This is a genomic window from Streptococcus infantis (assembly GCF_047465035.1).
Taxonomy (GTDB): Bacteria; Bacillota; Bacilli; order Lactobacillales; family Streptococcaceae; genus Streptococcus; species Streptococcus infantis_T.
In genome coordinates, this window is sequence record NZ_JASHAQ010000008.1 from 1 (window position 1) to 106,679 (window position 106,679).

A 106,679-nucleotide genomic window follows, 5' to 3' on the forward strand; every position below is an offset into this window, starting at 1 on the left:
TTTATGTTTGGTCATAGTAGGCCTCATTTCTACCACAAACGTCTCACACTTAATTCCACCATAAAAATCCGTTTTAGACTAATTTCCACTTTGGTCAGATAAGTGGAAGTTACTTTGAGAAGTTTCCTTCTTGTCAATTTCAGAAAATAGATAGGAAAAAGACTTTTCAATTTTGGTAAAAAGTAGTATAATGTTTCTATTATAGAAATTTTTAGAAAATTCCGAAAGAGGTTTGTTATGGGATACACAGTTGCTGTTGTCGGCGCTACAGGTGCCGTAGGTGCTCAAATGATCAAAATGTTGGAAGAATCAACTCTTCCGATCGATAAGATTCGTTACCTTGCGTCTGCACGTTCTGCAGGAAAGGTCTTGCAATTCAAAGGTCAAGATGTGACCATCGAAGAAACAACAGAAGACGCTTTTGAAGGGGTTGATATTGCTCTTTTCTCAGCTGGTGGATCAACTTCTGCAAAATACGCACCTTATGCTGTTAAGGCAGGTGCAGTCGTCGTAGATAACACATCTTATTTCCGTCAAAATCCAGATGTACCATTGGTTGTTCCTGAAGTGAATGCCCACGCCCTTGATGCTCACAACGGAATCATCTCTTGTCCTAACTGTTCAACAATTCAAATGATGGTGGCTCTTGAGCCCGTTCGTCAAAAATGGGGCTTGGACCGTATTATCGTTTCAACTTACCAAGCTGTTTCAGGTGCTGGTATGGGAGCAATTCTTGAAACCCAACGTGAGTTGCGTGAAGTACTGAATGATGGTGTGAATCCACGTGATTTGCATGCGGAAATCCTGCCTTCAGGTGGCGATAAGAAACACTATCCAATTGCCTTCAATGCTCTTCCGCAAATTGACGTCTTCACTGACAATGACTACACTTACGAAGAGATGAAGATGACGAATGAAACCAAGAAAATCATGGAAGACGATAGCATTGCCGTATCAGCAACATGTGTACGTATTCCAGTTTTGTCAGCTCACTCTGAGTCAGTCTATATTGAAACAAAAGAAGTAGCACCAATCGAAGAAGTGAAAGCAGCTATTGCTGCCTTCCCAGGTGCAGTTCTTGAAGATGATGTTGCTCACCAAATCTATCCTCAAGCGGTTAATGCTGTTGGTTCACGTGATACTTTCGTTGGACGTATCCGTAAAGATTTGGATGCAGAAAAAGGTATTCATATGTGGGTGGTTTCTGATAACCTTCTTAAAGGTGCCGCTTGGAACTCAGTACAAATTGCAGAAACACTTCACGAACGTGGATTGGTTCGTACAACAGCTGAATTAAAATTTGAATTGAAATAATGTGTAGGAGTTCATTTGAACTCCTTCTTTAAAATAGAAAGGTGTTTCGTATGTCTTATCAAGATTTAAAAGATTGTAAAATTATCACGGCCTTTATTACTCCTTTTCATGAAGATGGGTCAATTAATTTCGATGCCATTCCAAAGTTGATTGAACATTTATTAGCACATCATACAGACGGAATTCTTCTAGCAGGAACAACTGCTGAGAGTCCGACTCTAACTCACGATGAGGAGTTGCAGTTGTTTGCAGCTGTTCAAAAGGTTGTCAATGGCCGTGTTCCTTTAATTGCCGGTGTTGGTACCAATGACACACGTGACTCTATCGAGTTCGTCAAAGAAGTAGCAGAGTTTGGTGGTTTTGCGGCTGGTCTTGCGATTGTTCCTTACTATAATAAACCATCCCAAGAAGGTATGTATCAACACTTTAAAGCTATTGCAGATGCTTCTGATTTGCCAATTATTATTTATAACATTCCAGGACGTGTAGTTGTCGAAATGACTCCTGATACTTTACTTCGTTTGGCGGAACATCCAAATATTATTGGTGTCAAAGAATGTACCAGTCTTGCCAATATGGCTTACTTGATTGAGCATAAACCAGAAGAATTCTTGGTGTACACTGGTGAGGATGGTGATGCTTTTCATGCTATGAACCTTGGTGCAGACGGAGTTATATCTGTTGCTTCCCACACAAATGGAGATGAGATGAATGAGATGTTCACTGCAATCGAAGAAAGTGATATGAAGAAAGCGGCAGCTATTCAACGTAAATTTATTCCTAAAGTTAATGCTCTCTTCTCTTACCCAAGTCCGGCACCTGTTAAGGCGGTACTCAACTATATGGGATTTGAAGCTGGGCCAACTCGTCTACCTTTGGTTCCTACGCCTGAAGAGGATGCTAAACGCATTATCAAGGTTGTTATTGATGGGGATTACGAAGCAACTAAGGCGACTGTCACTGGAGTCCTTCGTCCTGATTACTAAGATAACTAATCTAAAAAAACTTTCTAAACAAGTAAAATTGTTGGAAAGTTTTTTTCTTTTTCTACGAATAAATAGATAGAGAGAAAAACAAGGAGTCTATCATGAAAATTAAGATTGATAATTTTGAGATTTATAAGTTGAAACAAGCAGGTTTAAGTAATCAACAGGTTTTAAAGGTACTTCAATATGGAGAAATCTATGATCAAGAATTAACCCTAGAAACGATAGCAGAAGCATCTGAGTGTAGAAATCCCGTTCTTTTTATGGAACGTTACCATAAACTCACCTTTGAAAGTATGGAGCGATTACGAAGTGATTTTGAAAAATTTCCTTCTTTTTCCATCCTAGACGATGTCTATCCCTTTGCTCTCAGTGAAATCTATGATGCTCCAGTATTGTTATTTTATAAGGGCGATTTAAATCTCTTAAAATTGCCTAAGATTGCGGTTGTAGGCAGTCGCTCTTGTAGTCAGTCAGGTACAAAATCAGTCCGTAAGGTTGTTCAAGAACTGGAGAATGAACTGGTGATTGTGAGCGGGCTTGCTAGAGGGATTGATACTGCAGCGCATATGTCTATTCTTCAAGGTGGTGGAAAAACCATTGCAGTCATTGGGACTGGCTTGGATGTCTATTATCCACGATCCAATAAACGACTGCAGGACTACATCGGTAATTATCATTTGCTACTGAGTGAATATGGACCGGGTGAAGAACCCTTGAAATATCACTTTCCAGCACGAAATCGGATTATTGCTGGCCTATGTATGGGTGTCATCGTTGCTGAGGCAAAGATGAGATCTGGTAGTTTGATTACTTGTGAGCGAGCTATGGAAGAAGGAAGAGATGTTTTTGCTATTCCAGGTAACATTTTAGATGGTCGTTCAGATGGTTGTCATCACTTGGTTCAAGAAGGTGCAAAACTTGTTTCAAGTGGTCAGGATGTGTTAGCAGAATTTGAATTTTAAGAACTAGTAAGGCTTTATCGGTTAAACTTTTCTTCTATATATAGGAGTTAAGTCTTGACAGGTTTTTAAAAATGGTTTACACTTTATAAAGTTTATTACTTTGAAAAGGTGTGATACTGTGGCTACGGCAACAAAGAAGAAAAAATCAACAGTTAAAAAAAATCTAGTAATCGTGGAGTCGCCTGCAAAGGCTAAAACGATTGAAAAATACCTGGGTAGAAATTATAAGGTTTTAGCCAGTGTTGGTCATATTCGTGATTTGAAAAAATCCAGTATGTCAGTCGATGTAGAAAATAATTATGAACCCCAATATATCAATATTCGTGGGAAAGGTCCTCTGATCAATGACTTGAAAAAAGAAGCTAAAAAAGCCAATAAAGTCTTTCTCGCAAGTGACCCGGACCGCGAAGGAGAAGCAATTTCTTGGCATTTAGCTCATATTCTTAATCTAGATGAAAATGATGCTAACCGTGTTGTTTTCAACGAGATTACCAAGGATGCGGTAAAAAATGCCTTTAAAGAACCTCGTAAGATTGATATGGATTTGGTGGATGCCCAACAAGCCCGTCGTGTCTTGGACCGCTTGGTAGGTTATTCTATTTCACCGATTTTATGGAAAAAGGTCAAAAAGGGCTTGTCAGCTGGCCGTGTTCAGTCTGTTGCTCTCAAGTTAATCATTGACCGTGAAAATGAGATCAATGCTTTTCAACCAGAAGAATATTGGACGATTGATGGAGTCTTCAAAAAGGGGACTAAGCAATTCCAAGCATCCTTCTATGGAATGAATGGCAAGAAGATGAAATTGACAAGCAATGAAGAGGTCAAAGAAGTCTTGTCTCATCTATCTAGCAAAGACTTTACAGTTGATCAGGTAGATAAAAAAGAACGCAAGCGTAACGCTCCACTTCCTTATACTACCTCAACTATGCAGATGGATGCAGCTAATAAAATCAATTTCCGTACTCGAAAGACCATGATGGTTGCCCAGCAACTCTATGAAGGGATTAATATTGGTACGGGCGTCCAAGGTTTGATTACCTATATGCGTACAGACTCGACTCGTATCAGTCCAGTTGCTCAAAATGAAGCTGCAAACTACATTAATGAACGTTTTGGCAGTAAATATTCTAAGCATGGCAGCAAGGTAAAGAATGCGACTGGTGCTCAGGATGCCCATGAGGCTATTCGCCCATCAAGTGTCTTTAACACGCCAGAAAAAATTGCTAAGTATTTGGATAAAGACCAACTTAAGCTTTATACTCTTATCTGGAATCGCTTTGTAGCGAGTCAGATGACGGGTGCTATCTTTGATACCATGGCTGTGAAGCTCTCTCAAAATGGAGTTCAATTTGCAGCAAATGGAAGTCAGGTTAAATTTGACGGTTACTTGGCCATTTACAATGATTCAGATAAGAATAAGATGTTGCCGGATATGGTAGTTGGTGATGTCGTCAAGCAGGTCAATAGTAAGCCTGAGCAGCACTTCACTCAACCGCCAGCACGTTATTCGGAAGCGACACTGATTAAAACTTTGGAAGAAAACGGAGTCGGTCGCCCATCAACTTATGCACCTACCATTGAAACTATTCAAAAGCGCTATTATGTGCGTTTGGCAGCCAAGCGTTTTGAACCAACAGAGTTGGGAGAAATTGTTAACAAGCTCATCGTTGAATATTTCCCTGATATCGTCAATGTAACCTTTACAGCTGAAATGGAAGGTAAACTGGATGATGTCGAAGTTGGAAAAGAGCAGTGGCAACGAGTCATTGATGAATTTTACCAACCCTTCTCTAAAGAGGTTGCCAAAGCCGAAGAGGAAATGGAAAAAATCCAAATCAAGGATGAGCCAGCAGGATTTGATTGTGAAGAGTGTGGCAGTCCGATGGTTATTAAACTTGGTCGTTTTGGTAAGTTTTATGCTTGTAGCAATTTCCCAGATTGCCGTCATACACAAGCAATCGTGAAAGAAATTGGTGTGGAGTGTCCAAGCTGTCATCAAGGTCAAATTATTGAACGAAAAACTAAGCGTAATCGTATCTTTTATGGTTGCAATCGCTATCCAGAGTGTGAATTCACTTCTTGGGACAAGCCTGTTGGACGAGATTGTCCAAAATGTGGTAACTTCCTCATGGAGAAAAAAGTCCGTGGTGGCGGTAAGCAGATCGTTTGTAGCAATGGTGATTACGAAGAAGAAAAAATCAAATAAAATGAGTCCTGAAAGTAAATTTCAGGCTCTTTTTAGTAAAGGCTTGACAAAATTCATCATTGTATGCGAAACTAGAAGAAGATTATTTTATACTCAATGAAAATCAAAGAGCAAACTAGGAAGCTAGCCGCAGGCTGCTCAAAGCACTGCTTTGAGGTTGTAGATAGAACTGACGAAGTCAGTAACATATATACGGTAAGGCGACGCTGACGTGGTTTGAAGAGATTTTCGAAGAGTATTAACTAGGAGAAGTTATGCGTATTATCTATCTGATTATTGGATTTCTGTCATTAGCTCTGGCTATTGTTGGAGTTGTCTTGCCCTTGTTGCCCACGACTCCTTTTCTTTTGTTGTCTATTGCTTGTTTTTCCAGAAGTTCCAAGCGTTTTGAAGATTGGCTTTATCATACTAAACTTTATCAGACTTACGTGGCTGACTTTCGTGAGACCAAGTCTATTGCGCGTGAACGTAAGAAAAAGATTATTGTATCAATTTATATCTTGATGGGAATTTCCATTTATTTTGCGCCTCTTTTACCAGTCAAAATTGGTCTGGGATGTTTAACCATCTTTATCACCTACTATCTTTTCAAGGTTATTCCTGATAAAGAATAACTTTAATAAGTAACGATTTTCCTTGATAAAAACAAAAACATATTCGAAATAACATGATATAATAAATTTAAAGTAATCTTCAAGGAGAATCAAATGATTTACGAATTTTGTGCTGAAAATGTAACCTTGCTTGAAAAAGCTATGCAGGCAGGAGCTCGTCGCATCGAGCTTTGTGACAATCTAGCAGTTGGTGGAACAACTCCAAGCTACGGAGTAACCAAGGCAGCTGTGGAGCTGGCGGCCGACTACGATACGACCATTATAACTATGATTCGACCACGTGGTGGTGATTTTGTCTACAATGATTTAGAAATTGCCATTATGCTTGAGGACATTGCTCTAACTGCTCAAGCAGGAAGTCAGGGAGTTGTCTTTGGTGCCTTAACAGCTGATCAGAAGTTGGACAAGGCCAATCTTGAAAAATTGATTGCTGCATCTAAAGGTATGGAAATTGTTTTCCATATGGCATTTGATGAATTGAGCGAACAAGATCAGTTAGAAGCCATTGATTGGCTCAGCCAAGCTGGGGTGACACGCATCCTGACTCGTGCCGGTGTATCTGGCGACTCGTTAGAGAAACGCTTTGCTCACTATCACAAAATTTTAGAACACGCTGCAGGAAAGATTGAAATTTTACCTGGTGGAGGGATTGACATGGACAACCGTCAAACCTTTATTGACCAACTGGGTGTGACACAATTACATGGAACTAAGGTTGTCTTTTAAAAAATAGAAAGGAACTGCTAGCTTTTGGTAGCAGTTTTCGCTTATGTTTGAAATTTTTAAAGCTTATCAGTTTAATAGTCAAAAGGCTAAAGAGTACGGATTTGTAGAAAATCAAGGCGTATGGAACCATAGTTTGACTATCTTGCACGGAGATTTTCTCATGAGAGTTATAGTTGTGGACGGAGACTTATCTTTTCAAGTTTTTGACAAGGACACTGGTGATCTTTATCCTCAAGTTCACATGGAAAGTATGAGAGGTACTTTTGTTGGAACTGTTCGAGAGGCTTGTTTAGAAGTTCTTTATGACATTCGAAAGGCCTGTTTTGACGTGCAGGGATTTCTCTGTCCTCAGACCAAGAGAATCATGGCACTCGTCCAAGAAAAGTACGGAAATCAATTGGAATATCTATGGGAGAAATCCCCTGATACAGCTGTTTTGCGCCATGAGGGCAATCAAAAGTGGTATGCTGTTTTGATGAGAATCTCTTGGGAAAAGCTTGAAAAGGGCAGAGAAGGACTAGTGGAAGCAGTCAATCTCAAACATGATCAAGTATCTGATTTGTTGGTAAAAAAAGGGATTTATCCAGCCTTTCATATGAACAAGCGCTATTGGATAAGTGTGCCACTTGATGACAGTTTATCAGATGAAGAGCTGCTTGAATTGATCGAAAAAAGTTGCAACTTGACCTTGAAAAAGTAATTAGATTTACTTGATTTTTCAAATACTTTCAATTAGCAAAATATTCTTTACTGAAGAAATTTTCAGAAAATATTGGATTTTTTCTTGACATGTGTTTTTTCCTATGCTAAAATACTAAACAAGATATCAAACGAAGGAGAAAGTCAAACATGAAAACAGCTAAGTTTAATCAATTTGCTTTGTTGTTGAGGTACTCGGGCTAGTGCAAAAGCATTAGTCCTGTTTGGCTTACCAAGCGGGAGTAAATCAACATCTCGCTTGGGTTTCTGAGCGAGATGTTTTTTTAAAACCATATTTGGAAAAGGGGAAATCTTATGAGAACAGTTGAATTTCTAGATACCAGCCTTCGAGATGGAGAGCAGACACCTGGTGTTAATTTTTCAATCAAGGAAAAAATTGCCATTGCAAGACAGCTGGAGAAATGGGGTATTTCAGCCATTGAAGCCGGTTTTCCGGCGGCTAGTCCAGACTCATTTACGGCAGTGCAGGAGATTGCTAAGGTCTTGAAGAAAACAGCGGTGACTGGTTTGGCACGTTCGGTCAAGTCTGATATTGATGCTTGTTATGAAGCCCTCAAGGATGCCAAGTATCCACAGGTTCACGTCTTTATCGCTACTAGTCCGATTCACCGCAAGTATAAGCTTAATAAGAGCAAGGAAGAGATTTTGGAATCTATTAAGGAGCATGTTTCTTATGCCCGTTCTAAGTTTGAGATTGTCGAATTCTCTCCTGAGGATGCAACTAGAACAGAGTTGGATTTCCTCTTACAAGTCGTTCAAACAGCGGTAGACGCAGGTGCAACCTATATCAATATTCCTGACACGGTTGGTTTTACCACACCAGAGGAATATGGGAATATCTTCAAGTATCTGATTGATAATGTTAAAACCGACCGTCAGATTATCTATTCTCCTCACTGTCACGATGACCTTGGAATGGCAGTTGCAAATAGCCTTGCTGCTGTTAAAAATGGGGCAGGGCGTGTTGAAGGAACCATTAATGGTATTGGAGAAAGAGCTGGGAATGCTGCTTTAGAAGAAATAGCAGTGGCTCTCAATATTCGCCAAGATTACTACCAAGCAGAGACAAGTATCGTCCTAAACGAAACGATTAATACATCCGAAATGGTTTCTCGCTTCTCAGGGATTCCAGTTCCAAAAAATAAGGCGGTTGTTGGAGGAAATGCCTTCTCTCATGAATCAGGTATTCACCAAGACGGTGTTCTTAAAAATCCTCTCACTTATGAAATCATTACACCTGAATTGGTTGGTGTCAAGAGTAATAGTCTTCCGCTCGGTAAATTGTCTGGTCGCCATGCCTTTGTAGAAAAACTGAGAGACTTAGCTCTAGATTTTACAGACGAAGACATCAAACCACTTTTTGCTAAGTTCAAGGCCTTAGCAGATAAGAAGCAAGAAATCACAGATGCTGATATTCGAGCTCTGGTAGCTGGCACCATGGTTGAAAATCCAGAAGGCTTCCACTTTGATGACTTGCAACTTCAAACCCATTCTGAAAATGACATTGAAGCGACAGTTAGATTAGCTAATTTTGATGGTGAGAAAGTTGAATTTAATGCAGCAGGTCAAGGTTCTGTTGAAGCTATCTTCAATGCTATTGATAAATTCTTTAATCAATCTGTTCGCTTGGTATCCTATACGATTGATGCGGTAACTGATGGTATTGATGCCCAGGCACGTGTATTGGTAACTGTTGAAAACAGAGATACAGAGACTATCTTTAACGCAGCTGGACTTGATTTCGATGTGTTGAAGGCTTCGGCTATTGCTTATATCAATGCTAATACCTTTGTTCAAAAAGAGAATGCTGGTGAAATGGGAACAACAGTTTCCTATCGCGATATGCCTAGCGTGTAAAGGAGAAAGCTATGACAAGAAAAATAGTTGCCCTAGCAGGTGATGGTATCGGACCTGAAATCATGGAAGCTGGTTTAGAAGTTCTAGCATCTATATCTGAAAAAACAGGTTTTGACTATGAGATTGACAGACGACCTTTCGGAGGTGCAGGTATTGATGCTGCAGGGCATCCTTTACCTGATGAAACCCTCAAGGCAAGTAGGAAAGCAGATGCTATCCTACTAGCAGCTATCGGTAGTCCTCAGTATGATGGAGCAGCGGTTCGCCCTGAACAAGGCTTGCTGGCTCTCCGTAAGGAACTCAATCTCTATGCCAATATTCGTCCGGTAAAAATCTTTGACAGTCTCAAGCATTTGTCACCTCTTAAGCCAGAACGAATAACTGGTGTTGACTTTGTAGTAGTACGTGAGTTGACAGGTGGGATTTACTTTGGAGATCATATCCTTGAAGAGAAATCGGCACGTGATATCAATGAATACAGCTATGAAGAAGTAGAGAGGATTATACGTAAGGCTTTTGAAATGGCAAGAAGTCGGAGAAAAATCCTTACCAGTATCGATAAGCAAAATGTTTTGGCAACATCAAAACTCTGGCGGAGAGTTGCTGATGAAGTCGCAAAAGATTTTTCGGATGTAACTTTGGAACACCAGCTAGTCGACTCAGCTGCCATGCTCATGATTACAAATCCAGCCAAGTTTGATGTTATCGTGACAGAGAATCTTTTCGGAGATATCTTATCTGATGAATCAAGCGTTCTATCTGGTACACTCGGGGTTATGCCATCAGCCAGCCACTCTGAAGATGGTCCGAGTCTCTATGAACCGATTCACGGTTCAGCACCTGATATTGCTGGACAAGGTATTGCCAATCCTATTTCCATGATTTTATCAGTTGCCATGATGCTGAGAGACAGCTTTGGACGTTTTGAGGATGCGCAGCGTATTGAACGTGCTGTTGAAGCTAGTTTAGCGGCTGGTATTTTAACAAGAGATATAGGAGGACAGGCTTCGACTAAGGAAATGACAGAAGCCATTATCGCAAGACTATGAAACTAAACGAAGGAATTACTTTTGCTCTCTTGATTTGGAACCTTTTGATTTTTACCATCTATGGTATTGACAAATTTAAAGCCCAAAGAGGTGCTTGGCGAATACCTGAAAAATATTTACTATCATTTGCATTTTTTTGTGGTGGTTTTGGTGCCTGGTTGGCAGGACTCACTTTTCATCACAAGACTAGAAAATGGTATTTTAAAACAGTTTGGTTCCTAGGGATAATGACTACACTAGTAGCTTTATATTTTGTATGGAGGTAATGAATGGCAGGAAAATCGATTTTTGATAAATTATGGGACCTCCATGTGATCACAGGAGAAGAGGGACAACCACAACTCATGTATGTGGATCAACACTATATCCACGAAGTGACCAGTCCTCAGGCATTTCAAGGTTTACGAGACACAGGACGCAGATTGAGACGACCAGACTTGACATTTGGGACCTTTGACCACAATGTACCGACAGTTAATATCTACGATATTCGAGATGTAATATCCAAGGCTCAAATTGATAAGTTAGCAGAAAATGTTGAGGAATTCGGGATTGAACATGCGGCCCATGGTTCTGAAAAACAAGGCATCGTTCACATGGTTGGTCCAGAAACAGGACGAACACAACCAGGAAAATTCATCGTCTGTGGTGATAGCCATACAGCAACCCATGGAGCTTTTGGAGCGATTGCCTTTGGAATTGGGACCAGTGAGGTCGAGCACGTATTTGCTACTCAAACCCTCTGGCAGGTCAAACCCAAGAAAATGCTGGTAGAATTCACTGGTGTTCCTCAAAAAGGAGTTTATTCCAAGGACTTCATTTTAGCCTTGATTGCCAAGTACGGCGTTGCCTGTGGTGTTGGCTATGTGGTGGAATATCGTGGACAGGCTATTGATGCACTGAGCATGGAAGAGCGAATGACCATCTGCAATATGTCCATCGAGTTTGGATCCAAGATGGGAATCATGAATCCAGATCAGACAACCTATGACTATCTTGAGGGACGAGAGTGTGTTCCCAAAGATTTTGACGCAGCAGTTGCTGATTGGAAAACAATTGTCAGCGATGATGATGCCATTTACGATAAGATTATCCAGATGGATGTCTCAGACTTGGCTCCTATGGTAACCTGGGGAACCAATCCTGCTATGGGTGTTGACTTCGACAGTAGCTTCCCAGAAATCAAGGATATGAATGATGAGAGAGCCTACAATTACATGGATTTGGAGCCTGGTCAAAAGCCAGCGGATATTGAACTAGGTTATATCTTTATCGGTTCTTGTACCAATGCTCGTCTCAGCGATTTGCAACTGGCTGCTCGATTTGTCAAAGGGAAGAAAATAGCTCCTAACTTAACGGCTATTGTAGTTCCAGGCTCTCGTCCTGTCAAACGAGCTGCTGAGAAATTGGGTTTGGATAAGGTTTTTTTAGACGCTGGCTTTGAGTGGAGAGACCCAGGTTGTTCAATGTGCCTAGGGATGAATCCAGACAAGGTACCTGATGGCGTCCACTGCGCCTCAACCAGCAACCGTAACTTTGAAGATAGACAAGGCTTTGGTGCTAAGACCCATCTCTGTAGTCCAGCCATGGCAGCTGCGGCAGCTATTGCAGGGCGCTTTGTAGATGTTCGGCAAATGCCAGAAGCCCAGTAAGGAGAGGATATGGAGAAATTTACAGTTTATACAGGAACGACCGTTCCTCTCATGAATGATAATATCGACACCGACCAAATCCTACCCAAGCAGTTTCTCAAGTTAATTGATAAGAAAGGCTTTGGTAAGTACCTTATGTATGCATGGCGTTATCTAGATGACAAGTATACTGAGGATCCAGACTTTGTCTTTAACCGACCTGAATATCGAAAAGCCAGTATTCTCATCTCAGGGGATAACTTTGGGGCAGGTTCTTCGAGGGAACACGCTGCTTGGGCTCTAGCAGATTATGGTTTTAAGGTCGTGATTGCAGGCTCTTTTGGTGACATTCATTACAATAATGAACTTAATAATGGCATGTTACCAATTGTTCAGCCTAGAGAGGTTAGAGAAAAGCTAGCCCGGCTTAAACCGACTGACCAGGTAACTGTGGACTTAGAACAACAAAAAATCATCTCACCAGTTGGAAAATTCACTTTCGAAATCGATAGTGAATGGAAACACAAGCTCTTAAATGGTTTGGATGATATCGGTATTACCTTGCAGTATGAAGACTTGATTGCTGCATATGAAAAACAACGCCCAGCCTACTGGCAGGATTAGAAAAAATAGAAAAGGAAATAGAACTATGACAAAACACATTCAATGGAACGGAACACTTTCACAAGAAGGTTATGACATTTTAAAAGGTGAGGGCGGATGTATCGTTTGCCCTACAAAAGTTGGTTACATCATCATGACTAGCGATAAGGCAGGTCTTGAACGCAAGTTTGAAGCCAAGGAACGCAACCGTAACAAACCAGGTGTTGTTCTCTGCGGTAGCATGGACGAGCTTCGCGCTTTAGCGCAGCTAAATCCTGAAATCGAAGCCTTCTATCAAAAACATTGGGATGAAGACATTCTTCTTGGTTGTATCCTTCCTTGGAAACCAGAAGCCTTTGAAAAACTCAAAGCATACGGTGATGGCCGTGAAGAACTCATGACTGACGTCCGTGGTACTAGCTGTTTCGTTATCAAGTTTGGGAAAGCTGGTGAACAATTGGCTGCCAAACTTTGGGAAGAAGGCAAGATGGTCTATGCCTCATCTGCAAACCCATCTGGAAAAGGAAACCGTGGTAAGGTAGAAGGTATCGGAGAACGCATCGAAGGAGCAGTTGACCTTGTTATCGAGGCAGACGACTATGTGGCATCAATCCAGCCTGACAAAACGATTGAAACTCGCTACGAGCAAGGTGTGATGGTCTCTATGGTTGATAAAGACGGTAAACTCATCCCAGAACAAGGAGGAGCACGTTCAACCTCACCAGCTCCAGTTGTAATCCGCAAAGGTCTTGATATTGATAAAATCATGATGCACCTGTCAGACACCTTTAACTCATGGGACTACCGTCAGGGAGAGTATTATTAGGATGTAGAAGAAGTGAGGTTTATACTCTTCGAAAATCTCTTCAAACCACGTCAGTGTCGCCTTACCGTAGATATATGTAACTGACTTCGTCAGTCTTATCTACAACCTCAAAGCAGTGCTTTGAGCAGCCTGCGGCTAGCTTCCTAGTTTGCTCTTTGATTTTAAATGAGTATTGAATTGAGATAAGTTGAGTTAATTGGATTAAGAACCTCAAAAAAACAAAAAGGAAAGCATCTCATGAAAAGATGTTTTCCTTTTATTGTATAAGTTATCGAATAGAGTTATCTTAAATTCAGAAAGGTTCAAAAATGATATTTGATGAATAATGATACTCTACATTTTAACGATTTTATTAGTTATTTTCAACTTGTTCACTATATTTTGGTCTTAGTGTGGTTCCTGAATTGATAATAGTGCGTTTTTGAACTAAAGGCAATTCTGTACGATTATAAACTGTTCTCCAAGGTTCCCAAGCAAGACCTGTTTTTTCTTGAATTTTTACGCGAAGATTGCGAACATTTCCTCTAAATTGTAGTTCAGTTTGGAAACCAGCAGTTCTATTTTTTCCATTATCTTCCCATTCACGAGAGCGGATGCTTTCAATTCCATTTTCGTCATATGTGACTTCGTCCCAGTAAACGTAGTAACGAGCGACATATCCACCCTTATGTTGCAAATTGAGATAGCCATTCTTGTAAGAGGTAATTTTAGTTTCAATATAATCAGTACTGTTTTGGATTGTTGCAACTTGATTATCTCTTAAAAAGGCAGTTTTATAAGAAATAGGGACTGCAGGATTTTGTGTACTAAAATTAGCTCCTTCTTGAATTAATTTCTTGAGATCTTCAGGTGTTCCAGTAACTACTCGAGCAGCGCCATCAGCGTTACCGCCAACAATAACAGCTGTTACAGAAGTATTTTTCAAAACACGAGCCCATTCAGATTCAGGGTTAATAGGCACACCTTTAATGACAGCATTTATAGCTGCTTTAAGTTCTGTACTTGTACTTGTTGTTTCAAATTTAACATACATTTGACGGCCATAAGACATACTAGAAACATAAACAGGAGGTGTTTGTTCATCCAAGCCACGATCTTGTAAATCGTTGACTGTTACATTATCACCAAAGACATCTCCAGGATTTTTTGGTGCATCAAAGTTAGCGGTAAAGTAAATTTGTTTAAAGTCAACAACTTCAATTTGTTTTTCACCTTTTTGTGCAGCTTCAAAGTCAATTTTTAAATCGACCCCAATTTTTTCAAAGTTGCTACCAAATTTTGCTTTTAGTTGATTCATACTATATGCTGAAGTAGAATCGTATTGCATACGAGCAGGTGCAGGATTACTTGATGCATAATTTGCATTCCATCTATTTACCAAAGTGTTAATTCCTTCCTGCATACCACTGACTGTTGTATTTGCATCAGTATAGCTATCTGCTCCAGCCATTCCTGGAAGGTCCACGCTGATTCTACCCTGTTTTCTATCAATACTAACAAGTTGAGGTTTATTTTCTAATAACCCTTGATCTGCTCGGAACAAAGCGCCTAAGAAGATGTCGCTATTACCGTTAATTGAAACATCAGCTGAATTATTAGAAATACTCTTTTTCACTTTTTCAATTACAACAAACTCATTTCCTTGTTGTTTTGAAGATGTATTTGAATAATTTTCGATTGCTTCACCTCTACGAGTTAAAATATCAATTTTGTTGTAGTTTAATCCGAAAAGATATTTATTCAAGTCCTTATCTGCCTGATTAGTAGATCTCATGAGGTTTTCCATAACATCTGCTTTTGGTGCTTCAGTTACAGTAGTGGCAGCTTTTTCTTCGGTTTTTGAATTGAGGTTTGGAGTATTTTCTTGTTCGTTTACTGTAGGTTCTGTTTTTGGATTAGAACTACTTGAAATTGGGGTTTCAGTAGCTTTTACAGTATTATTTTGAATAATTGAAGCTGTACTTAATAAAAAAGTTGCAATAACTACACCACAGACACCAATGCTACGTTTTCGGATAGAATAACGAAAACCTTTTTCAAGATTATTTTGAATCATATAAAGCTCCTAGTTTATTATTTCATTTTATTATCTCTTGAACGCGCTTTCTCGGGATAAAAATATTCTAGCAGAAATAAAAATCTAATGCAATCGTTTTCTTGATAAAATGGACATATTTAGGTATGTGTTTATTTTTAGAGATTTATGCTTTTTAGTGTAATTTATCTCTCGCTAGAGAGTTCACCTATGATAATCCACTCATACAGCTGATCCGTCATACGATTGAATACATGAAGAATCAGAGAAGCATAGGGGGAGGAGCTCTTGATAATTTATTAACAAGTCGTGAAAATTTCTCTGAAATTATTCGTGTAACCCCATCTTATAAAATAGCTGATCGTGCTAAGATTATCCGACTAAATCAAACCAAGCCTCTTCGTCATGCATACTTTCGAGAGTATAGAAAATTGCAAGAGCTTTGTCTGATGATATTAAACAGAGAAAAGCACGGTTTAGGATACCAAGAGCAAAAAATCCATGGAATTCTTTTTGATGTTACCTGGCTTTGGGAAGAGTATGTTTATACCTTGTTGCCAAAAGATTTCATCCATCCACGAAATAAGGATAAGACGGACGGTGTTTCTGTATTTTCTGATCGTAAACGAAAAGTTTTCCCAGATTTTTATAACAGAGAACTAAGGACAGTTTTAGATGCTAAATATAAAAGACTAGAATTTACTGAAAAAGGAATTAACCGTGAGGACTTGTTCCAGCTGATTTCTTATTCTTATATTTTAAAAGCTGATCAGGCTGGGCTTGTTTTTCCAAGCAAGGAAAAGGTAGTTGATAATGAGATAGGCAAGTTAGCAGGCTATGGAGCCCAGTTGAAAAAATGGTCTATTCAAATCCCTAGACAAGCCGAAAGTTATCAAGATTTTGTCAAGAGGATTGAATCCTTTGAAAGAGTCTTTATCGAAAATATTGGTAAAGATTTGAAAGGCAAGACAAATACAGGGTAAATGTCTACTTAGTTATCTAAATCAAAAATTATAAACACGAACATTATTTGTTTTCGGTCATTACAATTGACAAAAAACGGACAATATTGTAAACTTGTTAGAGTAATTGTCTGGAAAAGACGAGGCTATTCCTAACTTTAGGAAGGTCTAAACAAGAGAAATGAGAGAAATATGTTAAACGAATTTCCGATCTTTGACTATGAAGATATTCAGCTAATCCCAAATAAGTGTGTCCTTCAAAGTCGAGCAGAAGCTGATACACATGTGACCTTGGGAAAACATACCTTTAAGTTGCCAGTTGTTCCTTCTAATATGCAGACTATCTTGGATGAAGATGTTGCTGAACAGCTTGCCAAGGGTGGCTATTTCTACATCATGCACCGTTTTGATGAAGAAGGACGCATTCCTTTTGTGAAACGCATGCATGAAAAAGGGTTGATTGCATCTATCTCTGTTGGTGTTAAAGATTACGAGTATGATTTTGTGAGTCAATTAAAGGCTGATGCACCAGAGTACATCACCATTGATATTGCTCATGGTCATGCAGACAGTGTGATTGCAATGATTCAGCACATCAAGAAAGAATTGCCAGATACGTTTGTTATTGCTGGTAACGTTGGAACTCCAGAGGCAGTTCGTGAACTTGAAAATGCTGGTGCAGATGCTACTAAGGTAGGAATCGGTCCAGGTAAAGTATGTATTACTAAGGTTAAAACTGGTTTTGGTACTGGTGGATGGCAGCTAGCAGCTCTTCGCTGGTGTGCTAAAGCTGCGCGTAAACCGATTATTGCCGATGGTGGTATCCGTACACACGGAGATATTGCTAAGTCAATTCGCTTCGGTGCAAGTATGGTTATGATTGGTTCACTATTTGCAGGTCATATCGAAAGTCCTGGTAAAACTGTCGAAGTCGATGGTAAACAATTCAAAGAATACTATGGTTCGGCTTCAGAATACCAAAAAGGTGCTTATAAGAATGTCGAAGGTAAAAAAATCCTTCTTCCTGCTAAAGGACATTTGCAAGATACCTTGACTGAGATGGAACAGGATTTGCAAAGTTCGATTTCTTATGCTGGAGGTCGTAAAGTTGCAGATCTTCGTCACGTTGACTATGTCATTGTGAAGAACTCTATCTGGAATGGAGATGCTCACTAAAAATATGATTACTTATTTATGCCGCGAATTGGCGTGGCGTTTCTACAAGGTACCGTAAATACCTAACAATGAGTAAGCTGCAGAGATATAAGAATAGGTATTGAATCTATTTCTTTGTTTTCCAGAGGCTTACTTGGTAAGTCTCTTTTTATTTCGGAGGTTATTGTGAAATTATTAGAAGAACGAATTTTAAAGGACGGAAACGTTCTTGGTGAGAATATTCTTAAGGTGGATTCTTTCTTGACCCACCAAGTTGATTATTCCTTGATGCGCGAGGTTGGTCGTACCTTTGCAGAGCATTTTAAAAATGCGGGCATTACTAAGGTTGTAACCATTGAGGCATCTGGAATTGCCCCAGCCCTTTACGTGGCTGAACAGTTAGATGTTCCCATGATTTTTGCTAAAAAGGCAAAAAATATCACTATGAATGAAGGAATTTTAACCGCTGAAGTTTATTCTTTCACTAAACAAGTAACTAGTACCGTATCTATTGCAGGTAAGTTCTTATCTCCTCAAGATAAAGTATTGATTATTGATGATTTCTTGGCTAATGGCCAAGCAGCTAAAGGTTTGATTCAGATTATCGAACAGGCTGGTGCTACAGTCGAGGCCGTCGGGATTGTGATTGAAAAATCTTTCCAAGATGGTCGTGAACTGTTAGAAAAATCAGGTCATCAGGTAGTATCACTTGCTCGTTTAGAGCGTTTTGAAAATGGAAGAGTTATCTTCAAAGAGGCAGACATCTAATGAATCAAAAAGAAAACCACTCAAAAGCGGCCGTATTGGGCTTGCAACACTTACTTGCTATGTACTCAGGTTCAATCCTAGTACCAATTATGATTGCAGGTGCCCTAGGTTACTCACCTCAACAACTGACATACCTTATCTCTACAGATATCTTTATGTGTGGGGTCGCAACTCTCTTACAATTGCAACTCAATAAACATTTTGGTGTTGGTTTACCTATTGTTCTTGGGGTAGCCTTCCAGTCTGTTGCTCCTCTTATCATGATTGGACAAAGTCACGGTAGTGGTGCTATGTTTGGTGCCTTGATTGCTTCTGGTATTTATGTCGTTCTTGTAGCAGGCGTATTTTCTAAAATTGCTAATCTGTTCCCTTCAATCGTAACGGGTTCTGTCATTACAACAATCGGATTGACCTTGATTCCAGTAGCTATTGGGAATATGGGAAATAACGTCGAAAAACCAACGGGACAAAGTCTAGCGTTAGCAACAATCACTATTCTTATCATTCTCTTGGTTAATATCTTTACAAAAGGATTTATTAAGTCAATTTCTATTTTGATTGGTTTGATTGCAGGTACTATCATCGCTGCGACTATGGGCTTGGTTGATTTCTCTCCGGTAGCAGAAGCTCCACTCGTTCATATCCCAACTCCATTTTACTTCGGTGCTCCGCAATTTGAGATTTCTTCTATTGTCATGATGTGTATTATCGCTACTGTATCTATGGTAGAATCAACTGGTGTTTATCTTGCCCTTTCTGATATTACTAAAGATCCAATCGATAGCACTCGTCTTCGCAATGGTTATCGTGCAGAAGGTCTCGCTGTTCTGCTTGGTGGACTTTTCAACACCTTCCCATATACAGGATTTTCACAAAACGTTGGTTTGGTGAAACTTTCAGGTATTCGTACTCGTTTGCCAATCTACTACGCAGCTGGTTTCCTCATCTTACTTGGTCTCTTGCCTAAGTTTGGTGCCTTGGCTCAGATTATTCCTAGCCCTGTTCTTGGTGGAGCAATGCTGGTCATGTTCGGTTTTGTTTCGCTACAAGGGATGCAAATCTTGGCGCGTGTAGACTTTGAGCACAATGAACACAACTTCCTCATTGCAGCAGTTTCTATTTCTGCTGGGGTGGGATTGAACGGAAGCAATCTCTTCAATACTTTACCGACTGAATTACAAATGTTCTTTTCAAATGGTATTGTTATTGCAAGTACAGTAGCCATTGTCTTGAATGCTATTTTGAATCGTAAAAAATAAAAATAAATGAGAAGCGATAGAAATATCCTTCTCATTTTCTTTTTTAGAGCTTGAGTATTGTTTATAGAGTCCTTTTTATGGTAAAATGGTTCTATGAATGAAAGAATGAAAGAGCTCGTTGAACTGCTCAATCGCTATGCGACAGAGTATTATACAAGTGATAACCCATCTGTATCTGATAGTGAGTATGATCGTCTCTATCGTGAATTGGTAGAGTTAGAAAAAGCTCATCCAGAGCAAGTCTTGCCAGATAGTCCGACACATCGTGTTGGTGGAAAGATTCTTGATGGATTTGAGAAATATAGTCATCAGTATCCTCTCTATAGTTTGCAGGATGCTTTTTCTCGTGAAGAGCTCGCTGCCTTTGATGCGCGTGTTCGTAAAGAATTGGATGAAGTTACTTATATCTGTGAGTTAAAAATTGATGGTTTATCGATTTCCTTGACTTATGAGCAAGGAATTTTTGTTGCTGGAGCTACTCGTGGTGATGGCTCCATTGGTGAAAACATCACTGAAAATCTTAAACGAGTGAAAGACATTCCTTTATCATTATCTGAAAAAATAGATATAACAGTTCGTGGTGAATGTTATATGCCGAGAGCTTCTTTTGATCAGGTCAATCAATCTCGTCAAGAAAACGGGGAGCCGGAGTTTGCTAATCCAAGAAATGCTGCTGCAGGAACCCTTCGCCAGTTAGACACAGGAGTAGTAGCTAAACGTAATCTTGCAACCTTCCTTTATCAGGAAGCTAGTCCTTCAACTCGGGATAGTCAAGAGAAGGTTTTGAAACATTTAGAACAATTAGGCTTTGTAGTTAATCAAAGACGTCTATTAGCTCATAGTATGGACGAGGTTTGGGCGTTTATTCAAGAAATTGGTCAAGAAAGAGATCAGTTGCCTTATGATATCGATGGAGTTGTGATTAAGGTCAATGATTTAGCTGGTCAGGAGCAACTAGGATTTACAGTCAAAGCACCTAAATGGGCAGTAGCATATAAATTCCCAGCAGAAGAAAAAGAAGCGAAACTTCTTTCTGTTGACTGGACTGTTGGCCGTACCGGAGTTGTGACTCCGACTGCTAATCTTACTCCAGTGCAACTTGCAGGTACAACTGTAAGTCGTGCAACTCTTCATAATGTCGACTATATCGCTGAAAAGGATATCCGTAAGGATGACACAGTCATTGTCTACAAAGCGGGTGATATCATACCAGCCGTTCTACGAGTGGTGGAGTCTAAACGTGTGTCGGAGGAAAAACTAGATATCCCAACAAACTGTCCAAGTTGTGAGAGCAAACTTTTACACTTTGAAGATGAGGTTGCCCTTCGATGTATCAATCCGCGCTGTCCTGCTCAAATCATGGAAGGCTTGACGCATTTCGCATCGCGTGATGCTATGAATATTTCTGGCCTTGGTCCATCAATCGTTGAAAAGTTATTTGCTGCCAATTTGGTTAAAGATGTTGCAGATATTTATCGTTTGACTGTGGAAGATTTGCTCTTGCTAAATGGTATCAAGGAAAAATCTGCTCAAAAGCTCTACCAGGCTATTCAAGCATCCAAAGAAAATTCTGCTGAAAAACTCTTGTTTGGTTTGGGGATTCGTCATGTAGGAAGTAAGGCAAGTCAGTTGCTTTTACAAAACTTCCACTCAATCGAATCGCTAGCACAAGCCAATCCTGAAGAAATTGCAAATATTGAAAGTTTGGGTAGTGTCATTGCTCAAAGCCTACAGACCTATTTTGCTACAGAGGGTTCTGCAATCCTTTTAAGGGAATTGAAAGAATCAGGTGTTAATCTAGACTTCAAAGGACAGACAGTTGTAGCAAATGCAGCCTTGTCTGGTCTAACTGTCGTATTGACAGGAAAGCTAGAGCGTCTTAATCGCTCAGAAGCTAAAAATAAATTAGAAAGTCTAGGAGCCAAGGTTACTGGTAGTGTGTCGAAAAAAACAGACCTTGTTGTAGCAGGAGCAGATGCAGGAAGCAAGCTCCAAAAAGCACAAGAACTGGGAATAGAGATTCGTGATGAAGCTTGGCTTGAGAGTTTGTAAGCTATGAAAGAAGAAAAAAAACGCGCACGCCTCATTTATAATCCGACCTCAGGCCAGGAAATTATCAAGCAAAATATCGCAGAAGTTCTAGAAGTGTTAGAGAGCATAGGCTATGAAACAAGTGCTTTTCAGACCAAACCTGAACACTTATCAGCCCAGAAAGAAGCAGAAAGAGCTGCAAAAGCTGGATTTGATTTGGTTTTGGTAGCTGGTGGCGATGGTACTATCAATGAAGTGGTTAATGGAATTGCACCTCTGGAACATCGTCCAAAGATCGCCATCATTCCTACTGGAACTACCAATGACTATGCAAGAGCATTGAAAATCCCTATGGGGGATCCAGTTGCTGCAGCGAAAATCATTACTAAAAATGAAACCAAGCAAATTGATATTGGTCGTGCTTATGGTGATAAGTATTTCATCAATATTGCTGCGGCAGGAACTCTTACGGAGTTAACTTTTAGTGTTCCGAGTGAACTAAAGACGCGTTTGGGTTATCTGGCCTACGTTGCTAAAGGCTTCGAGATGTTTCCAAAATCCAAAGCCCGTCCTGTTCGTATTTACCATGATTGGGGAATTTTTACAGGAGAAGTTTCTCTTGTCTTTGTTGCCTTGACCAATTCTATTGGTGGATTTGAGCAATTTGCACCTGATACCAGACTGTATGATGGCAATTTCACGCTTATTCTGGTAAAGACGGATAAAATACTAGATATGTTGAGTTTGCTAGTTCAGGCCATGAACGGAGGCCAACACGTGTCAGATGTCAATGTTGAATATCTTAAAACGAGTAAACTCCGAATTGAAACTTTAGATCAGGAAGAGCCATTTATGCTTAATCTTGATGGAGAATACGGTGGCGACACACCAGTAGATTTGGAAGTATGTCATAACCACATTGAGTTTTTTGTGAATCGTGAGGCACTTGATCAAGAAATTATTAGTCACATATAAAATCAAATTAATTTAGAAATTAGGAAGAACCATGTACAATTATCCTGTACTTATTCATTATCATCGTAAGGATGAAGCCTACGAGGCTTGCAGTTTCAGCAAAAAACCTCTAAATTCAGTAGAGCTTATCAAAGAAGAAGAATATTTTGGTGCCAAATTTTCACTGACTCAATCGAGTGAAGTAGCTCTTGAGACCATGACTTTTAGCGTTGAAAAAGATGGTGTCAGCAAAGAATATCCTATTCGTTTCAATTACTATCCACTTTTGACAGAGGTTTGGATTTTGGATGGAGACGATACAGTTTATTATTCTGAAAATCCTGCTATTGCCAGTCCCCACTATAAGGACCAAAATCCTTTTGCCTTTGACAAGGCAATCAATAGTGCCAGTTTCGACCACCATTGGGGTTATCAAGGAGAGTTGGGATGTCAAGTTTCTGAAAATGAAACAAGTTTTAGCTTATGGGCACCAACAGCTACTTCTGTCCAAGTAGTAGTCTATGAATCAGCGAGCAATGACGCTCCTATTCTTAAAATCTTTGAAATGGATCGAGGAAATAGTTATTCCTATAGCCACAAGTATAATACAATTGGAGTTTGGAGTTTAACAGTCCCAGAAAGCCTAGCAGGTCGTGCTTATCACTACCAAATTGACTTTCCTCATCACCAGTCAGTAACTCGTGATCCATATACAATAGCGACAAGTCCTGATGGAAAACGTTCAGCCATTGTCTCAAATCAAGATCGTCAGGTCGAAGGTTTTGAGGTTAAGCATGGTACAGAAGCAACTTGGCGTTTGGAAAATCCTTGCCAAGCAGTCATTTATGAAATGCACATCCGTGATTTGACTAAGTCTGAAACATCTGGTGTTGCGCCAGAATTAAGAGGAACCTTCTTAGGTGCAGCGCAAACTGGAACAGTTAACCAATATGGTCAATCGACTGCGTTTGATTACATCAAAGAACTTGGTGTCAACTATGTTCAGCTGCAACCAATTGCTGACCGCCATAAAGAATACGACGCTGATGGAAATGTAACTTATAACTGGGGATATGATCCACAAAACTACAATGCTCCAGAAACTAGCATGTCTACCAATCCAAATGATCCAGGTCAAGCTATCCGTGATTTGAAAGCAATGGTCCAAGCTTATCACGATGCTGGTATCGGTGTTATTATGGATGTTGTTTACAATCACACCTTCTCAACGGTGGATGCGCCATTTCAAACAACGGTTCCTGATTATTATTATCGAATGAACCATGACGGAACCTATCAAAATGGAACAGGAGTCGGTAACGAAACTGCCAGTGAGCATGAAATGTTCCGTAAATATATGATTGATTCTCTTCTCTACTGGGTAAAAGAATTCAATATTGACGGTTTCCGCTTTGACTTGATGGGAATCCATGATGTCAAAACTATGCAGATGATTCGTTGGGCTATGGACGAAGTCGATCCTAAAATCATCCTTTATGGAGAAGGATGGGATATGGGAACTGGTCTTGCTCCTTATGATAAGGCTAAGAAAGATAACGCCTACCAGTTGCCAAACATTGGATTCTTTAATGATAATCAACGTGATGCGGTCAAAGGTTGTGAAGTCTATGGCTCTATCAAATCTGGTTTCGTCAGTGGTGCTGGAACTGAGCCGATCGTCGCAAAGGCTATCCTTGGAAGCCGAGAGCTGGGTTCTTACCTCAGCCCCAATCAGGTTCTTAACTATGTAGAAGCCCACGATAACTACAATTTGCATGATTTGCTTAAAACCCTTCATCCAACGGAGAGTGGAAAACGTATCATGAAGAAAGTAGAAACAGCGACAGCCATGAACCTTCTCATGCAAGGGATGGCCTTCATGGAGTTGGGGCAAGAGTTTGGCCGTACCAAGCTTGTAGCTACAGGAGAAAATGGCGAGTTGACTCACGCAGATCGTGAGCGAGCTATGAATAGTTACAATGCTCCTGATAGCGTCAACCAAGTCAACTGGGATTTGATCAATGAGCGTCAAGATAGTATCGAGTTTGTTCGTCAGATTATCCGACTTAAAACACAAACCAATGCCTTTTCATACCCTACTTATGAAGAAGTCTACCGTCATGTATTTGTTCATACAGCCATTGAAAATAGTGGTTGGATTGTCTACGAGATTCAGGGAATTGAAGAGCACTTCTTGGTTGTATTCAATGCTAAAGGGGCTTCCTATTACTATGAAAATGCAGGAAACCTAGAAATGTTAGTAACTAATAGCCGTTCTAACCAAGAAAATGCCATTGACGATGTCAGTGTGGCAGTTATGAATATCTTATCTTAAAAATTAACCAAAGACTCAAGATTTATGCTTGAGTTTTTTTATATTCCTAGACATAAAAATAAAAATGGAACTATTACTAAAAATGATTGAAAATTTCAGAAAATTTGGTAAAATTATATCAAAAGAGTTATCTACGAATATTATATTATCAAAAAATAAAAACGTTCAGTTTTTAAGTGAGTTATTTTATATATAGATAATGAAAGTTATTCTTGTAACAGTAGCTGATAGAAAATTCCACTGCTTATCATCATTTATGAAAATTTTAGAAATGTTAAGATAAATATATGAAGATTTTCGAAAAAAATTTTTGTAGAATTCGGAAATTAGTTGAAAGTTTTCTTAAAAGATAGTATAATAGGAACATAGAAAACGCTTACAATAAAAGGGGGATTCAATGGATAAATTTGAGGCTTTAAGAACTTTTACTAGTGGCGAAAATTTCCATCTTCAACACTATTTAGGAGCGCATCGTGAAGAAAGAGACGGTGAGTATGGCTATACATTCCGTGTCTGGGCGCCAAATGCGCAGGCTGTCCATCTAGTTGGTGATTTTACTAACTGGGCTGAAAATCAAATCCCCATGGTTCGTAATGAATCTGGAGTTTGGGAAGTTTTTACAACTTTAGCTCAAGAGGGGCATATTTATAAATATCATATTACTCGTGCTAATGGTCATCAGCTTATGAAGATTGATCCTTTGGCAGTACGCTATGAAGCTCGTCCGGGAACAGGAGCTGTTTTAACAGAAATACCTGAGAAAAAATGGAAGGACGGTCTCTGGTTAGCTCGTAGAAAACGTTGGAGATTTTTCGAAAGACCGGTCAATATCTACGAGGTGCATGCAGGATCTTGGAAGAGAAATCCTGATGGAACCCCTTATAGTTTTGCTCAACTCAAAGAAGAGCTCATCCCATATCTCGTTGAGATGAACTATACTCACATCGAGTTTATGCCTTTGATGGCTCACCCACTTGGTTTGAGTTGGGGTTATCAGCTCATGGGTTACTTTGCTTTAGAGCATGCCTATGGTCGTCCTGAAGAGTTTCAAGACTTTGTTGAGGAATGTCATATCAACAATATCGGAGTAATTGTGGACTGGGTACCTGGACACTTTACAATCAATGACGACGCTTTGGCATACTACGACGGCACCCCGACTTTTGAATACCAAGATCATAATAAGGCTAACAACTACGGTTGGGGAGCACTCAACTTTGACTTAGGTAAAAATGAAGTTCAGTCTTTCTTGATTTCTAGCATTAAGTTCTGGATTGATTTCTATCATCTAGATGGTATTCGTGTAGATGCCGTAAGTAATATTCTCTATCTAGATTATGACAATGCTCCATGGACACCAAATAAAGACGGTGGCAATCTTAACTATGAAGGATATTATTTCCTACAACGTTTGAACGATGTTATTAAGCTAGCTCATCCTGATGTTATGATGATTGCAGAGGAGTCTTCTTCAGGTACCAAGATCACTGGTATGAAGGAAATGGGTGGCCTTGGATTTGACTACAAGTGGAACATGGGTTGGATGAATGACATCCTACGTTTCTACGAAGAAGATCCAATATACCGCAAGTATGACTTTAACCTTGTGACTTTCAGCTTCATGTACGTCTTTAATGAAAATTATCTTCTACCATTCTCACATGATGAGGTTGTACATGGTAAGAAGAGTATGATGCATAAGATGTGGGGTGATCGTTACAATCAATTCGCTGGTTTGAGAAACCTCTACACTTATCAAATTTGTCACCCTGGTAAGAAATTACTCTTCATGGGTAGTGAGTTTGGTCAATTCCTAGAGTGGAAATCCGAAGAGCAATTGGAGTGGTCTAATCTAGATGATCCAATGAATGCTAAGATGAAATATTTCACTTCACAGCTTAATCAATTCTACAAAGACCATCGTTGTCTCTGGGAAATAGATACAAGCTATGACGGTATTGAAATCATTGATGCAGATAATAGAGACCAAAGCGTCCTATCCTTTATCCGAAAAGGTAAGAAAGGCGAGATGCTAGTTTGTGTCTTCAATATGGCACCAGTTGAACGCCCTGACTTCACAATTGGTCTTCCAGTTGCAGGCATTTATGAAGAAATTTGGAATACAGAATTAGAACAATGGGGTGGTGTGTGGAAAGAGCATAACCAAACTGTTCAAACTCAAGAAGGATTGTGGAAGGATTATGAGCAGACTTTGACATTCACCTTGCCAGCTATGGGAGCAAGTATTTGGAAAATCAAACGTCGCATAAAACCTACTAAGAAAGTCGCTAATAAAACTCAAAAAGGAGTAGAAAATGAAGAATGAAATGCTAGCTTTAATCCTTGCCGGTGGGCAAGGAACTCGTCTCGGTAAACTCACTCAAAGCATTGCTAAACCTGCCGTGCAATTTGGTGGGCGCTACCGTATCATTGACTTCGCTCTTTCAAACTGTGCCAACTCTGGTATCCATAATGTTGGGGTTATCACACAGTATCAACCACTAGCTCTCAATAGCCACATTGGTAATGGTTCTAGTTGGGGTCTAGATGGTATTGACACCGGAGTTTCTATCCTTCAACCCTACTCTGCAAGCGAGGGGAACCGTTGGTTTGAAGGTACAAGTCATGCCATTTACCAAAACATCGACTATATCGACAGCATCAATCCTGAGTATGTTTTGATCCTTTCAGGTGACCATATCTACAAGATGGACTATGATGATATGCTCCAATCACACAAGGACAATAATGCCAGCTTGACAGTTGCTGTCTTGGATGTACCACTAAAAGAAGCTAGCCGTTTTGGTATTATGAACACAGATGCTAATAATCGTATTGTCGAATTTGAAGAAAAACCAGCTGAACCAAAATCAACTAAGGCATCAATGGGTATTTATATCTTTGATTGGAAACGACTTCGCAATATGCTAGTTACAGCTGAAAAGGCTAATATTGATATGTCAGATTTTGGTAAAAACGTTATTCCAAACTATCTTGAAACTGGTGAAAGTGTCTATGCTTATGAATTCAATGGATACTGGAAGGACGTTGGTACTATCGAATCACTCTGGGAAGCAAATATGGAATACATCTCTCCAGAAAATGCTCTAGATAGCCGTAACCGTCAATGGAAAATTTATTCTCGTAACCTTATCGCTCCACCAAACTTCCTTGGAGAATTCGCTCAGGTAGAAGACTCTCTTGTAGTGGACGGCTGTTACGTAAATGGTACAGTGAAACACTCTATTCTTTCTACAACTGCTCAAGTTCGTAAGGGAGCAGAAGTTGTTGATTCTGTTATCATGAGTGGAGCAGTTATTGGTAGAGGTGCTAAAATTACACGTGCAATCATCGGTGAAGGCGCAGTCATCGCTGATGGTGTTGAAATTGATGGTACAGAAGAAGTACAAGTAGTCGGATATAACGAAGTAGTGGGGGTAGCAACAGATGAAGATTGATAAATATTCAGCGATTTTAGGAAATACCGTTGGTTTCCATGATATGTCAACCTTGACAAGTAACCGTCCAGTGGCAACTTTACCATTTGGAGGAAAGTATCGTTTGATTGACTTCCCGCTTTCAAGTTTAGCTAATGCAGGCGTTCGTAGTATCTTTGGAATTTTCCAACAAGATAACATCAGCTCTGTATTTGACCATATTCGTTCAGGACGTGAGTGGGGCTTGAATACGTTGCTTAGCCACTACTATCTTGGAATCTACAATACTCGTGTAGAAAGCAGCACTGTTGGTAAAGAGTACTACCAACAACTTTTGACTTACCTAAAACGTTCAGGTTCAGACCAAACCGTTTCCTTGAACTGTGATGTTTTAGTGAATATCGATCTCAATCAAGTTTTCCATTTGCATAATACAACAAAATCACCGATTACAGTAGTTTATAAGAAATTACCTAAGAAAGATATTTCAGAAGTAAATGCTATCCTTGATATTGATGAAACTGACCATGTAGTTTCCCATAAACTTTTTGATAAAAAATCAGACCAAGATTTCTACAATATGTCAACAGATATCTTTGTTGTAGACACTCAATGGTTGATTAAACGTTTGGAAGAAGAAGCTCAAAAAGAATATCCAGAAAAATTACGTTATGTTCTTCGTGATTTAGCAGCAAAAGAAGGTGCTTTTGCATATGAATACACAGGATACCTAGCCAATATTCATTCAGTAGAAACATATTACCAAGCTAATTTAGATATGCTTGATCAGCATAAATTCTACTCTTTGTTCTCGCCAAACCAAAAGATTCACACTAAAGTTAAAAACGAAGAACCTACCTACTATGCACCGGGTTCAAAAGTAAACACTTCTCAATTTGCTTCTGGTAGTATCGTTGAAGGCGAAGTGATTAAATCTGTTATTTCGCGTAATGTTCGTATCAATAAAGACAGCTTGGTTAAAGAATCTCTTATCTTCCCTCGCGTTGTCGTTGGAAAAGGTGCACAAGTTGAGTATGCAATTGTTGATAAGGGTGCTGAAATAGCTGAGGGAGTTGTCGTTCGAGGTACAGCAGAAAACCCTGTTATCATCAAAAAAGGCGAAAAAGTAACAGAGGATGTCCTTTCATGAAAATTTTATTTGTAGCAGCAGAGGGAGCTCCCTTTTCAAAAACAGGTGGATTGGGAGACGTTATCGGAGCACTTCCAAAATCATTAGTAAAAGCTGGGCATGAAGTTGCTGTTATCTTACCCTACTATGACATGGTTGAAGCCAAGTTTGGTGATCAAATTGAAGATGTCCTTCAATTTGAAGTCTATGTTGGTTGGCGCAGACAATTTTGTGGAATTAAGAAAACTGTTTTAAACGGTGTTACTTTCTACTTCATCGACAATCAATATTATTTCTTCCGCGGACATGTGTATGGAGATTTTGATGATGGTGAACGCTTTGCCTTCTTCCAACTTGCAGCCCTTGAAGCGATGGAGCGTATTGGATTTATCCCTGATGTTCTACATGCTCATGATTATCATACAGCAATGATTCCGTTCTTGTTAAAAGAAAAATACAGATGGATTCAAGCCTACCAAGGAATCAAGACTGTTTTGACCATTCATAACTTGGAATTTCAAGGTCAATTCTCTGAAAGTATGCTTTGGGACTTGTTTAGAGTTGGATTTGAGCGCTACGCTGATGGAACAGTTCGTTGGAATGATTGTCTTAACTGGATGAAGGCAGGTATTCTCTATGCAGATCGTGTATCAACCGTGTCACCGAGTTATGCTTATGAGATCATGACTACAGAGTTTGGTTGCGGTATTGATCAAATTCTTCGTATGGAATCTGGTAAGGTTTCAGGTATTGTTAATGGTATAGATACAGATTTGTACAACCCAGAGACGGATGCTTTACTTGACTATCATTTTAATAAAAATGATCTGTCAGGAAAGGCTCAAAATAAAGCAAAACTTCAAGAAAAAGTTGGTCTTCCAGTACGTTCTGATGTACCAATGATTGGTATTGTATCTCGCTTAACTCGTCAAAAAGGTTTTGATGTGGTAGTTGAGAGCTTGCATCGAATACTTCAAGAGGATATTCAAATCGTTCTTTTGGGAACTGGAGATCCAGGATTTGAACAAGCCTTCTCTTGGTTTAGTCAAGTATTCCCAGAAAAACTTTCTGCCAATATCACTTTCGATGTGAAATTAGCTCAAGAGATCTATGCAGCATGTGATATTTTCCTCATGCCAAGTCGCTTTGAACCGTGTGGACTTTCACAAATGATGGCCATGAGATATGGAACCCTTCCTTTGGTAAATGAGGTTGGTGGTCTTAGAGATACTGTTCAAGCCTTTAATCCAATTGATGGAACAGGTACAGGCTTTAGTTTTAATAACCTAACTCCATACTGGCTCAACTGGGCCTTGCAAACAGCTCTGGATGTTTATCATAACCATCCTGATGTTTGGAAGAACATGCAAGTTCAAGCTATGGAATGTGATTTCTCTTGGGATACAGCCTGCAAGTCATATCTTGATTTGTATCATAGCTTAGCAAACTAAATAGTTAAAATCGTATGATACCTTCATACGATTTTTTGAGATTCTGAAAGTAAGGCAATTATATGAAAAAAATTAAAGGACTCTGTGTACTGGATGTTGATGGGACACTGATAGAAGAGGAAGTTATTGATTTGTTGGGGAAAGAAGCAGAATGTGAAGAAGAAGTAGCTCTACTGACTGCCCAAGCTATGAGAGGAGAACTTGATTTTGAAGAAAGCCTGAGAAAACGTGTTTCTTTATTACAAGGACTATCTGTAGATACTTTTGATAAGATTTATCATGAACTACACCTTAGTAAAAATGCTGCGCAATTTATTAACACTCTGCAAAAAAATCAGATAGAAGTGGGTCTAGTTTCAGGTGGTTTTGTACCTATTGTCGAAAGACTGGCAACTGAACTTGGTATTAGCCTTATTGCTGCAAATCGTCTTGAAGTAAAGGATGGATTTTTGACAGGAAAACTTGAAGGAGAGATCATTACTAAGGAAGTCAAGGAAGAGACCCTAGTAAGATGGGCTGATGAATTAGAGGTACTAATCGATAGAACCATTGCTATTGGAGATGGAGCTAATGATTTAGCAATGTTAAAGAGAGCTGGAATCGGCATTGGCTTCTGTGCCAAAGAAATCGTGAAAGAGGAAATTTCCCTTCAAATTGAAGATAGAGATTTAACAAAAGTATTGAATCTGATAGATTTCCTTTGATTAGAAAGATGAGTGTATGAAAATTGTTATAGCACCTGACTCTTTTAAGGAGAGTCTCCCTGCAAGTGAAGTAGCTAAAGCTATTAAACGAGGCCTTAAAAAGGCTCTACCTGAATCGGAATGTTTGCTCTTACCTGTTGGCGATGGAGGGGAAGGAACGGTGGATGCCATTAAAAATTCACTTGGTCTTGTAGAAAAAACTGCTTTAGTGACAGGTCCCTTTGGAGATGAAGTTCAAATGACTTATGTTCAAAAAGGAGAACTTGCTCTGTTCGAGGTGGCCGATTTAGTTGGGCTTGCTAAAATTCCTATAGAAAAACGAAATCCACTGAAGATTCAAACAAAGGGGATTGGTCAACTGATCCTTTATTTAATCGAACAAGGAATGAAAGAGATCTATATAGGAGTTGGTGGGACATCCAGTAACGATGGTGGTATTGGAATTGCCTCAGGACTCGGATATCAGTTTTATAATGAAAACGGGATGGAATTTGAGGCTTGTGGCCAGTCCTTATTTGAAATTTGTAAGATTTTGGATAAAAGTGTCGTTACCATGCCTTCTGATGTGTGTATCAAAATCTTAGCAGATGTTACCAATCCACTCTGTGGAACTCACGGTGCTACCTATACATTTGGAAAGCAAAAGGGATTAGATCCAGCTCAATTTCATGAAGTTGATGATGCTATTGAAAGCTTCTATCGTAAAGTTGCCCCTGAAATTCTAAGTCTTGAAGGAGCTGGAGCAGGTGGCGGTATTGCAGCTGGCCTATGTGCTTTTTCTGGAGCAGAGATCGTATCTGGTATCCAAACTTGTTTAGATTTAATAAACTTCGATGAACAGGTCGCAGATGCAGATCTAGTTATTGTTGGTGAAGGTAGGTTAGATTCTCAAAGTTTATCTGGTAAGGCTCCAATCGGAGTAGCAAAAAGAACACCAAATGGTGTTCCAGTTATTGCTATTTGTGGGAGTCTGTCAGAGGATTTACCGCCCTTGCCATATGAAAATCTCGTTGCTGCCTTTTCAATACTAGAAAAAAGCGAACCGCTTGAGGATAGTCTAAAAAATGCCGCTATCTATTTAGAAAATACGGCTGCAAACATTGGTCAAATTTTAGCTTTGAAGAAAAATTAACCAAACCACTTTTTCCAAAGAGAAGTAGGAGCTTTTTTCATCTCTTTTTCCTGCCATAAGTCTGAAAAGGCCTTTCTGAGGTCTTTTTCACTTGTTTGAACAGGGGCAACGCTATGGATAACTAGACCAAAAGGAGAAGAGTTATGATCTTCAGAAACGATGGTCGCTTGGCAGTCAGCATCTTTGGATTGTTTTAGATAAAAAACTTGTTTATCAAACTCTACCTGAGGAGAAATTTTGACAAATAGAGGTTGAGTCTCTTTTTTTAGACTCTCTAAAATAGATACATAACCCTTTTGAAATTTATCATCATTAGCTGTTTCAAGGTCTGCATAGCCAAGGACACGTTCCTCGAAAGTTCCGAGAAAACGTCTTTGTTCGTCTGGATTTAACTTAAGTCCACCATTGGCTTTTTCTAATATTTGTTTAGATATATCAGTCATAAATATAGTATATCATAAAAGTCTATAGATAAGGCGGAAAAGAAAGCGATTACTTAACAAAGTTAAGGAAAATTTGCACAAAAATAACGTTTTTTCTTGAAAAAGGTATCTTTTTGATGTATCATAGAGGTGTAAAATAATTTAACTCAAAGGAGAGTAAAAAATGTCAATTATTACTGATGTTTACGCTCGCGAAGTCCTAGACTCACGCGGTAACCCAACACTTGAAGTAGAAGTATATACTGAATCAGGTGCTCATGGACGTGGTATGGTTCCATCAGGAGCTTCTACTGGTGAACACGAAGCAGTTGAACTTCGTGACGGTGACAAATCTCGTTACGGTGGTCTTGGTACTCAAAAAGCTGTTGACAACGTAAACAACATTATTGCTGAAGCAATCATCGGCTACGATGTACGTGACCAACAAGCTATCGACCGTGCTATGATCGCTCTTGACGGTACTCCTAACAAAGGTAAATTGGGAGCAAACGCAATCCTTGGTGTGTCTATCGCTGTAGCTCGTGCTGCTGCTGACTACCTTGAAATCCCACTTTACAGCTACCTTGGTGGATTCAACACTAAAGTTCTTCCAACTCCAATGATGAACATCATCAATGGTGGATCTCACTCAGATGCTCCAATCGCTTTCCAAGAATTCATGATCGTACCTGCTGGTGCACCTACATTCAAAGAAGCTCTTCGTTGGGGTGCTGAAATCTTCCACGCTCTTAAGAAAATCCTTAAAGGTCGTGGTCTTGAAACAGCCGTTGGTGACGAAGGTGGATTTGCTCCTCGTTTCGACGGAACTGAAGATGGTGTAGAAACTATCATCGCTGCTATCGAAGCTGCTGGTTATGTTCCAGGTAAAGACGTATTTATCGGATTTGACTGTGCATCATCAGAATTCTACGATAAAGAACGCAAAGTTTACGATTACACTAAATTCGAAGGTGAAGGCGCTGCTGTTCGTACTGCTGAAGAACAAATCGCTTACCTTGAAGGATTGGTTGACAAATACCCTATCATACTTATCGAAGATGGTATGGATGAAAACGACTGGGAAGGTTGGAAAGCTCTTACTGAACGTCTTGGTGGTAAAGTTCAATTGATTGGTGACGACCTCTTCGTAACAAACACTGATTACCTTTCACGTGGTATCGAAGAAGGTGCTGCTAACTCAATCCTTATCAAAGTTAACCAAATCGGTACTCTTACTGAAACATTCGACGCTATCGAAATGGCGAAAGAAGCTGGTTACACTGCCGTTGTATCACACCGTTCAGGTGAAACTGAAGATTCAACAATCGCTGATATCGCAGTTGCAACAAACGCAGGACAAATCAAGACTGGTTCACTTTCACGTACAGACCGTATCGCTAAATACAACCAATTGCTTCGCATCGAAGATCAACTTGGTGAAGTAGCTGAATACCGTGGATTGAAATCATTCTACAACCTTAAAAAATAAAATAGTTCAGTGAACTATTTTATCCCGAACCTTGAAACTCAAAAGTTCGGCTCTTGATTAAACAAGATTTAAGCCCCTCGGATTTTATCCGAAGGGCTTTTGTATATTATAAGACAAGGTCAAAGAAATCCAGTCTTGTTTTCGTATTCTAGAGGTGAAAAAAGAGATTTTTAAACGTTTTTTTGGTATAATAATACCTAGGAAAAACTATAGAAAAGAAGGAGGTAGAGATGGAAAAGTATTTATCGGTTACAACTTTGACCAAGTATTTAAAAATGAAATTCGATAAAGACCCCTACTTGGAACGGGTCTATTTAACTGGTCAAGTCTCTAACTTCCGCAAGCGTCCAACCCATCAGTATTTTTCTCTTAAGGATGATCGTGCAGTTATTCAGGCGACCATTTGGTCGGGTGTCTACCAACGTTTGGGATTTGACTTGGAAGAAGGGATGAAGATTAATGTCGTTGGTCGCGTCCAAGTCTATGAGCCAAGTGGAAGCTATTCGATTATTATTGAAAAAGCTGAACCAGATGGTGTTGGTGCCTTGGCTATCCAATTTGAACAGCTTAAGAAGAAACTAGCAGAAGAAGGTTTATTTCAAGAACGCTTTAAACAATCTTTACCACAATTTTCAAAAAAAATCGGTGTGGTGACCAGTCGAAGTGGTGCTGTTATCCAAGATATCATCACTACAGTCAGCAGACGTTTCCCAGGTGTGGAAATTGTCTTATATCCTACTAAAGTTCAAGGTGGGGGTGCTGCAGAGGAGATTGCTCGTAACATTGCGAGAGCTAATGAACGAGATGACTTAGATGTTCTGATTATCGGACGTGGTGGTGGATCCATTGAAGATCTTTGGGCCTTTAACGAAGAAATTGTAGTTCGAGCAATTTTTGAATCTCGTTTACCGATTATTTCGAGTGTAGGTCATGAAACGGATGTCACTCTGGCTGATTTTGTAGCTGATAAGAGAGCGGCAACGCCGACAGCTGCTGCTGAACTCGCTACACCAGTAACAAAGTTAGATCTTTTAACCTATCTTCAGAATCAAGAAAAACGCATGACTACAGCGGTTAAGTATAGTTTGTCAAAGAAACAAGAAGCTCTGAGAATCCTCAGTCAATCGGTCATCTTCAGACAACCAGAGCGTTTATATGACGGTTATCTACAACGCTTGGATCAGTTACAGCTACGACTGAAGCAAGGACTGAATGCTGAATTGGTTCGAAATCAACAAAAGGTTCAAGAACAAATCCACCGTTTGGAACAATTATCACCAATCATCAAAATCCAGCGTTATCAGGATCGTATTTTCCAACTGCAAAAACTAATGCGTAGCCAGATGGCTGTGACCTATGATGCAAAAGTAGCAGAAGTAAAACGCCTATCAGAAGCTCTCCTTATGCTAGATACTAGTCGAATTGTAGCCAGAGGTTATGCAATTGTCAAAAAAGGAGAAGTTGTAGTGGCTTCTGCGAAAGATTTGAAAGAAAATGACCAAGTATCACTGTTGATGCGGGACGGTCAAGTAGAATTAGAGGTAAGAGATGTCAAAACAAAAGAAATTTGAGGAAAATTTAGCAGAGCTTGAAACGATTGTTCAGAGCTTAGAAAATGGTGAAATTGCTTTGGAAGATGCTATTGCTGCTTTTCAAAAGGGAATGCTCTTGTCAAAAGAATTGCAAGCTACCCTTGACAAGGCTGAAAAGACCTTGGTTAAAGTCATGCAAGAAGATGGAACAGAAAGCGAACTCCTATGAACAAGCAGGAAAAACTAGCTTTGGTCGAGTCAGCTCTTGAAGACTTTTATGGGGACCAACAATTTGCGTCCAGTTTAAGAGAATCTATTCTCTATTCCGTCCATGCTGGTGGTAAACGGATTCGTCCATATTTACTTTTAGAAGTTTTGGACTCCTTACAAGTGCCTATCACTCAGGAACATGCTCAAGTTGCAGCGGCACTAGAAATGATTCATACAGGAAGTTTGATCCATGATGATCTTCCTGCTATGGATAATGATGATTTTCGTCGGGGGCGTTTGACCAACCATAAGGTGTATGGTGAAGTTCTAGCTATTTTAGCAGGGGATGCACTTTTTTTGGATCCCTATGCTTTAATTGCTCAAGCTGATTTGCCGAGTCAAACAAAGGTTGATTTAATAGCTAATTTATCAATTGCTTCTGGAAGTATGGGAATGGTGGCTGGTCAAGTTTTGGATATGGAAGGCGAAGGAAAACACTTGAATTTAGAGGAACTTCAGACTATCCATGCTAATAAGACTGGTAAACTTTTAGCCTTTCCTTTCCAAGCGGCTGGTATCATTGCTGGATTGGATGAAAAACTTCAGAAGCAGCTTAAAAAAGTTGGCGAGTTGATTGGGCTTGCTTTCCAAGTGAGAGATGATGTGCTTGATGTTACCGCTAGCTTTGAGGAAATCGGCAAAACACCCCAGAAAGATTTGCAAGCCGAGAAGTCAACCTATCCTGCATTGTTGGGATTAGACCAGGCGATAGCGTTTTGCAATCAAACCTTGGATCAAGCTAATGCGAAACTTGAAGAGATTAGCCAGGTTGTGATCTTTGACAAAGAACCAATTGTGAAAATAGTAGAAAGTTTGAGAATCAATGGCTAAGGAAAGAGTAGATGTATTAGCTTACAAACAAGGTTTATTTGAAACGAGAGAACAAGCCAAACGAGGTGTTATGGCTGGTTTGGTAGTCGCTGTTATAAATGGCGAACGATTTGATAAACCAGGAGAAAAAATTCCTGACGATACAGAGTTGAAACTCAAGGGCGAGAAACTTAAGTATGTCAGTCGTGGTGGCTTGAAACTTGAGAAGGCGCTAGATATTTTTGATCTATCAGTTGAGGGACAAACGACCATTGATATCGGAGCTTCAACTGGAGGTTTTACGGATGTCATGTTGCAAAATGGTGCTAAACAAGTTTTTGCAGTTGATGTCGGGACTAACCAGCTTGCTTGGAAATTACGCCAGGATCCTCGTGTTGTCAGCATGGAACAGTTTAATTTTCGCTATGCTGAAAAAACTGACTTTGAAGAAGAACCAAGTTTTGCCAGTATTGATGTTAGTTTTATTTCCCTAGGCCTCATTTTACCAGCTTTGCACCGAGTTTTAGCTGATCAAGGGCAGGTTGTTGCTCTAGTTAAGCCTCAATTTGAGGCTGGACGTGAGCAGATTGGTAAGAATGGGATTATCAGAGATGCCAAGGTTCACCAACATGTCTTGGAATCAGTAACCGAAATGGCTGTTAGAGAAGGTTTTTCTGTCCTAGGATTGGATTTTTCTCCGATACAAGGAGGACATGGAAATATTGAATTCTTAGCCTATTTACGGAAGGAAGCCCAGGCAAGCAATCAGGTTGTTACTGAAATAGAAAAAGTTGTAGAGAAAGCACATAGAGAATTTAAAGATGAATAAAAAAGAGCGACTTGAGAAGATTAGAAGATTTGTTACAGATTATCAAATCGGCACACAGGAAGAAATCGTTGAACACTTGAGAGAAGCTGGTATCTCTGCTACTCAAGCAACAGTCTCCCGAGATATTAAAGAATTAGGTATTGTAAAAATTCCATTGAAAGACAATACTTACATTTATGAATTACCAAAATCAATCGTTAGAAGCTTGCAATTGACAGAAAACAATATTGTTCATGCTGAACGAATGGGATATATGATCAATTTGCAAGTCATTCCAGGAAATACTGTTTTCGTTAAGAGTCAGTTGATGGCTGTTTTTTCTGACCAAATTTTTAGCTGTATTGCTGATGATAATTCCATCTTGATGGTATTGAGAAGTGAAGAAACAGCCAAAGATATTTTTGAGCAAGTTAAAAATTGGTAGGATTATATGTTACTGGAAATTTCGATTAAAAATTTTGCTATCATCGAATCAATTTCTTTGAACTTTGAACAAGGGATGACAGTTTTAACTGGTGAAACAGGTGCGGGTAAATCAATCATCATCGATGCTATGAATATGATGTTGGGAGCTCGAGCTACAACAGAAGTTATTCGTCATGGGGCTCCAAAAGCGGAAATTGAAGGTCTTTTTTCAATTGAAAGTAATCGCGCACTAGAAGAAATTTTTGATGAACAAGGATTAGAATTGAGTGATGAAATCATTATTCGTCGCGAAATTTTACAAAACGGTCGGAGCATCAGTCGTGTCAATGGACAGATGGTTAATCTTTCAGTATTAAGGACGATTGGTCAACAGCTAGTTGATATCCATGGTCAACATGACCAAGAGGAGTTAATGCGCCCACATCGACATATCCAGATGTTGGATGAGTTTGGGGATGCTTTTTTCTTTGAATTAAAAGAAGCCTATCAGATGAGCTTTGACAACTATCGTCGTATGCGCAAGCAAGTGCTTGACATCAAAAAAAATCAGCAAGAACACAAGGCGCGAATTGAGATGTTGGAATTTCAGATGGCTGAGATTGAAGCAGCTAATTTGAAAGCTGGTGAAGATGTTACTCTCAATCAAGAAAGAGACAAACTACTGAACCATAAACATATTGCCGATACTTTAACAAATGCTTATAGTATGCTTGATAATGAAGAATTTTCAAGCCTTGCAAATGTTCGTTCGGCCATGAATGATATGGAAAGTCTTGAAGAGTTCGATCCAGAGTATCGTGAGATTTCAAGCTCCCTTTCTGAATCCTATTATGTTCTAGAAGATATAACCAAGCGATTGGAATCCATTATCGATGATTTAGATTTTGATGGTAATCGTCTGATGCAGGTTGAAAGTCGACTAGATTTGATTCATACCATTACCCGTAAGTATGGTAGTAGTGTAGATGATGTCCTTGAATACTTTGCCAAGATTACAGACGAATACAATCTTCTAACAGGAAATAATCTATCTTCTGAAGATATGGAAATCGAACTCAAGAAACTTGAAAAAAATCTTGTGGACCTAGCAGGTCAAGTTGCTCAGGCTCGCCATAAAATAGCGCAGGACTTAGAAGCTGAAATCAAGCAAGAATTGCAAGACCTTTACATGGAGAAAGCACAATTTCAAGTTCGTTTTAGTCAAGGAAAATTCAGTCGTGAAGGTAATGAGAGTGTTGAGTTTTACATTTCAACCAATCCTGGAGAAGATTTTAAACCTTTAGTAAAAGTAGCTTCTGGTGGGGAATTATCTCGTCTCATGCTAGCTATTAAGTCTGCCTTTTCACGTAAAGAAGGCAAGACTAGCATTGTCTTTGATGAGGTGGATACGGGAGTTTCAGGTCGTGTAGCTCAGGCTATTGCGCAGAAGATTCACAAAATTGGACAAAATGGACAAGTGTTGGCCATATCTCACCTTCCTCAAGTTATTGCTATCGCAGATTATCAGTTCTTTATTGAAAAGATTAGCAATGAACATTCAACAGTATCAACTGTTCGCTTGTTAACAGTTGAAGAAAGGATTGAAGAAGTCGCTAAGATGTTGGCTGGGGAGAATGTGACAGAAGCAGCATTGACTCAAGCGAGAGAATTATTACAAAGTAAGGAGAAATAAATGACAGACTATTATGTAATTGGTGATGTCCACGGAAAAGCTGGAATGTTAGAAGACTTACTTAAAACATGGGATGGCAAGACTCAATTACTCTTTCTTGGAGATTTGATTGATAGAGGAGAAGATAGCCGCCGTGTTCTTGAAATGGTCAAGGATTTGGTTGATAAGCAAGGAGCTATCTGCTTATCAGGAAACCACGAGTACATGTTTTTGACTTGGTTAGATAATCCTGAAGAAAGCTATGACCACTATCGTCGTAATGGTGGAGATACAACTATTAATTCTATTCTAGGTCGCCCATTGGATGCACCAGTAGATGGTGTAGCAGATGCGAAGCGTGTCGAGACAGAAGCAGCAGACTTAGTGGAATTTATTCGTCAGATGCCTTTTGTCATTGAAACAGATAAGTATATCTTTGTTCATGCCGGTATTGATTTGACTTTGGATGATTGGCATGATACTACCGATTATAAGAAGGTATGGCTCAGAAAACCATTCCACGAAGCAGCCAATCATACTGGAAAAAACATTGTCTTTGGACATACACCAGTCTATGGTTTGTTGGATCAAAAACCTGGTACATCTGAACTTTGGATTACAGAAGACGGTAAGATTGGAATGGATGGAGGAGCTGTTTACGGTGGTGTCCTTCACGGTATTGTCTTTACCGACCAAGGTATGACAGAACATTACTTCATTGAAAATGACGGCTTTGTTGCTGAAGATTAGTACTCCTAACAGGGTATGGTCTTGTCAAAATGTTAAAAACAATTTATAATTAATAGATACCCTAAAAGGAAGAGAATGATGAACTTAGAAGAATTGAAAAAACGACAGGAGAAGATTCGTAACTTCTCTATTATCGCCCATATTGACCATGGAAAGTCAACACTAGCAGACCGTATTTTGGAAAAGACAGAGACAGTTTCCAGTCGTGAAATGCAGGCCCAACTTCTTGATAGTATGGACCTTGAACGTGAACGTGGAATTACTATCAAGCTTAATGCTATCGAGCTTAATTATACGGCTAAAGATGGTGAGACTTATATCTTCCACTTGATTGACACACCTGGACACGTGGACTTTACCTATGAGGTTTCACGTTCCCTAGCTGCCTGTGAAGGTGCTATTTTGGTCGTTGATGCTGCCCAAGGGATTGAGGCTCAAACTCTAGCAAACGTTTACCTTGCCTTAGATAATGATTTGGAAATCCTTCCAGTTATCAATAAAATTGACCTACCTGCTGCGGATCCAGAGCGCGTGCGTACAGAGATTGAGGATGTCATTGGCTTGGATGCCAGTGAAGCAGTATTGGCTTCAGCCAAGGCTGGTATTGGTATCGAAGAAATTCTCGAGCAAATCGTGGAAAAAGTGCCAGCACCAACGGGTGATGTGACGGCGCCACTTAAGGCCTTGATTTTCGACTCAGTTTACGATGCTTACCGTGGGGTTATCCTCCAAGTGCGTGTCATGGACGGAGTGGTCAAACCTGGTGATAAGATTCAGCTCATGAGCAATGGTAAGACCTTTGATGTGACCGAAGTCGGTATTTTTACACCAAAAGCAGTTGGTCGTGATTTCCTTGCGACTGGTGACGTTGGTTATATTGCGGCTTCTATCAAGACGGTTCAAGACACTCGTGTAGGTGATACCGTTACCTTGGCAACCAATCCTGCGGCAGAGCCATTACATGGCTACAAGCAGATGAATCCTATGGTCTTTGCGGGTCTCTATCCAATTGAGTCAAACAAGTACAATGACCTGCGTGAAGCTCTTGAAAAATTGCAACTGAATGATGCCAGCTTGCAGTTTGAACCAGAAACATCTCAGGCACTTGGATTTGGTTTCCGTTGTGGTTTCCTTGGACTTCTCCATATGGATGTTATCCAAGAACGTTTGGAACGTGAGTTCAACATTGACCTCATCATGACAGCTCCGTCTGTTATCTATAAAGTCAATCTGACAGACGGCGAGTCTATGGATGTGTCTAATCCATCTGAGTTTCCAGACCCAACTAAGATTGCGACCATTGAAGAGCCTTATGTTAAAGCGCAAATCATGGTACCACAGGAGTTCGTCGGAGCAGTAATGGAATTGGCTCAGCGTAAGCGTGGGGACTTTGTGACTATGGACTATATTGATGACAATCGTGTCAATGTTATCTATCAAATCCCACTAGCTGAGATTGTCTTTGACTTCTTTGATAAGCTTAAGTCCTCGACACGTGGTTACGCTAGCTTTGACTACGAATTGTCAGAGTATCGTCCATCTAAGCTGGTCAAAATGGACATACTTCTCAATGGAGACAAGGTGGATGCCCTCAGCTTCATCGTTCACAAGGACTTTGCTTATGAACGCGGAAAACTCATCGTTGATAAGCTCAAGAAAATTATTCCTCGTCAACAATTTGAAGTTCCCATCCAAGCAGCTATTGGGCACAAGATTGTCGCGCGTACAGATATTAAAGCTCTTCGTAAGAACGTTCTTGCCAAGTGTTATGGTGGTGACGTTTCTCGTAAACGTAAACTTCTCGAAAAACAAAAAGCTGGTAAGAAACGCATGAAAGCCATCGGATCAGTAGAAGTCCCACAAGAAGCCTTCCTCAGCGTATTGAGCATGGATGAAGAATAGTTGAGCTCTCAAGAAAAAATAAGATAAATATAAAATAATGATTTTTTAAGTGGCTGGGTAAAAAGTCAATTTTCTCCGAAAATGAAAAAAATATAACGCATAGTATCAAGGTTTTCAACACCTGATATTATGCGTTTTTCTGATTTTAAAGACTTTTTGCCCAGCCTCTTTTCTTAATGTTTGACAAACGCGCCAACCTCAAGTATAGCAGATTGAACTTAGAATAGTACACTATAGTCAATTGAAACAAGAATAAGACAACAGAGCCTCGAAAAAAGTATTGCAACTTGGCAATACCTTTTTGAGATGCTTTTTAATATGAGCCCATTTCTTCTCAATAGGATTGTACTCAGGTGAGTAGGGAGGAAGTGGTAAAAGTTTATGCCCAAATTCTTCACATAAGAGCTCTAGCTTACCCATTCTATGGAATCTTGCATTATCCATAATAATAACTGATGGTGTGTTTAATGTTGGTAAGAGAAACTTCTGAAACCAAGCTTCAAAAAAGTCGCTCGTCATCGTCTCTTCGTAAGTCATTGGAGCGATTAACTCACCATTTGTTAGCCCAGCAACCAGTGAGATCCTCTGATATCTTCTTCCAGATATTTTACCTCTTATTAACTGACCTTTTAATGAGCGACCATATTCTCGATAAAAATAAGTATCGAATCCTGTTTCATCAATATAAACAGGTGCTAAGTGCTTTAAACTATTAAATTTTTTAAGAAATAAAGCTACTTTTTCTGGGTCTTGTTCATAGTAGGTGTGATTCTTTTTTTTCGAGTGTACCCCATAGCTTTGAGAGTATAGTGGATAGTAGTTGGATGACAGCCAAATTCAGAAGCTATTTCAGTCAAATAAGCGTCCGGATTGTCAGTAAGATAGTTTTTGAGTCTATCTCTATCAACTTTTCTTGGTTTTGTTCCTTTTACTTGATGGTTTAACTCTCCTGTTTTCTCTTTTAGCTTTAACCAGCAATAAATGGTATTACGTGAGATTTGGAAAACGTGTGATGCTTCTGTTATACTACCTGTTCGCTCACAATAAGCGAGAACTTTTTTACGAAAATCTATTGAATATGCCATAAGAAGATTATACCACATTATGTACTGTTTTTGGTTCAATTGGCTATACAAATTCTAAAACATTTTTAGAAATTGATTTGACTTTCCTAATCTCTTTGTTCATATCTTATTTCAATCAACTATATAAGTTTGGGAATAGACATTTCTGGTCGGAAGGTTATTATGTACTTAATGAAGCCACAATTAAGAAATATATTCAAGATTAAAGCAATTATACAGTGGATGATTTCTTCACGAGTATGAAAATTTGAGAACGAGTAAAGATGATATAGCACTAGATAAATTAAGTGTAAAAGAATATGAGGATCCCTTTAGGGAAAGTGGTAAGTAATACTCAAGCGTCTTTAAGAGGCAAGTGACGAGTCAAGAATGAAGCCAGCGTCTTTAGGCGCTGGCTGGTAATCTGGGCTTATAGCTCTGGGACAAACCACCCGTTTAACGGATGATCATGATTTTTTGATTTTTTTCAACTTTTATTATACAATAAAACCAAATAAAAAGAAAGCGGTAACAATATGCTTAAGGCGAAAATTTTTTATGTATTTTTATTTTTGATCGTTGTCGAAACTACAGGCTTGTTGTTGTTGAAAAGAGGTCTCGAAATGGGTTATTTAGACACAGAAGCTATTATCCTCGCAGTTTTTTCATTTGCTTTTTACAACCTATGTTCATTCGGTTGGGTCTACTTTACAATAAAAAACAATAAAAATAAATAGACGTATTTTTAGTCAGAACCTCTCAAAAAACGCATTTTCTTGCACCTGATCCGTAAATGTGTTATACGGATTCTGCGAAAAAGTGATAGTTTTCTAAGCCATGAGCAATGGAAAAGCACCAGCAGTGCGAATGCTGAGGCTTTTTTTGCGTGGTTGCGAATCACGTCCGGACCAGTGGCACTTAATCATCGCCTTTCTTATCAGCCAGACAGAAGAAACTCAAATAGTTGGATCTGATGATTATGGATATGTGAAAATTCCTAAATTATGGGTTCATTTCAAAGAAATTGAAGGTGGAGATGACATTCAGTACTGTGATGGGACGGATGTCAATATTGTAACTCTCAATACATTTAAACTTGAGCAGTTTGGTATTAGTGAAAGCGAATATGCAGCGCTAGAAACTGTTCAAATTTCAACTAGCATTTATGAATCTAAACAGAAAAGTCAAGACTTTTCCAAGGTATGGGGGTCAAAATCAACTATCGGAGGCTATGAGGCATACGTAGTAAACTGTATTGCGAAGAATGGTAAATATCTAATTATCTGGGTATTTAAATCCGATGATGGCAAGTTTAGATACGTTTCTCTCGAAGGTGTTCCAGAGGTATTAAAAAATCTCCTTCCAATGGTTGAAGAAAGTTGGACCAATAAAAAGAGTTAACATCGTGAAAACAGGAGTCATTCCTGTTTTTTTATTATACTTATTAGGAAATTATAAAAAATATGTTTGAAATCATCAAATGTTTAATTCGTAAACAAAAAAAATAAAAATCAAACAAAATACAACAAAAAAACATTGACAACGGTTTCATATAGTGTTATACTTATACCATAAAAGTTAAATATGAAGGGAGAAGGTCATGGGATTAGATCATTTCTTTGACAAAGACCTAGTCTTTTGCTTAGAAGCAGATAATCAAGAGCAACTTTTCGATCAAGTTGCAACCATATTGGAAGAAAAGAAAGTTGTTACAGAGACCTATCGTTCGGCCTTGATTGAACGTGAAAAATCGTTCCCAACTGGTTTGGATATGGAGTTTTTAGGGAAGGATTTGCCTAACGTAGCGATTCCTCACACTGATACAATTCATAATCTAACTGAAAATGTTGTCGTGGTTCGTCTGGAAAAACCAGTAACGTTCCACAATATGATCGCTCCTGATAAGGAAGTAGAAGTATCATTACTCTTCTTTATCATCAACAATTCAAGCTCAAGTCAAACAAATATTCTTGCGCAGTTGATGGACTTCTTTACAGGCAATGGTCATCTTGAAGCGCTCTCTAAGATTACGGAACCTGAAGCTTTGTTCCAATATATCTCAGAAGCGACTGCTTAATTTGTTAATAATTTTTATATAAAAACGGAGGAAATCCAAATGATTAAAATTCTTGCTGCTTGTGGTGCAGGTGTTAACTCAAGCCACCAAATTAAAAGTGCTCTTGAAGAAGAACTTTCTAACCGTGGGTACGATGTTCAATGTGATGCTGTTATGGTAAAAGATGTCAATGAAGACTTGATTAAAGGTTATGATATCTTCACACCAATCGCTGCTACTGATTTAGGTTTTGAACCAGGTATCCCAGTTGTTGAAGCAGGACCAATCTTGTTCCGTATTCCAGCTATGAGCGCTCCAGTTTATGACAATATTGAAGCAGCTATCAAAGAACATGGTCTAAGCTAATTATTAATTTGTAAATATTCCATAAAAATAAAGGGAGGAAAATTATGGATTTCATTATTGACTTGGCCAATAAAGTATTCAAGCCAATCTTGGATATGGGTGGCCCAATTATCATGCTGATCATTTTGACAGTATTGGCTTTACTATTTGGAGTGAAATTCTCCAAAGCACTTGAAGGTGGTATCAAACTTGCCATCGCACTTACTGGTATCGGTGCTATCATCGGAATGCTTAACGGAGCTTTCTCAGCTTCTCTTGCAAAATTCGTTGAAAATACTGGTATTCAATTGAACATCACCGACGTTGGTTGGGCACCACTTGCTACAATCACTTGGGGTTCAGCTTGGACACTTTACTTCTTGCTTGTGATGTTGATCGTCAACATTGTAATGCTTGCAATGAAGAAAACTGATACACTTGACGTCGATATCTTTGATATCTGGCACTTGTCTATCACAGGTCTTTTGATTAAATGGTACGCTGACAACAATGGAGTTAGCCAAGGAGTTTCACTCTTCATCGCGACTGCAGCAGTTGTCCTTGTAGGGGTTCTTAAAATCATCAACTCTGACTTGATGAAACCAACATTTGATGACCTTCTTAACGCACCAAGTTCATCACCAATGACTTCAACTCACATGAACTACATGATGAACCCAGTTATCATGGTTTTGGATAAGATTTTTGATAAACTCTTCCCAGGTCTTGATAAATACGACTTTGACGCTGCTAAATTGAACAAACGAATCGGTTTCTGGGGATCTAAATTCTTCATCGGTTTCATCCTTGGTATCGTTATCGGTTTGATGGGAACTCCACATCCAGTTCCTGGTGTTGAAGGTGCTGAAAAATGGGAACTTGTTATTAAAGGTTGGTTGTCACTTGGTTTGACTGCCGGTGTCTGCTTGGAGCTCTTCTCATTGATCGGTTCATGGTTCATCGCAGCCGTAGAACCACTTTCACAAGGTATTACAAACGTTGCTACTAAACGTCTTCAAGGACGTAAATTCAACATCGGTCTTGACTGGCCATTTATCGCTGGTCGTGCTGAAATCTGGGCTTGTGCCAACGTACTTGCACCAATCATGTTGGTTGAAGCTGTGCTTCTTTCAAATGTCGGAAATGGTATCTTGCCACTTGCTGGTATCATCGCAATGGGTGTAACTCCAGCTCTCTTGGTAGTTACTCGTGGTAAATTGCTCCGTATGATTATCTTCGGAACACTCTTGTTGCCACTCTTCCTTCTTTCAGGTACACTTATCGCACCATTTGCAACAGAACTTGCTAAAGGTGTAGGTGCCTTCCCAGAAGGTGTAAGCCAAACTCAATTGATTACTCACTCAACTCTTGAAGGACCAATCGAAAAACTATTTGGTTGGGCAATTGGTAATGCTACAACTGGTGATATCAAAGCTATCCTTGGCGCATTAGTATTCCTAGTATTCTACGTTGGTATCTTTGCATGGTACAGAAAACAAATGATCAAACGTAATGAAGAATACGCAGCAAACGCAAAATAATTCGCTCCTAAAAATGTAAATTGTAAAAACTAGGTTGTCAGTTTCCAAATCTGGAGTCGACAGCCTAGTTTTTTTAGGTCTTAAATAAATGGAGGTAATTCTAATGATTGAATTAAAAACAGAACAGCTATGTGTACAGTTTCAAACTTTTGGTGGTGCACTTTCTTCAATAAAAGACAAAGATGGAATGGAGTATTTGTGGCAGGGAAATCCAACTTATTGGAGTGGACAAGCACCTGTTTTATTTCCAATTTGTGGATCCGTTAGAAATGATAGTGTCTTGTATGATCGAGAAGATGGTAGTCAAGTAAAAGGTAAAATTCCACGTCATGGATTGGTTCGAAAAAAAGAATTTGAATTAGTAGAACAAACAGAGAACTCTGTCACCTTTGCTATCGAAGATGACCAAGAAATGTATGAGAACTATCCCTATCATTTTCGTCTAGAAATAACTTATACTGTTACGGGAAAGACTATTCGAACACAGTATCAAGTTACCAATAAGGAAACAGATAAGAAAATGCCTTACTTTATTGGTGGACATCCTGGCTTTAACTGTCCTTTATTTGATGATGAAGCTTATGAAGACTACTATCTTGAATTTGAAAAGTCAGAAACTTGTACAGTTCCTAAACCATTCCCAGAAACAGGGATGTTAGATTTTCAAGATAGAAGTAGCTGGTTAAAAGACCAAAAAGAATTGGATCTAAACTATGATTTCTTTAGCTATGATGCTGTGACTTTAGATGAGTTAGCCTCTCGCTCTGTTTCCTTACGGTCACGTAAGCATGATAAGGGGTTGAAACTAAACTTTAAGGAGTTTCCAAACCTCATTGTTTGGTCAACGCTCAATAAAGGTCCCTTCCTTGCTCTGGAACCTTGGTCAGGTTTGTCAACATCACTTGAAGAGGGCAATCATCTAGAGGATAAGAAAAATGTTCGAATCTTAAATCCAGGTCAAAGTGATCAAATTGGTTTTGATATAGAAATTTTATAAAAATAAACAAAAACAAACACAAACTGTTGACTTTTTTAAACAATAGTAGTATATTATGTTTAGAAAGAACAATTTGTGTTTATTTTAACAAGTTATTCTTCAAATTTCTCCCAGGAGAAGTTTTTAAGAGTGATTAGATGAATCATTCTTAAACTAAAATAGTCAACAAAAACTACTAGTAACTACTTGGTGAAGGAGATTTTCTAATCCAGATCCAAAATATTTTTACTGGTCTATTATAAAAAAGGAGTATACAATATGTCTATTGTTATTGGTGCAGATGCTGCAGGTTTGAGATTGAAAGAAGTCGTTAAAGATTTCTTGGAAAAAGAAAACTTCCACGTTGTGGATGTTACGGCTGAAGGTCAAGACTTCGTTGATGTAACTCTCGCAGTTGCTGAAGAAGTTAAAAAAGAAGAACAGAACCTTGGTATTGTCATTGATGCTTATGGTGCAGGTCCATTTATGGTTGCAACTAAAATCAAAGGAATGGTTGCTGCAGAAGTATCTGACGAACGTTCAGCCTATATGACTCGTGGTCACAACAACTCACGTATGATTACTATGGGTGCTCAACTTGTTGGTGACGAATTGGCTAAGAACATCGCTAAAGGCTTTGTAAATGGTAAGTACGACGGCGGTCGTCACCAGATTCGTGTCGACATGTTGAACAAAATGTGCTAATTTTTATAACGAAAGAAAGGTAAGATAAAAATGAGAATTGCAATTGGATGTGACCACATCGTAACAAATGAAAAAATGGCGGTTTCAGAATTTTTGAAATCAAAAGGACATGAAGTCATCGACTTTGGTACTTATGACCACGCTCGTACACACTACCCAATCTTTGGTAAAAAAGTTGGTGAAGCAGTAGTTAGTGGCCAAGCTGATCTTGGTGTATGTATCTGTGGTACTGGTGTAGGTATCAATAACGCTGTTAACAAGGTTCCAGGTGTTCGTTCTGCCTTGGTTCGTGATATGACAACAGCTCTTTATGCAAAAGAACAATTGAATGCCAACGTTATCGGATTTGGTGGTAAAATCACTGGTGAATTGCTTATGTGCGATATCATTGAAGCTTTCATCAACGCTGAATACAAACCATCTGAAGAAAACAAAAAATTGATCGCTAAAATCCAACACGTTGAAACTCATAACGACTATCAAACGGATGCCAACTTCTTTACAGAATTCCTTGAAAAATGGGATCGCGGTGAATACCACGACTAAGAGGTGACCTATGATTTTAACAGTCACAATGAACCCATCCATTGATATTTCCTATCCTTTGGATGAATTAAAAATTGACACTGTCAACCGTGTTGTTGATGTTACTAAAACGGCCGGTGGTAAAGGTCTTAACGTTACTCGTGTCCTATCAGAATTTGGTGACTCCGTAGTCGCAACTGGGCTTGTCGGTGGTAAACTAGGTGATTTTCTAGTAGAAAATATTGATGATAAAGTAAGCAAACGTTTCTTCTCTATTCAAGGTGAAACCCGTAACTGTATCGCAATTCTACATGGAGAAAACCAAACAGAAATCCTAGAAAAAGGTCCTGAAGTTCAAGAAAAAGAAGGTCAAGATTTCTTGGCTCATTTCAAAGAACTTTTAGAGACTGTAGAGGTAGTAGCCATTTCAGGTAGTCTACCAGCAGGACTTCCTGTGGATTATTATGCTAATCTGGTTGAACTTGCTAACCTAGCTGGTAAACCTGTTGTCTTGGACTGTTCAGGCGCTGCACTTCAGGCAGTTCTTGAGTCTCCACATAAACCATCAGTCATCAAGCCAAATAATGAAGAATTATCTCAACTTTTAGGAAGAGAAATTTCTAAAGATTTGGATGAGATAAAAGCTGTTCTTCAAGAACCACTATTTGATGGAATCGAGTGGATTATCGTTTCCTTAGGTGCTAACGGAGCATTCGCTAAACACGGTAACACTTTCTACAAAGTAGATATTCCAAGAATTCAAGTAGTAAATCCAGTAGGTTCTGGCGATTCTACAGTGGCAGGTATTGCTTCAGGTCTTTTCCATAAAGAAACGGATCAAGAACTGTTGATAAAGGCAAATGTCCTTGGTATGCTTAATGCTCAAGAAAAAATGACCGGTCATGTCAATATGGCCAACTATCAAGGTCTCTATGACCAATTAATTGTAAAAGAGGTATAAAATGGTTTTAACAGAAAATAAACGCGCTTGTATGCAAAAACTCTCTGATGAGAATGGTATCATCTCAGCTCTCGCCTTTGACCAACGTGGTGCATTGAAACGCCTCATGGCTCAATACCAAACAGAAGAGCCAACAGTGGCTCAAATGGAAGAATTAAAAGTATTAGTGGCAGATGAATTGACTAAATATGCTTCATCAATGCTTCTTGACCCTGAGTATGGACTTCCAGCTACAAAAGCTCTTGATCCAAATGCAGGTCTTCTCCTTGCTTATGAAAAAACAGGATACGATACAACAAGTACAAAACGCTTGCCAGACTGCTTGGATGTTTGGTCTGCAAAACGTATCAAAGAACAAGGTGCAGATGCTGTTAAGTTCTTGCTTTACTATGACGTAGATAGCTCTGACGAACTCAACCAAGAAAAACAAGCCTACATCGAACGTATTGGTTCTGAGTGTGTGGCTGAAGATATTCCATTCTTCCTTGAAATCTTGGCTTACGATGAAAAGATTGCTGATGCTGGTTCTGCAGAATACGCTAAAGTAAAACCACGTAAGGTTATCGGTGCTATGAAAGTCTTCTCCGATCCACGTTTCAACATCGATGTCTTAAAAGTGGAAGTTCCAGTTAACGTAAAATACGTTGAAGGATTTGGCGATGGCGAAATCGTTCATACACGTGAAGAAGCAGCAGCCTTCTTTAAAGCTCAAGACGAAGCTACTAACTTGCCATACATCTACTTGAGTGCTGGTGTATCAGCTAAGCTCTTCCAAGAAACTCTTGTATTTGCCCACGAATCAGGCGCAAACTTTAATGGTGTTCTTTGTGGACGTGCAACATGGGCTGGATCAGTTGAAGCTTACATCAAAGATGGAGAAGCAGCAGCTCGCGAATGGCTTCGTACAACTGGTTTTGAAAACATCGATGAACTTAACAAGGTTCTTAAAACAACTGCAACTTCATGGACCGAACGTGTCTAAATTTCCCCCCCCTTTTATGTCCTAAAACCTAGCTAAAAAACTTTTAAAAAAAGTTGTATGTAAAGGTTTACAAAATAAAAATCTTGTGCTATACTTAAGTCACAAGTTAATACAAAGTGAGTGTTACTAAGTAATATTAGGCATGATCACAGATGACTCAGAGGTATATTTTCTGAATTCATTTGTGGTCATTTTTTATGCTCACAAAACTTAAATAATAGGGCAAGGAGGTTGCCATGTATCGGATATTAAATCCAATGAATAACAATGTTTCTCTCGTGCGGAATAGCAAAGGAGAGGAGTTGATCGTAATTGGTAAGGGTATTTCATTCGGTAAGAAGAAGGGAGATTTGATTTCTGAGGATCAGGTTGAAAAAGTTTTTCGGATGAAAACAGAAGAGTCGCGAGAAAATTTTATGGCTCTTCTCAAGGATGTACCGCTTGATTTTATTACGGTCACTTATGAGATTATTGATAATCTTTCTAAAAAATATCAATATCCTGTCCAAGAGTATCTATACGTCACTCTGACAGACCATATCTATTGTTCTTATCAGGCTATTAGCCAAGGACGCTATAAGGATAGTAACTTGCCTGACATTTCAGCCAAATATCCTATCGCGTTTCAAATTGCACAAGAAGCTTTTGAAATTTATCGTCAAAAACTGACAGAAAATTTTCCTGAAGACGAAATCATTCGTATCGCTTATCATTTCATAAATGCCGAAGGTGAGAATGAAGTCGAAGTTGTTGAGTCAATTGATAAGAGAAAGGAAATTTTAAAGAGAATCGAAAGCGTTTTGAAGAGTTATAAAATCCAGCGAACACCTGAAAATAATAATTTCTACGACCGCTTTATGATTCATCTAAATTATTTTTTGGATTATCTGGATCGTAGTCGCGATGATAATCAATCCTTGCTCGATATGGAAGAACATATAAAGAATACTTATCCAGAAGCATTTGAAATTGGTAGCAAAATTTATGAAGTCATTGCTCAGGAAACTGGTCTTGACCTTTACAAGAGTGAACGAGTTTATCTTGTTCTACACATTCAACGTTTATTGTCATAACATCTATAAAAAAATATAAGGAGTATTCTATCATGAATAGAGAAGAAGTAACATTGTTAGGTTTTGAAATCGTAGCCTATGCTGGTGATGCTCGTTCAAAATTATTGGAAGCTTTGAAGGCTGCTGAAGCTGGTGATTTCGCGAAAGCGGATAGCCTAGTTGAGGAAGCTGGTAGCTGTATCGCTGAAGCACACCACGCGCAAACTAGTCTTTTAACCAAGGAAGCTGCTGGTGACGATTTGGCTTATAGCGTGACCATGATGCATGGTCAAGATCACCTGATGACAACAATCTTGCTAAAAGATTTGATGCACCATTTAATCGAACTTTATAAAAGAGGAGCTAAATAATGAATAAGTTAATTGCCTATATCGAGAAAGGGAAGCCTTTCTTTGAAAAACTATCTCGAAATATCTATCTTCGTGCTATTCGGGATGGATTTATCGCAGGAATGCCAGTCATTCTATTCTCAAGTATTTTTATCTTGATTGCTTTTGTTCCAAACTCTTGGGGCTTTAAATGGTCTGATGAAGTAGTAGCACTTTTGATGAAACCTTACAGCTACTCTATGGGAATTCTAGCAGTCTTGCTAGCTGGTACGACTGCTAAATCATTAACAGACTCTGTTAACCGTAGCATGGAAAAAACCAACCAAATCAACTATATGTCAACGCTATTGGCGGCTATTGTTGGATTATTGATGTTGGCAGCTGATCCAATTGAAGGTGGCTTTGCAACTGGTTTCCTTGGTACAAAAGGGTTGCTTTCAGCCTTCCTGGCAGCTTTTGTAACTGTAGCTATCTATAAGGTTTGTGTGAAGAACAACGTTACTATTCGCATGCCTGACGAAGTTCCACCGAATATCTCACAAGTCTTTAAAGACGTTATTCCGTTTACGCTTTCAGTTGTTTCTCTTTATGCTCTTGACTTGCTCGCTCGTCAATTTGTTGGTGCAAGCGTTGCAGAATCAATTGGTAAATTCTTTGCCCCATTATTCTCAGCAGCAGACGGTTATCTTGGTATTACCATTATCTTTGGTGCTTTTGCCTTCTTCTGGTTTGTCGGTATTCACGGCCCATCTATCGTTGAACCTGCCATTGCAGCGATCACTTATGCAAATGCCGAAGTCAACTTGAACCTTCTTCAACAAGGTATGCACGCTGATAAGATCCTTACATCTGGTACACAAATGTTTATCGTCACTATGGGTGGTACAGGAGCAACTCTTGTAGTTCCATTCATGTTTATGTGGTTGTGTAAGTCTAAGCGTAACCGTGCCATCGGACGCGCTTCAGTAGTTCCTACATTCTTCGGTGTAAACGAACCAATCCTGTTTGGTGCACCACTTGTTTTGAACCCAATCTTCTTTATTCCATTTATCTTTGCTCCAATTGCAAACGTTTGGATTTTCAAATTCTTTATCGAAACTCTCGGCATGAACTCATTTACTGCCAACCTTCCATGGGTTACTCCTGGACCTTTGGGGATTGTCCTTGGTACAAACTTCCAGTTCTTGTCATTTGCTCTTGCAGCATTGTTAATCGTAGTAGATATTGTTATCTACTATCCATTCCTCAAGGTTTATGACGAACAAATTCTTGAAGAAGAACGTTCAGGCAAAGCTAATGATGAATTAAAAGAAAAAGTTGCAGCAAACTTCAACACTGCTAAAGCTGATGCTATCCTTGAAAAAGCTGGAGTAGAATCAGCACAAAATACAATCACTGAAGAAACCAACGTACTCGTTCTCTGTGCAGGTGGAGGAACAAGTGGTCTTCTTGCCAACGCCTTGAACAAAGCAGCAGCAGAATACAATGTTCCTGTTAAGGCAGCCGCTGGTGGCTATGGAGCTCACCGTGAGATGTTGCCAGAATTTGACCTTGTTATCCTTGCTCCTCAAGTAGCATCAAACTATGAGGACATGAAGGCTGAAACAGATAAACTTGGAATCAAATTGGCTAAGACTGAAGGAGCTCAATACATCAAGTTGACTCGTGATGGTAAAGGTGCTCTAGCCTTTGTTCAAGCGCAATTCGATTGATGATAGGGACTGTAAAACAGTCTCCTATCATCACGGAAATCGCTATGGCGAATTTCCTAATCGCCTTGTTAATTCGTCGGTAAAAAGATATCGTTTTTACCTCCTCATGTCACAATTCGGTGACTTGGTACAAGAAGTGAGATGGAGAAGGATGGCTCACTGACTCCTCTCCTCTCACTTTTAGTTTATTTAAATCAAGAAATAGGTGAAAAAATGACAAAAACACTTCCAAAAGACTTTATTTTCGGTGGCGCAACAGCTGCCTATCAAGCAGAAGGTGCTACACATACTGATGGAAAAGGACCAGTTGCGTGGGATAAATATCTTGAAGATAATTACTGGTACACTGCCGAACCAGCCAGTGATTTTTACAATCGATACCCAGTTGACCTTAAGCTAGCAGAAGAGTATGGTGTCAATGGAATTCGAATTTCAATTGCTTGGTCACGTATTTTTCCAACTGGTTATGGTGAAGTAAATCCAAAAGGGGTAGAATTCTATCATAACTTATTTGCAGAATGTCATAAACGTCATGTAGAACCGTTCGTTACACTTCACCACTTCGATACACCGGAAGCACTTCATTCAAATGGAGACTTCTTAAATCGTGAAAATATCGAACACTTTGTGGACTATGCTGCATTCTGTTTTGAAGAGTTTCCTGAAGTGAACTACTGGACTACTTTCAATGAAATCGGCCCAATCGGTGATGGTCAATATTTGGTCGGCAAGTTTCCTCCAGGTATTCAGTATGATTTGGCTAAAGTATTCCAATCTCACCACAATATGATGGTGTCTCATGCTCGTGCTGTGAAATTGTATAAAGACAAAGGCTATAAAGGTGAAATCGGGGTTGTTCACGCCCTTCCAACTAAGTATCCATTGGATCCTAAAAATCCTGCAGACGTTCGTGCTGCTGAGTTGGAAGATATCATCCACAACAAATTTATCTTGGATGCTACATACCTTGGACACTATTCAGATGCAACAATGGAAGGTGTAAACCACTTCTTATCAGTAAATGGTGGTAGCTTGGATCTTCGTGACGAAGACTTTGCAGCACTTGAAGCATCTAAAGATTTGAACGACTTCCTTGGAATTAACTACTACATGAGTGACTGGATGGAAGCCTTTGATGGTGAAACTGAAATCATCCACAATGGTAAAGGAGAGAAAGGAAGCTCTAAATACCAAATCAAAGGTGTTGGTCGTCGTGTAGCTCCGGACTATGTGCCTCGCACTGACTGGGACTGGATTATCTACCCTCAAGGTTTGTATGATCAAATCATGCGTGTTAAGAAAGATTATCCAAACTACAAGAAGATCTACATCACTGAAAACGGACTTGGATACAAAGATGAATTTGTCGATAACACTGTTTACGATGATGGCCGTATTGATTATGTGAAACAACACTTGGAAGTTATTTCAGATGCCATTACTGATGGAGCAGTAGTCAAAGGATACTTCATCTGGTCACTCATGGACGTCTTCTCTTGGTCAAATGGTTATGAAAAACGCTATGGCCTCTTCTATGTGGACTTTGAAACGCAAGAACGCTATCCAAAGAAATCAGCTCACTGGTATAAAAAACTAGCTGAAACCCAAGTGATTGAATAGTACAACTAGTTATTAGGTATAGAATTTAAGCGAGGAAAGTTTATGCTCAAAGATTTTATCAAATCAATCTATGAAAAAGTTTATATTATTAACTTTGAACATTGCTCTCATGTACCATCCTTGACCAAGGAGCAACTTGCAAGTCTTGGAAAATGGTATGTCTCGACGGGTAAGGAGTGGATTTGTCATTCAGACTATGAATTTGAAGAATTTCAAAAGCTATTTTTAAATTTTGTCAACGCAGAAGATAAGGATAACATTTCCTTTGTTTCGGATTTTATGCCATTTCAACACTAAAATATTATAAAGAGGAATCTATCTCATACTAGGGGTTATTCCTCTTTTTTATCTACTTTTTACCAAAATTTTTAAAATTTTCTTGACAGATTTATGTGATAGGAGTAAACTATTAACTAGTTAAATAACTGGTTAAGTACATAAAAAGGTAACTCACTCGCTCAAATCTTGTTTGAAATATAGAAAATAGGAGGAGTTTTAAAAGTGAGTTATTTTTCTAAATAGATATTTAACCGGTTAAGGAAGTCCTTTAGGAAAAAGTGTAGTTCTTCTTTAACGAATAAATGAAATAGAAAGTGTATTAAGATGAAAATCAATAAAAAATATGTTCTTGGTTCCGTAGCTCTTTTAGCCTTAAGCCTTTCAAGTTATGAATTGGGGCGTTACCAAGCGGTACAGACTAGCAAAGAGTCTAATCGTGTGTCTTATATAGAAGGGAATCAGGCTAGTGCTAAGACTGAAAATCTGACGCCAGATGAGGTTAGTCAGCGAGAAGGTATTAATGCTGAACAGATTGTCGTTAAGATTACCGATCAAGGCTACGTAACTTCACATGGGGACCATTATCATTACTTTAATGGCAAGGTTCCTTATGATGCTATTATTAGCGAGGAACTCCTGATGAAGGATTCGAATTATCAACTTCGAAATGAGGATATTGTCAACGAAGTCAAGGATGGTTATGTCATTAAGGTTGATGGTCGCTATTATGTATACCTCAAAGATGCATCCCATTCAGAGAATATTCGTAGTAAGGATGAGATCAATCGTCAGAAGCAAGAACACGGACATGGTAGTGGAACAAAAGTTAGCAATGAAGTTACCCTAGCAAGGGCTCAGGGACGTTATACAACGGATGACGGCTATGTTTTTAATGCAAGTGATATTATTGAGGATACTGGCGATGCTTACATCGTTCCACATGGCAATCATTTCCACTATATTCCTAAGAGTGACTTATCAGCTAGCGAACTTGCTGCGGCCCAAGCCTTCCTATCTGGTAAAGGTGGCCAAACAAGCTCAGTTGGGTATCGACCGTCAACAAATTCTTCTAGCAGCTCATCAGAGGCATCGAATAGTAGTTCATATGGACAAACAAATCATAGTAATGTTGAGACAAATATTAGAAGATGGGCTCCAACTGTTAGTCCACAAGTGGATAATAGTTATCAAGCAAGTCCAAGTGAAGACGTATCTAGTCTTTTGAAACAACTTTATGCCTTGCCACTCAGCCAACGACATGTGGAATCAGATGGGCTTGTCTTTGATCCAGCGCAAATCACGAAAAAGACAGCAAATGGAGTAGCAGTACCTCATGGGGATCACTACCATTTTATCCCATATAGTCAGATGTCAGCTTTGGAAGAAAAGATTGCACGGATGATTCCAGTTAAAAATCAAGGGAATATTTCAGCGCCTGGAGCAGCTAGTTTACGGCCAAATCCTACATTAAAACCAGTTCCACAGCCCGTCCCAAATCCGCAACCAGCACCAGTTCCACTTCCTGATAACCATTCTAATGAGGAGCTTGCCAAACAAGTAGTCAGAAAAGTTGGTCAGGGCTATGTCCTAGAAGAAAAGGGAGTTTCGCATTATGTCTTGACTAAGGATTTGTCTAAAGAGAATCTTATAGCTTTTGAGAAAGAACTGAATAAGGTGGCTACACCAGCGCATACCTTGGCGGAGAAGAAAAGCACAATAGCTCCTCGAAATCAGGAATTCTATGATAAGGCTTATAGTTTGTTGGAGCAAACGCATAGGAACCTACTTGAAAATAAGGGACGGCTATCTGACTTCCAGACTTTAGATCAATTGCTAGAAAGATTAAATGATGAACATGTAAACAAGGTAGCCTTTGTAGATGATTTGCTTAAATTTATTGCACCGATTAATCATCCAGAACGTCTTGGTAAGCCAAACTCACAAATCGAGTATAGTGACGATGAAGTTCGTGTAGCTCAGCTAGCGGATAAGTACACAACATCGGATGGTTATATCTTTGATGCCCATGATATTATCAGTGACGAGGGAGATGCTTATGTAACACCACATATGGGGCATAGTCACTGGATTGGTAAGGATAGTTTGTCCGATAAAGAAAAATCCGAGGCTCAAGCCTATACCAAAGAGAAAAATATCAACCCTCCATCTGAAGATAGTGCGACCCAGGCAAATCCCAATGCGGAAAGCGCAGCATCTATTTACGAACGCGTTAAAGGTGAAAAACGAATTCCATTGGTTCGTTTACCTTATAATGTTGAACATACTGTAGCAGTAAAAAATGGTAATCTGATTATTCCTCACAAGGATCATTACCATAATATCAAGTTTGCTTGGTTTGACGACAAATCTTATAAGGCACCGAATGGTTATAGTCTTGAAGACTTATTTGCAACGATTAAGTACTATGTAGAACACCCAGATGAACGTCCACATTCAAATGATGGTTGGGGAAATGCTAGCGAGCATGTCTTGGGTAAAAAAGATAATAGTCAAGATCCTACTAATAACTATAAACCAGAGGAAGAACCTGAAGAGGAAAGTCCTGTTGAACCAGAAGAACCACAGGTTGAGACTGAAAAGGTAGAAGCTAAGCTCAAAGAAGCAGAGGGACTATTAAAGACAGTCACAGATGCAAACCTTAAATCCAATGCTAGCGAAACCTTGGTTGGTTTGCGAAATAATCTGACTTTGGGAACTATGGATAACAATGGTATTATGGCTCAAGCTGAAAATCTCACAGCCTTACTAAAAAATAGTAAGCCTAAAACAAGTCAAAACGATTAAAATTCGTGAGTTAAAAATAACCAGTGAGAACTGAAAATGAAATTTAGCAATGAAATCTAGTTCTCACTTTTTTCATGAAAATGCACAAAAAATATTGACATTTTAAATTTTTAGGAGTAAAATATTTACTAGTTAATTAAATGGTTAAATACTAGTTAAGGAGTTGCTATGAAAAAAAGAAGTATCCTATGGCTCATGATTGCCTTATTTGCTCTTGTATTAGGAGCTTGTGGACAAAAGACCGGTCAAGACAAGAGTGATGAAACTAAGGGAATGAAGATTGTGACCAGTTTTTATCCTATTTACGCTATGGTCAAGGAAGTATCTGGTGACTTGAATGATGTTCGAATGATTCAGTCAAGTAGTGGGATTCACTCCTTTGAACCTTCGGCAAATGATATTGCAGCAATATACGATGCAGATGTCTTTGTTTATCATTCGCATACGCTCGAATCTTGGGCAGGAAGTCTGGATCCCAATCTAAAAAAATCCAAAGTTAAGGTTTTAGAGGCTTCTGAAGGAATGACCTTAGACCGTGTTCCTGGACTAGAGGATGTGGAAGCAGGTGATGGAGTTGATGAAAAAACGCTCTATGACCCTCATACTTGGCTAGATCCTGAAAAAGCTGGAGAAGAAGCCCAGATTATCGCTGATAAACTTTCAGAGGTGGATAGTGAGCACAAAGAGACTTATCAGAAAAATGCGCAAGCCTTTATCAAAAAAGCTCAGGAATTGACTAAGAAATTCCAGCCTAAATTTGAAAAAGCGAGTCAGAAAACTTTTGTAACACAGCATACAGCCTTTTCTTATCTAGCTAAGCGATTTGGACTCAATCAACTTGGTATTGCAGGTATCTCTCCTGAACAAGAACCAAGTCCAAGACAACTAACAGAAATTCAGGAATTTGTTAAAACCTATAAGGTTAAGACGATTTTTACAGAAAGTAACGCTTCTTCAAAAGTAGCTGAAACTCTTGTCAAATCAACAGGTGTGGGTCTTAAAACTCTAAATCCTTTAGAGGCAGACCCACAAAATGACAAGACTTACCTAGAAAATCTTGAAGAAAATATGAGTGTATTAGCTGAAGAATTAAAGTGAGATAAGAATGAAAATCAATAAAAAATATCTAGCAGGGTCAGTAGCAGTCCTTGCCCTAAGTGTTTGCTCCTATGAACTTGGTCGTTATCAAGCTGGTCAAGTTAAGAAAGAGTCTAATCGAGTTGCTTATATAGATGGCAACCAACCAAGCCAAAAAGCAGAGAACTTGACACCAGATGAAGTCAGTAAGAGAGAGGGAATCAACGCCGAACAAATTGTTATCAAGATTACGGATCAAGGTTATGTGACCTCTCATGGAGACCATTATCATTACTATAATGGTAAGGTTCCTTATGACGCTATCATCAGTGAAGAACTCCTCATAAAAGATCCGAATTATCAGTTGAAGGATTCAGACATTGTCAATGAAATCAAGGGTGGCTATGTGATTAAGGTAGACGGGAAATACTATGTTTACCTCAAGGATGCGGCTCATGCGGACAATATTCGGACAAAAGAAGAGATTAAACGTCAGAAGCAGGAACACAGTAGTAATCATGGAGGTGGTTCTAACGATCAGGCGGTAGTTGCAGCCAGAGCTCAAGGACGCTATACAACGGATGATGGTTATATCTTCAATGCATCTGATATCATTGAGGACACAGGTGATGCCTATATCGTTCCTCATGGAAATCACTTCCACTATATTCCTAAGAGTGATTTGTCTGCCAGTGAATTAGCTGCTGCCCAAGCCTTCTTATCTGGAAAAGGTGGTCAATTAAGTACGGTTGAATATCGTTCAAGTAGGGGAGAAACAAGATCTAGTGTGAGAACGAGTCAATCTGAGACACCTCAAAATCCTGCAACAGATTCTGAAAGTCAAAGTGAGGATTTAGCTAGTCTCCTTCAAGAATTGTACGCTTTGCCACTGAGCCAACGTCATGTGGAGTCTGATGGATTAGTATTTGACCCAGCACAGATTACAAAACGTACAGCAAATGGTGTGGCAGTTCCTCACGGTGATCATTTCCATTTCATTCCTTATTCGCAAATGTCTGCCTTGGAAGAAAAATTGGCTCGAAATCTTCCAATTGGAGGTCAGCCAGTTCAAAGTCATTCTGACAATACGAAACCAAGCAGTACAGATAAACCAAGTTCAACACCAAGTTCACCGATTAAACCAAACTTTAATCTCAATACGCAGGCACCAAATCGAGGAACTGGAGGCGCTTATACAACGGATGATGGATATGTCTTTAGTCCGACAGATGTGATTGAAGATACAGGAGACGCTTTTGTTGTACCGCACGGCAATCATTTCCACTATATACCTAAGAGTGATTTGTCTGCAGGAGAACTGGCTGCTGCCCAAGCTTATTGGAATGGTAAACAGGGTTCTCATTCTGCTACAAGTTCAAGTAAACCAAGTAGTGGCAATCCAAATCCAGCCCAACCAAGTTTGACAGAGACACCAAATCTGACTGTTACTCCAACTTATCATCAAGACCACGGGGAAGACATTCCTACACTCTTACGTGAATTGTATGCCAAACCTTTGTCAGAACGACATGTGGAATCTGATGGACTCGTCTTTGATCCAGCACAAATCATCAAACGTACAGCTAACGGTGTTGCAGTGCCTCATGGAGACCATTATCACTTTATCCCTTATTCACAAATGTCACCGCTGGAAGAAAAATTGGCTCGTATGATAGCTATCAAGGGACAAAATGGCAGTGTCTTGCCAAGTGTTACTCCTATGAAGCCAGCCCCTACTACCAAACCTCTTGTACCAGTGGAAAATAAACTTACTGAACTTGATGTCAACCAAGTTGTTAGAAAAGTTGGCGAAGGATATATTATCGAGGATAAGGGCGTTAGTCGTTATGTTCTAGCTAAAGATTTAGCCAAGGATAAGATTGATGTTATTGAAAATCTCCTGTCTAAGAAAACTCAAGAGACACACGCTCTAGTTGCGAAGAAAGAAAATGTCGCTCCTCGTGACCAAGAATTTTATGATAAAGCATATAATTTATTGGCCGAGGCTCATAAAGCCTTGTCTGAAAATAAGGGTCGTACTTCTGATTTCCAAGCCTTAGACAAATTAGCAGAACGCTTGAATGATGAATCTTCTAATAAAGGAAAATTAGTAGATGATTTATTGGCATTCCTAGCACCAATTACCCATCCAGAGCGACTTGGCAAACCAAATGCTCAAATTGCTTATACAGACGATGAAATTAAATTGGCGAAATTAGCAGGTAAGTATACAACAGAAGATGGCTATATCTTTGACATTCGTGATATTACCAGTGATGAGGGAGATGCCTATGTAACTCCGCATATGACTCATAGTCATTGGATTAAGAAAGAGAGCTTGTCTGAAGCTGAAAGAGTGGCAGCCCAGGCTTATGCTAAAGAGAAAGGTTTGACACCTCCTTCAACAGAGAATCAGGGTTCAGGAAATACTGAGGTTAAAGGAGTAGAAGCAATCTATAATAAAGTGAAAGCAGCTAAGAAGGTCCCACTTGATCATATTCCTTACAATCTACAACATACTGTTGAAGTTAAAAATGGTAGCTTAATTATACCTCATTACGACCATTACCATAACATTAAATTTGGCTGGTTTGACGAAGGACTCTATGAAGCACCTAAGGGTTATAGCCTTGAGGATCTCTTTGCGACTGTAAAATATTATGTTGAACATCCTGAAGAACGTCCTCACTCAGATAATGGTTGGGGAAATGCCAGCGACCATGTTCGTAAAAATAAGGCAGACAAAGGCAGTAAATCTGATGAAGATAAGGAAAATCATCATGAATCAGACGAATCAACCCGTCCTGAATCCAATGAAAAAGAAAATCATACAGGTTCAACCCCTTCAGTAGATAATCTTTATAAACCGAGCACTGATGAAGACGAAACAGAAGAAGTATCTAAAGATACAACAGACGAAGCTGAAGTACCTCAAGTAGAAACCGAAAAAGTAGAAGCCAAACTCAAAGAAGTAGAAGCTCTACTTGCTAAAGTAACGGATGCTAGTTTGAAAGACAATGTGACAGAGAGCCTATCTGGTTTACGAAATAACTTGAGCCTCCAAACCATGGATAATAATGGTATCATGGCAGAAGCAGAAAAATTACTTGCTTTGTTAAAAAGGTAGTGAGTCAGTAACGACGAAACCAGAAGCATAAGTTTATCCTATTAAATCAAAATGATGTAAGAGTCAGTAGCAATACTGGCTTTTATTTTTTAAAATGTTATAAAAATCTTGACAGATAAACTAAAAAAAGGTAAACTATTTACTGGTTAATTAATTGGTTAAATAACCAGTTTAGAAAAAACTGTTTAACCAAGCAAAAGAAGTTAAAAAGCTTCATCATTTATTGAAATGAGGGATTTATGAAATTCAGTAAAAAATATATAGCAGCTGGATCAGCTGTTATCGTCTCCTTGAGTCTTTGCGCTTATGCTCTAAATCAGCATCGCTCGCAGGAAAATAAGGACAATAATCGTATCTCTTATGTGGATGGCAGCCAGTCAAGTCAGAAAACTGAAAACCTGACACCAGATCAGGTTAGCCAAAAAGAAGGAATTCAGGCTGAGCAAATTGTTATCAAGATTTCAGATCAGGGTTATGTTACATCACACGGTGATCACTACCATTACTATAACGGAAAAGTTCCTTATGATGCCCTCTTTAGTGAAGAACTTTTGATGAAGGATCCAAACTATCAACTTAAAGATGCTGATATTGTCAATGAAGTCAAGGGTGGTTATATCATCAAGGTCGATGGAAAATATTATGTCTACCTGAAAGATACAGCTCATGCTGATAATGTTCGAACCAAAGATGAAATCAACCGTCAAAAACAAGAACATGTCAAAGATAATGAGAAGGTCAGCTCTGATGTTGCTGTAGCAAGGTCTCAGGGACGCTATACAACAGATGATGGTTATGTCTTTAATCCAGCTGACATTATTGAAGATACTGGTGATGCTTATATCGTTCCTCATGGAGGTCACTATCACTACATTCCAAAAAGTGATTTATCTGCTAGTGAATTAGCATCCGCTAAAGCTCATCTGACTGGGAAAAATACGCAACCGAGCCAGTTAAGCTATTCTTCAGCAGCTAGTGACAATACTAATCAAGCTATAGAGAAAGAATCAACTAGCAAGCCAGAAAGTAAGGCTGAAAATCTCCAAAGTTTATTGAAAGAACTCTATGATTTACCTAGCAACCAACGTTACGGTGAATCAGATGGTCTGGTCTTTGACCCTGCTAAGATTATCAGTCGTACACCAAATGGAGTTGCGATTCCGCATGGCGATCATTATCACTTTATTCCTTACAGCAAACTCTCTGCTTTAGAAGAAAAGATTGCTAGAATGGTGCCTATCGGTGGAACTGGTTCTACGGCCTCTACAAATGAAAAACATCATGAAGTAGCGTCTAGTCTAGGAAGTCTTCCAAGTAATCCATCTATATTGAATAATGCTTCTTCAACGTTAAATAAGGAAATTTCTTCAAAATCTGATGGTTATATCTTTAATCCAAAAGATATCGTTGAAGAAACAGCCACAGCTTATATCGTCAGACATGGTGATCATTTCCATTACATTCCTAAGTCGAATCAAATTGGTCAACCGACTCTTCCAAACAATGGTCTAACAACACCTTCTCCATCTCTTCCAGTCAATCCTAGTGTTTCACATGAGGAACATGAAGAAGGTGGACACGGCTTTGATGCCAATCGTATTATTGCTGAAGATGAAGCAGGATTTATCATGTCACATGGTGACCATAATCATTACTTCTTCAAGAAGGACTTGTCAGCAGAGCAAATTAAGGCAGCGCAAGACCACTTGAAAGGGGCAAATACAGCAACACCAAATCCAGCTCATGATGACGATCACGATGAAGATCATCATGGACACCATCATGATGAAGACCATGATCACGGTTTTGATGCCAATCGTGTCATCAGTGAGGATGAGCAAGGTTTTGTGGTTTCACATGGAGATCATGCCCACTATTTCTTTAAAAAAGATTTGTCAGCAGAGCAGATAAAGGCAGCGCAAGAACATTTACATGGTCACCATCAGGCAGAGCCTGTAAAACCTCTTGCCAAGACTGTAGAAAGTTTCTCTCGAGATGCCAGCGATGAAGAAAAGATAGCTTATATCTCTAAAACCTATGGTGTTCCGCTTGAAGCTATCCGAATTTCAAATGGATTCTTTGTATTTGGAAATCCAGACCAAGCTTATGATCCAACTCACATTCACCCTTACGCCGTTCGTAAGGAACACGTTCGTATTCCGCTTCAAACAGGTGATGCAGAGCTTGATTTCCTAAACGAACTCTATACAACTGCTCTACGTGATGGTGTTTCTCCTTATAGCTTGCAGGTTGAAAATGGCAGCTTTGTTATCCCTCATGGTGACCATAACCACTACATCAAGGTTCAAACTAAAGGTTATGAAGTCGCTTTGAAAAACAAAATTCCTGCATTACAGTCAACTTACCAACCTGGTGCTTTTGATGAAAAAGCAGTCCAGTATAAGATTGATCAACTCTTGGCAGAGAGTCGTGAAGTCTATAAAGATAAACCAATTTTACAAAGACAAATTGAGCTTGCCTTGGGACAATTCTCTGAAAATATGAAGAAGCTCTCAACCAACTCAACAGCTGGTTATCTGGCTGCTTTAGATCTCTTTGACAAGCAGTATATCCACGTTGACTCTAGTGTAAAACCAACAGAAATCAGTCCTTTAGACAAGAAATATCAAGCTTTAGTAGATAAGATTAATACCTTGGATACGGATGCTTATGGACTTCCTAAAAAGGATCTCTTGGCTCAACTCCAAGAAAATAAATTGGCTCAAGATGAGGCTGGTTTAGATGCAGTTGAAGCTAAACTACAAGCTCTGCAAGATTTTAATGATCGAACTGGTGTTACGACAGTCGAATACATTAAGTATTTCTATCAACATCTGTCAGATGGTCGTTTAAATGACACTCTTAGAAATAAAGTTGCTAACTTAACTTGGACTCTTTATCAGTCACAATCTTTCCTTAAGGCAACTGACTTGAACAAACTCTTCCCTGAAATCTATCAAACAAAATTAGAGGTAGAAGAAGCAGTGAAGAATGAATCAGTTGCTCATAAACCTTCTGAAACGATCCTAGACACTGAAAAAGTTGATGGTCATAGTGCTAAAACTGCAGTTTATGAGTTCTTGAAAGGTTTGTTTGATGATATAAAACCTGAGGAACAAAGTAACCATGTCTTAAAAGGTCAGGTGGCAGGACTTTTAACAAAAGCTGAAGAATTAGTAGCTCAAGTCAAAGAAGAAGGTGTTAAAGCTTCACTTGTTGACGAAGTGAAGAATCTGAAAGCTGCCTTTGACAAAGAGGATGCTGACCTAGATGAATTGAACATGCAAGTCCAAGATCTTCTGAAACGTATTTCACTAACCATTCAGAATGAACGTGAGAATGTCAAACAAGACCCAGAGGTTTTAGTTCTCTACCAAAAACTTTATAATGGTGTTATTGCCCTTCATACTTATTTAGAAATGAATAATGGTTCTGATGCTGACTTTGAAAAAGTGGACGCTTTATTTGATAAGCTTAGTGCAGCAAGCAAAGACAAGCAAGCTCTTTTAGCTCTTGCTCAAGAAATCGTTTTGTTAAACCAAGAATTTCAATCCAAAGTCAAGCCAGCTGAAGCTAGCACAGAAACAGCCAATACAGAAACAAACGATAAACAAGCTGAGTCAACCTTAACTCCTGCAACTAGCTCTCCAGAAACAAGAGAAAAAGTAGCAGAATAATACAAAGTTCAGACAGTTACTGCGTCAAAAGTAGGCTGCTGATAAAAAAGAGGTCGGGAATTTTTTCCCGATCTCTTTAGTCTTTATAAGCTACAATTCCAATAATGGTGTCGACTGCACGTTCCATTGTTTGTAGACTAACGTATTCAAAACGACCGTGCATATTTTCGCCACCAGCAAAGATATTTGGCGTAGGAATTCCCATGAAGGAAATTTTAGAACCGTCTGTTCCTCCACGGATAGGCTCGATAATTGGTGTGATACCAAGGTCTTCCATAACTGCTTTGGCAATGGTTACTGGTGTCATATCCTTTTCAATGACTTCCTTCATGTTGTAGTACTGGTCTGTCAATGTTAAAGTAACACGATCACTACCAAGTTCTTGGTTCATCTTATCAGAGATAGCTTGCATAGCAGCTTTACGTGCTTCGAAGTTTTCTTTTTCGAAGTCACGAATAATGTAGCTGGCACGCGCTTCCTCAACAGTTCCTGTTACATCCATGAGATGGTAGAATCCTTGGTACCCCTCAGTCAACTCAGGTCGGTCACCAGCTGGGAGTTGATTGTGGAAGTCAATGGCTAATTGGAGAGCATTAACCATTTGCCCTTTGGCCGTTCCTGGGTGAACATTACGACCTTGGAAATGAAGTTCTGCACCTGCAGCAGAGAAGGTTTCGTATTGAAGTTCACCAAGAGGTCCCCCGTCAACTGTATATGCAAAGTCAACATTGAAATCTTCTGCATCAAATTTATTGGCACCAACACCGATTTCTTCATCAGGTCCGAAGCCGACACGGATTTCACAGTGTTTAATCTCAGGATGAGCAGTCAAGTATTCGATAGCTGTCATGATTTCAGCGATACCAGATTTATCATCAGCCCCTAGAAGGGTAGTTCCATCAGTTGTAACCAAGGTTTGCCCTAGATATTTCTCTAAGCTCTTGAAATCTGCTGGATCAAGCTTGAAACCAGATTCTCCAAGCTCGATAACTCCGCCATCATAGTTTTCAATAACTTGCGGGTTAATACCTTCAGCATTAAAATCTGCTGTATCCATGTGGGAGATAAAGCCAATCTTACGAGTCAAACTAGGATCGTTAGCTGGAAGAGTACCGATAGCAAAACCGTTTGGTAGATAGTAGACATTTTGCAAACCAACACGTTTCATCTCAGGGATTAGGACATTGGTTGCGAAGTCTACTTGACTTTGGGTACTTGGTGTAGTGGTTGAATGTTCGTCAGAACGTGTATTGACTTTGACATAAGTCAAAAAACGCTCCAACAATGTTGGATATTTCATCGTAACTCCTTTTTTCCTTCTTTTAAAACCATTGTATCATAGAAAGAAGAGAAAAACAAAAGTCAGAAGGGAGATAAAATCCTTATGTTAGCGTTTACTTATGACTTATTTAGTGATACAATAAAAAAGATAAAAATATCACAAGGATGCAAATATGAAAAAAGCAATTTTAATGATGACTTTCGGTTCGCCAGAAGAGATTACTTTTGAAGGTGTGGCTGATTTTTTCACAAATATTCGTCGAGGAGTTCGACCTCAAGACCACGAGATTCAAACTCTCTATGATAATTATGTACGAATTGGAGGAACTCCACTTCAAAAAATTACCCGTGAAGAAGTTGCCTTGGTAGAAGCTAGGTTAGGAAATGAATATAGTGTGTATTTTGCCAATAAATTTTCAACCCCTTTTATTCCAGATGTAATTCGGCAAATGGAAGCAGATGGAATTGAAAAGTGTATTTGCTTGATTTTGGAGCCACACTATTCCTTTTACTCTGTTATGGGGTACGAAAAGTTTCTGGAAAGCAAACAAATTCAGTTTTTAGTTATTAAGGACTGGTATCAAGAAGAAGCACTATTAAACTATTGGACAGCTGAAATTGCTAAAATTTTAAAAGAAAAGGTGAAAGAGGATAGCTTTAAAGTCATCTTTTCTGCCCACAGTGTGCCCATTTTTGCCTTGGATTTTGGTGATCCCTATATCGACCAGATTTTCGAAAATAGCAAGTTAATTGCTGAGAAATTAGGCTTGAAACCAGAGCAATATACCAACACTTGGCAGAGCGAAAGTGATATTGGTATTCCTTGGATTAAGCCAGATGTTCTGGAGTATCTCAGAGAACAGAAAGAACATCCAAATCATTATATTTTTGTACCTATTAGTTTTATCAGTGAGCACATTGAGGTCTTGTTTGACAACGATGTGGAATGTTATGAATTGTGTCAGGAATTGGGGGCGAACTACCATCGTCCACCAATGCCAAATACAGATTCTCGTTTGATTGATGCCCTGGTTAATACTGTCCGAGCTAACGAACATAAAGAATTTAGAGAATTCCTCCCAGAAGAAGAGACCTTTGATGAATTAGTCCCTTCGGATGAAACTAAGAATATTTTAGATGAATCACAAGACTTACAAATGCCAGAATTTGTCAAAAAATTAATTGAGAAAAAAGGTCGTGAAAATGTCAAGATGCCTTATTTAATCAAAAAAATGCTTGAAAAAGCTGGCAAATTACCCAAAGACTAAGTGAAAATAGAAAAGAACTGGTAATACTCTTCGAAAATCAAATTCAAACTGCGTCAACGTCGCCTTGCCGTACTCAAGTACAGCCTGCGGCTAGTTTCCTAGTTTGCTCTTTGATTTTCATTGAGTATAAGGTTTGTTTCAGATTTCTGCTAAGGCAGGATATAACTTAGAAGGTGAAAGAAAAGGCGGTGGGACAGAAATCGATAGACAAAGTCTTGATTTCGTAGTCCCAGCCCCGCGAGGATGATTAGGAGCTTTTTGGAGTCTAAAAGACGAACAAAAAGTTCAATCAGCTACCGAGTCAAATTATGATTGATAATAAAAAGTGAGGTCGGGATCTTTTTGTCCCAACCTCTTTTTAGGTGACTAGCATTTTTTTGACCTAGTTTTTTCTTATTTACCCAGACAAAATTGACTGAACAACTGTGTAATGAGTTCATCTGGAGCAGCATCTCCAGTGATTTCTCCGAGTATTTCCCAAGTACGTGTCAAATCAACTTGAAGCAGGTCGACTGGCATGCCCAATTCAAGACCTTCGTTAACAGCTTGCAGGCTTTCAACTGCCTTTTCAATTAATGAAATATGACGGGCGTTGGATAGATAGGTAGCATCTTGTTCGACCAAGCCTGCGTTTTCAAAGAAAAGGTTGTTAATCCGTTCTTCAATCTTATCGATGTTTTGGTTTTTAAGGACTGAAATACGAATAACGTCTTCAGGTAGTTCCGAAGTTTCAATCGCTTCAGGCAGGTCAGTTTTGTTAAGTAGGATGATACGGTTGGTATCTTGGCTGATTTCAAGAAGTTGTCGGTCTTGGGCAGTTAGTGGTTCACTAGCATTTAGAACCAGTAGAACCAAGTCAGCTTCCTTGAGGGCTTTCTTGGAGCGCTCGACACCGATTTGTTCGACGACATCATCTGTTTCACGAATACCAGCAGTATCAATCAACTTCAGTGGAACACCGTTGATGTTGACGTATTCTTCGATGACATCACGTGTCGTACCAGCAATGTCTGTAACGATAGCCTTGTCCTCACGCAAGAGGTTGTTGAGAAGGCTTGATTTCCCAACGTTGGGACGTCCGATAATGGCAGTGGAAATTCCTTCACGAAGGATTTTACCGCGACGGGCTGTTCTAAGGAGATTAGTTAGTAATTGTTCAAACTCCATTGTCTTTTCACGGACAACAGCAGTAGTGGCTTCCTCAACATCGTCATACTCAGGATAGTCGATATTGACCTCAACTTGGGCAAGTGTATTGAGGATTTCTTGACGGGTATTGTTAATCAGGTCAGAAAGGGAGCCGTCTAATTGTTTAACTGCAATGTTCATGGCCTTGTCTGTCTTGGCGCGGATGATATCCATGACCGCCTCAGCCTGTGTCAAGTCTACACGACCGTTTAAAAAGGCACGTTTGGTAAATTCACCAGGTTCAGCCAATCGAGCTCCTTCACGGATAGCTAGTTGGAGAATTTCATTGGTCACCGCAATCCCACCGTGAGTGTTAATCTCGATAATATCCTCACGAGTGAAGGTCTTTGGAGACTTCATAGCCCCAACCATAACCTCGTCCATGACTTTTCCTGTCTGAGGGTCAACGATGTGACCGTAGTTAAGGGTATGGCTAGCAACCTGACTCAAGTCTTTTCCTTTAAAAATCTTTTGCGCAATAGCAAAACTTTCTGTTCCGCTCAGGCGGACAATACCAATAGCCCCTTCGCCTAGTGGAGTAGAGATAGCAGCGATGGTATCAAATTCACGTGTAATCATAATGTTTCCTTTAATAAATAGCTCTTTTCTTGGAAATTTTTCCAAGTCTCTTTTCAAATTGTAACAAATTTGAACTATTTCTTCAATGGATGCTACTTGGAGATTGAAAAAGCCTAAGCAATTCTGCTTAAGCTAGCTTATTTGGTGCGCATTTCACCTTGTGGGAAATAGGTTCCTTCAGGCATATCGTTGATAATGACATGAACAGCAGACTGAGGTGCACCAGTGTTGCGAACCACAGCCTCCGTTACTTCCTTGGCTAGGGCTTTCTTTTGCTCTAACGTGCGTCCTTCAAATAAATCGATGCGTACAAATGGCATAATTGCGTCCTCCACTAGTTATTTGATTTCTTCTATTTTACCACATTTTGCCATTTAAAGCTTTGAGAAAATATGGTATACTAGAATGTAGCAAAAATTTAGAAATGGACGTGAAATAGAAGCATGGCACAGTTGTATTATCGTTATGGGACCATGAACTCAGGCAAGACGATCGAGATTCTCAAGGTAGCCTATAACTATGAAGAGCAAGGAAAGGGAGTTGTGATTATGACTTCGGCTCTGGATACGCGTGACGGTGTTGGCTATGTTTCAAGTCGAATTGGGATGAAAAGACCAGCAGTTGCTATTGAGGAAACAACGGATATCTTTGGTTTTATCCGAGATTTACCTGAAAAGCCATACTGTGTACTTGTCGATGAAGCCCAGTTTTTAAAGCGTCACCATGTTTACGACCTAGCTCGTGTTGTGGATGAGTTAGATATACCTGTTATGGCATTTGGTTTAAAAAATGACTTTCGTAATGAACTATTCGAAGGTTCAAAATATCTTCTGCTCTTAGCAGATAAGATTGACGAAATCAAGACCATTTGCCAGTATTGCAAGAAAAAAGCGACCATGGTCTTGCGTACGCAGGACGGATTGCCAGTCTATGATGGTGAGCAGATCCAGATAGGTGGCAATGAAACCTATATCTCGGTTTGCCGTAAACATTATTTTGCACCACTGATAACATCTAAAAAGGAACAAGACTATGACAATTGAACTAAGAGATGTTACCATGGAAAATTATTTTGATGTTTTGAATTTGGATGTTAAGGAATATCAAAAACAATTTATTGCTACTAACGCAATTAGTTTAGCTGAAGCATATGTCTACACAAAAAATGGAGATTTTGTAGCTCCATTGGCAGTTTACGATAATGATGCAATCATAGGTTTTGTGATGTTAGCTTATGATAAAAAAATCGGAATTAGTAATGGAAATTATTTACTTTTTCGTTTCATGATTGATAAGCATTTTCAAGATCAAGGATATTTTAAACCAATTATGGATAAGGTGCTAGACTATGTTCGGACAGCGCCAGCAGGTTTATCCAATAAACTTTGGTTGTCTTATGAACCAGAAAATGAACATGCAAGATCTTGTTACCTCAGTTATGGATTTAAAGAAACTGGGGAAATATTTGAGAACGAAGTAGTAGCAATCTATGATTTAACAATTGAGAAATAAGGAGAAAAAATGAACATCTATGATCAACTACAAGCTGTAGAAGACCGTTATGAAGAATTGGGAGAATTGCTCAGTGACCCGGATGTGGTCTCTGATACCAAGCGTTTTATGGAGCTTTCAAAAGAGGAAGCTTCTACTCGCGATACTGTAACTGCCTACCGCGAATACAAACAAGTCCTTCAAAATATCATTGATGCCGAAGAGATGATTAAAGAATCAGGCGGAGATGCTGACTTGGAAGAAATGGCCAAGCAAGAATTGAAAGATGCTAAGGCTGAAAAAGAAGAATACGAAGAAAAACTGAAAATCTTGCTTCTTCCAAAAGATCCAAACGATGATAAGAACATTATCCTAGAAATCCGTGGAGCTGCTGGTGGAGATGAAGCCGCCCTCTTTGCTGGTGATTTGCTAACCATGTATCAAAAGTATGCTGAAGCCCAAGGTTGGCGCTTTGAAGTCATGGAAGCATCTATGAATGGTGTTGGTGGTTTTAAAGAAGTGGTTGCCATGGTTTCTGGTCAGTCAGTTTACTCTAAACTCAAGTATGAGTCTGGAGCCCACCGTGTACAGCGTGTCCCTGTGACAGAAAGCCAAGGGCGTGTTCATACCTCTACAGCAACAGTTCTTGTTATGCCTGAAGTGGAAGAAGTAGAGTACGATATTGATCCAAAAGACCTTCGTGTGGATATCTACCACGCGTCAGGTGCTGGTGGACAGAACGTCAACAAAGTTGCGACAGCCGTCCGTATCGTTCACTTGCCAACCAATATCAAGGTTGAAATGCAGGAAGAACGTACCCAGCAAAAGAACCGTGAGAAGGCTATGAAGATTATTCGTGCGCGTGTTGCTGACCACTTTGCTCAAATTGCTCAAGACGAGCAGGACGCAGAGCGTAAGTCTACTATCGGTACTGGTGACCGTTCAGAACGTATCCGTACTTATAACTTCCCACAAAACCGTGTGACAGACCACCGTATCGGCTTGACTCTTCAAAAACTTGATACTATCTTGTCTGGTAAACTCGATGAAGTTGTGGATGCCTTGGTTCTTTACGACCAAACTCAAAAATTAGAAGAATTAAACAAATAATGAAATTAGCTCAAATTTTTAAGGATTTTGAGGAAAAGTTGATAGCACAAGGAGAGGAAGCTGAAAGCCTCTCCTTTGTATATCGTGGCCTGAAAAATCTATCTTTTACAGACTTTGTCTTTGCTCTTCAGCAAGAAATTTCAGAGAAAGAAAGACAGTTTGTAGAGGACATTTATAGGAAATTGGCAAATCATATACCTGCCCAGTATATTATCGGTCATGCTGAATTCTTTGGAATGCAGTTAAAAGTAGATGAGCGGGTCTTGATTCCCCGTCCAGAGACAGAAGAACTAGTGGAGCTCACCCTGGCTGAGAATCCAAAGGAAAATCTTAAAGTTCTGGATATTGGAACAGGGAGTGGTGCTATCGCTCTTGCCTTAGCTAAAAATAGACCTGATTGGACAATCACAGCTGCCGATATTTCTCAAGATGCTTTGGATTTGGCGATGGAAAACGCTAATAATCAAGGTCTAACATTATCCTTTATTAAATCTGACTGTTTTTCCGAAATTTCTTCAAAATATGATATAATTGTATCCAATCCACCTTACATATCTCGAGTAGATGAGGCAGAAGTAGGTTTGAATGTTCTCCATTCAGAGCCACATTTAGCCCTCTTTGCAGATGAGGATGGTCTAGCGATCTATCGCAGAATTGCGGAAGAATCAAAGGACTTTCTAAATGATGGTGGTAAGATTTATCTTGAAATTGGCTACAAACAAGGAAAAAGTGTGCCCGCTCTCTTTATGGAAAATCTTCCAGAGAAACGAGTTCGTACTCTGAAAGACCAATTTGGCCAAGATAGGATGGTTGTTGTTGATGATGGAGAAAATTAAGAAAGAGCTTGAAAATGGTGGAGCTGTAGTTTTGCCGACAGAAACAGTTTATGGTCTCTTTGCAAAAGCTTTGGATAAAAAGGCAGTTGACCATGTTTACCAGCTCAAACGTCGTCCTAGAGACAAGGCGCTCAATCTCAATGTCGCAAGTTTAGACGATATCTTGAACTTTTCTAAGAATCAGCCACCTTATCTCAATAAACTGGTTGAAAGTTTTTTGCCAGGCCCTTTGACCATTATCTTAGAAGCTAATGACAAGGTTCCTTACTGGGTCAATTCAGACTTGACGACAGTTGGATTTCGCATGCCGAGTCATCCTGTAACTCTGGAATTGATTCGTGAGTTTGGCCCCTTAATAGGACCTTCTGCCAATATCTCAGGGCAATCAAGTGGAGTTAATTTTCACAAGATTCTTCAAGACTTTGACCAAGAGGTCTTGGGACTAGAAGATGATGCTTTTTTAACAGGTCAGGATTCGACTATTTTAGACCTATCTGGTGACAAGGTAAAAATTTTACGGCAAGGTTCCATCACTCAAGAAGACATTCTTGCCAAGCTACCTAAAATCCCTTTTGAGGAGGTATGATATGCTACGTGATTTGAAAACAACAGATGTTGCAGCTATTTGTGAGATTAATAAAGAAGCTTTAGGTTATTCGTTTAGTCTAGAGGAAACGTCTAGTCAACTAGCTAAGTTATCTCAGGACTCTCATCACTACCTACTGGGTTTCGAGGATTCGACCAGCCATGACTTACTTGGTTATGTCCATGCCGAGGTTTATGAATCCCTTTATTCAAAACCAGGTTTTAATATCCTAGCTTTAGCTGTTTTGCCTCAAACACAGGGTCAGGGTATCGGAAAAACTTTGCTCCAAGGATTGGAACAAGAAGCAAAAAAACGAGGCTATAACTTTATTCGCTTAAATTCTGCAGACCATCGTTTAGGTGCGCATGCTTTCTATGAAAAAGTTGGTTATACCTGCGATAAGACGCAGAAACGGTTTATTCGCATTTTTTAGTTTGGATTTTATATTCTTGTTGTAAAAACAAACTAAAAGACCTGTCACACTATAAAAGAGAAGACCTATGATTTTTGACAAAGATGATTTTAAAGCATACGATGCTGATCTCTGGAATGCTATTGCCAAAGAAGAAGAACGCCAACAAAATAACATTGAGTTGATTGCTTCGGAAAACGTAGTTTCCAAGGCTGTTATGGCAGCTCAAGGGTCTATCTTGACAAACAAATATGCCGAGGGTTACCCAGGACGCCGTTATTATGGTGGAACTGATGTAGTAGACGTGGTAGAGACTCTAGCTATTGAACGTGCAAAAGAAATTTTCGGCGCTAAATTCGCTAATGTCCAACCTCACTCAGGAAGCCAAGCCAACTGTGCGGCTTACATGGCCTTGATTGAACCAGGTGATACCGTTATGGGGATGGATTTGGCAGCAGGTGGACACTTGACTCATGGGGCTCCTGTTAGCTTCTCAGGTCAAACCTACAACTTCGTTTCATATAGTGTTGATCCTGAAACCGAACTTTTAGACTTTGACGCCATCTTGAAACAAGCTCAAGAAGTAAAACCAAAATTGATTGTAGCAGGTGCTTCAGCCTATTCTCAAATTATCGACTTTTCAAAATTCCGTGAAATTGCTGATGCTATTGGAGCTAAGCTCATGGTTGATATGGCTCATATCGCTGGCTTGGTTGCAGCTGGTCTTCACCCAAGTCCAGTGCCATACGCTCACATCACAACAACAACGACTCACAAAACCCTTCGTGGTCCACGTGGGGGTTTGATTTTGACTAATGATGAGGAACTAGCTAAGAAAATAAATTCAGCAATTTTCCCAGGTATTCAAGGCGGTCCTTTAGAGCACGTTGTTGCTGCTAAGGCTGTTGCCTTTAAAGAGGTATTGGATCCAGCATTCAAGGAATATGCAGCAAATGTTATTAAGAACAGCAAGGCTATGGCAGAAGTCTTCTTGCAAGACCCTGATTTCCGTATTATCTCTGGTGGTACTGAAAATCACCTCTTTCTAGTTGATGTAACTAAGGTTGTAGAAAACGGAAAAGTTGCTCAAAACTTGCTAGATGAGGTCAATATTACCCTAAATAAAAACTCAATTCCATACGAAACTTTGTCACCATTTAAGACAAGTGGTATTCGTATCGGTGCAGCAGCAACAACTGCACGTGGTTTTGGTGAAGAAGAAAGTCGTAAAGTGGCTGAACTTATCATTAAAACTCTTAAGAATGCAGAAAATGAAGCTATTTTAGATGAAGTAAGAAGCGATGTCAAAGCCTTGACAGATGCCTTCCCATTATACGAGGACTAAAATTTTTATGGACATTTATATTAAGAAAGCTATTATCCATCAGTTCAGCCCGGATGACACAGAGTTGTTTCTAGCGGATAAATTTCTCAATATCACTCCAAAAATCGAGGAATACCTACGCAAGAAAATCGAACGTGTGTATTCAGATGAAGCTAAGACTGGGATTTTCGAAGAAGAAAATCCCTTCTTCAATCACATCACAGACGATTTGTTGGAGACATCGGTGACGCTGGCTAATCTCTGGAAAGAGGAATTCAGCATTTCTGAAAATCTTAAGACCAATGACTTGATTTTTGTGCAGTTTTCTAAAGAAGGAGTGGAACATTTTGCTTTCTTGCGAATTGCCCTGCGTGAGACCTTAACCCATCTGGGTGGAGAGGTTGATAATCCAATCAAGCTGACTCAGAATAACCTGCCTGGATTTGGTACAGGGGCTGACGAGGCCTTGGTGGTCAATCTTCAAAGCCGAAAATATCACCTGATTGAGAAACGAATCAAGTATAACGGAACTTTTTTGAACTATTTTTCTGAGAATCTGATTCAGGCTCAGCCCAAAATTTCACCTAAGAAGTCAATCAAGGAACTGGAAAAAACGGCTCAGAGAATTGCTGAAACATTTAATACAGATGATTTTCAATTTCAATCTAAGGTCAAGTCTGCTATTTTTAACAATCTTGAAGAAAGCAATGAATTGTCTCCAGAAAAATTGGCAAATGACCTTTTTGATAACAATCTCACTGCACGTCTTAGCTTTATTGACCAAGTCAAGGAAGCAGTGCCAGAGCCAGTTCAATTTGATGAAATCGATGCCAGTCGCCAATTAAAGAAATTTGAAAACCAAAAACTTTCTCTGTCAAATGGGATCGAATTAATAGTACCCAATAATATTTACCAAGATGCTGAGTCGGTCGAATTTATCCAAAATGACAATGGAACCTACTCTATCTTAATCAAAAACATCGAGGATATACAAAGCAAATAATGTTTAAATTTATAAGAAGGGTCTTGGTGCTTGTTCTTATCTTATTTACTGGTTATAAACTTTTTCATATGTATCAGGATGTGAAGCAGGTCATGACCTATCAATCCTTGGTACGAGAAGTTTTAAGTGAGCAAGATACGCCAGCAAATGAAGAACTAGTCTTGGCCATGATTTATACCGAAACCAAAGGTAAAGAAAGTGACGTGATGCAGTCCAGTGAGTCTGCTAGCGGTACGACAAATACAATCTCTGACAATAGGAGTAGTATTCGTCAGGGAATTCAAACCTTGACAGAGAATCTTTATTTAGCTCAAGAAAAGGGTGTAGATGTTTGGACTGCTGTACAGGCCTATAACTTTGGACCTGCTTATATTGATTTTATCGCCCAAAATGGGAAAGAAAATACCCTTGCCCTAGCTAAACAATACTCAAGAGATACCGTTGCTCCGATTTTAGGAAATACAACTGGAAAAACCTATCGATATGTCAATCCAATTTCCATCTTTCAAGGTGGAGAACTTTATGTAGATGGAGGGAACTATTATTACTCTAGACAGGTTCAACTAAATCTCTATATTATTAAATTTTTTAATCTATTTTAAGCACTTAGAAAATTCTAGGTGTTTTTATAAGCTTTCTTTAAGGCTAATAGACTATCCTAGATAGGAAAAGGAGGAACGTCTCATGCGAAAGAAATTCTTTCTGACTAGTGCTGCAGTTCTTTTAGCAGTTGCAACTTTGCAAAGCGCTCAAGCAGCCACTGATGTTCAAAAAGTAATTGATGAAACTTATGTTCAACCTGAGTACGTCTTGGGTTCTTCTCTCACTGAAGATCAAAAAAATCAAACATTAAAAAAACTCGGCTATAGCGCCTCTACAGATACCAAAGAATTGAAGACTATGACGCCAGATGTCTACTCAAAGATTATGAACGTCGCTAATGACTCTAGTCTCCAGCTCTATTCGTCTGCAAAAATTCAAAAATTAGGTGAAAAATCTCCACTTGAAGTGAAGATTGAAACCCCTGAAAATATCACTAAAGTGACCCAAGACATGTACCGTAATGCGGCCGTTACCTTGGGTGTGGAGCATGCGCGCATCACCGTAGCTGCACCAATCCCTGTAACAGGTGAAAGTGCCCTAGCAGGTATTTACTATTCGCTAGAAGCTAATGGTGTTCAACTTCCTCAAGAAAATAAAGACCTAGCTCAGGAAGAGCTAAAAGCCTTGTCAGACATTAACGATGAAAACAAGGACAAATCAGGCTATGATGCCAATAAACTCAATGTAGCCCTTGCCGATATCAAATCTGCTATCGCTAAAGCTAAAGAGTCTAAGGGTGAGCTTACTGAAGATGATGTTCGTAAGATTGTTGAAGATACGTTGAAAAATTATAAGTTGGATCAGGTTATAACAGGAAATCAGATTAATATCATCATCAACTTTGCCTTCAATCTTTCCAAGAGTGATATTCTCAATAACGAAGATTTCACAAAGACTCTAAAGGATCTGAAACAAAGTATCGTCGCGCAAGCAGGAGATAGTTTTAGCAATATAGACCTTAACTTTGATGCTAATAAAGCTATTCAAGACGGTGGCAATATCCTCAGTGCTATTTGGCAAGCAATTGTAAACTTTTTCAAGAGTTTTGGTGCTTAGGGTAATTCATGGTATAATAGATGGTAACAGAACAGTTGCCGTCTTTTTTTGTCGGCTGATAGAAAGTGAAAATTATGTTAAAGAAAAATGATATTGTAGAAGTAGAGATTGTCGATTTGACACATGAAGGAGCAGGTGTTGCCAAGGTAGATGGCTTGGTCTTTTTTGTAGAGAATGCTCTACCGACTGAGAAAATCCTCATGCGTGTCCTTAAAGTCAACAAGAAAATTGGCTTTGGTAAGGTTGAGGAATACCTTGCGCAATCTCCACATCGTAATCAAGACTTAGATTTGGCTTACTTGCGTTCTGGAATCGCCGACCTAGGTCATCTAGCTTATCCAGAGCAACTTAAGTTTAAAACTAAACAAGTAAAAGACAGTCTTTATAAGATTGCTGGAATTTCAGATGTAGAGGTTGCTGATACTCTTGGTATGGAAAATCCTATCAAGTATCGTAACAAGGCTCAGGTACCTGTTCGTCGTGTTAATGGTGTTCTAGAAACTGGTTTCTTCCGTAAGAATTCTCATGACCTTATGCCATTGGAAGATTTTTACATTCAGGATCCAGTTATTGACCAGGTTATTGTGGCTTTACGAGATTTGCTTCGCCGCTATGATTTGAAGCCTTATGATGAAAAAGAACAATCTGGCTTGATTCGCAATCTTGTAGTCCGTCGTGGTCATCATTCAGGACAAATCATGGTCATTTTGGTAACAACTCGTCCTAAAGTTTTCCGAGTAGAACAATTGATTGAACAACTAATCAAGCAATTTACAGAAATTGTGTCTGTTATGCAGAATATCAATGACCAAAATACCAATGCCATTTTCGGGAAAGAATGGCGTACGCTTTATGGTCAAGATTACATTACTGATCAAATGTTGGGCAATGATTTCCAAATCTCTGGACCAGCATTTTACCAGGTCAATACCGAAATGGCAGAGAAACTTTATCAAACGGCTATTGATTTTGCAGAGTTGAAGTCGGATGATGTGGTTATTGATGCCTACTCAGGCATTGGGACTATTGGCTTATCTGTCGCTAAGCATGTCAAGGAAGTCTATGGAGTAGAGGTTATTTCAGAAGCAGTAGAAAATAGCCAGAAGAATGCTTTATTAAACAATATCACCAATGCCCACTATGTCTGCGATACAGCTGAAAATGCCATGAAGAATTGGTTCAAGGAAGGCATCCAACCAACTGCCATCCTAGTCGACCCACCACGCAAGGGCTTGACCGAAAGCTTTATCAAAGCCAGCGCCCAAACAGGAGCAGACCGTATCGCCTATATCTCCTGTAATGTGGCTACTATGGCACGTGATATCAAACTCTATCAAGAGTTGGGCTATAAATTGAAGAAAGTCCAGCCGGTTGATTTATTTCCGCAGACGCATCATGTTGAGGCAGTATCACTGCTTGTACGAGCTGAGGCATCAGCGAAGTAGAAAAAGATGATCTGTCCATGGGATAGCTGTCGTAGAGTAAGGAGTTTACGACGAAACGATACGGTAACAGCGAACCGCTGAGTGTGTGAGTTTGTTGGTAAAACGCAGTTAATCCTCAAAAGGTTCACCCAAACCTTTTGAGTCCCACAAACGCATTATGTCGAAGTGGTATCACTGCTTGTATGAGCTGAGGCATTAGCGAAGTAGAAGTAGTATAGTAGTTTATATTCTTACAGGAAATCAAGCAATTTTATAGTAAGTTTTACAATCTGACAGGAGTCAAAAACTTTTTAGAATATTATTTCAGTTAACGATTAAAATTTTTAGTTCAGAAAATAAAATAGTTTTTAATGTGCTAATTATGTGTTAGTTATTGGACAGAATAATTAGCACATAGAAAGGGAAAATTTGACAGATGGACTAAGATAAAATTGTCAGTAACTGTGACCGAATGGTTAAGGTCTTTTTGGGTTTTAGTGGTATAATAAACAATATGAATAAGCTGTTTTGGAAGGACGAAATGACTGATAGTAATAAAGTGAAGAAAGTTGAAAAAGACTCTATAAAAATTGCCTTAGACAGCTCAACAAACCTCTCTGAGAAGATAAAATTGGGACAAAATACTGCAGCTATTTCTGTTTTGGCTGATACCTTTAGTAACTTTCAAGCAACTGTAAATGCTAACATTATTTCAGAATTAATTGCAACTTCAAATGTATTAAGTTCAGCTAAATTAGTGAATATTGCTAATTTGACGACTCCTTTAGTAAGTCTGCCTTCATTAATTCAAGTGGACAAAAACGCTATTAATGTCATGTCAGAAGTGATTGCTTCGTACAATAAAACGTTATCAAGCACACACTTGCAAGCAATTCAAAACATTGCAGATTCTGCAAAAAATTTAATTGCTAGCTATCAAATTGATTATTCAAAGATTTTTAGTGGCATCAATGAACTTTTAAAATCACTGCCTTCGATTTACACACAAGAAGAAATCGAGCAGATTATATCTCGAGTTCAACTGCTAGCAGAAAATGGATGGGTTATTTATTTTCGTGACAGAAATGTTTATCAGCGTATACTTGCTGAGGAATGGAATACCTTGGAGGACGAATGGATTAAGTTGCTTAGGGATAAACTAAAAAATGAGAAATTTATTATTTCCTTACAAAATTCGCCGTGTTACTCGGCTCCCCTAGTAAAATCAATGGTTGACTGCTACTTTAATAAAAACTTTTATGCAGCATACACTCTTGGGAGTTTGGCAATTGATGGTGCGCTAAATAGAATTTCAGAATTGACTTCATTAGAGAAAAAAATACCAGTAGGTCACCGAGCGATTAAAGAAATTGATAATATATTTATTGATAAGTCGTTTAGCGATGTAGGACTGATGCACTGGCTGTATCGTTTCTTCAAAGATACAAATAGGTTTACACTTGATGAACCAAATCGACATATGATTGGACATGGTAGGTGGGAGAAAGAAATAGAAGAACAAGAGTTTTTGAAGCTACTTAATGCAATGTTGTATATTTGTGATGAGTATGATTATTGGGAAGAAGTTGTTTGTTATGAACAAGACAACTGAGTTTTTTTTGAGGTTAAACGCTTATGGATGAAATATATCCTTTTATTCAGGAGATAATTAATTGTGAAACGACCATACAGAAAATGGAAGTTTTCAATAGATGGAACCTTCATAAGTGTAGAGTTTTTCTATTTGATGAAGAAAAGTCAAATTTTGGTAATATAGGCAAATCATTTAGCTATGGAAAGTTTAATCTGATTGGTTTGGGAGATTACCAAAAAATTTGGGTTATTGATAAAAATACTGTGAATGCTAAGGATAATTTCTTACCCGTTGCTAGAATTGTCAATTACGACCTAAACATTTTTACTTACATACATGATTTATATAGAGGAAGAAATATCCTAGATAAGGAGAATTTAATTAGATTTTTACACGAGATTAAATCGTTGCGTCTAACAAATAATATTTCAACTGCTTTAATGGAAAGATATACCACCCCAATAAATCGTGAATTATTAGCTAAAATGATTGAAAGTTATGTTTATTTTGATAGCATTAATTTTGAAGTATTTCAATCTAATGTGCCTCAGACTCTAAAACCAGATAAATATATTTGGATGAAAGAAATCTGGGAAGATGCAGAATACTACCTAAGTAATGATGAGGTGATACAACATTATGAGGCAGTGTGTTGCTATATATTGAAAGCATTCATTTTGAAAAATACAAAAAATCTTTCTACAAAAGCTAAAGTGGCTGAGTTTAAACGCTATTGTATTGAGGATTTATGCGTATTTTTAGAATTGGAAATGACTTTATTAATACTTTTTTTGAAAAATGATAGTGCGGTTCAAGAAATATTTAAAAAGTTGCAGTTAAAGGCTGATAAGTTAATTGATAAAATACATAATACAGCATGGGATATTTTTCATATAAGACTATTGGAGCAAAGTACTTTATTAAATTGTATTGAAAACCCAGATGTGATTTATCTCCACTATTTTGCAACTGCGGATTCTGGGTTGGCCGAGGTATTACGAGCCAATCCTATTAAAATGCTGGTTTATTATAATAAAATAATTATACCTATACGTCGATATGATGCAAAAGATTTTTTCACTCAAGATGAGTTAGATTCTTATACTACTGAAGAAAAAATTAGATTACGTGCAGAGAAAGTTCAGGGGCTTGATTTCTGTTCTATAAAGCAGAGATTGAGCAGTGAGTTAGGGAATTTACTTACTAAATAAATTTTAATAGTTCCATTCCATAGTATAACTCCAACAGGGAAATATATGGCATTAGATAAATTAGAGAGTATCTGTATATCGCTGAACGGTACTCCTATCCTAACGATGTACTTGAATTTATTAAGGAGGAAAAATAGGGAATGAAAGATACAGAACTAAAACAATTAAAAGATAAACTATGGCATTCTGCCGATGTTCTTCGTGCAAGTGCGCATTTAGCTGCGAATAAATATGGTCAGCCTATTCTCGGGCTTATCTTCCTTAGATATGCAGATATTTTATATAAACAACATAAGGAAGATATTGAGGAAGAGTATAATCGTCTTAAAGGTGGACGTATGGAAAAATCCATGAAAGAAATCTCAATAGAAAAATGCGGATTCTATCTTCCAGGATGTGCTTATTATGACTTTATCAATGACGCACCGGACGATGCAAACAAAGCTATCATCGTAAAGGAAGCTATGGAAGCTATTGAAGATGAAAACCCTAGAATGGAAGGAGTTCTTCCTAAAGAAGTATACGCACAGCTTGTTCCGGATGAGGAACCAGAGCTTCTCTCTAACATCGTGCGTATTTTCAAGGATATTCCTGAAAATAGCACTATTGATATCTTTGGTGAAATTTATGAATACTTTTTAGGAAAATTCGCACTTGCGGAAGGTAAGGATGGAGGAACATTCTACACTCCTGCAACTGTTGTAAGATATATGGTTGAAGTATTAGATCCTCAGCCCGGTGAAAAGAAGTTCCTAGATCCAGCATGTGGTTCAGGAGGGATGTTTGTTCAGGCAGCAAGGTACATGCATAATCACAATGCCAGCGAGAGTGAACAGATGAAATTCCGTTGCTATGGTGTGGAAAAGGAACCAGACACCGTTAAACTGGCAAAGATGAACCTTCTTCTGAATAATATTCGTGGAGATATTACACAAGCTAACTCATTTTATTCTGATCCATATAATGCATTTGGACAGTTTGACTATGTAATGGCAAATCCACCCTTTAATGTTGATGAGGTTGTGGTTGAGAAAGTTTCTGACGATATCCGTTTCAATACGTATGGCGTACCAAGAAATAAGACAAAATCGACAAAGAAAAAATCAGATAAAAAAGAAACAGTACCAAACGCTAACTACTTGTGGATTGGCTACTTTGCCACTGCGTTAAATGAGCATGGTAAGGCAGCTCTTGTTATGGCTAATTCCGCTTCGGATGCTTCTGGTTCAGAATATGAAATCAGAAAGAGAATGATTGAAGAAGGTATTATTTCACAAATGGTGACTCTTCCTTCAAATATGTTCTCATCTGTTACACTTCCGGCAACTCTTTGGTTCTTCGATAAACAGAAGCCAAACACTGATAAGAAAAATGAAATCTTATTTATCGATGCCAGAAATATATTTACTCAGATTGACCGTGCTCATAGAAAGTTCTCAGATGAGCAGATTAAGAACCTTGGCATAATAACAAAACTATATCAAGGTGATACACAAGCTCTTGTTGACTTGCTTGATGAATATAAAACAGAACTTGCAAATGCTCCAGAATCTTCTGATGATAAAGAAGTCCTAACTAAAGATTACTGGCAATCACAGATTGATTGGTTAACGGAAAGATTCCCAGATGGTGTATATGCTGATGTTATCGGCCTTTGTAAAGTTGCACCTATGAATGGTGAAGACGGAATCATTGAACAGGACTACTCCCTCAATGCAGGTCGTTATGTAGGTGTAGTGATAGAAGATGATGGATTAACCGAGGAAGAGTTTAAGGAAGAAATGTTATCCTTGAATGCCGAGTTCACTTCATTAAGTGCTGAGGCAAAGAAACTTGAAGAGCTCATCGCAAATAATCTGAAAGAATTGTTGGGTGAGTGATATGGGGAAATATTTACAAATTAAGGAAATTGGAAAGGTAATAACCGGGAAGACTCCATCAACTGAAGATGCTAGTAATTTTGATGGTAAATATCCTTTTATTACACCGTCTGATATAAAATCATTTGATGAAAAATATTTATTAGAAACCGAAAGGACGCTGTCAGAAAAAGGGATTAAAAAGCTAAAAAATAATATATTACCTAAAGAAGCGATTTGCTTTGTTTGCATTGGGTCTACTATCGGTAAAATGTGTTTAACAAATACGATAGCATATTCCAATCAGCAGATTAATTCACTGATTGTAAACAATAACTTTGATGCGCACTATATGTTCTATTTTTTAAGATATATTAAAAGTTATTTTCAACAGTTAGGAGCAGGTACTGGATCAGGAAAGGGAATTGTCAATAAAACCACATTTGAAAATTCTAAGGTAAAAGTAGAAACTAATAAAAATATACAAGTTAAAATTGCTGATATTCTCTCAACCTATGACAATCTTATCGAAAATAATAACAAGCGTATCAAGTTGTTGGAGCAAATGGCTGAGAATCTTTATAAAGAATGGTTTGTGAGATTTCGCTTTCCGGGATATGAAAATACAAAATTTGTAGATGGTATTCCTTCGGATTGGCAGATATTAAGAATGAGTGACTTCTGCTATGTTACTGACGGAACTCATGATAGCCCAAAACCTATAAACGATGGTGGTGTTCCATTGGTAACAGGAAAATGTATCAAGAACGGATTCATCGATTTTAATGAACCATATAATATTAGTTATCAAGATCATGAATCCATCTCCAAAAGAAGTGGTTTGCAGACAGGGGATATTCTTTTCAGTAATATTGGAACTGTCGGTACTACATGTCTTGTAAATTATGATAGAGAATTCAGTGTAAAAAATGTCATTATTTTCAAACCTGGTAATATAAAGGTTTCAAATTATTTATATTCGTGGCTGAATTCTGATTCAATTCAAGCGATATTTGCAACACAAACCAATGGAGCATCGCAACAATTTGTGGGCTTGAATTTTATGAGAAGGTTCAAAATTTTAGTTCCAAGCGAGAATGTATTAGATTTATATTCAGGCCGAATCAAACCTATACGATCTGAGATAGTTAAATTGCATGATATTAATGAGAATTTGACTAAGCAGAGAGATATGCTTTTGCCACGCTTAATGAGCGGAAAAATTGAAGTGTAAGGAGGTGTTCCTATGCGTAATTTTATATCTGAAGATGATATAGAACAGGCTATACTTGCAAAATTAAAAACGGAACCATTTAACTATGATATCCTCATTTGTGATGCTGATTTGAGTAAGCAAGATGATTTGAATGATGGTACAGGAAGAGCTTCTAAGAAAGAATGTGTTCTTCCTGATGTTATGCTGTCTTCTTTGAAACGCATTAATCCTACTATCTCTGAAGATAAAATCAAGGAAATAGTAAAAAACTTAAGGCAGGATTACACAGGTACAGATATTGTTGATACTAACTATAAAATATACAGGCAAATCCGCAATAATATAAAAATCACAGTTCGCAAAGACGACAAAGAAGACTTTGATTTTGTAAAGCTAATTGATTTTGAGCATCCGGAGAACAATACTTTTACAGCAGTTTCTCAGATGTGGATTCAAGGAAAGGCCTATTATCGCAGACCGGATATCCTTATCTTCATCAATGGAATGCCTCTTGTGTTCATTGAACTGAAGAATAGCATCGTTAAAATTGAAGAAGCCTATAATAATAATTTAAAGGATTATTTACGAGATATTCCAAATCTATTTGCATTCAATCAAATTTGTGTTCTCTCAAATGGATTAGAAACAAAGCTTGGTGCCTTCAATGCGACCTATGACTACTTTTTTGAATGGCTTAAAGTTGATAGTGAAAAAGAAGTACTGGATCGAGAAGCTATTCACTTAGCTGAAAATGTAAAAGATAGTTCTGTAAGATATTTTGTTGATGGTTTATTAAACAAGGATAAATTGATTGATTATATCGAAAATTTTATTCTCTTTGAGAATCAACAAATAAAAATTATCGCTAAAAACCATCAGTATTTGGGCGTAAATAATCTGATGGAATCAGTAAAAAACAGAAAAGAATTAAATGGTAAACTGGGTGTCTTCTGGCATACACAAGGTTCGGGTAAGTCCTACTCTATGGTTATGTTTGCCCGTAAGGTTAAACGCAAAGTGGCTGGTAATTTTTCATTTCTTATTATCACAGACCGTGAAGATTTGGATACGCAGATTCATAAGAATTTTGTACGCACAGAAGTTATTGGTTCTAAAGAAGAGTGTCAACCCAAAAACAGCAAGCAGCTGCGAGAATTTTTAACTACTAACAAAGCATTTATTTTCACACTAATTCATAAGTTCAGATACGACAAGACGAAGAAATATCCTGTTCTTTCTACACGTGATGACATCATTGTTCTAGTTGATGAGGCACATAGAACACAGTACAAAGATTTAGCAGAAAATATGAGAACAGCACTACCTAATGCTAATTTTGTTGCGTTTACAGGGACACCACTTCTCGGAGCTAAGCGTCTTACTAATCAATGGTTCGGAGAGTATGTGTCAGAGTATAACTTTGCACAATCTGTCGAGGATGGTTCTACTGTACCATTGTTCTATTCCAGACGAGTTCCGGAAGTAGGTCTTGAAAATAATTTCCTTGATGATGATGTTGTAGATATTATCGAAGAAGAAAATCTTAACGACGACGAGATCCGTCTGTTAGAAAATGCATCCTCTCGTATTTTAGAAGTTATTAAGCGTGATGACAGACTGGATAAGGTTGCGCAGGATATTGCCTACCACTTTCCAAGACGAGGATTTCTTGGAAAAGGATTGGTTGTATCAGTTGACAAATACACAGCTGTTAAGATGTATGACAAGGTTCAGCATTACTGGGCTATTGAAAAACAGAATATTACGAAACAGCGAAATTCTGCCACTACAAAGGAAGAACGTGATCAGCTCACAAATATTCTTGCTTATATGAATAAGGTGGAAATGGCAGTGGTTATTTCTGAAGAGAATGATGAAGAAGCTAAGTTTGCTAAACAAGGGTTGAGAATATCGGAGCATCGTGCAAAGATGAAAGAAATCACATCTGATGGTAGAGATATCGAGGATAGGTTCAAGAGTCCAGATGATCCTTTGCAATTAGTATTTGTGTGTGCTATGTGGCTAACAGGATTTGATGTGAAAAACCTTTCTACGCTCTATCTTGACAAGCCGATGAAGGGACACACGTTGATGCAAGCCATAGCTCGTGCCAACAGAGTTTATCCTGGAAAACCTGCTGGAATTATTGTTGATTATGTGAATGTTTTTAAATATATGAAGAAAGCATTAACAGAATATGCCACGGGTAATGACGGAACAGAATTTCCTGCAAAAGATATAGAACAGCTAATCGGATACATTGATGGTACAATTCATGAGGCAGATTCTTTCTTGCTTTCTTTAGGTGTTTCATTAGAGAAAATCATTGCAGATTCCAATACTCTGGATAAACTGGATGCTTTAAGAAGAGCTTATGACGCTATTATTGCTAAAGATGATGCTAAAGAGAAATTCAAGGTTATACTGAACACCTTAACGAATCTCTACGAAGCATCAAAACCAGAAATCTTTGAAAGAAATTGGACTAATGATAAATTTGCACCACTCGTTTATTTATACGGATTGTTTTATCATACTATTGATGATGAGAAAGTAAATCGTGCCAGACAGAAAATGAATCAAATTTTGGACGGTAGTGTAATTGCAAGTCAGGATTTCGTTAATTATGTTCGGGACAAAGAAGCTCAGTACATGATTAAAGGGACAAAGGCCATAGATTTATCTAAAGTAGATATTGAACAGTTAAGACAAGAAATAAAATTGGCTGAGTATAAAGCCATTGAAATTGATGACTTGAAGGAATATATAGAGCAAGCACTAGAACAAATGCTAAAGAGAAATTGCACTAGAACGAAATTCTCCGAACGATTCAAACGCATTATTGATTCCTATAATGCAGGCGGTACTGAAAATGAAGATTATTACGAACAGCTTGTTAAACTTCTTGAAGAGATGCGTCAAGAGGACAATCGTGCAAATATGGAAGGTCTTACGGAAGAAGAACTGGAAATTTACGATTTGTTGATTGCTGGAAAGAAATTGACACAGGTTGAGGAGCAAAAAGTAAAACTGTCTGCAAAAAATCTGTTTAAGAAATTGATGGATAATCGTAGTAATCTTCTTGTGGTAGATTGGTACAAAGATGAACAGCCGCGTGCCAAACTTAAATATGAAGTTGAATTATCATTAAATCAGGATCTTCCTGAAAGTTATGATAAAGCAGCATTTGATTCTAAGGTATCCTTACTCATCAATCATTTTGTCGACATGGCAGTACAAGGGTATGGATGGATTGGTCTTGCATAGGGTTATATTGAAAGTAATCATTAAATTATTTTTCTAATTATTTTTATAAAGACCATCCTACTTAAAAATTTAAGTAGGGTAGCTATGTTGGCGATAAATAGCTTTCGATCAATATCGTTGATATTACAGAAGTTCTGGGTGTCGCTAATATTGGGGCACTCAGATTTTTTTGTAACTACCTATGTTTGGAAAAGGTATTTAGGAGTTGATAGAGAATAGCTTTTTATTATTTGTAGTACAATTCAATAAAGTGATACAATATTGGTAGAGAAAATGGGAGAGATTATCAATGCTTATATTGGAATTGTATCAAAATCATTATTCAAAAGATTTAGTCGTGTTTGACTCTTTAGAAGATGGAAAAGCCTTTGTAGCTCAAATTCCTGGATATACTTTAGAAACAGAAGATGGGTTTCAAGTGGAGTATGTGAACCCCAAACACTTGCCGGATTATATGGAAATTGTCTTTAACGGAAATATTGTCCCTTTATCTAGATTTTCGTTTAATTTTGAGGAAAATGTGGACATTATTTGGAAAGAAATTTCGAATCTATCCGAACCAAACGATAAAGTGATTGAAGGAGCTACAAAAGTCGATGCTTATGTCATTAACAACGATGAAGTGAAAGCCTATGTAGAAGTCAGAGAAGCAAATTATCACAAGGTAAAAGATTTCTTAGAGCGCAATGGGTATGAAGTTGACAGAAGCTTTTTCGGAAGTGAAGACGGCGAAGCGATTGTCTATAGAAAAAAAGGCGCCGAAGATTGGCACTTCTTGTGTCACTTAGACCCATCGTTTGTAGAGATTGAAGATGTAGAAGGATATGTGAAAGAAGCCATGGAAGATATGCAATAGTTACTCAAAGTTCGTTTTAAGTTTGTAGGATTGCTAGTTAAAGCAATTTGATATAGTGTTCAAAATAATCAATAAAAAAATGTAGTATTTTAGCAAATATAATATGGAGGTTTAAGATGCCAACTACAATAGAAGTTAATAAACAGAGTGTTGAGGCACTACTTGGTAGTGGAAGAACAAAACCATTTGTTATTCCAGAATATCAGCGTCCTTATGCTTGGACGGATGAACAGGTTGAAACACTGTTTGAAGATTTATGGGAATTTACCGTCAGTAATGGTGGTACTGAACGCGAAGGTTCGTATTTTCTTGGAAGTATCGTTTCGTATGAAAATGATAATGGTGAACAGGAAATTATTGATGGTCAGCAACGTATTACCTCTCTGTTTTTATTGTTAAGAGCGATTTACACAAAGCTATTTAATTCTCCATTATCAGAACGAACTCCAGAAGCAAACAATTTTATTGGTAAGATTGAACCTTCAATCTGGCGAACTAATAAACTGACTGGAACAGTTGATTATAAGACTACTCTTCTAACATCACGTGTTGTTAATAATGAAGGTAATGAAATTCTTCGTAAAATTCTCGAAACTGGAAGAGCAAATAAAGATTCTAAAGATAATTATTCTAGAAATTATATTCATTTTCAGGAGTTACTTGATAAACATTCAAGTGAGAATCCCTTAATGATTTATCAGTTCATTTATTCCCTATTAAATCAAGCTATTCTTTTACCAATAACTGCCGATACCCAAGATACAGCATTGACTATTTTCTCTACTTTAAATGACAGAGGTTTACCGCTATCTGATGCTGATATATTTAAAGCTAAGATTTATAACCATCTTGAGGGAAAAGATAAGGAAACATTTATTGAACGCTGGAAAGAGCTTGATGAACAAGCTACAGCAGCTAATGAAAGTATCCAACAATTATTTTATTACTATATGTTCTATCTTAGGGCTTTGGAAAAAGATACTAAAAGTACTACACCTGGTGTCAGAAAATACTATTCGAGTAACAAATTTGAACGCCTTTATCAATCTGAATTATTAGATAATTTATTCGTAATGATCGAATTATGGAAAGTAATTAATAAAGGTGAAGTGCTGGAAGATGAGAGTTGGTCATCAAATATAAAGATAAAACAAACATTAGATACACTTACTTCATATCCTAATGAGTTCTGGAAATATCCGGTGATTATATATTATATTTGTTATCGTAAGGATAAAAACTTTGAGGATAAATTTGCAAGATTCTTAAACAAATTACTCGCTGAACTAATGACAAAATACATTCTTATTCCAACTATCAATGCTGTTAAGGGTGATATTTTGAAATTAAATTCAGCAATTGTTGTATCAGATATTCCTAAATTTGATTTCAAAGAACTAGACCAAGCTCAACTTGAAGCAGGAATCCAAAATCCTCACCGTAATGTGGTGAGAATGTTGCTTAAAACACTTGCTTATAAACATCAGGATTCATTATTACCAAGTAAATGGGAAATCGAGCATATCTTCCCTCAAAAATGGCAAACTAACTATTTTATCGATGAATCAGATCATAAAATCCGAGAGAAAATCGAGCATATAGGCAATAAATTACCATTTGAAAAGAAGTTAAATATTATAGCAGGAAATGGTTACTTTGCTAAAAAGAAAAAAGAATATGCAGCTTCAAAAATCGAAATCACAAAAGTTATGGGACTTTCTGAAATTCAAGAGTGGAATTTAGAGTCAATTTCGAAAAGAGATATCAGGATTTCAGATTCTATTATTGCAATTCTTAAAAAATGGAACAAAGAGTATTCGGTTATTACAAAAGAAATTGTTTCCAATAAACCTTCAGATGAGGATTTAGCTCGTATTGCTGAATTTAAGGAAAAAGGATGGATTTAACGGTAAATCAATAACAAGTAGCTGTGCGTTTTTCAAACTACTTTAGATTTTTATAGAGAGAAAGCGTATGAGATGAGAAAATAGTGGAGGGAGAGATTTAATGCTAGAGTGGAAATCTGTACCAGAAGATGAATATGAAGCTAGTGCAGCTTTTAGTGAAAATAGTCATGACGAGATTTCTACGATAACTTTGAAGGGAAAGAAACATCTGATTCGATTGAAATTTCCCTTCTGTCATTTTTACCAAATCACAGATAGAAACTTATTTGATGCTCTTCATCAGATTCCTAGTTCGTCAGATCTTGAATCGCCTATTTGTAAGCTAGAGACTAGTAGCCTGATTACAGAAGTGATTCATAGGGCGGGTGGAGTTTTGGCTGAAGAAGACTTGGTTCATTTTCGTATTTGTGCTAAGAATCTAGTTTTTGACTTAGTTCTCTATAAAAATCAAGAGAGTGATATAAGGATAGAAGAGGTTTGTTAAAAATGAAGTGGGTTCATATTGGTGAGGAAATAGAGTATGATTGGTATGAATTACGGTGTCAACTTTCTCAAGAAAATCACCTACAAATTTTTCTTGAGGGCTTAAAGAATCAAAAGCTGAATTACTGTATTGATTTTGGTAAGATTCTTTTTTGCAGATTTATTGATGAGGGATGGGACCTGAATTTACTAGAAGAAGATTTACTCAGCGGACCAGAATTTCCCAATTTATCAGATGGGATTTTACTTGAAATGAAAGACACTCACCTTAAAAACAGAGTTCAAAAGTTTTATTCTGACCCCATCTATCACTACCAAGTACATGGAATTAATTTTGGGATAGACGTCTTTACAGAGGCTATTCCGATTATAAAAAAACTAGACTGAAACCAAGGTAAAAGCAAACCTTTTTCAACAATAAAATAGGCTCCATAATATCTATAGGGAATTTATCCACTAGAAATATTATGGAGCCTAAATCCTTACAGCTTTATCTATAGATTTTGGTAAGTTCTTTATAAAATATCCACCCTGAGGGAATCGAACCCCCATCTCAAGAACCGGAATCTTACGTGATATCCATTACACTAAGGGTGGAAACTTTAATTATTATATCAAAAAAGAGAGCTGAACTCAAGTTTTTTCTAAACTCAGCAAAAGGAGAATAAAAAAAGGATTCAGTATTGAAACGAATCCTCTATATGATTATTTTTTCTCAAGAAGAGCTTTGATTTCTTGAAGAACTTCCAATTCAGTTGGACCAGCAGGTGCTTCTTCAACAACCTCTTCTTTTTTAGTAAGGCTTTGAGCTTTTTCCATAGCTTTAATCACAAAGAATAGAACAGTACCAACTACAAGGAAGTTGATAATAGCACTCAAGAATTTACCGTAAGTAACACCATTCCATGCAAGCTCAGCTATGTTTTGTACTTTCGCAGCTTCCAAGGCTGGGTTCAATAGGAGTGGAGTGATGATATCATTAACAAATGAAGTAACGATAGCACCAAAAGCAGAAGCGATGATCACACCGACAGCAAGGTCTACAACGTTACCGCGGAGCAAAAATTCTTTAAGATCTTTTAACATTTTCTTCTTCCTTTTGAAATTTTTACAATCTAAATTATAACTTAATCATCTGTTGAATGCAAGAAATATGCTTAGTGTTTTTTAAAAACAAAAACTTTACTGAAGATATAGTTGAGGATTATGATTGTAACTTGTGCAAAAATAGTCTCAATTGTATTGATAGTATTGAGATTATCACCTACAAACTGACCGATAATATGGGGGAAACTCGTCACAAAAATAAAGGTCAGAAGCAGGTCTAAGAGGAAGGTAATGAATCTTGCGGTCGTAAATTTTATCAGACGCTTGAACCAATGTTTTCTTTTCTGCTTAAAAACAATGGTATCATTGGTGAAAAAAGCAAACAGAATTCCAGCTATATTTCCCAGAGCAGTCGCCCATAATTCTTGTTGGAAAAAGTAAAAAATAGTGATACGAACAATGATAGAAACAAGTGTAGTTGCAACTCCAAAAAATAAGTAGGAGAGGATTTCATTGTCGAAAAATCTTTTTATGGATATTTTCATAAAAACAGTATAGCATAAAGGACATAAATGTGCTATACTTGAAAGGTTGACTTGTTCAACCCTTGGTGCTTAGCTTCTTTCACCAAGCATATTTTACGCGGGTTACTCGCTAAAGGAGAAAACATGAAAAAACTAACTATCCGTGATATGGCAGATATTGCCATTGTCGCAGCAATTTATGTGGTTTTGACAATCACACCACCCCTTAATGCTATCAGTTACGGTGCTTATCAGTTCCGTATTTCTGAAATGATGAATTTTCTTGCCTTTTACAATCCTAAGTACATTATCGGTGTTACTCTTGGCTGTATGATTGCTAATTTCTTCAGTTTTGGAATCATCGATGTCGCAGTTGGTGGAGGCTCTACGCTTGTCTTCCTAAGTTTAGGCGTATGGTTGTTTAGCAAATATAAAAAAGACTATCTTTTTAATGGATTGATTCGTAAAGATCATTTCTTCTTTTCAATTCTTTTTTCGATTTCAATGATCACCATTGCTGCTGAATTGAACATCGTAGCAGAAGCACCTTTCTTCTTAACTTGGTTTACAACTGCTATCGGAGAATTCGCTTCACTCATTGTTGGTGCTATTCTTATTGGAAAAATCGGTAAACGACTTGATTTGACCAAATAAAGATATCAGATCAAATATTATTGAAAATGGCTGAACTTTGTTCAGTTTTTTTCTTTATCCATGAACCTAGAAGCTCAACAAAAGTGGTATAATAAAGAAAAAAGGGATTATTTTAATATGTATGGTTATCGTATTTCAGTTTTTGAAGTCCTTTGGAAAAATCAGGTCATTAGATTTTTGTTAATTTTTTTAGCACTATTTTATTTCTATCTTTTTTTCCAAAGAGTTAAGACATCTTTAAAAAGTGGTGGGAGTATGTTGGATCCTTTTCATATTGCAAAGGGAAGATTATACATTCACACGATTATTCTTTTTAGAAAAAGGATTGTTCCTCTAGCTGAAATTAGACAGATTGATATTGATTACGTTCGAGGGAGAAGAATGAATGGGGACAGGTATCATCTGTACTTTACAAGGAAAGATGGAAAATCTTTTACTTTTCATTTTGGAAAAAGCAAAAGAAACGAGGAGTTATTGAAAAATCTTGCCAATGTGGCCAAGAAGTGCCATATTAAAATCTATTATTATTATTAAGAGTCGATTGCTAAAATTGGATTGTTGTCACTTGTGACAGTTGTCAAAGCTAGGAGAGTAGCTAATATGAATCAACTACAAGTAATAAGACAAGATAAACAACTAAGAATTTTATTGATGCAAGAATGCGATATTCTCTTTTATGACCAGTTGAAAGAGGTTGAATTTTCTCAGAACAATGAAGTTTATTCTCTTTCGCCCATAGCCTTTGCTAAAGACGGCAGCGGAGAAGAATATGTAATTCTTGAAGATCAGAGTATCTGCTTTATAGGGAGTGAAGGCCAAGTTGGTCGGGTAGCAGAAAGCCTTAATGACTTACTTGCCTTCTTACTTCATGCTGGATCTATCTCAGATTTTTCCTGTCGTTTGCTCTATCAAAACAAGCATTTGCTGGCACAATTCTGTAAAGGATTTATCGACAATGCACGAGAAAACTACCAGTCAAAAGGTGAAGATTGGGATAAAGTGAGAACTGGACTTGCACAAGAGTTGAAACTTGAATTTCTACCAGAGAAACTGCAAGTGTTGGCTTTCAATTTTTATCAATCAGCAACAAGGCTCCCTCTATTCACTTGTAAATATGGTCATGGTGAGTATGAATATATTTGCGATTCTGTTTTATCAGATATTGTCGACTTGTGTGTTTCAGAGCTGCTGGGGGCGACTGCAGAAGAAATTGAAGCTTTTGCTAGCGCTAAAAATATTCAAGTGTAAAAAGTAAAATTTAATTTTCACTTAAATTATTTTATGTTATAATGTTGATGATTATATTTTAAGGAGTTTATATGAGTTCTTCAGAATTTATTTCAAAGATTGATTATTATTGCCATAAGAAAGAGAGTCTATTTGACCAAAGCAAGTTTAAATATGCCATTCGCTCGATGTTTGCAGGTGCTTTCTTAACCTTTAGTACGGCCGCTGGGGCTATAGGTGCTGATCTACTCAATAGCATCGTTCCAAGTGCTGGCTATTTTCTTTTTCCCTTTGTATTTGCTTGGGGACTGGTTTACATTGTATTTTTAAATGCTGAATTGGTCACATCAAACATGATGTATCTGACAGCTGGAACATTCTTGAAGAAGATTGATTGGAAAAAAGCCTTTGTCATTTTGCTCTATTGTGCCTTTTTCAACTTAGTTGGTGCTCTGTTAGCAGGTTGGTGCTTTGCTAATTCATCGGCTTTTTCACACCTGACACACGACAGTTATCTTCCAAAGATTGTAGCTAAGAAGTTGGCACGACCTAGTGAGTTGGTCTTGTTGGAAGGGATTTTGGCAAATATGTTCGTAAATATTGCTATTTTATCTTCTATTTTAGTTAAGGATAGCAGTGCTAAGCTATGGATTATCTTATCAGCTATTTCTATGTTTGTTTTCTTATCTAACGAGCATATTGCAGCCAACTTTTCATCCTTTAGCATTATTAAATTCAGCATTGTTTCTGACCAAATTGCTAACTTTGATATTCCTAATATCCTACGTCATTGGAGTGTTACCTTCATTGCTAACTTGATTGGTGGAGGATTCTTGATAGGCTTACCATACGCTTATCTTAATAAAAATGAAGAGACTTATGTTGATTAGTACAAGCTTTTGAAAATAAAATGAATATTAATAATAGAGGAGGTCGGGACTAAAAATCCAGACCTCGATTTTTTTGGCCAAATAACCTTTTGATAAAAACGTTATTTTCTCTGTCTATAAATTCAAACATATTATTAGTTCATGGACTTTAGCTGAAAACTAAAGAGGCTTTTTTGTAAATTCAATATAGATTAAAGTGAAAACACATATTAAATATATAGAATAGAGAGTTTGAAAATAAAGGGTTGAAAACATTAAAGATACTGATACAAAGCAAATGGAAACGATTGCTACAAGTGATAAAAATATTGTAAATAGAATTAAGAAAGCCTTTCCATAATTTCGATTTTATGTTATAATATTCACAAATAAAAGTTTTAGGAGTTTATATGGTTTCTTCAGAATTTATCTCAAAAATTGAATTTGCTTGTAAGAAAAAGGAAAGTCTTTACAGTCAAAGTAAATTCAAGTATGCTATCCGTTCAATGTTTGCTGGTGCATTCTTAACATTTAGTACAGCAGCTGGTGCAGTTGGAGCTGACTTGATTAATAAGCTTGCTCCTGGTAGTGGACGTTTCCTCTTCCCATTTGTTTTCGCTTGGGGATTGGCTTACATTGTCTTCTTGAATGCTGAGTTAGTAACATCTAACATGATGTTCTTGACAGCTGGTAGCTTTTTGAAAAAGATTAGCTGGAGAAAAACTGCTGAAATCCTTCTATACTGTACACTCTTTAATTTGATCGGTGCTCTTATAGCAGGTTGGGGATTCGCCCATTCAGCAGCTTATGCAAACCTTACCCATGATAGCTTTATTTCTGGAGTTGTGGAAATGAAGTTGGGCCGTTCAAATGAACTTATCTTGCTTGAAGCTATCTTGGCTAATGTCTTTGTAAATATCGCGATTCTTTCATTCGTTTTAGTTAAGGATGGTGGAGCAAAACTTTGGTTGGTTCTTTCAGCCATTTACATGTTTGTATTCTTAACAAACGAGCACATCGCCGCAAACTTTGCTTCATTTGCGATTGTGAAGTTCAGTGTTGCTGCTGATTCAATCGCAAATTTCGGTATTGGAAATATTCTTCGTCACTGGGGTGTAACCTTCATCGGTAACTTTATCGGTGGTGGTCTACTCATGGGATTACCTTATGCCTTCTTAAATAAAAACGAAGATACATATGTAGATTAAAAGTTGGATTCATTCCAACTTTTTCTTTTTGTTTATCCATGCTATAATGAAAGTAGAATAGATAAATTTAGAGGAATAACATGAACGAGATTAAATGTCCCAATTGTGGCGAAGTATTTACAGTCAATGAAAGTCAATATGCAGAACTACTTTCTCAAGTTCGCACTGCAGAGTTTGATAAGGAATTGCATGAGCGAATCAAACAAGAATTGACATTGGTGGAACAAAAAGCCTTAAATGAACAACAGGCAAAACTAGCTCAAAAAGATCAAGAAATAGCCCAGCTTCAAAGTCAAATTAACAACTTTGATACAGAAAAAGAATTGGCTAAGAAAGAAGTGGAGCAAAGTGCAAGTCAAAGCTTGCTAGAGAAAGAAAAAGAAGTTCAAGCACTTGAGAACCAGTTGCTTACCTTGCGTTTGGAGCATGAGAACCAACTTCAAAAAACATTATCTGACTTAGAGAAAGAAAGAGATCAGGTAAAAAATCAGCTCCTTTTACAAGAAAAAGAAAATGAGTTGTCTCTAGCTTCTGTTAAACAAAACTACGAAGCCCAACTCAAGGCAGCTAGTGAGCAGGTTGAATTTTACAAGAATTTCAAGGCACAACAATCAACCAAGGCAATTGGTGAAAGTTTGGAACATTATTCTGAGAGTGAGTTCAACAAGGTTCGTAGCTTTGCCTTTCCAAATGCCTACTTTGAGAAGGACAATAAGGTTTCAGCACGTGGTTCTAAGGGCGATTTTATCTTCCGTGATTTTGATGAAAATGGACTAGAATTCATTTCCATCATGTTTGAGATGAAAAATGAAGCAGACGGGACAGAGAAGAAGCATAAGAATGCGGATTTTTACAAGGAATTGGACAAGGATCGCCGTGAGAAAAACTGTGAGTATGCAGTTTTGGTAAGTATGCTTGAAGCAGATAACGACTACTTTAATACAGGAATTGTTGACGTTAGCCATGAATATGAGAAGATGTATGTCATTCGTCCCCAGTTCTTTATTCAACTAATTGGACTCTTGCGCAATGCTGCCCTTAATTCCCTAAAATACAAGCAGGAGTTAGCGCTTGTTCGTGAGCAAAATATCGATATCACGCATTTTGAGGAAGATTTGGACGCTTTCAAGGTAGCTTTTGCAAAGAATTATAATTCAGCTTCGGTCAACTTCGGAAAGGCCATCGATGAGATTGATAAAGCCATTAAGCGTATGGAAGAGGTCAAGAAATTCCTGACAACATCAGAAAACCAACTCCGACTGGCTAATAACAAGCTGGATGATGTTTCTGTCAAAAAATTAACCCGCAAAAATCCAACCATGAAAGCAAAGTTTGAAGCATTGAAGGGGGAATAGAAAGCAAGACATGAACGGTATTATCAACTTAAAAAAAGAGGCGGGGATGACCTCGCATGATGCAGTCTTCAAGCTGCGTAAGATTTTGGGAACCAAGAAGATTGGTCACGGTGGGACGCTAGATCCTGATGTGGTGGGTGTTTTGCCGATTGCCGTTGGCAAGGCGACTCGCATGGTCGAATTTATGCAAGATGAGGGCAAGATTTATGAGGGTGAAATTACTCTGGGCTATTCTACGACCACCGAGGATTCTAGTGGTGAGGTAGTTTCAGAGACTCCAGTTTTGTCACCTTTGAATGAGAATCTTGTCGATGAAGCAATCGCTAGTCTGACAGGTCCTATCACTCAGATTCCACCTATGTACTCTGCTGTCAAGGTCAATGGTCGCAAGCTTTATGAGTATGCTCGTGCTGGTCAGGAAGTGGAACGTCCAGAACGTCAGGTGACCATTTATCAATTTGAACGGACAAGTCCGATTTCTTATGAGAGCGAACTTGCACGCTTTACTTTTCGTGTAAAATGCAGTAAGGGAACCTATATTCGTACCTTGTCGGTTGACTTAGGAGAAAAACTTGGCTATGCTGCTCATATGTCTTATTTAACACGAACAAGTGCAGCTGGGTTACAGTTAGATGATGCTTTGACCTTAAGTGAAATTGAGGAAAAAGTACAAGCTGGTGAATTAGACTTTCTTCATCCCTTGGAGATTGGGACAGGTGACTTGGTCAAGGTATATTTGACTCCAGAGCAGGCAGAAGAAGTGCGCTTTGGTCGCTTTATTGAATTGGAACAAACCGAGAAGGAATTGGCTGGTTTTGAAGGTGAAAAATTACTAGCCATTTTAGAGAAACGTGACCAACTCTATAAGCCTAGAAAGGTTTTCAATTGATTAGGACTGGTGGTAAAATCGCAAACTGATTTTTAGTTTTAAAAAATGCTAAAAGTCAGTCCAGTTTTGACCAGAAAAAGTTATGAAAAAGGGTTGAAAACACGGTGATATTTGACAGTTTTGCTTGCTTATGATAATATTTAAATAAAGAAAAGCTAGAAAACTTTCAGAGGATATTATGAGTATTGAGATGACTGTTAGTGAGATTGCCGAGGTCTTGGGCTTGTCCCGCCAAGCAATCAATAACCGTGTCAAGGAATTACCTGAAGAAGATACGACTAAAAATGATAAAGGAGTCACTGTGGTAACTCGTAGTGGCTTGATTAAGCTTGAAGAAATCTACAAAAAGACTATTTTTGAAGATGAACCTGTTAGTGATGATGTGAAGCAACGTGAATTAATGGAGATTCTTGTTGATGAAAAGAACGCTGAAATCATCCGTCTTTATGAGCAATTAAAGGCCAAAGACAAACAGTTAGCTGAAAAAGATGAACAGATGCGTGTCAAAGACCGTCAAATCGCAGAAAAAGATAAGCAATTGGATCAACAACAACAGTTAACCCTACAAGCCATGAAGGACCAAGAAACCCTTCAGTTGGAGTTGGATCAGGCTAAGCAAGAAGTACAAGCAACGAAGAAAGGCTTCTTTGCTCGCTTATTTGGAGGATAAGAAAAAACTGCTTGGTTTCTAGATATAACCAAGTAGTTTCTTTTTACACATACAGTAAGGAATGGATAAGATGGAAAAATTAAGAGATTATATTTCATTTGATTTGGAATTTAATAAACACCAAGATAAAACTCACTTGATTCAGGTATCTGCGGTCCGTTTTAAAGATGGTGAAGAAGTAGGAGCATTTGACTCATATGTTCATACGGATGTACCATTGAAAAGTTTTATAAACGGTTTAACGGGTATCACATCTGAAACCTTGAAGGATGCTCCGAAGGTGGAAGATGTTCTCAAAGATTTTCAAGCCTTTATTGGTCAATTACCTATCGTTGGCTATAATGCAGCTAAGAGTGATTTACCGATTCTCTTAGAACATGGTTTGGATTATAGTAGCCAATATCAAGTGGACCTCTATGATGAAGCTTTTATGCGACGTAGTTCGGATCTTCACGGGATTGCAAATCTCAAGTTACAAACTGTTGCAAGCTTTCTAGGATTTAAGGGACAATCTCATAACAGTTTAGAGGATGCTCGTATGACTGCGCGTGTTTATGAAGCTTTTTTAGAATTTGATGAAAGTAAAATCTTACTGGACGTCAAGAGTAGTCTTAACTCTAATCCTTTTGGTGGACTAGATTTATCACAATTATTTGATTAGGAGCTTTTATGAAACCTGAAAAGCCTAAAAAATTGGGTTTTAAAAAGATTTACCTCAATCTTGATAAAATCCTCTTTCTATTTTTTCTAATTTTTATGTTGGTCGACTATATTTGGTTACCTTTGAATTCATTGATAGCGGGTTTTTTGCTAAGTCAGACGGGCTATTTGTTTATTTCCTATAATAATGTTTTTGAAATTTTAAAACATGCGCCTTTAGTCAGCCTTGGTTTTTTAATCTTAATAGCCATTAACCTTTTAGTAGCCTATTTTCAACTAAGTCTCCTCTTCATTGGGGCTCGACACCTTCTCTATCATGAAAAACGAACCTTGATTGAGTATAGTCGCAAGGTCTTTCGTGAAAGTATAGCCTTTATGAAACGTCTGACTCTTTCCAAGGCCTTGTTTATCTTCGTATATATTGCTATGATTTTTCCTTTTATCAGGAAGATTTTTAAAATTTATTATTTTAATAAAATAGTGATACCTGAATTTATTCAGACCTATATGGAAGACAAATACTGGATGTGGTGGTTATCTATTTTTATCTTAAGTATCCTATTTCTCTACATCTCTGTAAGAGTGATGTTTGCCCTTCCGAAAATTTTTTATGACAAGATGACAGTTAAGGATGCTGTGATCTACAGTCTAGAAAAAACCAGAAATCATTTTTGGTTTTACGCTTGGCATCTCTTTCTAATCCTTGTCAAAACGAATCTTTTCTTCTATTTGCTTTTAATACCTCTATTGTTGATACAGTCTTTAGTGGATGGTCTTACACATCGAGAATCTTTGATTCTTGCTATTTCGAACTATATATTGATTAAAAATATCCACTATATGGCTTTGACTTACTTCCTGGTTAAGTTTACCTCCTTTTTAACTGGTGAGGAGTTGGATATTATGCCAAGACGAAAGAAAGATCATATCATGAGATGGGGTGTAATGGGGTGCGCAAGTGTCTTCTTTGCGATTGAGGGTTATGCTTATCTAGAAGCACCCGTAGTCAATCCTCCACTTGTCATCTCTCACAGAGGTGTCTCAAATGGAAATGGTGTCCAAAATACAGTTGAATCCTTAGAAAAAACAGCTCAGTTAAAACCAGATTTAGTTGAGATGGATGTACAAGAAACTAAGGATGGTCAGTTTGTCATGATGCATGATGCTAACCTAAAAAGTTTAGCGGGATTAAATGTAACACCGCAAGACTTAACTTTAGATGAGTTGAAGCAATTAGATATTTATGAAAATGGTTATCAGACCAAAATATCCAGCTTTGATGATTATATAAATCGTGCCAATGACCTTCATCAGAAATTGCTGATCGAAATAAAAACAAGTCGAAAAGATAGTGCTCAAATGATGGATCATTTTCTAGATCAATATGGGGCAAAGATCAAAGTCTATGGGCATCAGATGCAATCTTTGGATTATCATGTTATTGAAAAAGTAACTCAGTATGATAAGGAAATTCCAGTCTATTTCATTCTGCCCTACAATTCCGTTTTTCCAAGAACGAATGCTACCGGTTATACCATGGAATATTCTACCTTAGATGAATATTTTGTAACCAAGCTTTGGAATACAAAACAAAAACTCTATGTATGGACAATCAATAGTTCGGAATCCTTTGATAAATCCCTACGTTTGGGAGTTGATGGTATGATAACAGATGATCTGGAAAGAATTAAAGAAGAGCTTGAAACCGCTCAGGAAGACCCAGAATACGCTGATTTACTTTTAAAGAAGGCAACGGAATTCTTTACTTTTTAGATAAGACAAAAGAGGCTGAATTCAGCCTCTTCTTTTTATGCTATTAGAATGGTAATTTCCCTGCAAAAGCACCGAGTTTCTTTTTAGTTGCTTCATCAATTTGTTCAAGAGCAGCATTGACTGCTTGAACTGTCATATCTGATAGAGTTTCAATATCTTCTGGGTCAACAACTGCTGGATTGAAATCAATTTTTGTAACTTTCTTGTCCCCTGTTAGTGTGGCAGTTACAAGGTTTTGGGCAGAAGTTCCAACAAATTCTGTAGCAGCAAGTTCAGCCTGACTTTGCTCCATTTGTTTTTGAAGTTTTTGAGCTTGACGCATCATGTTTTGCATATTCATCATAAGATTTTTAAGATTCCTTTCGTATCAAGGCTTTTAGCCTTGTTTTAATTTTTAGATTGAAAGTTTAGTTCCTACTTTAACAGGCTTTTTGATAAGCGAGTAGATCAAGAGGTACTTTATTGATTATATCATTTTTAAACTGTAAATAAAAGTTAAATATTTAATGAATAGGGGTTTTAAAAGGTCCCCCGTGTACGTAAAAATAGAAGAACTAACAATAAATTAAGAAAAAATGCTGTTCTTTAATCAAGGCTATGAAGTTAAAAATCCTTGCTTTATGATGTTATTCGGAAATGATTTTTAATGATCATTTTGATAAAAATATGAGATAATGAATAGGTGTATTTAACGAGAGATTAAAAAACATCCGAGTGTTTAGATTATTGTAGTATACAGGAAGTATTGTTATGAAAAAGATAAACTTTAAAGTTGATAATCCTTATGAAAATATTGATAGAATCAGAAAAATAATTTCCAATATTGTTCAGGTTGCTCCTGATTCCTATATTTATTTTGGAAATATTGTTTCATATTCTAAGTACGATGGTGATGATTCTGAGAGTATTAAGAAACGACAAGAGTTAATTGATTACAATGCAGATGTTAATTTTTATCATTTTAAGATGATAGAGGTGAATGCATTTTATGAATATCTATATCATTGTAAATATATTGAAGACGGTCAAATTATAGTTACTAATAAAGAATATGATGTCGAAGACATATATAGACTATTGGCTACTCCAGGAGAATTCGTACTGGATTTAGAAGTGTTAGAGGGAGAGCTGTTTTACATCAGATATGATGATATGCTTATCGATGAATTGATTTTTAAAAAGTAGAAAAAGAACTTATAAAGTTTTTAATTGTAGGAACTTAATAATGACTGAAAATCTGATATCTATAGAAAAACTTATAAGACTTTAGCTTCTGAAATTCAGAACAGGCTACATGACTTCAAAAACCAATAATCACTCTTGAAAATTTTTGAGGTATGAACTGCACCCCAAAAGTTAGACAGAAAAAAATCTAACTTTTGGGGTGTTTTTATTATGAAATTAACTTATGATGATAAAGTTCAGGTCTATGAACTTAGAAAACAAGGATATAGCTTAGAGAAGC

General features: G+C 38.2%; 93 protein-coding genes, 1 tRNA gene, 3 pseudogenes and 2 riboswitches. Of the genes and pseudogenes, 87 read left to right on the plus strand and 10 right to left on the minus strand.

Annotation, left to right across the window (positions count from 1 at the left end):
- The first annotated feature begins 237 nt into the window (after positions 1-237).
- From QM406_RS04925 to QM406_RS04985, 13 genes are all read left to right on the plus strand, one after another.
- Complete coding sequence (locus QM406_RS04925) at positions 238-1,314, plus strand: aspartate-semialdehyde dehydrogenase (protein WP_311523719.1); 1,077 nt, start codon at positions 238-240, stop codon at positions 1,312-1,314.
- Positions 1,315-1,364: 50 nt separating this feature from the next.
- The gene (dapA, locus tag QM406_RS04930) at positions 1,365-2,300 is read left to right on the plus strand and encodes a 4-hydroxy-tetrahydrodipicolinate synthase (RefSeq protein WP_311523720.1); all 936 of its coding nucleotides are present in this window, start codon (positions 1,365-1,367) and stop codon (positions 2,298-2,300) included.
- Between the two features lie 107 nt (positions 2,301-2,407).
- A complete protein-coding gene (gene dprA, locus QM406_RS04935) occupies positions 2,408-3,265 on the plus strand; it encodes a DNA-processing protein DprA (RefSeq protein WP_414273644.1) in 858 nt (285 codons plus the stop codon).
- Between the two features lie 118 nt (positions 3,266-3,383).
- Positions 3,384-5,471 carry a type I DNA topoisomerase gene (gene topA / locus QM406_RS04940; RefSeq protein WP_315639009.1) on the plus strand — a complete coding sequence of 696 codons (2,088 nt, stop codon included), beginning with the start codon at positions 3,384-3,386 and terminating at the stop codon, positions 5,469-5,471.
- Positions 5,472-5,725: 254 nt separating this feature from the next.
- Positions 5,726-6,085 carry a YbaN family protein gene (locus QM406_RS04945; protein WP_045763427.1) on the plus strand — a complete coding sequence of 120 codons (360 nt, stop codon included), beginning with the start codon at positions 5,726-5,728 and terminating at the stop codon, positions 6,083-6,085.
- 93 nt (positions 6,086-6,178) lie between these two features.
- Entirely contained in the window at positions 6,179-6,811 is a 633-nt protein-coding gene (locus QM406_RS04950; RefSeq protein WP_414273580.1) for a copper homeostasis protein CutC, read from the plus strand.
- Positions 6,812-6,854: 43 nt separating this feature from the next.
- Positions 6,855-7,511 carry an MmcQ/YjbR family DNA-binding protein gene (locus tag QM406_RS04955; protein ID WP_414273581.1) on the plus strand — a complete coding sequence of 219 codons (657 nt, stop codon included), beginning with the start codon at positions 6,855-6,857 and terminating at the stop codon, positions 7,509-7,511.
- 314 nt (positions 7,512-7,825) lie between these two features.
- Positions 7,826-9,388: a 2-isopropylmalate synthase gene (locus tag QM406_RS04960; RefSeq protein ID WP_414273582.1), complete on the plus strand. Its 1,563-nt coding sequence runs from the start codon at positions 7,826-7,828 to the stop codon at positions 9,386-9,388.
- Positions 9,389-9,399: 11 nt separating this feature from the next.
- The gene (leuB, locus tag QM406_RS04965; RefSeq protein ID WP_414273583.1) at positions 9,400-10,437 is read left to right on the plus strand and encodes a 3-isopropylmalate dehydrogenase; all 1,038 of its coding nucleotides are present in this window, start codon (positions 9,400-9,402) and stop codon (positions 10,435-10,437) included.
- On the plus strand, positions 10,434-10,703 hold the full coding sequence (locus QM406_RS04970) for a DUF1294 domain-containing protein (protein WP_414273584.1): 270 nt from the start codon (positions 10,434-10,436) through the stop codon (positions 10,701-10,703). Before leuB ends, QM406_RS04970 begins: the two co-directional genes overlap by 4 nt.
- A gap of 3 nt (positions 10,704-10,706) precedes the next feature.
- Positions 10,707-12,089, plus strand: coding sequence for a 3-isopropylmalate dehydratase large subunit (leuC, locus tag QM406_RS04975; RefSeq protein WP_414273585.1), 1,383 nt, complete (start codon positions 10,707-10,709; stop codon positions 12,087-12,089).
- Positions 12,090-12,098: 9 nt separating this feature from the next.
- Positions 12,099-12,692 (plus strand): 3-isopropylmalate dehydratase small subunit, encoded by a 594-nt coding sequence (leuD, locus tag QM406_RS04980; protein WP_414273586.1) that lies wholly within the window; start codon positions 12,099-12,101, stop codon positions 12,690-12,692.
- A 25-nt stretch (positions 12,693-12,717) separates the two neighbouring features.
- Positions 12,718-13,497 carry an L-threonylcarbamoyladenylate synthase gene (locus tag QM406_RS04985; RefSeq protein ID WP_000160505.1) on the plus strand — a complete coding sequence of 260 codons (780 nt, stop codon included), beginning with the start codon at positions 12,718-12,720 and terminating at the stop codon, positions 13,495-13,497.
- Positions 13,498-13,849: 352 nt separating this feature from the next.
- Here the strand turns inward: QM406_RS04985 and QM406_RS04990 are convergent, their stop codons facing one another.
- Entirely contained in the window at positions 13,850-15,553 is a 1,704-nt protein-coding gene (locus QM406_RS04990; RefSeq protein ID WP_414273587.1) for a thiol-activated cytolysin family protein, read from the minus strand.
- A 176-nt stretch (positions 15,554-15,729) separates the two neighbouring features.
- Between QM406_RS04990 and QM406_RS04995 the strand changes: the two are divergent.
- The 13 genes and pseudogenes from QM406_RS04995 to QM406_RS05055 all read left to right on the plus strand — a co-directional run.
- A pseudogene (locus QM406_RS04995) lies at positions 15,730-16,515 on the plus strand (5-methylcytosine restriction system specificity protein McrC); the annotation flags it as partial.
- Positions 16,516-16,686: 171 nt separating this feature from the next.
- Positions 16,687-17,670: a GMP reductase gene (guaC, locus tag QM406_RS05000; RefSeq protein ID WP_414273588.1), complete on the plus strand. Its 984-nt coding sequence runs from the start codon at positions 16,687-16,689 to the stop codon at positions 17,668-17,670.
- Positions 17,663-17,759: riboswitch (purine riboswitch) on the plus strand. It overlaps the preceding gene by 8 nt.
- 76 nt (positions 17,760-17,835) lie before the next feature.
- Positions 17,836-18,417, plus strand: a complete 582-nt coding sequence (locus tag QM406_RS05005; RefSeq protein WP_414273589.1) for a xanthine phosphoribosyltransferase — start codon at positions 17,836-17,838, stop codon at positions 18,415-18,417.
- Positions 18,417-19,676, plus strand: a complete 1,260-nt coding sequence (locus QM406_RS05010) for a nucleobase:cation symporter-2 family protein (protein ID WP_414273590.1) — start codon at positions 18,417-18,419, stop codon at positions 19,674-19,676. The genes QM406_RS05005 and QM406_RS05010 overlap by 1 nt, the downstream gene beginning before the upstream one ends.
- A 93-nt stretch (positions 19,677-19,769) precedes the next feature.
- Positions 19,770-21,728, plus strand: a complete 1,959-nt coding sequence (gene ligA / locus QM406_RS05015) for an NAD-dependent DNA ligase LigA (RefSeq protein ID WP_414273591.1) — start codon at positions 19,770-19,772, stop codon at positions 21,726-21,728.
- Between the two features lie 3 nt (positions 21,729-21,731).
- Positions 21,732-22,682 carry a diacylglycerol kinase family lipid kinase gene (locus tag QM406_RS05020; protein WP_414273592.1) on the plus strand — a complete coding sequence of 317 codons (951 nt, stop codon included), beginning with the start codon at positions 21,732-21,734 and terminating at the stop codon, positions 22,680-22,682.
- Between the two features lie 31 nt (positions 22,683-22,713).
- Positions 22,714-24,996, plus strand: a complete 2,283-nt coding sequence (gene pulA / locus QM406_RS05025; protein ID WP_414273593.1) for a type I pullulanase — start codon at positions 22,714-22,716, stop codon at positions 24,994-24,996.
- Positions 24,997-25,393: 397 nt separating this feature from the next.
- Positions 25,394-27,322 carry a 1,4-alpha-glucan branching protein GlgB gene (glgB, locus tag QM406_RS05030; protein WP_414273594.1) on the plus strand — a complete coding sequence of 643 codons (1,929 nt, stop codon included), beginning with the start codon at positions 25,394-25,396 and terminating at the stop codon, positions 27,320-27,322.
- Positions 27,312-28,454, plus strand: a complete 1,143-nt coding sequence (locus QM406_RS05035) for a glucose-1-phosphate adenylyltransferase (protein WP_414273595.1) — start codon at positions 27,312-27,314, stop codon at positions 28,452-28,454. The genes glgB and QM406_RS05035 overlap by 11 nt, the downstream gene beginning before the upstream one ends.
- A complete protein-coding gene (glgD, locus tag QM406_RS05040) occupies positions 28,444-29,583 on the plus strand; it encodes a glucose-1-phosphate adenylyltransferase subunit GlgD (protein WP_414273596.1) in 1,140 nt (379 codons plus the stop codon). Before QM406_RS05035 ends, glgD begins: the two co-directional genes overlap by 11 nt.
- The gene (gene glgA / locus QM406_RS05045) at positions 29,580-31,013 is read left to right on the plus strand and encodes a glycogen synthase GlgA (protein ID WP_414273597.1); all 1,434 of its coding nucleotides are present in this window, start codon (positions 29,580-29,582) and stop codon (positions 31,011-31,013) included. The genes glgD and glgA overlap by 4 nt, the downstream gene beginning before the upstream one ends.
- Before the next feature lie 62 nt (positions 31,014-31,075).
- Complete coding sequence (gene serB / locus QM406_RS05050) at positions 31,076-31,717, plus strand: phosphoserine phosphatase SerB (protein ID WP_414273598.1); 642 nt, start codon at positions 31,076-31,078, stop codon at positions 31,715-31,717.
- Positions 31,718-31,733: 16 nt separating this feature from the next.
- On the plus strand, positions 31,734-32,849 hold the full coding sequence (locus tag QM406_RS05055) for a glycerate kinase (RefSeq protein WP_414273599.1): 1,116 nt from the start codon (positions 31,734-31,736) through the stop codon (positions 32,847-32,849).
- On the opposite strand, the gene QM406_RS05060 is transcribed toward QM406_RS05055, so the two are convergent.
- Positions 32,846-33,292, minus strand: coding sequence for a DUF1694 domain-containing protein (locus QM406_RS05060; protein WP_414273600.1), 447 nt, complete (start codon positions 33,290-33,292; stop codon positions 32,846-32,848). The genes QM406_RS05055 and QM406_RS05060 overlap by 4 nt on opposite strands.
- A 163-nt stretch (positions 33,293-33,455) precedes the next feature.
- Here QM406_RS05060 and eno point away from each other — a divergent pair, with 163 nt between their 5' ends.
- The 9 genes from eno (at position 33,456) to lepA (ending at position 42,930) form a co-directional block, all read left to right on the plus strand.
- Positions 33,456-34,760, plus strand: a complete 1,305-nt coding sequence (gene eno, locus QM406_RS05065; protein ID WP_155173017.1) for a surface-displayed alpha-enolase — start codon at positions 33,456-33,458, stop codon at positions 34,758-34,760.
- 230 nt (positions 34,761-34,990) lie between these two features.
- Positions 34,991-36,331 carry an exodeoxyribonuclease VII large subunit gene (gene xseA / locus QM406_RS05070; RefSeq protein ID WP_414273601.1) on the plus strand — a complete coding sequence of 447 codons (1,341 nt, stop codon included), beginning with the start codon at positions 34,991-34,993 and terminating at the stop codon, positions 36,329-36,331.
- Positions 36,309-36,521: an exodeoxyribonuclease VII small subunit gene (locus QM406_RS05075; protein ID WP_281334887.1), complete on the plus strand. Its 213-nt coding sequence runs from the start codon at positions 36,309-36,311 to the stop codon at positions 36,519-36,521. Before xseA ends, QM406_RS05075 begins: the two co-directional genes overlap by 23 nt.
- A complete protein-coding gene (locus QM406_RS05080; RefSeq protein ID WP_414273602.1) occupies positions 36,518-37,393 on the plus strand; it encodes a polyprenyl synthetase family protein in 876 nt (291 codons plus the stop codon). Before QM406_RS05075 ends, QM406_RS05080 begins: the two co-directional genes overlap by 4 nt.
- Complete coding sequence (locus QM406_RS05085) at positions 37,386-38,201, plus strand: TlyA family RNA methyltransferase (protein ID WP_414273603.1); 816 nt, start codon at positions 37,386-37,388, stop codon at positions 38,199-38,201. Before QM406_RS05080 ends, QM406_RS05085 begins: the two co-directional genes overlap by 8 nt.
- Positions 38,194-38,625: an arginine repressor gene (locus tag QM406_RS05090; RefSeq protein WP_414273604.1), complete on the plus strand. Its 432-nt coding sequence runs from the start codon at positions 38,194-38,196 to the stop codon at positions 38,623-38,625. Before QM406_RS05085 ends, QM406_RS05090 begins: the two co-directional genes overlap by 8 nt.
- A 6-nt stretch (positions 38,626-38,631) precedes the next feature.
- Entirely contained in the window at positions 38,632-40,299 is a 1,668-nt protein-coding gene (gene recN / locus QM406_RS05095) for a DNA repair protein RecN (RefSeq protein WP_414273605.1), read from the plus strand.
- The gene (locus QM406_RS05100) at positions 40,300-41,028 is read left to right on the plus strand and encodes a metallophosphoesterase family protein (RefSeq protein WP_414273606.1); all 729 of its coding nucleotides are present in this window, start codon (positions 40,300-40,302) and stop codon (positions 41,026-41,028) included. It abuts the gene before it with no gap.
- Positions 41,029-41,106: 78 nt separating this feature from the next.
- Positions 41,107-42,930 carry a translation elongation factor 4 gene (gene lepA / locus QM406_RS05105; protein WP_414273607.1) on the plus strand — a complete coding sequence of 608 codons (1,824 nt, stop codon included), beginning with the start codon at positions 41,107-41,109 and terminating at the stop codon, positions 42,928-42,930.
- A gap of 237 nt (positions 42,931-43,167) precedes the next feature.
- Here the strand turns inward: lepA and QM406_RS05110 are convergent.
- Positions 43,168-44,015, minus strand: a protein-coding gene (locus QM406_RS05110) for an IS630 family transposase (RefSeq protein WP_414273608.1) whose coding sequence is annotated in 2 segments (ribosomal slippage) — positions 43,168-43,697 and positions 43,697-44,015 — 849 coding nt in all. Because the reading frame shifts where the segments join, the coding sequence is not laid out codon by codon here.
- A 23-nt stretch (positions 44,016-44,038) separates the two neighbouring features.
- On the opposite strand from QM406_RS05110, the pseudogene QM406_RS05115 reads away from it, so the two are divergent.
- From QM406_RS05115 to QM406_RS05205, 19 genes and pseudogenes are all read left to right on the plus strand, one after another.
- Positions 44,039-44,346 (plus strand): annotated as a pseudogene (locus tag QM406_RS05115) (hypothetical protein); the annotation flags it as partial.
- A 515-nt stretch (positions 44,347-44,861) separates the two neighbouring features.
- Positions 44,862-45,395: a hypothetical protein gene (locus QM406_RS05120; RefSeq protein WP_414273609.1), complete on the plus strand. Its 534-nt coding sequence runs from the start codon at positions 44,862-44,864 to the stop codon at positions 45,393-45,395.
- Between the two features lie 199 nt (positions 45,396-45,594).
- A complete protein-coding gene (locus QM406_RS05125; protein ID WP_371558994.1) occupies positions 45,595-46,071 on the plus strand; it encodes a PTS sugar transporter subunit IIA in 477 nt (158 codons plus the stop codon).
- A gap of 39 nt (positions 46,072-46,110) precedes the next feature.
- On the plus strand, positions 46,111-46,416 hold the full coding sequence (locus QM406_RS05130) for a PTS sugar transporter subunit IIB (RefSeq protein ID WP_000590576.1): 306 nt from the start codon (positions 46,111-46,113) through the stop codon (positions 46,414-46,416).
- A gap of 44 nt (positions 46,417-46,460) precedes the next feature.
- A complete protein-coding gene (locus tag QM406_RS05135; protein ID WP_301560186.1) occupies positions 46,461-47,936 on the plus strand; it encodes a PTS galactitol transporter subunit IIC in 1,476 nt (491 codons plus the stop codon).
- A gap of 103 nt (positions 47,937-48,039) precedes the next feature.
- Positions 48,040-48,933, plus strand: a complete 894-nt coding sequence (locus tag QM406_RS05140; RefSeq protein ID WP_414273610.1) for an aldose 1-epimerase family protein — start codon at positions 48,040-48,042, stop codon at positions 48,931-48,933.
- 258 nt (positions 48,934-49,191) lie between these two features.
- Positions 49,192-49,617, plus strand: coding sequence for a galactose-6-phosphate isomerase subunit LacA (gene lacA, locus QM406_RS05145; protein ID WP_000029280.1), 426 nt, complete (start codon positions 49,192-49,194; stop codon positions 49,615-49,617).
- Between the two features lie 30 nt (positions 49,618-49,647).
- Entirely contained in the window at positions 49,648-50,163 is a 516-nt protein-coding gene (gene lacB, locus QM406_RS05150) for a galactose-6-phosphate isomerase subunit LacB (RefSeq protein WP_414273611.1), read from the plus strand.
- 10 nt (positions 50,164-50,173) lie between these two features.
- Positions 50,174-51,103 (plus strand): tagatose-6-phosphate kinase, encoded by a 930-nt coding sequence (locus QM406_RS05155; protein ID WP_414273612.1) that lies wholly within the window; start codon positions 50,174-50,176, stop codon positions 51,101-51,103.
- A gap of 1 nt (position 51,104) precedes the next feature.
- Complete coding sequence (gene lacD / locus QM406_RS05160) at positions 51,105-52,085, plus strand: tagatose-bisphosphate aldolase (RefSeq protein ID WP_414273613.1); 981 nt, start codon at positions 51,105-51,107, stop codon at positions 52,083-52,085.
- Between the two features lie 236 nt (positions 52,086-52,321).
- Positions 52,322-53,158, plus strand: a complete 837-nt coding sequence (locus QM406_RS05165) for a PRD domain-containing protein (RefSeq protein ID WP_414273614.1) — start codon at positions 52,322-52,324, stop codon at positions 53,156-53,158.
- A gap of 32 nt (positions 53,159-53,190) precedes the next feature.
- The gene (locus tag QM406_RS05170) at positions 53,191-53,508 is read left to right on the plus strand and encodes a PTS lactose/cellobiose transporter subunit IIA (protein ID WP_045763395.1); all 318 of its coding nucleotides are present in this window, start codon (positions 53,191-53,193) and stop codon (positions 53,506-53,508) included.
- A complete protein-coding gene (locus QM406_RS05175) occupies positions 53,508-55,199 on the plus strand; it encodes a lactose-specific PTS transporter subunit EIIC (protein ID WP_414273615.1) in 1,692 nt (563 codons plus the stop codon). Before QM406_RS05170 ends, QM406_RS05175 begins: the two co-directional genes overlap by 1 nt.
- A 213-nt stretch (positions 55,200-55,412) precedes the next feature.
- Positions 55,413-56,819, plus strand: coding sequence for a 6-phospho-beta-galactosidase (gene lacG / locus QM406_RS05180; protein WP_414273616.1), 1,407 nt, complete (start codon positions 55,413-55,415; stop codon positions 56,817-56,819).
- A 42-nt stretch (positions 56,820-56,861) separates the two neighbouring features.
- Positions 56,862-57,116: a DUF3884 family protein gene (locus QM406_RS05185; protein ID WP_075231579.1), complete on the plus strand. Its 255-nt coding sequence runs from the start codon at positions 56,862-56,864 to the stop codon at positions 57,114-57,116.
- Between the two features lie 306 nt (positions 57,117-57,422).
- A complete protein-coding gene (locus QM406_RS05190) occupies positions 57,423-59,903 on the plus strand; it encodes a pneumococcal-type histidine triad protein (RefSeq protein WP_414273617.1) in 2,481 nt (826 codons plus the stop codon).
- A gap of 168 nt (positions 59,904-60,071) precedes the next feature.
- On the plus strand, positions 60,072-61,001 hold the full coding sequence (locus tag QM406_RS05195; protein WP_414273618.1) for a metal ABC transporter substrate-binding protein: 930 nt from the start codon (positions 60,072-60,074) through the stop codon (positions 60,999-61,001).
- Between the two features lie 7 nt (positions 61,002-61,008).
- A complete protein-coding gene (locus QM406_RS05200) occupies positions 61,009-64,107 on the plus strand; it encodes a pneumococcal-type histidine triad protein (RefSeq protein WP_414273619.1) in 3,099 nt (1,032 codons plus the stop codon).
- A gap of 239 nt (positions 64,108-64,346) precedes the next feature.
- Positions 64,347-67,784: a pneumococcal-type histidine triad protein gene (locus QM406_RS05205; RefSeq protein WP_414273620.1), complete on the plus strand. Its 3,438-nt coding sequence runs from the start codon at positions 64,347-64,349 to the stop codon at positions 67,782-67,784.
- Positions 67,785-67,860: 76 nt separating this feature from the next.
- Here QM406_RS05205 and pepT read toward each other — a convergent pair whose 3' ends face one another.
- Positions 67,861-69,084 (minus strand): peptidase T, encoded by a 1,224-nt coding sequence (gene pepT, locus QM406_RS05210; RefSeq protein WP_414273621.1) that lies wholly within the window; start codon positions 69,082-69,084, stop codon positions 67,861-67,863.
- Between the two features lie 154 nt (positions 69,085-69,238).
- Here pepT and hemH point away from each other — a divergent pair, with 154 nt between their 5' ends.
- Positions 69,239-70,333, plus strand: coding sequence for a ferrochelatase (gene hemH / locus QM406_RS05215; protein WP_414273622.1), 1,095 nt, complete (start codon positions 69,239-69,241; stop codon positions 70,331-70,333).
- A gap of 393 nt (positions 70,334-70,726) precedes the next feature.
- On the opposite strand, the gene mnmE is transcribed toward hemH, so the two are convergent.
- Positions 70,727-72,100: a tRNA uridine-5-carboxymethylaminomethyl(34) synthesis GTPase MnmE gene (mnmE, locus tag QM406_RS05220; RefSeq protein ID WP_414273623.1), complete on the minus strand. Its 1,374-nt coding sequence runs from the start codon at positions 72,098-72,100 to the stop codon at positions 70,727-70,729.
- A gap of 137 nt (positions 72,101-72,237) precedes the next feature.
- Positions 72,238-72,420 carry a 4-oxalocrotonate tautomerase gene (locus QM406_RS05225; RefSeq protein ID WP_001117401.1) on the minus strand — a complete coding sequence of 61 codons (183 nt, stop codon included), beginning with the start codon at positions 72,418-72,420 and terminating at the stop codon, positions 72,238-72,240.
- A 123-nt stretch (positions 72,421-72,543) separates the two neighbouring features.
- On the opposite strand from QM406_RS05225, the gene QM406_RS05230 reads away from it, so the two are divergent.
- The 20 genes from QM406_RS05230 (at position 72,544) to QM406_RS05325 (ending at position 94,725) form a co-directional block, all read left to right on the plus strand.
- Positions 72,544-73,143 (plus strand): thymidine kinase, encoded by a 600-nt coding sequence (locus tag QM406_RS05230; protein ID WP_153225373.1) that lies wholly within the window; start codon positions 72,544-72,546, stop codon positions 73,141-73,143.
- The gene (locus QM406_RS05235; RefSeq protein WP_049527097.1) at positions 73,133-73,612 is read left to right on the plus strand and encodes a GNAT family N-acetyltransferase; all 480 of its coding nucleotides are present in this window, start codon (positions 73,133-73,135) and stop codon (positions 73,610-73,612) included. The genes QM406_RS05230 and QM406_RS05235 overlap by 11 nt, the downstream gene beginning before the upstream one ends.
- A 9-nt stretch (positions 73,613-73,621) precedes the next feature.
- Positions 73,622-74,701, plus strand: coding sequence for a peptide chain release factor 1 (gene prfA / locus QM406_RS05240; protein ID WP_001028810.1), 1,080 nt, complete (start codon positions 73,622-73,624; stop codon positions 74,699-74,701).
- Positions 74,701-75,537, plus strand: coding sequence for a peptide chain release factor N(5)-glutamine methyltransferase (gene prmC / locus QM406_RS05245; RefSeq protein ID WP_414273624.1), 837 nt, complete (start codon positions 74,701-74,703; stop codon positions 75,535-75,537). The genes prfA and prmC overlap by 1 nt, the downstream gene beginning before the upstream one ends.
- Positions 75,521-76,123 carry an L-threonylcarbamoyladenylate synthase gene (locus QM406_RS05250; protein WP_414273625.1) on the plus strand — a complete coding sequence of 201 codons (603 nt, stop codon included), beginning with the start codon at positions 75,521-75,523 and terminating at the stop codon, positions 76,121-76,123. Before prmC ends, QM406_RS05250 begins: the two co-directional genes overlap by 17 nt.
- Before the next feature lies 1 nt (position 76,124).
- Complete coding sequence (locus tag QM406_RS05255) at positions 76,125-76,556, plus strand: GNAT family N-acetyltransferase (protein WP_153225370.1); 432 nt, start codon at positions 76,125-76,127, stop codon at positions 76,554-76,556.
- Positions 76,557-76,623: 67 nt separating this feature from the next.
- Positions 76,624-77,880, plus strand: coding sequence for a serine hydroxymethyltransferase (gene glyA, locus QM406_RS05260; RefSeq protein ID WP_153225369.1), 1,257 nt, complete (start codon positions 76,624-76,626; stop codon positions 77,878-77,880).
- A 7-nt stretch (positions 77,881-77,887) separates the two neighbouring features.
- Positions 77,888-78,862, plus strand: coding sequence for a nucleoid-associated protein (locus tag QM406_RS05265; RefSeq protein ID WP_070460651.1), 975 nt, complete (start codon positions 77,888-77,890; stop codon positions 78,860-78,862).
- The gene (locus tag QM406_RS05270) at positions 78,862-79,464 is read left to right on the plus strand and encodes a lysozyme family protein (RefSeq protein WP_414273626.1); all 603 of its coding nucleotides are present in this window, start codon (positions 78,862-78,864) and stop codon (positions 79,462-79,464) included. The genes QM406_RS05265 and QM406_RS05270 overlap by 1 nt, the downstream gene beginning before the upstream one ends.
- An 82-nt stretch (positions 79,465-79,546) precedes the next feature.
- On the plus strand, positions 79,547-80,521 hold the full coding sequence (locus QM406_RS05275; protein ID WP_414273627.1) for a DUF1002 domain-containing protein: 975 nt from the start codon (positions 79,547-79,549) through the stop codon (positions 80,519-80,521).
- A gap of 74 nt (positions 80,522-80,595) precedes the next feature.
- On the plus strand, positions 80,596-81,966 hold the full coding sequence (gene rlmD / locus QM406_RS05280; RefSeq protein ID WP_414273628.1) for a 23S rRNA (uracil(1939)-C(5))-methyltransferase RlmD: 1,371 nt from the start codon (positions 80,596-80,598) through the stop codon (positions 81,964-81,966).
- Positions 81,967-82,486: 520 nt separating this feature from the next.
- A complete protein-coding gene (locus QM406_RS05285; RefSeq protein ID WP_414273629.1) occupies positions 82,487-83,557 on the plus strand; it encodes a hypothetical protein in 1,071 nt (356 codons plus the stop codon).
- A gap of 23 nt (positions 83,558-83,580) precedes the next feature.
- On the plus strand, positions 83,581-84,750 hold the full coding sequence (locus tag QM406_RS05290; RefSeq protein ID WP_414273630.1) for a hypothetical protein: 1,170 nt from the start codon (positions 83,581-83,583) through the stop codon (positions 84,748-84,750).
- Between the two features lie 140 nt (positions 84,751-84,890).
- Positions 84,891-86,630: a type I restriction-modification system subunit M gene (locus tag QM406_RS05295; protein ID WP_371607812.1), complete on the plus strand. Its 1,740-nt coding sequence runs from the start codon at positions 84,891-84,893 to the stop codon at positions 86,628-86,630.
- Between the two features lies 1 nt (position 86,631).
- Positions 86,632-87,843 carry a restriction endonuclease subunit S gene (locus tag QM406_RS05300; RefSeq protein WP_414273631.1) on the plus strand — a complete coding sequence of 404 codons (1,212 nt, stop codon included), beginning with the start codon at positions 86,632-86,634 and terminating at the stop codon, positions 87,841-87,843.
- A 12-nt stretch (positions 87,844-87,855) separates the two neighbouring features.
- The gene (locus QM406_RS05305; protein ID WP_414273632.1) at positions 87,856-91,092 is read left to right on the plus strand and encodes a type I restriction endonuclease subunit R; all 3,237 of its coding nucleotides are present in this window, start codon (positions 87,856-87,858) and stop codon (positions 91,090-91,092) included.
- Between the two features lie 289 nt (positions 91,093-91,381).
- Entirely contained in the window at positions 91,382-91,948 is a 567-nt protein-coding gene (locus tag QM406_RS05310; protein ID WP_281334855.1) for a hypothetical protein, read from the plus strand.
- Positions 91,949-92,064: 116 nt separating this feature from the next.
- On the plus strand, positions 92,065-93,855 hold the full coding sequence (locus QM406_RS05315; protein ID WP_414273633.1) for a DUF262 domain-containing protein: 1,791 nt from the start codon (positions 92,065-92,067) through the stop codon (positions 93,853-93,855).
- 100 nt (positions 93,856-93,955) lie between these two features.
- Positions 93,956-94,339, plus strand: coding sequence for a hypothetical protein (locus QM406_RS05320; protein ID WP_414273634.1), 384 nt, complete (start codon positions 93,956-93,958; stop codon positions 94,337-94,339).
- Between the two features lie 2 nt (positions 94,340-94,341).
- Complete coding sequence (locus QM406_RS05325; RefSeq protein WP_414273645.1) at positions 94,342-94,725, plus strand: hypothetical protein; 384 nt, start codon at positions 94,342-94,344, stop codon at positions 94,723-94,725.
- Between the two features lie 138 nt (positions 94,726-94,863).
- On the opposite strand, the gene QM406_RS05330 is transcribed toward QM406_RS05325, so the two are convergent.
- The 3 genes from QM406_RS05330 to QM406_RS05340 form a co-directional block, all read right to left on the minus strand.
- Positions 94,864-94,935 (minus strand) — tRNA-Arg (locus QM406_RS05330).
- Between the two features lie 108 nt (positions 94,936-95,043).
- Positions 95,044-95,424, minus strand: a complete 381-nt coding sequence (gene mscL / locus QM406_RS05335; protein WP_075231750.1) for a large conductance mechanosensitive channel protein MscL — start codon at positions 95,422-95,424, stop codon at positions 95,044-95,046.
- Between the two features lie 71 nt (positions 95,425-95,495).
- Positions 95,496-95,930 (minus strand): GtrA family protein, encoded by a 435-nt coding sequence (locus tag QM406_RS05340; protein WP_414273635.1) that lies wholly within the window; start codon positions 95,928-95,930, stop codon positions 95,496-95,498.
- A 28-nt stretch (positions 95,931-95,958) separates the two neighbouring features.
- Positions 95,959-96,056, plus strand: a riboswitch (PreQ1 riboswitch).
- Between QM406_RS05340 and QM406_RS05345 the strand changes: the two genes are divergently transcribed.
- The 10 genes from QM406_RS05345 to QM406_RS05390 all read left to right on the plus strand — a co-directional run bounded on the left by QM406_RS05345 (position 96,054) and on the right by QM406_RS05390 (position 105,214).
- Positions 96,054-96,563: a QueT transporter family protein gene (locus QM406_RS05345; protein ID WP_414273636.1), complete on the plus strand. Its 510-nt coding sequence runs from the start codon at positions 96,054-96,056 to the stop codon at positions 96,561-96,563. It overlaps the preceding riboswitch by 3 nt.
- 60 nt (positions 96,564-96,623) lie before the next feature.
- The gene (locus tag QM406_RS05350; RefSeq protein ID WP_148131272.1) at positions 96,624-97,097 is read left to right on the plus strand and encodes a hypothetical protein; all 474 of its coding nucleotides are present in this window, start codon (positions 96,624-96,626) and stop codon (positions 97,095-97,097) included.
- Between the two features lie 66 nt (positions 97,098-97,163).
- The gene (locus QM406_RS05355) at positions 97,164-97,811 is read left to right on the plus strand and encodes a hypothetical protein (protein ID WP_414273637.1); all 648 of its coding nucleotides are present in this window, start codon (positions 97,164-97,166) and stop codon (positions 97,809-97,811) included.
- A gap of 71 nt (positions 97,812-97,882) precedes the next feature.
- A complete protein-coding gene (locus QM406_RS05360; protein ID WP_075230563.1) occupies positions 97,883-98,680 on the plus strand; it encodes a formate/nitrite transporter family protein in 798 nt (265 codons plus the stop codon).
- Positions 98,681-99,069: 389 nt separating this feature from the next.
- Positions 99,070-99,867 carry a formate/nitrite transporter family protein gene (locus QM406_RS05365; protein ID WP_414273638.1) on the plus strand — a complete coding sequence of 266 codons (798 nt, stop codon included), beginning with the start codon at positions 99,070-99,072 and terminating at the stop codon, positions 99,865-99,867.
- 80 nt (positions 99,868-99,947) lie between these two features.
- Positions 99,948-101,222 carry a DUF2130 domain-containing protein gene (locus QM406_RS05370; RefSeq protein WP_414273639.1) on the plus strand — a complete coding sequence of 425 codons (1,275 nt, stop codon included), beginning with the start codon at positions 99,948-99,950 and terminating at the stop codon, positions 101,220-101,222.
- Positions 101,223-101,232: 10 nt separating this feature from the next.
- On the plus strand, positions 101,233-102,111 hold the full coding sequence (gene truB, locus QM406_RS05375; RefSeq protein ID WP_414273640.1) for a tRNA pseudouridine(55) synthase TruB: 879 nt from the start codon (positions 101,233-101,235) through the stop codon (positions 102,109-102,111).
- A 178-nt stretch (positions 102,112-102,289) separates the two neighbouring features.
- Entirely contained in the window at positions 102,290-102,781 is a 492-nt protein-coding gene (locus QM406_RS05380) for a DUF536 domain-containing protein (protein WP_049504976.1), read from the plus strand.
- Positions 102,782-102,851: 70 nt separating this feature from the next.
- The gene (locus tag QM406_RS05385) at positions 102,852-103,442 is read left to right on the plus strand and encodes a 3'-5' exonuclease (RefSeq protein WP_414273641.1); all 591 of its coding nucleotides are present in this window, start codon (positions 102,852-102,854) and stop codon (positions 103,440-103,442) included.
- Between the two features lie 8 nt (positions 103,443-103,450).
- Positions 103,451-105,214: a glycerophosphoryl diester phosphodiesterase membrane domain-containing protein gene (locus tag QM406_RS05390; RefSeq protein ID WP_414273642.1), complete on the plus strand. Its 1,764-nt coding sequence runs from the start codon at positions 103,451-103,453 to the stop codon at positions 105,212-105,214.
- 43 nt (positions 105,215-105,257) lie between these two features.
- Here QM406_RS05390 and QM406_RS05395 read toward each other — a convergent pair whose 3' ends face one another.
- Positions 105,258-105,557, minus strand: a complete 300-nt coding sequence (locus tag QM406_RS05395) for a YbaB/EbfC family nucleoid-associated protein (protein ID WP_000981533.1) — start codon at positions 105,555-105,557, stop codon at positions 105,258-105,260.
- Between the two features lie 407 nt (positions 105,558-105,964).
- On the opposite strand from QM406_RS05395, the gene QM406_RS05400 reads away from it, so the two are divergent.
- Positions 105,965-106,399: a hypothetical protein gene (locus QM406_RS05400; protein ID WP_414273643.1), complete on the plus strand. Its 435-nt coding sequence runs from the start codon at positions 105,965-105,967 to the stop codon at positions 106,397-106,399.
- A gap of 210 nt (positions 106,400-106,609) precedes the next feature.
- Positions 106,610-106,679 (plus strand): annotated as a pseudogene (locus QM406_RS05405) (transposase); the annotation flags it as partial.

Bases quoted from the DNA above. Each gene is read 5' to 3' on its own strand.
- QM406_RS05315 (WP_414273633.1), top strand. From the start codon at position 92,065: ATGCCAACTACAATAGAAGTTAATAAACAGAGTGTTGAGGCACTACTT.
- QM406_RS05020 (WP_414273592.1), top strand. From the start codon at position 21,732: ATGAAAGAAGAAAAAAAACGCGCACGCCTCATTTATAATCCGACCTCA.
- QM406_RS05175 (WP_414273615.1), top strand. From the start codon at position 53,508: ATGAATAAGTTAATTGCCTATATCGAGAAAGGGAAGCCTTTCTTTGAA.
- mscL (WP_075231750.1), bottom strand. From the start codon at position 95,424: ATGTTAAAAGATCTTAAAGAATTTTTGCTCCGCGGTAACGTTGTAGAC.
- QM406_RS05090 (WP_414273604.1), top strand. From the start codon at position 38,194: ATGAATAAAAAAGAGCGACTTGAGAAGATTAGAAGATTTGTTACAGAT.
- QM406_RS05310 (WP_281334855.1), top strand. From the start codon at position 91,382: ATGCTTATATTGGAATTGTATCAAAATCATTATTCAAAAGATTTAGTC.
- QM406_RS05125 (WP_371558994.1), top strand. From the start codon at position 45,595: ATGGGATTAGATCATTTCTTTGACAAAGACCTAGTCTTTTGCTTAGAA.
- prfA (WP_001028810.1), top strand. From the start codon at position 73,622: ATGAACATCTATGATCAACTACAAGCTGTAGAAGACCGTTATGAAGAA.
- rlmD (WP_414273628.1), top strand. From the start codon at position 80,596: ATGTTAAAGAAAAATGATATTGTAGAAGTAGAGATTGTCGATTTGACA.
- QM406_RS05225 (WP_001117401.1), bottom strand. From the start codon at position 72,420: ATGCCATTTGTACGCATCGATTTATTTGAAGGACGCACGTTAGAGCAA.
- QM406_RS05360 (WP_075230563.1), top strand. From the start codon at position 97,883: ATGAGTTCTTCAGAATTTATTTCAAAGATTGATTATTATTGCCATAAG.
- QM406_RS05060 (WP_414273600.1), bottom strand. From the start codon at position 33,292: ATGACTGATATATCTAAACAAATATTAGAAAAAGCCAATGGTGGACTT.
- QM406_RS04950 (WP_414273580.1), top strand. From the start codon at position 6,179: ATGATTTACGAATTTTGTGCTGAAAATGTAACCTTGCTTGAAAAAGCT.
- QM406_RS05235 (WP_049527097.1), top strand. From the start codon at position 73,133: ATGACAATTGAACTAAGAGATGTTACCATGGAAAATTATTTTGATGTT.
- dapA (WP_311523720.1), top strand. From the start codon at position 1,365: ATGTCTTATCAAGATTTAAAAGATTGTAAAATTATCACGGCCTTTATT.
- QM406_RS05205 (WP_414273620.1), top strand. From the start codon at position 64,347: ATGAAATTCAGTAAAAAATATATAGCAGCTGGATCAGCTGTTATCGTC.
- leuD (WP_414273586.1), top strand. From the start codon at position 12,099: ATGGAGAAATTTACAGTTTATACAGGAACGACCGTTCCTCTCATGAAT.
- lacG (WP_414273616.1), top strand. From the start codon at position 55,413: ATGACAAAAACACTTCCAAAAGACTTTATTTTCGGTGGCGCAACAGCT.
- QM406_RS05135 (WP_301560186.1), top strand. From the start codon at position 46,461: ATGGATTTCATTATTGACTTGGCCAATAAAGTATTCAAGCCAATCTTG.
- QM406_RS04945 (WP_045763427.1), top strand. From the start codon at position 5,726: ATGCGTATTATCTATCTGATTATTGGATTTCTGTCATTAGCTCTGGCT.
- QM406_RS05200 (WP_414273619.1), top strand. From the start codon at position 61,009: ATGAAAATCAATAAAAAATATCTAGCAGGGTCAGTAGCAGTCCTTGCC.
- QM406_RS05155 (WP_414273612.1), top strand. From the start codon at position 50,174: ATGATTTTAACAGTCACAATGAACCCATCCATTGATATTTCCTATCCT.
- QM406_RS05195 (WP_414273618.1), top strand. From the start codon at position 60,072: ATGAAAAAAAGAAGTATCCTATGGCTCATGATTGCCTTATTTGCTCTT.
- glyA (WP_153225369.1), top strand. From the start codon at position 76,624: ATGATTTTTGACAAAGATGATTTTAAAGCATACGATGCTGATCTCTGG.
- QM406_RS05010 (WP_414273590.1), top strand. From the start codon at position 18,417: ATGAATCAAAAAGAAAACCACTCAAAAGCGGCCGTATTGGGCTTGCAA.
- QM406_RS05385 (WP_414273641.1), top strand. From the start codon at position 102,852: ATGGAAAAATTAAGAGATTATATTTCATTTGATTTGGAATTTAATAAA.
- QM406_RS05285 (WP_414273629.1), top strand. From the start codon at position 82,487: ATGACTGATAGTAATAAAGTGAAGAAAGTTGAAAAAGACTCTATAAAA.
- QM406_RS05295 (WP_371607812.1), top strand. From the start codon at position 84,891: ATGAAAGATACAGAACTAAAACAATTAAAAGATAAACTATGGCATTCT.
- glgB (WP_414273594.1), top strand. From the start codon at position 25,394: ATGGATAAATTTGAGGCTTTAAGAACTTTTACTAGTGGCGAAAATTTC.
- leuC (WP_414273585.1), top strand. From the start codon at position 10,707: ATGGCAGGAAAATCGATTTTTGATAAATTATGGGACCTCCATGTGATC.
- QM406_RS05140 (WP_414273610.1), top strand. From the start codon at position 48,040: ATGATTGAATTAAAAACAGAACAGCTATGTGTACAGTTTCAAACTTTT.
- guaC (WP_414273588.1), top strand. From the start codon at position 16,687: ATGTTAAACGAATTTCCGATCTTTGACTATGAAGATATTCAGCTAATC.
- serB (WP_414273598.1), top strand. From the start codon at position 31,076: ATGAAAAAAATTAAAGGACTCTGTGTACTGGATGTTGATGGGACACTG.
- xseA (WP_414273601.1), top strand. From the start codon at position 34,991: ATGGAAAAGTATTTATCGGTTACAACTTTGACCAAGTATTTAAAAATG.
- hemH (WP_414273622.1), top strand. From the start codon at position 69,239: ATGAAAAAAGCAATTTTAATGATGACTTTCGGTTCGCCAGAAGAGATT.
- QM406_RS05250 (WP_414273625.1), top strand. From the start codon at position 75,521: ATGATGGAGAAAATTAAGAAAGAGCTTGAAAATGGTGGAGCTGTAGTT.
- QM406_RS05130 (WP_000590576.1), top strand. From the start codon at position 46,111: ATGATTAAAATTCTTGCTGCTTGTGGTGCAGGTGTTAACTCAAGCCAC.
- QM406_RS05350 (WP_148131272.1), top strand. From the start codon at position 96,624: ATGAACCTAGAAGCTCAACAAAAGTGGTATAATAAAGAAAAAAGGGAT.
- QM406_RS05170 (WP_045763395.1), top strand. From the start codon at position 53,191: ATGAATAGAGAAGAAGTAACATTGTTAGGTTTTGAAATCGTAGCCTAT.
- QM406_RS04990 (WP_414273587.1), bottom strand. From the start codon at position 15,553: ATGATTCAAAATAATCTTGAAAAAGGTTTTCGTTATTCTATCCGAAAA.
- QM406_RS05165 (WP_414273614.1), top strand. From the start codon at position 52,322: ATGTATCGGATATTAAATCCAATGAATAACAATGTTTCTCTCGTGCGG.
- lacB (WP_414273611.1), top strand. From the start codon at position 49,648: ATGAGAATTGCAATTGGATGTGACCACATCGTAACAAATGAAAAAATG.
- glgA (WP_414273597.1), top strand. From the start codon at position 29,580: ATGAAAATTTTATTTGTAGCAGCAGAGGGAGCTCCCTTTTCAAAAACA.
- eno (WP_155173017.1), top strand. From the start codon at position 33,456: ATGTCAATTATTACTGATGTTTACGCTCGCGAAGTCCTAGACTCACGC.
- prmC (WP_414273624.1), top strand. From the start codon at position 74,701: ATGAAATTAGCTCAAATTTTTAAGGATTTTGAGGAAAAGTTGATAGCA.
- QM406_RS05345 (WP_414273636.1), top strand. From the start codon at position 96,054: ATGAAAAAACTAACTATCCGTGATATGGCAGATATTGCCATTGTCGCA.
- QM406_RS05035 (WP_414273595.1), top strand. From the start codon at position 27,312: ATGAAGAATGAAATGCTAGCTTTAATCCTTGCCGGTGGGCAAGGAACT.
- QM406_RS05185 (WP_075231579.1), top strand. From the start codon at position 56,862: ATGCTCAAAGATTTTATCAAATCAATCTATGAAAAAGTTTATATTATT.
- ligA (WP_414273591.1), top strand. From the start codon at position 19,770: ATGAATGAAAGAATGAAAGAGCTCGTTGAACTGCTCAATCGCTATGCG.
- pepT (WP_414273621.1), bottom strand. From the start codon at position 69,084: ATGAAATATCCAACATTGTTGGAGCGTTTTTTGACTTATGTCAAAGTC.
- mnmE (WP_414273623.1), bottom strand. From the start codon at position 72,100: ATGATTACACGTGAATTTGATACCATCGCTGCTATCTCTACTCCACTA.
- QM406_RS04960 (WP_414273582.1), top strand. From the start codon at position 7,826: ATGAGAACAGTTGAATTTCTAGATACCAGCCTTCGAGATGGAGAGCAG.
- recN (WP_414273605.1), top strand. From the start codon at position 38,632: ATGTTACTGGAAATTTCGATTAAAAATTTTGCTATCATCGAATCAATT.
- QM406_RS05055 (WP_414273599.1), top strand. From the start codon at position 31,734: ATGAAAATTGTTATAGCACCTGACTCTTTTAAGGAGAGTCTCCCTGCA.
- QM406_RS05400 (WP_414273643.1), top strand. From the start codon at position 105,965: ATGAAAAAGATAAACTTTAAAGTTGATAATCCTTATGAAAATATTGAT.
- QM406_RS05340 (WP_414273635.1), bottom strand. From the start codon at position 95,930: ATGAAAATATCCATAAAAAGATTTTTCGACAATGAAATCCTCTCCTAC.
- pulA (WP_414273593.1), top strand. From the start codon at position 22,714: ATGTACAATTATCCTGTACTTATTCATTATCATCGTAAGGATGAAGCC.
- truB (WP_414273640.1), top strand. From the start codon at position 101,233: ATGAACGGTATTATCAACTTAAAAAAAGAGGCGGGGATGACCTCGCAT.
- QM406_RS05290 (WP_414273630.1), top strand. From the start codon at position 83,581: ATGGATGAAATATATCCTTTTATTCAGGAGATAATTAATTGTGAAACG.
- QM406_RS05395 (WP_000981533.1), bottom strand. From the start codon at position 105,557: ATGATGAATATGCAAAACATGATGCGTCAAGCTCAAAAACTTCAAAAA.
- QM406_RS05300 (WP_414273631.1), top strand. From the start codon at position 86,632: ATGGGGAAATATTTACAAATTAAGGAAATTGGAAAGGTAATAACCGGG.
- leuB (WP_414273583.1), top strand. From the start codon at position 9,400: ATGACAAGAAAAATAGTTGCCCTAGCAGGTGATGGTATCGGACCTGAA.
- QM406_RS05370 (WP_414273639.1), top strand. From the start codon at position 99,948: ATGAACGAGATTAAATGTCCCAATTGTGGCGAAGTATTTACAGTCAAT.
- QM406_RS05270 (WP_414273626.1), top strand. From the start codon at position 78,862: ATGTTTAAATTTATAAGAAGGGTCTTGGTGCTTGTTCTTATCTTATTT.
- QM406_RS04955 (WP_414273581.1), top strand. From the start codon at position 6,855: ATGTTTGAAATTTTTAAAGCTTATCAGTTTAATAGTCAAAAGGCTAAA.
- QM406_RS05080 (WP_414273602.1), top strand. From the start codon at position 36,518: ATGAACAAGCAGGAAAAACTAGCTTTGGTCGAGTCAGCTCTTGAAGAC.
- QM406_RS05265 (WP_070460651.1), top strand. From the start codon at position 77,888: ATGGACATTTATATTAAGAAAGCTATTATCCATCAGTTCAGCCCGGAT.
- QM406_RS05320 (WP_414273634.1), top strand. From the start codon at position 93,956: ATGCTAGAGTGGAAATCTGTACCAGAAGATGAATATGAAGCTAGTGCA.
- lepA (WP_414273607.1), top strand. From the start codon at position 41,107: ATGAACTTAGAAGAATTGAAAAAACGACAGGAGAAGATTCGTAACTTC.
- QM406_RS05075 (WP_281334887.1), top strand. From the start codon at position 36,309: ATGTCAAAACAAAAGAAATTTGAGGAAAATTTAGCAGAGCTTGAAACG.
- QM406_RS05380 (WP_049504976.1), top strand. From the start codon at position 102,290: ATGAGTATTGAGATGACTGTTAGTGAGATTGCCGAGGTCTTGGGCTTG.
- QM406_RS05305 (WP_414273632.1), top strand. From the start codon at position 87,856: ATGCGTAATTTTATATCTGAAGATGATATAGAACAGGCTATACTTGCA.
- QM406_RS05390 (WP_414273642.1), top strand. From the start codon at position 103,451: ATGAAACCTGAAAAGCCTAAAAAATTGGGTTTTAAAAAGATTTACCTC.
- QM406_RS04970 (WP_414273584.1), top strand. From the start codon at position 10,434: ATGAAACTAAACGAAGGAATTACTTTTGCTCTCTTGATTTGGAACCTT.
- QM406_RS05230 (WP_153225373.1), top strand. From the start codon at position 72,544: ATGGCACAGTTGTATTATCGTTATGGGACCATGAACTCAGGCAAGACG.
- QM406_RS04985 (WP_000160505.1), top strand. From the start codon at position 12,718: ATGACAAAACACATTCAATGGAACGGAACACTTTCACAAGAAGGTTAT.
- QM406_RS05365 (WP_414273638.1), top strand. From the start codon at position 99,070: ATGGTTTCTTCAGAATTTATCTCAAAAATTGAATTTGCTTGTAAGAAA.
- QM406_RS05120 (WP_414273609.1), top strand. From the start codon at position 44,862: ATGCTGAGGCTTTTTTTGCGTGGTTGCGAATCACGTCCGGACCAGTGG.
- QM406_RS05085 (WP_414273603.1), top strand. From the start codon at position 37,386: ATGGCTAAGGAAAGAGTAGATGTATTAGCTTACAAACAAGGTTTATTT.
- QM406_RS05255 (WP_153225370.1), top strand. From the start codon at position 76,125: ATGCTACGTGATTTGAAAACAACAGATGTTGCAGCTATTTGTGAGATT.
- QM406_RS05275 (WP_414273627.1), top strand. From the start codon at position 79,547: ATGCGAAAGAAATTCTTTCTGACTAGTGCTGCAGTTCTTTTAGCAGTT.
- QM406_RS05325 (WP_414273645.1), top strand. From the start codon at position 94,342: ATGAAGTGGGTTCATATTGGTGAGGAAATAGAGTATGATTGGTATGAA.
- glgD (WP_414273596.1), top strand. From the start codon at position 28,444: ATGAAGATTGATAAATATTCAGCGATTTTAGGAAATACCGTTGGTTTC.
- QM406_RS05355 (WP_414273637.1), top strand. From the start codon at position 97,164: ATGAATCAACTACAAGTAATAAGACAAGATAAACAACTAAGAATTTTA.
- QM406_RS04925 (WP_311523719.1), top strand. From the start codon at position 238: ATGGGATACACAGTTGCTGTTGTCGGCGCTACAGGTGCCGTAGGTGCT.
- lacA (WP_000029280.1), top strand. From the start codon at position 49,192: ATGTCTATTGTTATTGGTGCAGATGCTGCAGGTTTGAGATTGAAAGAA.
- QM406_RS05100 (WP_414273606.1), top strand. From the start codon at position 40,300: ATGACAGACTATTATGTAATTGGTGATGTCCACGGAAAAGCTGGAATG.
- lacD (WP_414273613.1), top strand. From the start codon at position 51,105: ATGGTTTTAACAGAAAATAAACGCGCTTGTATGCAAAAACTCTCTGAT.
- QM406_RS05190 (WP_414273617.1), top strand. From the start codon at position 57,423: ATGAAAATCAATAAAAAATATGTTCTTGGTTCCGTAGCTCTTTTAGCC.